General features: G+C 46.7%; 127 protein-coding genes and 1 pseudogene (1 of these 128 running past the window's edge). 16 read left to right on the forward strand and 112 right to left on the reverse strand.

What is annotated here, in order from left to right; all coding sequences use genetic code 11:
- The 8 genes from RCO25_RS12880 to leuC all read right to left on the reverse strand — a co-directional run.
- Positions 1–1,725 (reverse strand): dynamin family protein (locus RCO25_RS12880; RefSeq protein ID WP_308996557.1); only part of this gene is annotated, 1,725 nt, incomplete at its 3' end.
- A gap of 10 nt (positions 1,726–1,735) precedes the next feature.
- Positions 1,736–2,008, reverse strand: a complete 273-nt coding sequence (locus tag RCO25_RS12885; protein ID WP_183561027.1) for an NAD/NADP transhydrogenase alpha subunit — start codon at positions 2,006–2,008, stop codon at positions 1,736–1,738.
- A gap of 5 nt (positions 2,009–2,013) precedes the next feature.
- The gene (nth, locus tag RCO25_RS12890) at positions 2,014–2,709 is read right to left on the reverse strand and encodes an endonuclease III (RefSeq protein WP_308996558.1); all 696 of its coding nucleotides are present in this window, start codon (positions 2,707–2,709) and stop codon (positions 2,014–2,016) included.
- A 163-nt stretch (positions 2,710–2,872) separates the two neighbouring features.
- On the reverse strand, positions 2,873–5,350 hold the full coding sequence (locus tag RCO25_RS12895) for an S-layer homology domain-containing protein (protein WP_308996559.1): 2,478 nt from the start codon (positions 5,348–5,350) through the stop codon (positions 2,873–2,875).
- A gap of 95 nt (positions 5,351–5,445) precedes the next feature.
- A complete protein-coding gene (locus tag RCO25_RS12900; RefSeq protein ID WP_308996560.1) occupies positions 5,446–5,985 on the reverse strand; it encodes a GerMN domain-containing protein in 540 nt (179 codons plus the stop codon).
- A gap of 19 nt (positions 5,986–6,004) precedes the next feature.
- On the reverse strand, positions 6,005–7,420 hold the full coding sequence (locus tag RCO25_RS12905) for an N-acetylmuramoyl-L-alanine amidase (RefSeq protein WP_308996561.1): 1,416 nt from the start codon (positions 7,418–7,420) through the stop codon (positions 6,005–6,007).
- A 157-nt stretch (positions 7,421–7,577) separates the two neighbouring features.
- Complete coding sequence (gene leuD / locus RCO25_RS12910) at positions 7,578–8,177, reverse strand: 3-isopropylmalate dehydratase small subunit (RefSeq protein WP_308996562.1); 600 nt, start codon at positions 8,175–8,177, stop codon at positions 7,578–7,580.
- A 28-nt stretch (positions 8,178–8,205) separates the two neighbouring features.
- Entirely contained in the window at positions 8,206–9,621 is a 1,416-nt protein-coding gene (leuC, locus tag RCO25_RS12915; RefSeq protein ID WP_308996563.1) for a 3-isopropylmalate dehydratase large subunit, read from the reverse strand.
- A 162-nt stretch (positions 9,622–9,783) separates the two neighbouring features.
- Between leuC and RCO25_RS12920 the strand changes: the two genes are divergently transcribed.
- Complete coding sequence (locus RCO25_RS12920; RefSeq protein ID WP_308996564.1) at positions 9,784–10,677, forward strand: LysR family transcriptional regulator; 894 nt, start codon at positions 9,784–9,786, stop codon at positions 10,675–10,677.
- On the opposite strand, the gene RCO25_RS12925 is transcribed toward RCO25_RS12920, so the two are convergent.
- Positions 10,678–11,478: a carbon-nitrogen family hydrolase gene (locus tag RCO25_RS12925; protein ID WP_308996565.1), complete on the reverse strand. Its 801-nt coding sequence runs from the start codon at positions 11,476–11,478 to the stop codon at positions 10,678–10,680. It lies immediately after the preceding gene.
- A 123-nt stretch (positions 11,479–11,601) separates the two neighbouring features.
- On the opposite strand from RCO25_RS12925, the gene RCO25_RS12930 reads away from it, so the two are divergent.
- The 10 genes from RCO25_RS12930 to RCO25_RS12975 all read left to right on the forward strand — a co-directional run bounded on the left by RCO25_RS12930 (position 11,602) and on the right by RCO25_RS12975 (position 20,839).
- Positions 11,602–12,063, forward strand: coding sequence for a hypothetical protein (locus RCO25_RS12930; RefSeq protein WP_308996566.1), 462 nt, complete (start codon positions 11,602–11,604; stop codon positions 12,061–12,063).
- An 86-nt stretch (positions 12,064–12,149) separates the two neighbouring features.
- Entirely contained in the window at positions 12,150–13,340 is a 1,191-nt protein-coding gene (locus RCO25_RS12935) for a pyridoxal phosphate-dependent aminotransferase (protein WP_308996567.1), read from the forward strand.
- Between the two features lie 338 nt (positions 13,341–13,678).
- The gene (gene proB / locus RCO25_RS12940) at positions 13,679–14,785 is read left to right on the forward strand and encodes a glutamate 5-kinase (protein WP_308996737.1); all 1,107 of its coding nucleotides are present in this window, start codon (positions 13,679–13,681) and stop codon (positions 14,783–14,785) included.
- Positions 14,786–14,802: 17 nt separating this feature from the next.
- On the forward strand, positions 14,803–16,053 hold the full coding sequence (locus RCO25_RS12945) for a glutamate-5-semialdehyde dehydrogenase (protein WP_308996568.1): 1,251 nt from the start codon (positions 14,803–14,805) through the stop codon (positions 16,051–16,053).
- Between the two features lie 52 nt (positions 16,054–16,105).
- Positions 16,106–16,975: a pyrroline-5-carboxylate reductase gene (gene proC, locus RCO25_RS12950; protein WP_308996569.1), complete on the forward strand. Its 870-nt coding sequence runs from the start codon at positions 16,106–16,108 to the stop codon at positions 16,973–16,975.
- Positions 16,972–18,201, forward strand: coding sequence for a 2,3-diketo-5-methylthiopentyl-1-phosphate enolase (locus RCO25_RS12955; RefSeq protein WP_308996570.1), 1,230 nt, complete (start codon positions 16,972–16,974; stop codon positions 18,199–18,201). The genes proC and RCO25_RS12955 overlap by 4 nt, the downstream gene beginning before the upstream one ends.
- Positions 18,201–18,884 carry a 2-hydroxy-3-keto-5-methylthiopentenyl-1-phosphate phosphatase gene (locus RCO25_RS12960; protein WP_308996571.1) on the forward strand — a complete coding sequence of 228 codons (684 nt, stop codon included), beginning with the start codon at positions 18,201–18,203 and terminating at the stop codon, positions 18,882–18,884. Before RCO25_RS12955 ends, RCO25_RS12960 begins: the two co-directional genes overlap by 1 nt.
- Positions 18,881–19,537, forward strand: a complete 657-nt coding sequence (mtnB, locus tag RCO25_RS12965) for a methylthioribulose 1-phosphate dehydratase (protein ID WP_308996572.1) — start codon at positions 18,881–18,883, stop codon at positions 19,535–19,537. The genes RCO25_RS12960 and mtnB overlap by 4 nt, the downstream gene beginning before the upstream one ends.
- A 281-nt stretch (positions 19,538–19,818) precedes the next feature.
- Entirely contained in the window at positions 19,819–20,676 is an 858-nt protein-coding gene (locus RCO25_RS12970) for a MerR family transcriptional regulator (RefSeq protein ID WP_308996738.1), read from the forward strand.
- A gap of 7 nt (positions 20,677–20,683) precedes the next feature.
- Positions 20,684–20,839: a hypothetical protein gene (locus RCO25_RS12975; protein ID WP_308996573.1), complete on the forward strand. Its 156-nt coding sequence runs from the start codon at positions 20,684–20,686 to the stop codon at positions 20,837–20,839.
- A 345-nt stretch (positions 20,840–21,184) separates the two neighbouring features.
- Here the strand turns inward: RCO25_RS12975 and RCO25_RS12980 are convergent, their stop codons facing one another.
- From RCO25_RS12980 to RCO25_RS13085, 22 genes are all read right to left on the reverse strand, one after another.
- On the reverse strand, positions 21,185–24,217 hold the full coding sequence (locus RCO25_RS12980; protein ID WP_308996574.1) for a family 43 glycosylhydrolase: 3,033 nt from the start codon (positions 24,215–24,217) through the stop codon (positions 21,185–21,187).
- Between the two features lie 276 nt (positions 24,218–24,493).
- A complete protein-coding gene (locus RCO25_RS12985; RefSeq protein ID WP_308996575.1) occupies positions 24,494–25,174 on the reverse strand; it encodes a DnaD domain protein in 681 nt (226 codons plus the stop codon).
- Between the two features lie 26 nt (positions 25,175–25,200).
- Positions 25,201–26,412 carry an acetate/propionate family kinase gene (locus RCO25_RS12990; protein WP_308996576.1) on the reverse strand — a complete coding sequence of 404 codons (1,212 nt, stop codon included), beginning with the start codon at positions 26,410–26,412 and terminating at the stop codon, positions 25,201–25,203.
- On the reverse strand, positions 26,412–27,284 hold the full coding sequence (locus RCO25_RS12995; RefSeq protein ID WP_308996577.1) for a 3-hydroxyacyl-CoA dehydrogenase family protein: 873 nt from the start codon (positions 27,282–27,284) through the stop codon (positions 26,412–26,414). The genes RCO25_RS12990 and RCO25_RS12995 overlap by 1 nt, the downstream gene beginning before the upstream one ends.
- A gap of 151 nt (positions 27,285–27,435) precedes the next feature.
- Positions 27,436–28,929, reverse strand: a complete 1,494-nt coding sequence (locus RCO25_RS13000) for an AAA family ATPase (protein ID WP_308996578.1) — start codon at positions 28,927–28,929, stop codon at positions 27,436–27,438.
- 1 nt (position 28,930) lies between these two features.
- Complete coding sequence (locus tag RCO25_RS13005; protein WP_308996579.1) at positions 28,931–29,461, reverse strand: hypothetical protein; 531 nt, start codon at positions 29,459–29,461, stop codon at positions 28,931–28,933.
- 115 nt (positions 29,462–29,576) lie between these two features.
- Positions 29,577–30,074, reverse strand: coding sequence for a cell wall elongation regulator TseB-like domain-containing protein (locus RCO25_RS13010; protein WP_308996580.1), 498 nt, complete (start codon positions 30,072–30,074; stop codon positions 29,577–29,579).
- Between the two features lie 32 nt (positions 30,075–30,106).
- Positions 30,107–31,408 (reverse strand): amidohydrolase, encoded by a 1,302-nt coding sequence (locus RCO25_RS13015; RefSeq protein ID WP_374992108.1) that lies wholly within the window; start codon positions 31,406–31,408, stop codon positions 30,107–30,109.
- A complete protein-coding gene (locus RCO25_RS13020) occupies positions 31,389–32,045 on the reverse strand; it encodes a redox-sensing transcriptional repressor Rex (protein ID WP_308996581.1) in 657 nt (218 codons plus the stop codon). The genes RCO25_RS13015 and RCO25_RS13020 overlap by 20 nt, the downstream gene beginning before the upstream one ends.
- A complete protein-coding gene (gene dinG, locus RCO25_RS13025) occupies positions 32,042–34,948 on the reverse strand; it encodes an ATP-dependent DNA helicase DinG (protein ID WP_308996582.1) in 2,907 nt (968 codons plus the stop codon). Before dinG ends, RCO25_RS13020 begins: the two co-directional genes overlap by 4 nt.
- 16 nt (positions 34,949–34,964) lie before the next feature.
- A complete protein-coding gene (locus tag RCO25_RS13030) occupies positions 34,965–35,672 on the reverse strand; it encodes a tetratricopeptide repeat protein (RefSeq protein WP_308996583.1) in 708 nt (235 codons plus the stop codon).
- A 122-nt stretch (positions 35,673–35,794) separates the two neighbouring features.
- Positions 35,795–36,178 carry an aspartate 1-decarboxylase gene (gene panD, locus RCO25_RS13035; RefSeq protein WP_308996584.1) on the reverse strand — a complete coding sequence of 128 codons (384 nt, stop codon included), beginning with the start codon at positions 36,176–36,178 and terminating at the stop codon, positions 35,795–35,797.
- Positions 36,105–37,055 carry a pantoate--beta-alanine ligase gene (gene panC / locus RCO25_RS13040; protein ID WP_308996585.1) on the reverse strand — a complete coding sequence of 317 codons (951 nt, stop codon included), beginning with the start codon at positions 37,053–37,055 and terminating at the stop codon, positions 36,105–36,107. Before panC ends, panD begins: the two co-directional genes overlap by 74 nt.
- A complete protein-coding gene (gene panB, locus RCO25_RS13045) occupies positions 37,052–37,963 on the reverse strand; it encodes a 3-methyl-2-oxobutanoate hydroxymethyltransferase (protein ID WP_308996586.1) in 912 nt (303 codons plus the stop codon). Before panB ends, panC begins: the two co-directional genes overlap by 4 nt.
- A 254-nt stretch (positions 37,964–38,217) precedes the next feature.
- On the reverse strand, positions 38,218–39,192 hold the full coding sequence (locus RCO25_RS13050; protein ID WP_308996587.1) for a biotin--[acetyl-CoA-carboxylase] ligase: 975 nt from the start codon (positions 39,190–39,192) through the stop codon (positions 38,218–38,220).
- Between the two features lie 93 nt (positions 39,193–39,285).
- Positions 39,286–40,563 (reverse strand): CCA tRNA nucleotidyltransferase, encoded by a 1,278-nt coding sequence (locus RCO25_RS13055; RefSeq protein ID WP_308996588.1) that lies wholly within the window; start codon positions 40,561–40,563, stop codon positions 39,286–39,288.
- Positions 40,564–40,597: 34 nt separating this feature from the next.
- Complete coding sequence (gene bshA / locus RCO25_RS13060; protein WP_308996589.1) at positions 40,598–41,761, reverse strand: N-acetyl-alpha-D-glucosaminyl L-malate synthase BshA; 1,164 nt, start codon at positions 41,759–41,761, stop codon at positions 40,598–40,600.
- 64 nt (positions 41,762–41,825) lie between these two features.
- Positions 41,826–42,524, reverse strand: a complete 699-nt coding sequence (gene bshB1, locus RCO25_RS13065) for a bacillithiol biosynthesis deacetylase BshB1 (RefSeq protein ID WP_308996590.1) — start codon at positions 42,522–42,524, stop codon at positions 41,826–41,828.
- Positions 42,521–42,943 (reverse strand): methylglyoxal synthase, encoded by a 423-nt coding sequence (gene mgsA, locus RCO25_RS13070; protein WP_308996591.1) that lies wholly within the window; start codon positions 42,941–42,943, stop codon positions 42,521–42,523. The genes bshB1 and mgsA overlap by 4 nt, the downstream gene beginning before the upstream one ends.
- Positions 42,944–42,973: 30 nt before the next feature.
- Entirely contained in the window at positions 42,974–43,780 is an 807-nt protein-coding gene (gene dapB, locus RCO25_RS13075; RefSeq protein WP_308996592.1) for a 4-hydroxy-tetrahydrodipicolinate reductase, read from the reverse strand.
- A gap of 7 nt (positions 43,781–43,787) precedes the next feature.
- Positions 43,788–44,333, reverse strand: a complete 546-nt coding sequence (locus RCO25_RS13080; protein ID WP_308996593.1) for a tetratricopeptide repeat protein — start codon at positions 44,331–44,333, stop codon at positions 43,788–43,790.
- Between the two features lie 54 nt (positions 44,334–44,387).
- Positions 44,388–44,723, reverse strand: coding sequence for a nucleotide pyrophosphohydrolase (locus tag RCO25_RS13085; protein ID WP_308996594.1), 336 nt, complete (start codon positions 44,721–44,723; stop codon positions 44,388–44,390).
- Between the two features lie 184 nt (positions 44,724–44,907).
- On the opposite strand from RCO25_RS13085, the gene RCO25_RS13090 reads away from it, so the two are divergent.
- The gene (locus RCO25_RS13090) at positions 44,908–45,771 is read left to right on the forward strand and encodes a YitT family protein (protein ID WP_308996595.1); all 864 of its coding nucleotides are present in this window, start codon (positions 44,908–44,910) and stop codon (positions 45,769–45,771) included.
- Positions 45,772–45,776: 5 nt separating this feature from the next.
- Here RCO25_RS13090 and RCO25_RS13095 read toward each other — a convergent pair whose 3' ends face one another.
- The 62 genes and pseudogenes from RCO25_RS13095 to RCO25_RS13400 all read right to left on the reverse strand — a co-directional run bounded on the left by RCO25_RS13095 (position 45,777) and on the right by RCO25_RS13400 (position 95,689).
- Positions 45,777–46,646 carry a sporulation protein YpjB gene (locus RCO25_RS13095; RefSeq protein WP_308996596.1) on the reverse strand — a complete coding sequence of 290 codons (870 nt, stop codon included), beginning with the start codon at positions 46,644–46,646 and terminating at the stop codon, positions 45,777–45,779.
- A 42-nt stretch (positions 46,647–46,688) separates the two neighbouring features.
- Positions 46,689–47,318, reverse strand: a complete 630-nt coding sequence (locus RCO25_RS13100; protein WP_308996597.1) for a DUF1405 domain-containing protein — start codon at positions 47,316–47,318, stop codon at positions 46,689–46,691.
- A 90-nt stretch (positions 47,319–47,408) separates the two neighbouring features.
- Entirely contained in the window at positions 47,409–48,278 is an 870-nt protein-coding gene (locus RCO25_RS13105) for a c-type cytochrome (protein WP_308996598.1), read from the reverse strand.
- Between the two features lie 18 nt (positions 48,279–48,296).
- Complete coding sequence (qcrB, locus tag RCO25_RS13110; protein ID WP_053376377.1) at positions 48,297–48,968, reverse strand: menaquinol-cytochrome c reductase cytochrome b subunit; 672 nt, start codon at positions 48,966–48,968, stop codon at positions 48,297–48,299.
- A 16-nt stretch (positions 48,969–48,984) separates the two neighbouring features.
- On the reverse strand, positions 48,985–49,518 hold the full coding sequence (locus RCO25_RS13115) for a Rieske (2Fe-2S) protein (protein ID WP_308996599.1): 534 nt from the start codon (positions 49,516–49,518) through the stop codon (positions 48,985–48,987).
- Between the two features lie 241 nt (positions 49,519–49,759).
- Complete coding sequence (locus RCO25_RS13120; protein WP_308996600.1) at positions 49,760–50,182, reverse strand: DUF2487 family protein; 423 nt, start codon at positions 50,180–50,182, stop codon at positions 49,760–49,762.
- Positions 50,183–50,378: 196 nt separating this feature from the next.
- Entirely contained in the window at positions 50,379–50,561 is a 183-nt protein-coding gene (locus RCO25_RS13125) for an IDEAL domain-containing protein (RefSeq protein WP_054024511.1), read from the reverse strand.
- 22 nt (positions 50,562–50,583) lie between these two features.
- A complete protein-coding gene (locus RCO25_RS13130; RefSeq protein ID WP_308996601.1) occupies positions 50,584–51,090 on the reverse strand; it encodes a gamma carbonic anhydrase family protein in 507 nt (168 codons plus the stop codon).
- Positions 51,091–51,192: 102 nt separating this feature from the next.
- A complete protein-coding gene (locus RCO25_RS13135; RefSeq protein WP_308996602.1) occupies positions 51,193–52,368 on the reverse strand; it encodes a hypothetical protein in 1,176 nt (391 codons plus the stop codon).
- Between the two features lie 194 nt (positions 52,369–52,562).
- Complete coding sequence (locus tag RCO25_RS13140; RefSeq protein WP_308996603.1) at positions 52,563–53,141, reverse strand: histidine phosphatase family protein; 579 nt, start codon at positions 53,139–53,141, stop codon at positions 52,563–52,565.
- A gap of 68 nt (positions 53,142–53,209) precedes the next feature.
- Positions 53,210–53,812 (reverse strand): anti-sigma factor family protein, encoded by a 603-nt coding sequence (locus RCO25_RS13145; protein ID WP_308996604.1) that lies wholly within the window; start codon positions 53,810–53,812, stop codon positions 53,210–53,212.
- Positions 53,809–54,405 carry an RNA polymerase sigma factor gene (locus RCO25_RS13150; protein ID WP_308996605.1) on the reverse strand — a complete coding sequence of 199 codons (597 nt, stop codon included), beginning with the start codon at positions 54,403–54,405 and terminating at the stop codon, positions 53,809–53,811. Before RCO25_RS13150 ends, RCO25_RS13145 begins: the two co-directional genes overlap by 4 nt.
- A gap of 467 nt (positions 54,406–54,872) precedes the next feature.
- Positions 54,873–55,784, reverse strand: coding sequence for an L-serine ammonia-lyase, iron-sulfur-dependent, subunit alpha (sdaAA, locus tag RCO25_RS13155; RefSeq protein ID WP_308996606.1), 912 nt, complete (start codon positions 55,782–55,784; stop codon positions 54,873–54,875).
- Entirely contained in the window at positions 55,766–56,461 is a 696-nt protein-coding gene (gene sdaAB, locus RCO25_RS13160) for an L-serine ammonia-lyase, iron-sulfur-dependent subunit beta (protein ID WP_308996607.1), read from the reverse strand. Before sdaAB ends, sdaAA begins: the two co-directional genes overlap by 19 nt.
- Before the next feature lie 17 nt (positions 56,462–56,478).
- Positions 56,479–56,712, reverse strand: a pseudogene (locus RCO25_RS13165) (hypothetical protein); the annotation flags it as partial.
- Between the two features lie 730 nt (positions 56,713–57,442).
- Positions 57,443–58,534, reverse strand: a complete 1,092-nt coding sequence (locus RCO25_RS13170) for a prephenate dehydrogenase (RefSeq protein WP_308996608.1) — start codon at positions 58,532–58,534, stop codon at positions 57,443–57,445.
- 4 nt (positions 58,535–58,538) lie between these two features.
- Positions 58,539–59,636: a histidinol-phosphate transaminase gene (gene hisC / locus RCO25_RS13175; RefSeq protein WP_308996609.1), complete on the reverse strand. Its 1,098-nt coding sequence runs from the start codon at positions 59,634–59,636 to the stop codon at positions 58,539–58,541.
- Positions 59,637–59,966: 330 nt separating this feature from the next.
- Entirely contained in the window at positions 59,967–60,776 is an 810-nt protein-coding gene (trpA, locus tag RCO25_RS13180; protein ID WP_308996610.1) for a tryptophan synthase subunit alpha, read from the reverse strand.
- A complete protein-coding gene (gene trpB / locus RCO25_RS13185; RefSeq protein WP_308996611.1) occupies positions 60,763–61,968 on the reverse strand; it encodes a tryptophan synthase subunit beta in 1,206 nt (401 codons plus the stop codon). The genes trpA and trpB overlap by 14 nt, the downstream gene beginning before the upstream one ends.
- Complete coding sequence (locus RCO25_RS13190; protein WP_308996612.1) at positions 61,965–62,642, reverse strand: phosphoribosylanthranilate isomerase; 678 nt, start codon at positions 62,640–62,642, stop codon at positions 61,965–61,967. Before RCO25_RS13190 ends, trpB begins: the two co-directional genes overlap by 4 nt.
- Positions 62,639–63,439, reverse strand: coding sequence for an indole-3-glycerol phosphate synthase TrpC (gene trpC / locus RCO25_RS13195; RefSeq protein ID WP_308996613.1), 801 nt, complete (start codon positions 63,437–63,439; stop codon positions 62,639–62,641). The genes RCO25_RS13190 and trpC overlap by 4 nt, the downstream gene beginning before the upstream one ends.
- A complete protein-coding gene (gene trpD, locus RCO25_RS13200) occupies positions 63,426–64,478 on the reverse strand; it encodes an anthranilate phosphoribosyltransferase (RefSeq protein ID WP_308996614.1) in 1,053 nt (350 codons plus the stop codon). Before trpD ends, trpC begins: the two co-directional genes overlap by 14 nt.
- Positions 64,478–66,049: an anthranilate synthase component I gene (gene trpE / locus RCO25_RS13205; RefSeq protein WP_308996615.1), complete on the reverse strand. Its 1,572-nt coding sequence runs from the start codon at positions 66,047–66,049 to the stop codon at positions 64,478–64,480. Before trpE ends, trpD begins: the two co-directional genes overlap by 1 nt.
- A 360-nt stretch (positions 66,050–66,409) precedes the next feature.
- Positions 66,410–66,778 carry a chorismate mutase gene (gene aroH / locus RCO25_RS13210; protein WP_308996616.1) on the reverse strand — a complete coding sequence of 123 codons (369 nt, stop codon included), beginning with the start codon at positions 66,776–66,778 and terminating at the stop codon, positions 66,410–66,412.
- Positions 66,778–67,878 carry a 3-dehydroquinate synthase gene (aroB, locus tag RCO25_RS13215; protein WP_308996617.1) on the reverse strand — a complete coding sequence of 367 codons (1,101 nt, stop codon included), beginning with the start codon at positions 67,876–67,878 and terminating at the stop codon, positions 66,778–66,780. The genes aroH and aroB overlap by 1 nt, the downstream gene beginning before the upstream one ends.
- A gap of 2 nt (positions 67,879–67,880) precedes the next feature.
- On the reverse strand, positions 67,881–69,050 hold the full coding sequence (gene aroC / locus RCO25_RS13220) for a chorismate synthase (RefSeq protein WP_308996618.1): 1,170 nt from the start codon (positions 69,048–69,050) through the stop codon (positions 67,881–67,883).
- A 198-nt stretch (positions 69,051–69,248) separates the two neighbouring features.
- Entirely contained in the window at positions 69,249–69,416 is a 168-nt protein-coding gene (locus tag RCO25_RS13225; RefSeq protein WP_308996619.1) for a hypothetical protein, read from the reverse strand.
- Positions 69,417–69,489: 73 nt separating this feature from the next.
- On the reverse strand, positions 69,490–70,269 hold the full coding sequence (locus RCO25_RS13230; protein WP_308996620.1) for a CheR family methyltransferase: 780 nt from the start codon (positions 70,267–70,269) through the stop codon (positions 69,490–69,492).
- Positions 70,270–70,298: 29 nt separating this feature from the next.
- Positions 70,299–70,742 carry a nucleoside-diphosphate kinase gene (ndk, locus tag RCO25_RS13235; protein WP_308996621.1) on the reverse strand — a complete coding sequence of 148 codons (444 nt, stop codon included), beginning with the start codon at positions 70,740–70,742 and terminating at the stop codon, positions 70,299–70,301.
- A gap of 29 nt (positions 70,743–70,771) precedes the next feature.
- Entirely contained in the window at positions 70,772–71,746 is a 975-nt protein-coding gene (locus RCO25_RS13240) for a polyprenyl synthetase family protein (protein ID WP_308996622.1), read from the reverse strand.
- Between the two features lie 8 nt (positions 71,747–71,754).
- Positions 71,755–72,603, reverse strand: a complete 849-nt coding sequence (locus RCO25_RS13245; RefSeq protein WP_308996623.1) for a menaquinone biosynthetic enzyme MqnA/MqnD family protein — start codon at positions 72,601–72,603, stop codon at positions 71,755–71,757.
- A complete protein-coding gene (locus RCO25_RS13250; RefSeq protein ID WP_308996624.1) occupies positions 72,566–73,240 on the reverse strand; it encodes a UbiX family flavin prenyltransferase in 675 nt (224 codons plus the stop codon). Before RCO25_RS13250 ends, RCO25_RS13245 begins: the two co-directional genes overlap by 38 nt.
- Positions 73,234–74,109: a UbiA-like polyprenyltransferase gene (locus tag RCO25_RS13255; RefSeq protein WP_308996625.1), complete on the reverse strand. Its 876-nt coding sequence runs from the start codon at positions 74,107–74,109 to the stop codon at positions 73,234–73,236. Before RCO25_RS13255 ends, RCO25_RS13250 begins: the two co-directional genes overlap by 7 nt.
- A 2-nt stretch (positions 74,110–74,111) precedes the next feature.
- Positions 74,112–74,822 carry a demethylmenaquinone methyltransferase gene (locus tag RCO25_RS13260; protein ID WP_308996626.1) on the reverse strand — a complete coding sequence of 237 codons (711 nt, stop codon included), beginning with the start codon at positions 74,820–74,822 and terminating at the stop codon, positions 74,112–74,114.
- A gap of 9 nt (positions 74,823–74,831) precedes the next feature.
- A complete protein-coding gene (locus RCO25_RS13265; protein WP_308996627.1) occupies positions 74,832–75,701 on the reverse strand; it encodes a heptaprenyl diphosphate synthase component 1 in 870 nt (289 codons plus the stop codon).
- Positions 75,702–75,823: 122 nt separating this feature from the next.
- Positions 75,824–76,402 carry a hypothetical protein gene (locus tag RCO25_RS13270; protein ID WP_308996628.1) on the reverse strand — a complete coding sequence of 193 codons (579 nt, stop codon included), beginning with the start codon at positions 76,400–76,402 and terminating at the stop codon, positions 75,824–75,826.
- Between the two features lie 158 nt (positions 76,403–76,560).
- Positions 76,561–76,782 carry a trp RNA-binding attenuation protein MtrB gene (gene mtrB, locus RCO25_RS13275; protein WP_308996629.1) on the reverse strand — a complete coding sequence of 74 codons (222 nt, stop codon included), beginning with the start codon at positions 76,780–76,782 and terminating at the stop codon, positions 76,561–76,563.
- A 249-nt stretch (positions 76,783–77,031) separates the two neighbouring features.
- Complete coding sequence (locus tag RCO25_RS13280; RefSeq protein WP_053376669.1) at positions 77,032–77,307, reverse strand: HU family DNA-binding protein; 276 nt, start codon at positions 77,305–77,307, stop codon at positions 77,032–77,034.
- Between the two features lie 229 nt (positions 77,308–77,536).
- On the reverse strand, positions 77,537–79,015 hold the full coding sequence (gene spoIVA / locus RCO25_RS13285) for a stage IV sporulation protein A (RefSeq protein ID WP_308996630.1): 1,479 nt from the start codon (positions 79,013–79,015) through the stop codon (positions 77,537–77,539).
- Between the two features lie 277 nt (positions 79,016–79,292).
- A complete protein-coding gene (locus RCO25_RS13290) occupies positions 79,293–80,063 on the reverse strand; it encodes a hypothetical protein (RefSeq protein ID WP_308996631.1) in 771 nt (256 codons plus the stop codon).
- Positions 80,064–80,154: 91 nt separating this feature from the next.
- Positions 80,155–80,502, reverse strand: a complete 348-nt coding sequence (locus tag RCO25_RS13295; protein WP_308996632.1) for a 2Fe-2S iron-sulfur cluster-binding protein — start codon at positions 80,500–80,502, stop codon at positions 80,155–80,157.
- Positions 80,502–81,104, reverse strand: coding sequence for a nucleotidyltransferase family protein (locus tag RCO25_RS13300; protein ID WP_308996633.1), 603 nt, complete (start codon positions 81,102–81,104; stop codon positions 80,502–80,504). Before RCO25_RS13300 ends, RCO25_RS13295 begins: the two co-directional genes overlap by 1 nt.
- Before the next feature lie 29 nt (positions 81,105–81,133).
- Positions 81,134–81,430 carry a 2Fe-2S iron-sulfur cluster-binding protein gene (locus RCO25_RS13305; RefSeq protein WP_308996634.1) on the reverse strand — a complete coding sequence of 99 codons (297 nt, stop codon included), beginning with the start codon at positions 81,428–81,430 and terminating at the stop codon, positions 81,134–81,136.
- A 55-nt stretch (positions 81,431–81,485) separates the two neighbouring features.
- Positions 81,486–81,665 carry a DUF2768 family protein gene (locus RCO25_RS13310; protein WP_183567793.1) on the reverse strand — a complete coding sequence of 60 codons (180 nt, stop codon included), beginning with the start codon at positions 81,663–81,665 and terminating at the stop codon, positions 81,486–81,488.
- A 140-nt stretch (positions 81,666–81,805) separates the two neighbouring features.
- Complete coding sequence (locus tag RCO25_RS13315; protein WP_308996635.1) at positions 81,806–82,081, reverse strand: stage VI sporulation protein F; 276 nt, start codon at positions 82,079–82,081, stop codon at positions 81,806–81,808.
- An 81-nt stretch (positions 82,082–82,162) separates the two neighbouring features.
- A complete protein-coding gene (locus RCO25_RS13320) occupies positions 82,163–83,197 on the reverse strand; it encodes an NAD(P)H-dependent glycerol-3-phosphate dehydrogenase (protein WP_308996636.1) in 1,035 nt (344 codons plus the stop codon).
- Positions 83,198–83,207: 10 nt separating this feature from the next.
- Positions 83,208–83,804: a glycerol-3-phosphate 1-O-acyltransferase PlsY gene (gene plsY / locus RCO25_RS13325; RefSeq protein ID WP_308996637.1), complete on the reverse strand. Its 597-nt coding sequence runs from the start codon at positions 83,802–83,804 to the stop codon at positions 83,208–83,210.
- 11 nt (positions 83,805–83,815) lie between these two features.
- On the reverse strand, positions 83,816–85,138 hold the full coding sequence (gene der, locus RCO25_RS13330; RefSeq protein WP_308996638.1) for a ribosome biogenesis GTPase Der: 1,323 nt from the start codon (positions 85,136–85,138) through the stop codon (positions 83,816–83,818).
- Between the two features lie 77 nt (positions 85,139–85,215).
- Complete coding sequence (locus tag RCO25_RS13335; RefSeq protein WP_308996639.1) at positions 85,216–85,395, reverse strand: capping complex subunit for YIEGIA; 180 nt, start codon at positions 85,393–85,395, stop codon at positions 85,216–85,218.
- Positions 85,388–86,305, reverse strand: a complete 918-nt coding sequence (locus RCO25_RS13340; RefSeq protein WP_308996640.1) for a YIEGIA family protein — start codon at positions 86,303–86,305, stop codon at positions 85,388–85,390. Before RCO25_RS13340 ends, RCO25_RS13335 begins: the two co-directional genes overlap by 8 nt.
- Complete coding sequence (locus tag RCO25_RS13345) at positions 86,305–86,952, reverse strand: YphA family membrane protein (RefSeq protein ID WP_308996641.1); 648 nt, start codon at positions 86,950–86,952, stop codon at positions 86,305–86,307. The genes RCO25_RS13340 and RCO25_RS13345 overlap by 1 nt, the downstream gene beginning before the upstream one ends.
- A 96-nt stretch (positions 86,953–87,048) precedes the next feature.
- Positions 87,049–88,284, reverse strand: coding sequence for a 30S ribosomal protein S1 (gene rpsA, locus RCO25_RS13350; RefSeq protein WP_308996642.1), 1,236 nt, complete (start codon positions 88,282–88,284; stop codon positions 87,049–87,051).
- Positions 88,285–88,365: 81 nt separating this feature from the next.
- Complete coding sequence (locus tag RCO25_RS13355; RefSeq protein ID WP_308996643.1) at positions 88,366–88,944, reverse strand: lysophospholipid acyltransferase family protein; 579 nt, start codon at positions 88,942–88,944, stop codon at positions 88,366–88,368.
- Between the two features lie 3 nt (positions 88,945–88,947).
- Positions 88,948–89,616: a (d)CMP kinase gene (gene cmk / locus RCO25_RS13360; RefSeq protein ID WP_308996740.1), complete on the reverse strand. Its 669-nt coding sequence runs from the start codon at positions 89,614–89,616 to the stop codon at positions 88,948–88,950.
- Between the two features lie 171 nt (positions 89,617–89,787).
- The gene (locus tag RCO25_RS13365; protein ID WP_308996644.1) at positions 89,788–89,985 is read right to left on the reverse strand and encodes a hypothetical protein; all 198 of its coding nucleotides are present in this window, start codon (positions 89,983–89,985) and stop codon (positions 89,788–89,790) included.
- Between the two features lie 55 nt (positions 89,986–90,040).
- Entirely contained in the window at positions 90,041–90,694 is a 654-nt protein-coding gene (locus RCO25_RS13370; RefSeq protein WP_308996645.1) for a flagellar brake protein, read from the reverse strand.
- Between the two features lie 59 nt (positions 90,695–90,753).
- Entirely contained in the window at positions 90,754–92,109 is a 1,356-nt protein-coding gene (ypeB, locus tag RCO25_RS13375) for a germination protein YpeB (RefSeq protein WP_308996646.1), read from the reverse strand.
- A 105-nt stretch (positions 92,110–92,214) separates the two neighbouring features.
- The gene (locus RCO25_RS13380; protein ID WP_308996647.1) at positions 92,215–92,376 is read right to left on the reverse strand and encodes a hypothetical protein; all 162 of its coding nucleotides are present in this window, start codon (positions 92,374–92,376) and stop codon (positions 92,215–92,217) included.
- Between the two features lie 74 nt (positions 92,377–92,450).
- Entirely contained in the window at positions 92,451–93,146 is a 696-nt protein-coding gene (prsW, locus tag RCO25_RS13385; RefSeq protein WP_308996648.1) for a glutamic-type intramembrane protease PrsW, read from the reverse strand.
- 15 nt (positions 93,147–93,161) lie between these two features.
- Positions 93,162–94,412, reverse strand: a complete 1,251-nt coding sequence (locus RCO25_RS13390) for a Glu/Leu/Phe/Val family dehydrogenase (RefSeq protein ID WP_308996649.1) — start codon at positions 94,410–94,412, stop codon at positions 93,162–93,164.
- Between the two features lie 137 nt (positions 94,413–94,549).
- Positions 94,550–95,164: a genetic competence negative regulator gene (locus RCO25_RS13395; RefSeq protein WP_308996650.1), complete on the reverse strand. Its 615-nt coding sequence runs from the start codon at positions 95,162–95,164 to the stop codon at positions 94,550–94,552.
- Positions 95,165–95,365: 201 nt separating this feature from the next.
- Positions 95,366–95,689 carry a hypothetical protein gene (locus RCO25_RS13400; RefSeq protein ID WP_308996651.1) on the reverse strand — a complete coding sequence of 108 codons (324 nt, stop codon included), beginning with the start codon at positions 95,687–95,689 and terminating at the stop codon, positions 95,366–95,368.
- Between the two features lie 183 nt (positions 95,690–95,872).
- Between RCO25_RS13400 and RCO25_RS13405 the strand changes: the two genes are divergently transcribed.
- Positions 95,873–96,739, forward strand: coding sequence for a polysaccharide deacetylase family protein (locus RCO25_RS13405; protein WP_308996652.1), 867 nt, complete (start codon positions 95,873–95,875; stop codon positions 96,737–96,739).
- Here the strand turns inward: RCO25_RS13405 and RCO25_RS13410 are convergent.
- Both RCO25_RS13410 and RCO25_RS13415 read right to left on the reverse strand, forming a co-directional pair.
- Positions 96,729–96,962 carry a hypothetical protein gene (locus RCO25_RS13410; RefSeq protein ID WP_308996653.1) on the reverse strand — a complete coding sequence of 78 codons (234 nt, stop codon included), beginning with the start codon at positions 96,960–96,962 and terminating at the stop codon, positions 96,729–96,731. The genes RCO25_RS13405 and RCO25_RS13410 overlap by 11 nt on opposite strands.
- Entirely contained in the window at positions 96,959–97,552 is a 594-nt protein-coding gene (locus tag RCO25_RS13415) for a CPBP family intramembrane glutamic endopeptidase (protein WP_308996654.1), read from the reverse strand. Before RCO25_RS13415 ends, RCO25_RS13410 begins: the two co-directional genes overlap by 4 nt.
- 111 nt (positions 97,553–97,663) lie before the next feature.
- On the opposite strand from RCO25_RS13415, the gene RCO25_RS13420 reads away from it, so the two are divergent.
- Entirely contained in the window at positions 97,664–98,584 is a 921-nt protein-coding gene (locus tag RCO25_RS13420; protein WP_308996655.1) for a hypothetical protein, read from the forward strand.
- On the opposite strand, the gene RCO25_RS13425 is transcribed toward RCO25_RS13420, so the two are convergent.
- Positions 98,585–98,911 (reverse strand): rhodanese-like domain-containing protein, encoded by a 327-nt coding sequence (locus RCO25_RS13425; protein WP_308996656.1) that lies wholly within the window; start codon positions 98,909–98,911, stop codon positions 98,585–98,587.
- Between the two features lie 240 nt (positions 98,912–99,151).
- Between RCO25_RS13425 and serA the strand changes: the two genes are divergently transcribed.
- Complete coding sequence (gene serA, locus RCO25_RS13430; protein ID WP_308996657.1) at positions 99,152–100,744, forward strand: phosphoglycerate dehydrogenase; 1,593 nt, start codon at positions 99,152–99,154, stop codon at positions 100,742–100,744.
- A 129-nt stretch (positions 100,745–100,873) separates the two neighbouring features.
- On the opposite strand, the gene RCO25_RS13435 is transcribed toward serA, so the two are convergent.
- The 15 genes from RCO25_RS13435 to RCO25_RS13505 form a co-directional block, all read right to left on the reverse strand.
- On the reverse strand, positions 100,874–102,337 hold the full coding sequence (locus RCO25_RS13435; protein ID WP_308996658.1) for a HAMP domain-containing sensor histidine kinase: 1,464 nt from the start codon (positions 102,335–102,337) through the stop codon (positions 100,874–100,876).
- Positions 102,338–103,054 carry a response regulator transcription factor gene (locus RCO25_RS13440; RefSeq protein WP_308996659.1) on the reverse strand — a complete coding sequence of 239 codons (717 nt, stop codon included), beginning with the start codon at positions 103,052–103,054 and terminating at the stop codon, positions 102,338–102,340. It abuts the gene before it with no gap.
- A gap of 27 nt (positions 103,055–103,081) precedes the next feature.
- Positions 103,082–104,341 carry a cytochrome c biogenesis protein CcsA gene (gene ccsA, locus RCO25_RS13445; RefSeq protein WP_308996660.1) on the reverse strand — a complete coding sequence of 420 codons (1,260 nt, stop codon included), beginning with the start codon at positions 104,339–104,341 and terminating at the stop codon, positions 103,082–103,084.
- On the reverse strand, positions 104,338–105,996 hold the full coding sequence (gene resB, locus RCO25_RS13450; RefSeq protein ID WP_308996741.1) for a cytochrome c biogenesis protein ResB: 1,659 nt from the start codon (positions 105,994–105,996) through the stop codon (positions 104,338–104,340). The genes ccsA and resB overlap by 4 nt, the downstream gene beginning before the upstream one ends.
- A 17-nt stretch (positions 105,997–106,013) precedes the next feature.
- On the reverse strand, positions 106,014–106,544 hold the full coding sequence (gene resA / locus RCO25_RS13455) for a thiol-disulfide oxidoreductase ResA (protein ID WP_308996661.1): 531 nt from the start codon (positions 106,542–106,544) through the stop codon (positions 106,014–106,016).
- A gap of 87 nt (positions 106,545–106,631) precedes the next feature.
- Entirely contained in the window at positions 106,632–107,378 is a 747-nt protein-coding gene (locus tag RCO25_RS13460; RefSeq protein WP_308996742.1) for a pseudouridine synthase, read from the reverse strand.
- A gap of 54 nt (positions 107,379–107,432) precedes the next feature.
- Positions 107,433–107,936 (reverse strand): spore maturation protein, encoded by a 504-nt coding sequence (locus RCO25_RS13465; protein WP_183568153.1) that lies wholly within the window; start codon positions 107,934–107,936, stop codon positions 107,433–107,435.
- 25 nt (positions 107,937–107,961) lie between these two features.
- On the reverse strand, positions 107,962–108,615 hold the full coding sequence (locus RCO25_RS13470) for a nucleoside recognition domain-containing protein (RefSeq protein WP_308996663.1): 654 nt from the start codon (positions 108,613–108,615) through the stop codon (positions 107,962–107,964).
- Between the two features lie 64 nt (positions 108,616–108,679).
- Positions 108,680–109,864 (reverse strand): D-alanyl-D-alanine carboxypeptidase family protein, encoded by a 1,185-nt coding sequence (locus RCO25_RS13475; RefSeq protein WP_374992110.1) that lies wholly within the window; start codon positions 109,862–109,864, stop codon positions 108,680–108,682.
- A gap of 135 nt (positions 109,865–109,999) precedes the next feature.
- On the reverse strand, positions 110,000–110,482 hold the full coding sequence (gene ytfJ, locus RCO25_RS13480) for a GerW family sporulation protein (RefSeq protein WP_308996665.1): 483 nt from the start codon (positions 110,480–110,482) through the stop codon (positions 110,000–110,002).
- Positions 110,455–111,147 (reverse strand): DUF2953 domain-containing protein, encoded by a 693-nt coding sequence (locus RCO25_RS13485; RefSeq protein WP_308996666.1) that lies wholly within the window; start codon positions 111,145–111,147, stop codon positions 110,455–110,457. The genes ytfJ and RCO25_RS13485 overlap by 28 nt, the downstream gene beginning before the upstream one ends.
- A gap of 58 nt (positions 111,148–111,205) precedes the next feature.
- Positions 111,206–111,808 carry an SMC-Scp complex subunit ScpB gene (gene scpB / locus RCO25_RS13490; protein ID WP_308996667.1) on the reverse strand — a complete coding sequence of 201 codons (603 nt, stop codon included), beginning with the start codon at positions 111,806–111,808 and terminating at the stop codon, positions 111,206–111,208.
- Positions 111,777–112,556: a segregation and condensation protein A gene (locus tag RCO25_RS13495; protein ID WP_308996668.1), complete on the reverse strand. Its 780-nt coding sequence runs from the start codon at positions 112,554–112,556 to the stop codon at positions 111,777–111,779. The genes scpB and RCO25_RS13495 overlap by 32 nt, the downstream gene beginning before the upstream one ends.
- Positions 112,557–112,591: 35 nt before the next feature.
- Positions 112,592–113,062, reverse strand: a complete 471-nt coding sequence (gene ribH, locus RCO25_RS13500) for a 6,7-dimethyl-8-ribityllumazine synthase (RefSeq protein WP_139994612.1) — start codon at positions 113,060–113,062, stop codon at positions 112,592–112,594.
- 23 nt (positions 113,063–113,085) lie between these two features.
- Entirely contained in the window at positions 113,086–114,321 is a 1,236-nt protein-coding gene (locus RCO25_RS13505) for a bifunctional 3,4-dihydroxy-2-butanone-4-phosphate synthase/GTP cyclohydrolase II (RefSeq protein WP_308996669.1), read from the reverse strand.
- 587 nt (positions 114,322–114,908) lie between these two features.
- Here RCO25_RS13505 and RCO25_RS13510 point away from each other — a divergent pair.
- A complete protein-coding gene (locus RCO25_RS13510) occupies positions 114,909–115,217 on the forward strand; it encodes a hypothetical protein (protein WP_308996670.1) in 309 nt (102 codons plus the stop codon).
- Between the two features lie 113 nt (positions 115,218–115,330).
- On the opposite strand, the gene ribE is transcribed toward RCO25_RS13510, so the two are convergent.
- Positions 115,331–115,343, reverse strand: the final stretch of a protein-coding gene (gene ribE, locus RCO25_RS13515; RefSeq protein ID WP_308996671.1) for a riboflavin synthase. Its footprint extends 647 nt past the window's final position; 13 of the gene's 660 nt are visible here — the last part of the coding sequence; the start codon falls outside the window, past its right edge; the stop codon is at positions 115,331–115,333.

Consider the following 115,343-nt stretch of genomic DNA (forward strand, 5'->3'; position numbering starts at 1 on the left):
GCGTCCGCCGTCGGCGTTCGCCTGCGCACCGCGCTCCGCGGCTCCAGCGGCGGCGGTCTCAGCCGCCGCCAGCGCACGGGCTTCCGCGCCCGCAGTCCGCGGCGCGGGCAAAACCGGCCTATCCGGCGCTTCAGGCAGCGCAGCGCCAAGCCGCGCCTGATGCTCGCCTGCTCGCTTCGCAATCGCCGCCAGCGCCTGAAGAGCGCCAGCCTGCGCGCGCAGCGCAGCAAGCTGTGCCTCTGCATCGGCAGCAGCGGCTTCAAATCCCGCCGCTGCATGATCCGCCAGCGCGTCGATAAGCTCTAGCGCCCGCTGGCGATACACTGCCTTCACATCCGCGGCCAAGTCGCGGCTATACGTCATCGTATATTCGTTTCCGATCACCGCTCCGGCTTTTACTCGCGAAATGAGCCAATCTGAATCAGGCAGCCAAGCCAGCTTGCCCGCAAGCTCATCTTCCAACCGCTCGCCGTTAAAGCCGATACGTTCAGCTTCCACGCGCAGCAGATGCTTGACATGCCAATCGATAGACGCGCTGATTAAGCTGTTTAATTCCTCGCTGAAAGCTTGCAGCCTGCGTTCTTGCTCCGCAGCCGTTTTAGCTGCTGCGAACAGCAAGCCTGCCTTAAAGCCCGGTTTGCGGCTCTCCAGAAACGACTGGGCCAAATCCCGCAGTCCTGCCGGCGTAATATTCGCATTATCCAGCAGCGATTGCAGCTCCTTACGCAGCTGAGCCCGGTAAACCTCTTTTTGCTCGGACAAGCTTTGTAAGAGTGCCTTCAACCTTCCCATTTCAGCTGTCACACGCGCCGCGGCCTCTTCACCGCCAGCCTCCTCAAGCAGCCTTTCACGTTCAGGCTCCGCTTGAAGCTCGCTCCATTTCAAATGGCTGGCAGCCAAATGGCGCAAGGAAGCGTCAACGCTATAGACGCAAAGCGGCCCTCGAATCATCTGAAGCTGATCCAGCAATTCCATCAGCTGGTCCCACTCCTGATGCGGATGCTCCGGCTCGCGCAACGACAAATAAACGATTCCTGCCGGCTCCAAATGCCAAGCATGAAACGCATCCTCAACGCTTTGGCGATAACTGGCGAAAGAAAGCTCGCGGTCGCGATGCTTATCGATCTGATTTACGATAAAGTATAAGGGCTTACCCCAATCCTTCAGCTGCTTCGCAAAAGAAAAATTGATTTCGGATTGCACATGGTTATAATCCATAACGTAAAACACGACGTCAGCAAGATGCAGCGCCGATTCTGTAGCCATCCGATGTGCATCGTCGGTGGAATCGATACCAGGCGTATCTAAAAGCACGGTATGGTTCCCGAGACGCTTGCTTGGATAGACGATAGAGACCGAAGTAAACTGCTCTCCGTCAACGCAATAGCGATCAAGCTCACCGATCGGCACCTCCGCTTTGGAGAGAACGCCGTCACGAAGTATCTCAACAGCTGCATAAGCCCGTTCACCGCCGCGGATGGATACCACGTTCGCGCTGGTCGGAATCGGACTTGAGGGAAGCAGCTTCGCCTCGCATAAACGATTGATCAATGTTGATTTACCCGCCGAAAAATGTCCACAAAAAGCGACAGTAAGCCGACCATCGGTCAGCTTACTGTTCAGCTCTTGTGCTTGCTTTGCATGTAAATTATCTCCTGCAGCTGCCATTAAGCCTGCAGCCTCGGATAAAGCTCCCGCTATGCTTTGCACCGTTAATTCTGTCATTTGCTTCTCCTTAAACGGCTTGCTCTTCTTCAGACGGCAGGCAAATTTCAAACACGTTGCCGTGCTGCAAAATCATGATATTGCGTTCTTTATCACGCATAACAACAACCTCGGGTTTAACGCGCATACGCTCGATATACTGCTCAGGCACGTCGCCGGAGCCGCTTACCGTAATGCCTTCCACGACGATGTCCTCATTCTCCTCTGGCGGAGATTCAAGCACCTGCTCATAAATATCGGAAAAAAGCTCAAAATTCTTTGTGTAAACGGAAATACAGTTCATCGTCATCATCCTTCACTGGCTATTTTAGGTTTTATAATCTTATTTTTTGTTTTAAAGCCTGGCTTCATACGTTGTTTTCCTTCTTTGCACAAATCAAGCAGCGGACATATCGGACACTGCGGGCTTTGCGCTTTGCAATGATAGCGGCCAAAAAAGATCAGCCTATGGTGAGTTAAAGTCCATTCCTCGCGCGGAACAAGCTTCATTAGCTTCTTCTCGACTTCCAGAACCGAATCATCCGCCTTTGCAAATCCTAGCCTCTTTGTCACGCGGTCCACATGCGTATCAACGGCAATGGCTGGAACGCCAAATGCGTTTGACATGACTACGTTAGCCGTTTTGCGGCCGACGCCTGGCAGCTCGGTCAATCCCTCATGGCTTTCCGGCACTTCCCCGGCATATTTATCGATGACGATCCGGCATAGCTTTTGTATATTGGAAGCTTTGCTTCGAAACAAGCCGATGCGGCGAATGTCCTGCTCCAGCTCTTCCAGCGGTACGTTCAAATAATCCTCAGGACGCTTATATTTCTCAAATAAGCCCACCGTCACTTTATTTACCGTTTCATCCGTGCATTGCGCTGATAGCAGCACGGCTATCGTAAGCTCAAACGGATTGCTGTGGTTAAGCTCGCAGTGCGCATCTGGAAACATCTCCGCTATGATATCCAGCACATGACGCATTTTCTGTTTCGCACTCATCGTCCTCTCTCCTAATCAAACACTATCGTTCAAAGTGTAGCGAAATTTGTCACGCTTCGCAACCGTAATCAAGCACATTCTATAAAAAAACTGCCCATATGGGCAGTTTTTTCACAAAATTTAAATATCTCTGGCTCAAATTCATGAAATTTCAAGCATTTTGCTACTTGACGACCGCAATCGCATAATTTCTAAAGCCATAGATCGTAATGGCATCGCCCGCCTTAAAAGCGGACACGGCAACGGCATTACCGTTTAAAAAATATTTCGAATTGCTGTTTACGTTAAAATAATTCCGGTTGTCTGCGTCCGACACTTTCTCTGTCCAAATTTGTGACGCGGATACATTATAGTTCGAGAAGATGCGGCTCTCGCCAACGGCTACCGAAATTTGAGTCTTGTTTGCGGCAGGCTTCTGAACCTCGACATAGTCGCCAACCGTAATCAAGCTGGTAGCCGTGCTCTGAGAAGCGCCTTTGATAGCCACGAAGCCTGCATCGACGTTATATACGACCGTTTGGCCTGCAAGGTCTATGATCGTAACGCTGCTCGCCGATACGGCTTGTACTTTTCCGAAGGTTGCAGCTATGGTGCTCGCAGAAGCTGCTTGCTTGCCGATATAGCTAACATTTATGAGCGTTCCCGCTGTAATTTGATCTATCGTCAATTTAGCCCCCGCTTCATTCGTCAGCTCCGTACTGAGTACAGAAAGGTCAAATGCAGCTGTCATCGCGTTTTTCACACGCAGCTTCTTGCTGCCGGCATCGACGGAAACAACTTCGTACTGGGCATTCGAATGTACTTTAATCGCTGCAACCCGGTCCTGCGTATTGTTCAATTCCAATGTCAGCAGATCGCCAGTCTTCAGATCGCTCAACCCTGCGCTTGCTATAGCCGAATGCTCAACGTAAGCGGTATTGTAAGGCAAAGCTACCATCGATCCGTTGTCTAAACGAATAGTCATGAGATTGCTTGCCGCGTTCATCGATACTAATGATCCAGTATATTTGGTTACGAATTGCAACGATACAATCGTATTGCCTGTATAACTGATTACAATTTTACGGTTAAGCGTCAGCAAATTATAGGCAGACGAAAGCGATATCGCATTGCCGCTGTATTCAATTCTTGTTTTATCCGTAAAATATAGCGCCTGTGCGTTTCCACCGCTCGCATCAACGATCGTTAACAGCTTCTTATCATTAACATAGCTGGCAATTTGCGCGCCCGCCAGCATTTTCACATTGCGGTTCACGACTTTAACCTTCGTCACCTTATCGGAATCATTTAGCGTCAGCTCGACTTGATCGGCTTCTTTGATTAAGTCACCGATAGTCGCGCCGCTCAAGCCGTCTATCTCTACCGTTACCGTGTCTGCCATAAATTTAGATACGAGCGTGGTGCCCTGCATAATCGTAATTAGGTCCCCGCTCGCTCCATAGAACGCACCCTTAACATTCGTTGACGCTGATTGAGGGGCAGCGATGATTTTCAGCGCTAACGGCGTTTCGCGGAACGAATCCTGCACGATGCTGATCTGGCTGTCTCTTTTGATAGCGGACAGAGCTAGCGCTTTGCCGTCACTGTCTGCGACAACGAGCTTGTCATCATAAAAAACTTCAACAGGCTTGTCATTTATCCACACATAGATTTTCTTCTCATCAGCAATCACACGATCAAGTGTGCCTGTTACGGTTTTGGTATAAACTTTGTCACCCTTCACCTCAACATAAAGCGCTTTTCCATCCTTAGCAATAACAGTTACATCGCCATACTCAAGCAGCTGCTGCTTCGTAATCGGTGTTTCTGTGTTGTAATGATAAAAAAGCGTGTCCGCGTTGATGGCATAGTTCATTTCCTTTTTGTTGCTGTAGAGCGTTAAAGTTGTATCTGTCAATCGAGATACGATGCCATCGACCTGTCCTTCATAAGCGACAGGATACAGCTTTTCCGCACGACTGAACATTGTAGCTAGGCTTGCGCGGGTCACGTTAGCTTTGGGATCAAATTTTACGGTTGTAACGCCCTTCACCAACTCAAGCTTAGCTGCTAGATTTACGTATCCCTTATAGATCGAATTAATTTGGGAGGCGTCTGAGAAGCCGGAAGCCGTATTTTGCAGCTTCTCCGCTTCCTCCCGTTGGTCTATGGCACGGACCATAAGCTTCGTTACCCATTCACGGGATGCAGGCTTTGTGCCCCATGCAACTTTAGCGTCTTTGGCAGCAAGCTGATATTCTTCCTCTTGATCAAGCAAGCCTTCTTTGAAGGCCAGTGTTATGTATGCTTTAAAATAGGCACTGACGGAAAATGAAGCCGGGAAACCGATTATGGCGTCCAAGTCGGCTTTTTTATCTAAACCGGCAAACCGCAGCGCCATCAGAACAGCCTCTTGCTGGCTCACGTTTTCACTTGGGCGGAATACAAACGCACCGCTTGTTGTCGTATAACCTTCAATGATTTTCTGAAGCGCGAGCTTGGCGATATGCTTCTCTGCCCAATGACCGCTGGTTACGTCTTTAAACGGTGTCGTTAAGGATGCGGCATGAACTTGTTTTGGGATAATTACGCCGCTCCCTGCCACCAATGAAAAAGCCAATGCTCCGATCAGTATTTTCTTGCCCGCAAAATGCGTTGTCATAAGTTGATATTCCCCCTGATTGTTTGTGTTGATTTAAGCAGAACGGCTTCGCCGTCCTAAAATAAGGACGGAGCGAAGCCATCAGTGTTATTGCATTATTCCTTGTTCATCGGATGCTCAAGTTCAACATGTCCCATTAGCGTTTCGATCTCCGCTCCATCGACCAAAAGTTCAATAGATTTCACAAAATCGAATTGGAACAACGTTTTCTTGAGCGTTTCAATGACGAACATTTCTCCAGGAGCGCCAAGACGGGCTTCATCCGGCAAATGGATGTCAAGCGTAACGAGTCCGTCAGCAAGCTCTACGGTTTTGACTTCAATCGGTTTCCATAGGGACAAAGCATTCTCACCCGCATCCTTCTGTAATTCGGCAATTGCCGCTTTCACCAAATCGGACTCTGTTTCATAGTTAAGCTTAACTGGCTGTTCAACTGTTTCAAGCAGCTCGGCATCGGTTAAATAAATAATAGCTTCTTTCTCGTTCAATACGGGTGTTGGTTCCGGGGTAGGCGAAGCGGTTGGCGCTGCCGTGCTTCCCAGGTTACTATCTGGCTTGCCCTGTACACCACAGCCTACGATCGCAGCAGATAAAATGATGACAGCAAGCAGCCCGCGTGCTTTGAAATTTTTCATTACACTGAACACCTGCTTTCTATTTAACTTTTAAATATTCTTTGATTCCGGCTACCATTTCTGCAGCAATACGGTTCTGGGCTGCATCGTCAAACAACATTTTCGCATCGACTGAGTTAGATAAGAATCCTGCTTCAATCAGAACCGCAGGCATCGTCGTTTGCTTGATCACTTTGTAGGCCTCTTTCTTGAGACCGCGATCTTTGATCTTGGTGCCTGCAATCAAGTGTTTGTGAATGATTGCGGCAAAAGCTTTGCTATTTTCACGATAATAATAAGTCTCTGCGCCCGAAGCTGCAGCAGCTCCGCTATTTGCATGAATCGACATAAATAAATCCGCTTTAAGATTCTCGGCAAATTTGACACGCTCGTCCAAGGAAGGATAAGTATCTCCCGTTCTCGTAAAATGAGCTTTAATTTTAGTTTCTTTATTGAGCAGCGCTTTCATCTTCAAAGCAACACTCAAATTAAATTCCTTCTCCCATTTGTTCAATACGCTTTTCGCACCGGGATCTGAACCCCCATGACCGGGGTCAATCACGATATCGAAAACATCATCGGAAACTGGCGGTTTTTCCGGATCAATGATGACCGGCGGATCAACCGGAAGTGTCGGATCGACAGGAACATCCGTAATGGGCATCAGTTTTAACTGGAACTTGCCCAAATCCTCTGTCATTACGTAGCCTGTATTATCCGCAATCAGGATAACCAAACGCGCGGTAGCCGGGGTTTTCGAAAATAAGGAATAACGGAACCCTTGCAAATAAGTGCTGTCTGTAACATTGACCTCAAACTGCCCGTTCACAAACTGTCCGCTCAAAAGTGGTGAATAATCCGTATTTGGAAAATCAAATACGATTCGCTTCGGATTATCCAGCAGCAAAGGCTTGTTAGCTTTGACTACGCCTTCATAGTTAATGCTAATCGTACTCTCGCCGCTATAAGCCACTTCCGTAATCATTCCTGCTGATTCTACGGGTGCAGTTGGATCAGTCGGTTCCTTCGGCTGCTCGTACATATGTACTTCTTTCTCCGTAGTTTTCCATTCGACATTCAAGCCGAACTGTTCGCCAATAAAGCGAAGCGGAACTAAAGTCGTACCTTTAATGATTGATGCCGTGGTATCCATTTGAACCATTTGGCCATTAACTAGCGCAACATTGTCATTCATTTTGAGCTTGATGACATTATTGCCGTGCGTGACCGTCGCTGTTTTGGCCGTATTGTCCCAGACAATTTGATAGCCGAGGCCTTCTGATACCGTCCGCACCGGTACGACTGTCGCATTGTTGATGATTTGCGGATTGACATCAGATTTTAGCTGCTGACCATTCAAAAAAAGCTTTGGGACGACCTCTGCAGCTTGTCCTACAGTGGCGAACATCGTGAAAAAAACCGACATAAACAACAACATGGATACAAATCTTTTCATTTCCCACCTCGATGACTGAAATTGCCCGCATCGAATGAGTGCATTCGACTTTTACAGACTAAATTATAGACGCAGCTTGTCAGAAAAAGTTGCGTTTAAAGGAAAAAAGAGGACGATTCGCCCATACAGGCAAAATCGTCCTCTTAGTTTCGTTTGCTTAAACTAGACGAGCGGCGTGTTTTTGCTCGTAAGCTGTAATTTTATCCTCGTGTTGAAGCGTCAATCCGATATCATCAAGCCCTTGCAGCAAAAATTGACGACGATGCTCATCAAGGTCAAATGCGATCGTTAAGCCATGCTCATCGGAAAGCTGTTTGTTTTCCAGGTCAACTGTCAGCTTGTAGCCAACAAATTTTGCAGTGCGCTGGAAAATCTCTTCAACTTGCTCTTCGCTAAGCTTGATTGGCAAAATACCGTTTTTAAAGCAGTTATTATAGAAAATATCCGCATAAGACGGAGCAATAATTACTTTGTAACCATAATCAAGAATTGCCCATGGCGCGTGCTCACGTGAGGATCCGCAGCCGAAGTTTGCACGGGATACAAGGACGGAAGCTCCCTCGTAGCGCGGTTTGTTTGGTTCGAACTCAGGATTTACGTTGCCGCTCTCGTCAAAACGCCATTCAAAAAATAAAAATTGACCAAAGCCGCTGCGCTCGATGCGCTTTAAAAATTGTTTAGGTATGATTGCATCAGTGTCGACATTGACCCGGTCGACCGGGGCGACGATGCCTGTAAGTTGTTTAAACGGTTCCATATCGGTTATACCCCTCTCTCGCGTTCAATTAGTTCAACACTTCGGATTTAATTTCCCAATCGCGTACATCTGTGAAATGACCTTTAACTGCCGCAGCAACTGCCATTGCAGGAGATACAAGATGCGTACGTCCGCCGCGTCCTTGACGTCCTTCAAAGTTACGGTTGGAAGTAGATGCGCAGCGCTCGCCTGGTTTCAATACGTCAGGATTCATCGCTAGACACATCGAGCAGCCCGCATCACGCCATTCAAAGCCTGCTTCTGTGAAGATTTTGTCGAGGCCCTCTTTCTCCGCTTGAATTTTTACGCGGCCTGAACCTGGAACGACGATAGCTGTAACGCGGTCGCTTACCTTGTAGCCTCTAGCAATTTCAGCTGCAGCGCGCAAATCTTCAATACGGCCATTCGTGCAAGAGCCGATAAACACATAATCAATTGCAATTTCATTCATTGGTGTACCTGGCTTCAGATCCATATACTCAAGAGCTGCTTCAGCCGCTTTACGCTCATTTTCTGTTGGAAGATCAGCAGGGAAAGGAACCTTCGCCGTGATGTTCGTACCCATACCTGGGCTAGTACCCCAAGTCACTTGCGGAATTAGAGCGTCAACATCGAAGTGAACGACTGTATCATACTCAGCACCTTCATCCGTTGTAAGCAGTTTCCAAGCTTCAACCGCTTCATCGAAGTTAGCAGGCGCATATTGACGGCCGCGAAGGTAATTAAAAGTTGTTTCGTCCGGAGCAATAAGACCAGCGCGAGCGCCTGCTTCAATGGACATGTTACAAACGGTCATACGCTCTTCCATAGTTAAGCTGGTAATAGCCTCACCAGTGAATTCAATAACATAGCCGGTTGCGAAATCTGTACCGTATTGAGCAATAACGCCTAGAATTAAATCTTTTGCCGTCACGCCCGGTTTGCGTGTGCCGTTGAAACGAACCTCCAGCGTTTTTGCTTTCGATTGCTGCAAGCACTGGGTTGCCATAACATGTTCAACCTCGCTCGTGCCGATACCGAACGCCAAAGCGCCGAATGCGCCGTGAGTCGAAGTATGGCTGTCGCCGCAAACGATTGTTTTACCCGGATGCGTAAGTCCAAGCTCAGGTCCCATAACGTGAACGACACCTTGGTCGATGCTGTCAAGATCAAACAGCTTTACGCCAAAATCTTTACAGTTTTGAGTTAGAGTATCAATTTGCTGCTTGGAGATCGGATCCGTAATATTAAAACGATCCTTTGTTGGTACGTTATGATCCATCGTAGCGAAAGTAAGATCCGGACGACGAACTTTGCGGCCGGATAGGCGCAGGCCTTCAAATGCTTGCGGCGACGTTACTTCGTGAACGAGCTGCAAATCGATATAAATAACGCTTGGCTTGCCTTCTTCTTGATTAATGACGTGATTATCCCAAATCTTCTCAAACATTGTCTTTTTCGTCATTATATTCACCCCATCGTTTCATGAAATCTTCTGCGTTTCTTAACTGAACCTACTATAGCATTTCTTTCTTCATTGAACCAAGATATAATATCTATAACGTCTATAGGTAATAACTATAATGGAAGTTTTCCTGCTCGAAAAAAAATAGAGGAGATTACTCATATGGAATTACGGCAATTAAATTATGTGATTCAAATCGCCTTGGAGAAAAACTTCTCGCGCGCCGCGGAGAAGCTCCATATTGCACAGCCTTCGCTTAGCCAGCAGCTCTCAAAGCTGGAGCAGGAAATTGGGGTACTCTTGTTTCGCCGTACGACGAACTCCGTGGAATTAACGCAGGCTGGACAAGTTTTTGTTGAAAAATCGCAAGCGATTCTCGATGCGGTCGAGCAGCTTAAGCAGGAAATGGACGATATGGCGCAAATGCGGCGCGGCCGGCTGGTCGTCGGCACGCTCCCGATTACGGGTTCCCATATCCTGCCGCTTGTCCTGCCAGTATTCGGCGAGCAATACCCGCAAATCGAAGTCGTGCTCGTTGAAGATACGACAGCCAAGCTAGAACAGCTAACCGCCAGCGGCGGAACGGATCTCAGCCTGCTTTCCCTTCCTCTTATCGATAATTCGCTCTCGTGGGAACCTTTCTTAGAGGAAGAGATTTGTCTCGCGGTTCCGCCGAACCATCATCTTACCCGCAGAGAAGATCCCATAGATATCTCGGAACTTGAAGAGGAGCCCTTTATCGGTTTGAAAAGAGGACAAGGCTTCCGTCAAATTACAGTCGATTTATGTGAGCAATCCGGCTTCACGCCGCGAATCGTGTTTGAGAGCAGCAATATCGAGACCATTCAATCTTTGGTGGCCGGCGGAATGGGAATAGCCTTTGTCCCGCAAATGCTAACGCGGGTCAAAGGCTCGGAGTTTGCTCCCATATATTTGCCTTTAAGTTCCAAACCAACCAGAACGCTTGTCGTCGCGAGCCGCAAGGGCCGTTATTTGTCCAAAGCTGCGGATGCCTTTATCCGTACGTTGAACAAAACGATTAGCAGCTATCGATAATTAAGCTTCATATATAGATGGTCTGCGATCTTCAAACACCGGGATTTTGGCGCGAACCGAATCGACCAGCGACAAATCAATATCCGCATACAAAATCGTTTCTTCTTCGCCGGCTTCCGCAATGGTTTCTCCCCATGGATCTAGCACAAGCGAGTGACCGAAAAATTGGGTGTCACCGCTCGTGCCCATGCGATTGCAGGCGATGACGAACATTTGATTTTCGATCGCGCGCGCAGTCAGCAGCGTCCGCCAATGATGCAGGCGCGGATTCGGCCATTCTGCCGGTACAAACAAGAGCTTGGCACCCTCAAGCGCCAGCTTTCTAGCCAGCTCTGGAAAACGGATATCATAACAAATCATCATCCCCGCTTCCGCGCCTTCAATCGTAAGCTTGCCTGGTTTATTCCCTGCTGCTAAATACTTTTCTTCATCCATCAGACGGAACAAATGAATTTTTGAATAATCAGCAACCACTTGTCCGGAACGGTCAAAGGCATAGATGGTATTTAACACCTGATCGCCCTTCAACTCCGCAATCGATCCACCAATGATATGCACTTGATGCTTTTTGCTGAATTCGGATAAGTATGCCTGGGTACGCTCTCCTGCTGGATCTGCTATCGTTTTGATTTCCTTTAGCGCATAACCTGTGTTCCACATTTCAGGAAACATGATGACATCGGGTTTGTCAGCTTGGCTTACCGCTTCTTCAAGCATGCTCGCAAGCTTCGCGAAATTAACTTCCGGATTTCCTGCTTCTATGTTCATTTGCAGCAGCGCTAGCCGCAATTGTTGGCTCATCTTACGATTCCTCCCGATAATGCTTTTTTTCCCTAATGATACCCTGTCATGGTTCTGTGTCAAGATGGGAACCGTAACAACGAGGGATTTACTACTTTTCTATACAAAAGGAGAATGTCAGTTATGCTTTCAAAACGAATAGCCGCAATGCTTCTGGCTTGCTGCTCGCTTTTCCTGTTTGCCCAAATTGCTGTTGCCCACCCTGCCCACAGCGCGCCAAGCTCTGAAACCGGACTAAAGCCGGTACAAGTATTTGATGTCGCCGCAGGCAAAGTCATCAAAACGATTCCAAACGACGCACAATATCAAACTTTTGCTTCTTCATGGGTCAATTCAATAACCGGACTTGCTCCGCAGGTAACAACGGACGAGAGCTGCAGCTATGTGTATCGGGTACCGCTTGAAAAAGCAGTAACCATAAAACAGAGGGATGTGTCGGTCACATCGGATGATCTTTTCCTGTTTTACTGCAAGGATAAACCGCCGATTCTGCTCGTTTTTGACGAGAAACGCAGACCCTTTTTGTTCCTATTCAAAGCCGATATCAAGCCGTTCATTCAAAAAGTAGGCGTGCCTGCATTGTAGGCATTGCTTCTATTCTCCCTGCATTCATGCTACATTTAAGCTATTGCTTAATATAGATAGCATTTTGTCATGTGGAGTGTGAGGGAATGGAAACACAAATCGGTAAACATCTTATTCAACCTGCAGATCGGATGAATGGACTTCCGACGCAATTTTTTGCCAAACTGGTCGCCAAAGCGAATGCGCAGACGGCCAAAGGACGCGATGTCATCAATTTGGGACAAGGCAATCCGGATCAGCCGACTCCTCCCCATATTGTTGCGAAGCTTCAAGAGGCTGCGGCTAATCCGTTATACCACAAGTATCCGCCATTTAGCGGCTATCCTTTTCTAAAGGAAGCCGTCGCTAAGCGGTACAAGGAAGATTACAACGTTGATGTAGATCCGACGACCGAGGTTGCCATCCTCTTCGGAGGTAAGACCGGTCTCGTCGAAATCAGTCAATGCTTGCTTAATCCGGGCGATGTCTGCCTCGTGCCTGACCCAGGATACCCTGACTATTGGTCTGGTGTAGCGCTTGCGGGTGCCGAAATGGCATTCATGCCTTTAACGGAGCAAAATAGCTATTTGCCTGATTACGATGCGATTAGCCCTAAACTGGCTGAACGTGCCAAGCTGATGTTTATGAATTATCCGAACAACCCTACAGGCGCGGTCGCGAATGTTGAATTTTATGCGAAAACAGTCAAGTATGCTGAGAAGCATGGCATCGTTGTGGCGAGCGATTTCGCATACGGCGCAATTGGCTTCGATGGGAATAAGCCGATCAGCTTTCTCCAGACGCCCGGTGCAAAAGAAGTGGGCGTCGAATTCTATACGCTGTCCAAAACGTACAATATGGCCGGCTGGCGCGTAGGCTTTGCTATTGGGAATGCCCAAATCGTAAAGCTAATCAATTTAATTCAAGACCATTACTACTGCAGCCTATTCGGCGGCATTCAAGAAGCTGCCGCACTCGCTTTGACCGGTCCGCAGGATTGTGTTGCTGAGCTGAGAGCGATGTACGAAAGCCGCCGTGAGGCTCTATTCAATGCGCTCGACCGCATTGGCTGGAAAGCCGCGCGTCCTGGCGGGTCATTCTTTTGCTGGCTGCCGGTTGCAGAGGGCCACACCTCTGAATCCTTTGCTGATCTTCTTTTGCAGGAGGCTGATGTCGTGGTCGCACCCGGCGTAGGTTTCGGTACTCATGGCGAAGGCTTTGTGCGGCTCGGCTTGCTTACTAACGAAGCACGTCTGCAGGAAGCGGTTGAGAGGATCGGAAAGCTGAATTTATTTTAGGACAATCCGCCATTTCCCTTGCTTTACAGCGGCATTGGATCGTGATATGCTTGTAGGAATTGAACATGAAACGTGATGACGGGACTAGTAAGCAAGATAGGTCGCGATCAGAGAGTAAATTCCATGGGCTGCAAGAATTTACCGAAGGCCGCTTGCTGAACCTACCTCCGAGCGGCCGGCTATGAACCGGACAGCGCCTTCTGTTATAGGCTTAAGCTGGATAACTCTCATTTCATGAGGTTATCAACAAAGGTGGTACCGCGGAAGCTAAGACTTTCGTCCTTTATGGACGGAGGTCTTTTTTGTTGTCACGAAACAAGCATAGGATGGGATTAATGATGACGGAACGCATTGTCGTAAAAATTGGCAGCAGCTCACTGACCTCCGAAGAAGGCGGATTGAACCGCGAACGCATACAGTACTTCGCTTCTGAGCTGGCTTCCTTGCACAAAGAAGGAAACAGCGTCATGCTGGTAACCTCTGGAGCGGTTGCAGCTGGATTTCGTCAGATCGGCTACGCTGCTAAGCCAAAAATAGTACATGAAAAGCAAGCTGCCGCTGCAGTCGGTCAAGCGCTGCTGATGCAGGCCTATCAGGAGGCCTTTAATGGATATGGTATTGTCGCGGCGCAGATTCTTCTGACTCGCGCAGACTTTTCCAACCGCCGCCGGATTCAAAATGCACTTATGACGATTGAAGAGCTGCTGCGTCTAGGGATCATCCCGATTATTAATGAAAACGATACGGTTGCCACCGATGAGCTGGTCCCCAAATTCGGAGACAATGACAACCTATCCGCGCTTGTCGCTGCGATGACGAAGGCTGCCAAGCTTGTTATCATTACCGATATGGATGGCTTATACACGGAGGACCCGCGAAAAAATCCGCAAGCGGTCAAAATCGAGCGCGTAGATCAAATCTCCGAGGATATCATGAAGTTAGCCGGCGGCGCAGGCTCCTCTGTAGGCACGGGCGGTATGCGCTCCAAAATCGAAGCGGCCCGCATTGCTATGCGTGGCGGCGTCCATGCTTTTATCGGCAAGGTGCAGCTTGAGGGTGATCTGTCCCTTGCCGTTCAAGGCATTGGCCGCGGCACCTACTTTGATACGAAGCTGGACAGTTTGCCGATGAAGAAGCAGTGGCTCGGCTTCCACTCTATTCCGCTCGGGCGCGCTACCGTTGATGACGGGGCTGCCCGCGCATTGCTCGAAGGAGGGAAAAGCCTCCTCCCTGCCGGTGTCGCGGAAGTCCAAGGAGAATTTTTGCCGGGCGATATCATTGAGGTCGCGAATCAACAAGGCGAAACGATCGGTCGAGGTGTCGTTAACTATGCGGCTTGGCAAATTCAAGCGGTAGCCGGTCTCAGCACCGAGGAAGTAAAACGAAGAGTCGACGTAACCCGCATCGAGTTTATTCATCGCGATGAATGGATTACATTAAAATAATAAGGAGGCTATCTTCTATGACCAGCGAAGTAAGAACAAAAGCAGCATTGGCCCAGGATGCTTCAGCCATCATGAACCGATTGACTACCGAACAAAAAAATACAGCACTCCTGCGCATGGCGGATGCCCTGCTTACGGAACAAGCAAACATAATCGCCGCAAATGAGCTTGATTTGCAGCGCGGGCGCGAGCAAGGCACCAGCCCTTCCCTGCTTGACCGTTTGGCTCTGAATAGCGATCGCGTAGCCGCCATTGCTGAAGGACTCAGACAAATCGTCGAGCTTCCGGACCCGGTTGGCGAGCTGCTTGAGCATTTTGACCGTCCAAACGGATTAAAGGTCAATAAAATCAGAGTGCCGATCGGTGTTATTGGCATGATCTATGAGGCTAGGCCAAACGTAACCGTCGATGCAGCAGGTTTATGCTTGAAAACAGGTAACAGCGTTGTGCTTCGCGGTGGCTCGGCTGCGATTGAGTCGAACCGCAAAATCGTTGAAGTATTAAAAAATGCGCTTGCTGCTACGGAAATGCCGGCAGATGCCATTCAGCTTATCGAGGATTCAGACCGTGCTTCCGTGAATGAAATGCTTAAATTGAACGGCCTGCTGGATGTAGTCATTCCCCGCGGAGGTGCATCGCTTATCCGCAACGTCATCGAAAACGCAACCGTTCCCGTCATCGAAACAGGAGCAGGCATTTGTCATACTTTCGTTGATGAAAGTGCTGAATACAACATGGCGGTTGAAATTGCTTTTAATGCAAAAGTCCAACGTCCTTCGGTTTGCAACTCAATGGAGACCCTGATTGTCCACGAGCGCTTTGCCGATCAGCATCTCGTTTCCCTTGCGGAACGTTTCCTCCAAGCCAGCGTTGAGCTTCGCGGCTGCGAGAAAACCGTTGCCCTCATTCCTGGCGCAAAATTGGCTTCGGATGAGGATTTTAGCACAGAATATAATGACTATATTATGAATATCCGTATCGTTCCCGATTTAGATACGGCGCTCGCGCATATCCGCCGTTTTAGTACGAAGCATTCAGAATGCATTGTTACAGAAAACAAAGACAACGCAGAACGCTTTATTCAAGAAGTGGACGCAGCAGCGGTTTATCACAATGCCTCCACTCGTTTCACGGACGGCTTCGAATTCGGTTTCGGCGCGGAAATCGGTATCAGTACTCAAAAGCTGCATGCCCGCGGGCCAATGGGACTGCCTGCATTGACTTCCACTAAATATCAGATTTTTGGGAATGGTCAAATTAGAGGTTAATACCATGAGCTATCATGTCATCTTATAAATGATTTAACGGAGGAATGCTACCATGTCACAATTAACGCAAACCAACATTTCCACCCTTCGGCTTTGCTTCTACGGCGCAGGATCAATGGCTGAGGCAATCGCAAGAGGGTTGATCAATAAAGAGCTTATCCAAGCAAACCGCATCTCTATGCTGAACCGTCAAAATGCTGAACGTCTTAATGAGCTTCACGAGCAATACGGCGTACAAACCATTCTGCAAGGCGGAGCAAACGAATCTTACATGCGGGAAGCGGATATTATTTTTCTCGTGATGAAGCCAAAGGATGCTGCCGAAGCGATCGCTTCCATCAAACCATTCGTTTCTCCTAACCAATTGATCATTTCCGTAATTGCCGGATTATCGATCCGTACAATTGAGCAGCTCCTTGGCGATCAATCGGCTGTCGTGCGTGTGATGCCAAACACCTCAAGCACGATAGGCCTTGGCGCTACAGGAATTAGTTATTCAAAAAAAGTCACCCCGCAGCAGCGCCTGCTTACGGAAGCGATTTTCAGTTCGGTCGGCATTAATGCCGTCGTCGATGAATCGCTCCAGCAAGCGGTAACCGGCGTGTCGGGCAGCGGTCCTGCTTATGTTTACCATTTCATGGAATCCATGATCGAAGCGGCTATTCAGTTAGGTCTATCTGAATCAGCAGCAAAGGAGCTTGTCGTACAAACCGTTCTAGGCGCAGCGGAAATGGTTCGCCATACGGGCGAAGAGCCGGCGGAACTTCGCCGCAAGGTAACATCCCCCAACGGCACTACGCAGGCCGCTCTTGAGCTAATGGCCGAAAACCGCTTTGCCGAAACCATAAATAAAGCCGTTCATCGTTCTGCTGAACGCGCGGGTGAGTTGGGCGCAGCCATCGAGAGGAGCATCACGGAATGAATGGAGTATGTATAGCAAATTACCGCGCTTATGACGATAAAGCCGATTTTAATAAGAAGGCGCTCTCGATTGCTGTAGGCTTGACCGTGGGCAGCTGGACTGAGCTTCCTGAAGCTCAAAAAGCAGAAATGGAGAAGCATCTCGGCAAGGTGTTGTCAGTCAACACTCATGAGCCTGCGAGTGTCGCGCCTGGGGAACGTTATGCCGATATCAAGATTGCTTATCCCGATATCAATTTCAGCCGTGATCTACCTGCCCTGCTCGTTACCGTGTTCGGCAAGCTTTCCATGGATGGTAAAATCAAGCTGATGGATCTGGATGTTTCCGAAGATTTTGCATCTGCTTTTCCTGGTCCGAAATTCGGGCTTAACGGGGTTCGCGAGCTGCTTGGCGTCCATGATCGCCCGCTGCTTATGAGCATATTCAAATCCGTCGTGGGCTATGATTTGGCCAATCTGCAGGATCAATTTTATAAACAAGCGCTCGGCGGCGTTGATTTAATCAAAGATGATGAAATTTTATTCGAAAACCCGCTTACACCGCTTGAGAAGCGTGTCGAAGCCTGTATGGAAGCGGCTCGCCGCGCAGAGGCAGAGACAGGCCAGAAGCTGCTATACGCTGTTAATTTAACAGGTCCGACGTCTCAGCTTGCTGCCAATGCCCGCAAAGCGATTGATGCGGGTGCCAACGCACTTCTGTTCAATGTACTCGCATACGGCTTTGATGTTTTGCATGAACTGAGCAGCGATAAATCGATTCATGTGCCTATAGCTGCACACCCCGCAATGGCTGGAGCAATGTATCCATCCCCTCATTACGGCATTAGCGCATCCTTGCTGCTTGGCAAGCTGATGCGTCTCGCAGGGGCAGATCTTGTGCTTTTCCCATCGCCGTATGGTTCGGTCGTCATGCCGAAGGAAGAAAACTTAGCGGTTAAGGATGCTTTGCTTGCACCTATGCATGGACTTCGGAGCAGCTTCCCTGTGCCATCTGCTGGCATACACCCAGGGCTCGTGCCGCTCATCTTGAAGGATTTCGGCACAGATGTTGTCGTCAATGCAGGTGGCGGAATTCACGGCCATCCCATGGGAACCGCGGCGGGAGGACAAGCATTCCGTCAGGCAATTGCAGCCACATTAGCTGGCGTTCCGCTCCGCGATGCGGCTGAGCAAGCTGGCAATGAGCCGCTGCAAGCGGCAATTCAAGCATGGGGGATCAAAGAATAATGACAGACAACAAGGCAGCTAAGAAACGCATCGTGTTCTGTGATTTCGATGGAACGATTACGGTAAACGACAACATCATCGCCATAATTAAGCATTTTGACCCGGCGGGCTGGGAGAAAATTGCGGAACAGACGATTGCGCAGGAGATCACCATCAAAGATGGCGTTGGTCAGCTGTTTCGGCTCCTCCCTGCTTCCATGCAAGCTGAAGTCATTGCGTTCAGTATTTCGAATGCCCGAATTCGTGAAGGATTTGCCGAATTCCTCGAGTATTGCAAGGAGCAGCAAATTGATTTTTACGTAACGAGCGGCGGTATCGACTTTTTTGTTTATCCCATTCTCGAAGCGTTTAATATTCCAAGAGATCATATTTATTGCAATAGCAGCGATTTTAACGGCGAACGCATTGAAATATTATGGCCAAATCCATGTGATGAGCACTGCAGCAACGATTGCGGGATGTGCAAAACAACGATCATGCGTCGTTTTCCTGCCGATCAGTACGAGCGTATTATTATTGGCGACAGCGTTACGGATTTCGAAGGCGCAAAGCTTGCTGACGTAGTTTATTCCCGCTCTCATTTAACCGTAAAATGTAACGAGCTTGGGCTGCCTCATCATGAGTACGAATCGTTCCATGACATTATTAACATTATGAATATCGAAAGGAAGATTGTGAAATGAGCTTTCAGCAAATCGCTTTAGAAGATAAACAGCGGGCTCTATCCGAGCTTCGCGAAGTAAAGGAGCTCTTTGCTTTACGCGGATGGTTCCCTGGCACAAGCGGCAATCTATCCATCCGTGTCGGAGATTTCCAAGCTGATGATTTTCAGTTTGCGGTCACGGCAAGCGGCAAGGATAAAACCGTACATACGCCGGAGGATTATCTATTCGTTGACCAAGATGGCAAGCCATGCGAGGCAACGCGGTTAAAACCGTCTGCCGAAACACTCATTCACTGCGAAATTTATAAACTGACTGGCGCCGGAGCTATATTCCATATCCATTCTGTATTCAACAGCGTCATTTCTGAATACTTCTGGGATCGTAAATCTGTGCCGGTTGACGGTGTTGAGCTCATCAAAGGCTTTAATATTTGGGATGAGGAAGCCCATATCGATATCCCTATTGTTTCAAACTTTGCCCATATCCCTTCTATCGTCCCTGAAATTACGGAACGAATCGTCAAAAATATTCCCGGCATTTTACTCCGAAAGCACGGGATATATGCATGGGGTGCCAATGCTTTTGAAGCAAAACGCCATCTTGAAGCTTTCGAATTCATTTTCGAGTATGTTTATCGCATGGAGCTGCTTATGCGCGGTAATCGATCGTAACAAGCGTAAACGGCTGTCGCCGTCCTCAGTGGCAAAAGCTATCGTTTCGCGGAGATATATCAGCACATTTATAAGTGAAAACTTATAAATTCTTATATATTTAAATAATAGATGCCTCAGAAGCAAAACCACTGCTGAGGCATCTATTTTTATATTCAAGATTTAACCGCATGACCGACTTGCTGCATCACGCGGCTAAGTCTCGTTTGCATGTTTCCGAAAGATTGACTTTGACGTAACGGAAACGTTCATAATGACATAAGAGGTGATTTTTTTTGAAGGTGCATGAGGCAGCTCGACAGCTCGGCGTTACACCCCGCACGCTGCGATTTTACGAAGAAAAAGGACTCATTAGTCCTAGCAAGGCGCTTGTAAACAAGTATCGTTCCTATTCTGAGCATGATCTTATCAGGCTGCGCTGGATTACATCGCTTAGGGAACTAGGTATGTCCTTGTCCTCCATCCATGATGCTTTATCCTCTATGGATGAGCCTGAAGCATTTATTCGCACAGTTGACAGTGCACGCGCTGTTTTATATGAACAATGGATTACCGCTTCGAAAGCGCTGCAGTCGCTTGATCTTACGATATCCGAATGGCGGCGCAGCGGCCTCCCCGAGCTTGATAAAGTGGAAAATGCGGCTGAAGAAATGAAGCGCAACCGATTGGTCCGAGCTTCTTGGAGCGATCAATGGAATTATGATTTTTTAGCGCTGCAGCACGGGTACGATACGCCTCTCGTTACGCTTGACGGATTGCTGTCAGAGGAGCAATATAATGAAGCCTTAATTAAAACGGTAGAATGGCTGGATCCGGGTATGGGCGAGGTTGGTTTAGAGCTGGCACCAGGCGGCGGCAATTTATCTGCCCTGCTCGTTAGAGCAGGAGCAAGACTCACCGCTGTCGAGCAATCCGCCGAGATGCTCGCTATTCTTAGGGAAAGGCTGCCTTCTGTTGATGCTAAGCTAGGTAATATGCTGGCCTTGCCGCTCTCTGCCCAAAGTTATTCCTTCATTGCATGCAGCTTTGCCATGCATCATCTAAATCATAACCAGCAGCTCTTGGCCCTTGAAGAGATGGATCGTGTGCTGCTTCATGGCGGCCGCCTCGTTGTAACAGGAATCATGACCGCAAGATGATAAAGTTTTGAAATCACCTTTATACATGGAGAAGGAATCACATTCAACCTGGCATCTCTCCATTGCTTCCGAGCTGGTAAACTGGCTTGAAGGCAAAGGCTATTCAACCATGCTGGCCAATCTAACTCCCGTGACGGCACTTCTTTATGCGAGTAAGCCGTAAACAGCTTTCTCAGCCTATGGCCTTCTCAATTAACGGGAACATCTCCCGCTATTCTGACACAATTAAATAGTGAATTACGATTAACGGGAATTTCTCCTGCTGATTCTATTGATTTCGTTATCAATACTCGTTTTTCTCGAAATTAAATGGTGAATTTCCAGTTAATTTTCGCTGTTCGCCTAATACATGCTCATTAACAGGAGTTTTTGGAGTTAAACTATAAAATAGACAATCCAGAAACCTGTGTAAAGGAAAAAAGCCAAGTCACGTTAACGACTGATCGTCCGCGACTTGGCTTCTTCCCCAGGGCATAATCACCCTCGCTTTATTCCCAAATGCTTTGCCTTATTCAAAAATTGCATTTGCAATAACCGCTAGATCAGCAACATCAATGACACCGTCATGGTTGATATCCGCTTTTTTGATCAAATTCCAATCAGGGCTTGCCGAGTTTTTACCATAGCTGGCAGCAACAATACCGAGATCGCCAATGGTCACCTTACCGTCTGCGTTAATATCACCCGATTTTGAAGCATTGACTGAATTTTCAAATGCTTGCAAAGCCTGATTTAAGATGCTTACGGCTTGATCGATGGCTGCTTGGCTTTCAGCATTCTCGGATGCTGCCGCGGCTGCAGTTATCGCAGCTTGCAAAGCAGCTTTGGAACCAACCGGGTATTGTCCTGGCGCACTGCCTTCCACCGCTGCATCCACAGCAGCCTGTGACTCAGCAATTAACGAATTCAAAGCTTCTTTGTTCAGATCATTAGTGCTAGTGACTTGCAGGTTATGCGTGACAGGTGCAAGTGTTGTCTCCACACCCGCTCCGCTTGCAAGCTGTGCCCGAGACAGAGTAATACTTGTATTAGCTGTCTCTTTGATCGCTTTCCAGTTTAATTTAAGCAGATCCCCATCGCTGGTGACGGGATGATCCGCACCTTGGCTTGCAAGCAGAATACGGACTTGACCAAGGACTTCCGTTTGAGAATCAATGACCAAAAGACCTTCTTTCAGGGATACGGCTGAAACAAAATCAAGCTTTTCGGGATCATAGTTGAAGATTAGATCCTGTGCAAAGATAGCATCTTCCAAACTGTTCGACACATGGGCTAAACCATAGTTCACCTCGAAATCATTTCCTAGCGGAACTTGAGACATGCCTGTAAGTGTCCCCGTTAATTCTTTTGAAACATTTGGATTTGGTACATCTGCCTTATACGTCGTTAAAAAGTCTAAATTCACATTACCAATACTTCCGTTATCAATACGATAACTGATTACATTTTCACCTGCTTGTAAGCTCAAACGCTCAGAAGCGGTAAACCATTCATCCCAGCTGATTGCCGTTTTGTCTGGAGCAATTGTTTTTACGAGTATACCATTTACATAAACATTGATTTTTGCCCTTGCTGGTAATTGCGTCGTAGGATTATTTGTAGATTCCCCATTTACTTGTACGCCGTAAGCATATCTCACGCCAACGATATAATCCCCTTCTTCTTCTGCATTCACGACAAAACTCGCTTCAGCACCAGAGGTTTCCGGCAGGTTAATATAACCAGTACCTTGATAATTTGCATGGGTATTGTCTTTTGTAATGTCACCATAGTGAATGGCGTCTTCTGCTTGATACATATCACCTAGGCCCAAATCTCCCGAAGGTAATTCTTGCCATTCATAGGGAGAAACCGGTTCGCCAAACTGAGGTGTTCCATCCTCATTCCAACCGATTTTCTTAATATTTACTTCACGCCACCAGTTACGTCCCGTATCTTGATATACGCGTGAATGGTAAATCATCCAATCTTCCGTGCCGTCTGCCGATTTTACAAATCCTGCTCTGGCGGGTCCGGATACATCACTGGTAGCTACGAAAACATCATTCGTACGGGTCCAAGAATCCGGATTTAAGAAATCCCCATCTGTATTTGTGAAATAAGATAAACGATAACCATCTGACGCATAGTCGCCCTCTGACATCGTGATAAATACTTTTCCGTCTTTTTGTAATACACGAGGTCCTTCCCCGCCGCCGCCTGGCAAGAAAGAGCGATCTGCCGTAATCGTATATGGATTATCCATTGGAGCAATGGCCGGTCCGATCGGCTCCCCGGGGCCTAAGGTACCCCAAACCGCATAAAGTTGTCCGTTATATTCGAATACCGTAAAGTCATTTGCTTGTTTATACTCGCCATTCTCGCCAGCATATAAAGCGCCTTTATCCACATATTCCCCTAGCGGATCATCGGTGACGGACTCCAAAACGGTTGCCATATGTTTGTAACCATATTCTTTTAAGTCGGCACAGTAATAGATATACCATTTTCCGTCAAAGAAGAAGATTTCCGGAGCGAAAATCCTAGTTTGTGTTCCTTTTGAATCAAATACCATGACCTTTTCACCTTGATCGATCAGGGTACGGGATTTGGATACATAAACTTTATTGTTAGAGTCTAGATTACTGGAAGATACAAAGTAATAAAATCCGTCTTTATAAGTTACAAAGGGGTCCTGTCCTTGATAAAGCGGGTTGTTGAATTTGTCAGATACCGAAAAACTTGTGACTCCCATTTCTTTCATAAAATCGGAACGGGCAATAGAAACGTTTTCAATCGCTTCTATTAATAATTCTGCCTTCTCTCTGTCATCTACTTCTTGGTCATCAATCGTGTCAAGCAATGTCTCTGCGGTTATTTTTACGGCATTTATCTGATTGAATGCGCTTTCGGTTACTTTGTCAGCAAAGTTTTCTGTTAAATAAACCACCTTTTGAATTTCTGCTGCCAGATCCGCTTTTTTAGTTGCGATCAATCGATCTGCCGGCAAATAAAGTGCTGATTCAGGAACGATCTCTCTATTCTGGCTTGCGCTTTCCCATTCCATACGAAGCCATGAACCCCCCCAGCCTTGCAGATACTCAACTTTGATGTCATAATGTTTCCCTGCTTCCAAAGAAACCGGGACACTAACTTGTGGGATTTCCCATTTTTGCTGCCAAAAGTCAATAATCAGCGCTCCATTAATCCATACTCTGAACCCGTCATCACCAACCATATGGAAGGTATAATCCTCCGTATATTCTGGTACTATGGTACCTGTAAATCGTGCTGTGTTAAAATCGGGTGTTCCTGAAAGTTGGTTAAAAATGCTAGCAAACGAATCACCATTTAAATTGGCAACAGCTCTTTCTCCTCGTAAATCATCGAATTTAAATATAGTAATATCTTCCCTGTCATTAGGGTTTTTTACGCATTTAAAAAACTCACCCAACAATCCGTGACCTTCCATTGTTGAATCTGCAGCATGAGCATTCATAGGTAAGTTGATCATACCTGTAAATAAGATAATAGCCATGAGCATTCCTAATGCTCTTTTCATACTGATTCCTCCAATTCTAGAATTCATATCTACTTTAACCATTTGGCAGCATTATTTACTCAATAGGTTTCCTCCTTTTCCCATATTTACGGTGTGCTACAAACTTAACACATTTCCAAAAATATATATTTCTAATATCCCGATCTTTTTTACAATTTTCTATCCTTTTTTTCTATTTTCAGAATACCGATTAACCCATTGATTTGATTATCGTTTACGTTAGACCCTCGCTTTGATAGCTTGATCCGTATAAAAAAAGAGGCTAAGCCTAAGGGCTTAACCTCTTCCTCCGCGAAACTTCTGTGCATGCGCGCGGGCTTCGTCAGCATTTGTTACCCGGTTGCGGCTCCATTCAATCAATATCCGGTCAATGTACCGCAGGCTTAGCTTACCTGCAAAAACAGCTTCCTTCAACGCAAAACGGATGATTTCCTCCGTATACCGATCATGGTCAAGCCATCCGGAGATCGTCTCGCACTCAATGGGAGATAATAATCTTCCGAACTCCTGCTCGAATACGCTGAACAAATCCGATGCTGGCGCTTGCTGCTGCTTTGCAGGCTGCCGATCAGCCTTTTTCGTTTCCCGCTTCAGCTCTGCAGTAAGCGAAGTAGCTTTAAGCAGCCATCCTGTCCAATTATAGCGCTCCGATTGCCTGCCCGTGGAGTTGTCCACATATTCATCAATGGTTAAAAAATCTTCCTTCATCAACCGGCCGAGCAGTTGGCCAACCTCTTTTACGGTTAACCCCATACGCTCAGCCAGCTCCGCTGGCGTAGGAAAGTCATTCCTATCGGCATCCATGTAAACCATGATTTGCAGCAGCAGCATCGCTTCTGTGTCCGATAAACCAAGCTGGCGGTATGTACGCAACAGCATCGCCGATACATATACGCCGCCTTCCTGCACTGCAGCAGCCATACCATGCGAGTAAGCCTTCCATATCTCGTTGTTCACTGCCAGCTGCCTCCTAAATTAACCTTTTATGACTTTTTAGCTTGCTTGACTAAGTTGTAAGTATCTCTCGCGATCAGCAGCTCTTCATTTGTAGGAACGACGAGTACTTTTATGCGGGAGCTGTCGGTCGTAATTTCACGCGCATCCTTGCGTCGCTCGGCATTGCGGGCTTCATCAAGCTCAATGCCGAGAAAAGAAATGCCTTCACAAATCGCTTTGCGCAAAGCTACGGAATTCTCGCCCACGCCGGCCGTAAACACGATGGTATCTACACCGTTCATAGCAGCCGCGTAAGCGCCGATATATTTCTTCACACGGTAAGTATACATATCAAAAGCAAGCTTGGCGTTTTTATCCCCATCGACCATCGCCTCAGTAACCTCTCGCATATCGCTGCTTATCCCAGAAATAGCCAGCATTCCGCTATGCTTGTTAAGCATAGAATTAACTTCATTTAATGTCAATTCCTCTTTATTCATAACAAAAGGCACGATAGCTGGATCAATATCGCCGCTTCTCGTCCCCATCATTAGACCTTCGAGAGGAGTCATCCCCATGCTCGTGTCGAATGATTTTCCGTTCAAAATCGCTGCGCAGCTTGCCCCGTTTCCGATGTGGCAGGTGATCATTTTGAGCGATTCCAACGGTTTTTTCAAATAGTCCGCTGCTTGCGCGCTCACATAGGAATGCGATGTGCCATGAAAACCATATCTACGAATTTTATGTCGGCGGTACAATACGGTTGGAATCGGATATAAATAGGATGTGTTTGGCATCGTTTGATGGAATGCGGTATCGAATACGACCGCTTGCGGAACATCCGGCAAATTCGTTTCTACTGCCGTAATTCCCATCATATGGGCCGGGTTATGCAGAGGGGCTAAGTCAAATAATCTGCGAATCTCCAGTTTAACATCCTGCGTAACGAGTACGGAGCTGCTAAACACCTCGCCTCCGTGTACGACACGATGTCCAACCGCTTCGATTTCATTCAAATGACTGATTGCGCCGAATTCCGGATGCGTAAGCATATCTATGACCCGTTTAACAGCCGTAACATGATCGAGTATTTCACTTACATTACGTACCTCCGGCTTATCGACCGGTTCATGCGTGACAATGGAAGAATCCATTCCGATACGCTCTACGCGGCCGCTTGCCAGCACGGATTCATCTCTCATATCGTAGAGCTGATATTTTAACGAGGAGCTTCCTGCGTTGATGACTAGTACTTTCATTAGATCCGGTCCCCATCCTTATCATATTTAAAGAAGCCGACGCCTGATTTGACGCCTAAATGTCCTGCACGCACCATTTTTTTCAGCACAATGGACGGACGGTATTTGAGTTCCCCGTATTCACGGAACATCCGGTCAAGAGCAGCAAGCACGGAATCAAGTCCGAAGCGGTCGCACATTTCAAAAGGCCCATGCTGGAAGGAATACCCTATACGCATTGCTCTGTCGATATCCTCTGCGGAAGCTACCCCTTCCTCCAATACATGAAGGGCTTCATTAATGAATAAACAGATGAGGCGGGATGTCACGAAGCCGGGAGATTCAAACACCATGACTCCTTTTTTGTTAATGACTTCTTCAACAAAATGTTTCGTCTGCACGAACGTTTCCTCTGAAGTCTTCAAACCGCGGACGATTTCAACCAAATCAATCTTAGATACGGGATATATAAAATGCATGCCAATCACGCGGTCAGGCTGCTTCGTTACACTGGCAAGCTCCGTTAAGCTAAGCGTTGATGTATTGCTCGCAAGAATAACATCCGGGCCGCAAATCCGATCTATAGCTTCGAAAACTGCTTTTTTCTGCTCCAAGTCCTCCGTAATCGATTCGATGACGAGCTCGCAATCCGCCAGCCTTTCATAGCTTGTCGTTGCCTCTATTCTATTCATAATAAGCTTCTTCTCGGATTTCGTGAGCGCCCATTTTTCTATTTGTTTGTCCAGGCTAACTTCGATCATTTGTTTGCCATAAACAAGACGCTCGTCCGAGTGCTCAATAATAATTACATCCAATCCTTTTGAGGCAAGCATTTCTGCTATTCCCTGCCCCATGGTCCCCACGCCTACCACGCCTACTGTTTTTATATGCAATGTATTAGCTCCTTTAGTATGGTAAGTCTGCTTCTTATAACGAATTGAGAAGCATTCTCTGCAATAATAATTCAATCTTATTATAACGGTTTTCATCAAAAATAGAAGGCGGATAGACACTCCGCCTTCAAATTGTAATATTGTAAACGTTTTATGCTGCTGAATTTGTCGCAAATAGCGTTCTAAACTCATCTCCGCTAAGTGTTTCCTCTCGCAGCAGCGTTTCCAGCGATTTCGTAAATACATCTCTTCTGGATTCTAACATCCCTTTTGTTTGCAGCATAAGCTCATCCAAAATCGTGCGGTTCGTTAAAGCCCATACATCTTTTGTCATCATGGATGCATCGATTATGCCTAGATCGGTCAAACCGGATTCCACTAATGTTTTAACAATATTCATAGCTTGCTCGAAATCGCCTCTCGATCCGGTGCTGCGGTCACCGTAGAACATTTCCTCCGCTGCAGCTCCGCCAAGCGCAATCATAATTTGTCCATTTAGGAAATCTTTTGTATATAAATACTGATCCTGCTGTGGATTATGACGCACATAACCCAGTGCTTGTCCCCGTGGCGATAAGGCTACCTGTGAAACACTGCCTGGGCGTACCAGCTCCGCCATTATCGCATGACCAAGCTCATGAAGCGCGATGCGCTCACGTTCTTCCTTTGTCGCTTCCCGATCCGTCTTCTCGCCCATCATCACTTTATCGATCGCCATGGATAGATGATTTTCCGCGATTTGCTCACGGCTCTCCCGCATCGCATAGATCGCTGCTTCATTCATGACGCTCTCAAGCTGTGCGCCCGAGAAACCGAAAGATTCTCGCGCGATTCGATCCAAGTCAACCCCGTCTTCAATGGGCTTATTGTTAGCATGTATATTCAAAATATGCAGCCTGCCCTTTTTATCCGGCAGTTCGACGCCGATATGGCGGTCGAAGCGGCCTGGCCGCAAGAGCGCGCTGTCCAGCATCTCCTTGCGATTAGTTGCTGCAATCAGCAAAATCCGCGGGGATTCATTGGCGTGTATGCCATCCATTTCCGTCAACAGCTGATTCAAGGTTTGATCATATTCCCGCTGCTGTCCGCCGTCTCTTTTGCCGCCGATGACCTCGATTTCATCAATGAAAATGACTGCACTGCTCTTTTTGGCTTTATTTGCTTTGGTACGCGCTTCTTTGAACAAATCCCGTACGCGTCCCGCGCCAACGCCGACATACATCTCGACGAACTCACTGCCTGAAGCAGCCAAATAGATCGAATCTGTATATTGAGCGGCAGCTTTAGCAAGCAGGGTCTTACCGGTTCCCGGAGGGCCCGCCAATAATATGCCTTTAAGCGGACGAATGCCGAGCTTTGCTATTTTGTCCTGATGAACAAGAAAATCAAGAGCTTCAACCAGCTCCTGCTTTGCCCTCTCCTGGCCTCCAATTTGCTCAAAGGTAAAGGGAGTAGACTTTACGTCGGTACGCTGTTTCTGTCCGGTCATGGCCGTTAGCTTGCCTCTGCCGCGTGCAGCATAGACGACTGCAAAACCAATAACGCCGAGCATCAGCATAGGAACGACATTTTGTCCGATAAAGATCAAAAACGCAATGATAATTGGCACCAATCCAATCGCAATTTCAATCCCATATTTCCGCATATTACCAAGCCTCCAATTCGTTAGAGGTGCGAGGCAGCACGACGTATTTCACCGCTTCAGGATTTTTTATCGTAATATATACGTTTTTTTCATCCATTTCCGTTGAAATCGTTATATCTTTGTACGCTTTAGCTGCCTTATTCATCGCTTCTGGAATGTTGGAATAGGTTTTGGTCTCCATGGCTTCAGCAATATCGAACATGGCCGCATACCATAAATCCTCAAGCTGCTTATTTGGTTTCCCTTTAAACTTCAACGTAAGCTGACGGTCATCAAATATATCTTCGCCGTTTGCCTGAATTCTCTCATATACATCGCGAAGATTCGCATCCTCGTTCAATTCAATTGGAATGGTTACCTGCTCATTATCCATAACCGGCTTATCTGAAGAAACGACACCGGTTATTTCTTTAGCGACCTGCTCTAACGGCGCTGCTACTGCTACTTGATTGTAAATTGCCCAACCGCCAAATAAAACGGAAGCCGATATGGCTGCTGTAATTACTATTGGTATCACTCGCGGTCTCAACATATGCAAAATCCCTCCCGCAGCTTTTTATATGATTATTCCGTATATCAATTCCTCTATACGAGAGTATATCATGTTTTCCTGCTGGATTCGTCCCGCAAATAAAGGAAACGGAGCCTTACGGCTCCGTCCGAGATGGAAGTTTATAGGAATCAATGAAGTTTCCATTATCAAAACGATAGAAATCATAATGGTAATGGGCCGGGTTTTCACCGTCGCTGTAATAGATTTCCCACACTCGCTGACCTTCAAGCAAGCCGGGTTGAATCCTTTTCACAACTGCTTTTGGCTGCTTGCTCTTGAACGTAGCTTTAAGGTCCTGCGCGGAAATTCCTTCTGAGGCTTTGGTCACCTCGGGCAGCTTCTCCTCCGCTAACCATACAAATACATTCTCATCCTCTTTATTGATTCCTTCAATAATCCAGGTTTCTTTATTCCAAGTATGGTGATAGACCTTTTCAACTTTAGTAAGCTCGGCAGCTTCTATAGCTTGCTTCTTGGCAGCTTTAATTGCCGCCCATTGCGGATTTTGTATTTCATTGAAATAAATAAAACCGACTGTTAGAAGCAGCAAGAGACAAGCGATGATTACGAATAACCATCGCTGAACCGTCATGAACGGCGGACGTTTCCTTGCTGTGGCGCGCATTAGGCGTTAAGCAAGCGATCGAAGCTCGCCTGCGCCTCGTAACGAATTTTCTCCTCATCGAGGAAGGTGCATTCGCCGTTTTTCAAAACTTGCCGTCCGTCGATCCACACATGCCGAACGTCTCGCCCAGAGCCTGAATAAACCAAATGTGACACAATATCTGTCTTCGGATAGAAATGCGGCTGCTCGATATCAATTGCGATGAAATCGGCTTTTTTACCGACCTTCAGGCTGCCGAGTTTATCCTCCTGCCAGATTGATTTAGCCCCATAAACCGTTCCAAGCTTTAACGCTTCCGAGGCCGGAATAGCCGTCGGATCTCCTGAAACCCCTTTATGAAGCAAAGCAGCGAAACGGATTTCCTCGAATAGGTCGAGGTTATTATTGCTTGCTACGCTGTCTGTACCTAGAGATACCGTAACACCTGCACGAAGCAGATCGGGAACGCGAGCAATTCCGCTTGCCAGCTTAAGATTGCTAACGGGATTATGCGATACGGCAACCCCTTTGGCAGCGAGCAGCTCAATTTCAGCGTCATTTAAATGAACTGCATGGGCAACAAGCGCGGGACGGGAGAAAAATCCTAGGCGATCCAAATGCTCGACAGGGCGAAGTCCGTAGTCTTTGACATTTTGTTCAACCTCGGTGATGGTCTCAGACATATGAGTGTGCAGAGGCAAATTATAATCATGCGCGGCCTGTACAAAGCGTTCGATATATTCAGGAGGACAGGTATACGGCGCATGAGGAGATATCATCGTCGTAATACGACCGTCTGCTTTACCATTCCAATCGCGTGCGAAAGCAATGGCTTCAGTAAGCTTAGCTTCCTGTACGTCAGGAGGGCAAAGTCCGATTACGCCTCTCGTCAAAACGCCGCGGATGCCGCTTTGTTCAACCATCTGTGCAACTTGATCCATGCGATCGTACATATCAACAAATGCTGTTGTACCAGATCGAAGCATTTCCACGATAGCTAAAGCACTGCCGGCGCGGGTATCTTGGTCGACATATTTGCCTTCCATAGGCCACATCTTCTGTTCCAGCCACACCTGCAGGTTTTGGTCATCCGAGTAACCGCGAAGCAGGCTCATAGCGGCGTGTCCATGCGTATTGATGAGTCCTGGCATAAAAGCAAGCTTACTGCCATCCACTTTTTGAACAACTTCAGAAAGCTGCTCAGGAGCTTGTGTACCTATGTACGTAATACGGTCGTCGGTTACGACCATATGTCCTTTAAATGACGGGTTTTCATCATCCATTGTAATAAACAATCCGTTTTCAATCCAAATCTGACTCATCCTGCGTCTCTCCTTCTCTAACTAAATAATAGGCTATGCTAAGCAATTCCCTTGTAAAATCCGCATTTTGAATACGCACCTCATCAGGCACCCGCAAAATGGCAGGCGCGAAGTTCAAAATGCCCTCTACGCCTGCTTCTACGAATTGATTAGCCACGTTTTGCGCTTCAAAAGCGGGAACCGTGATGATTCCGATTCTGATTTTTTGTTCTGCAACCGTAGAGATAAGTTCGCTCATGGGCAATACTTTCAGATTATTGATGCTCGTTCCGATCTTGCTCGGATGAACATCAAAAACCGCCGTAATTTGCATGTTATCCTTGGAATACTTATTGTAATTGCACAAGGCATGCCCCAAATTACCCGCGCCGACAAGCGCGACCTTGATCGTTTGGTCAACCTTTAGAATCTGACGGATTTTTTCAATCAAATAAACGACATCATAACCGACGCCCTTTCGGCCGAACTCACCGAAATATGCAAGATCCTTACGAATTTGAGCAGGATTCAAATCAAGCTTTGTGCCTAAATCCTGTGAAGAAACGGTTTGGATTTCTCGATTCACCATTTCATTCAACACTTGGAGATAAACGGGAAGCCTTCTGACGACAGCCTCCGATATTTTCGTTTGCTTCATCGCTTCTCCTCCTCTGCGCTTGCCTCGTTATGACGAACCACGGGCTGGGCAGTTTTCTCTTCGCTTAGCCACTCCCGCATTCGTACAATCATTTGATCCGTATGCATGGTTTCGATTTTTGGACCGGGCAAGGAATATAAGAAATGTTTCCCGTAATACGTATCGATCACTCTAGTATCATAGATGATGACGATTCCTTTATCCTGCGATGTTCTCACCAAACGGCCAAAACCCTGCTTAAAGCGAATAACGGCTTGAGGGATCGAAAGCTTCATGAACGGGTTTTGCTTTTGCCGCTGCAGCATTTCCGCCTTTGCTTCCGCTAACGGATGGCTTGGCGGTTGGAAAGGCAAACGCACGATCGCCAGACAGATCAATGCTTCACCCGGTATGTCCACGCCCTCCCAGAAGCTGCTTGTGCCGAGCAGAACGGATTCAGGCGTTTGGCGGAAGCGTCTTGTGAGTTTTGTGCGATTGCCGCTGTCGATTCCTTGCCCCAGCACTTGAATGCCGGAGACGGAAAGCTTCTCTTTTAATGGCTCGTATACTTGTTTAAGCATGCGGTACGAAGTAAACAATACAAGCATTCTGCCCTTCGTTTCCTTTGCGGCGTCAGCAAGCGATGCAACCAGCATTTCCAAATAAGTATCATCGACGGAGACTCCCTTCAAAACAGGGAAGTTACGCGGAATGACCACCAGCGCTTGCTCCCTATAATTAAACGGAGAAGGCAGCTGCACCGTTTTTAACCTGCCTTGTTCTTCATACCCTGTTAGGCCAAGCTGCTCTTCGGCATACTGAAAGGATTTCTGAACGGACAAAGTAGCGGAAGTCAGTACGATACTTTCTTTCACATCGAAAAAGTACTTTTGCAGCTGGGCGCTTACATCAACCGGCACGCCATAAAGCTGCACTGAGCGATAACGGTAATTGTTGCTTGCTTCGATCCAAAATACGGAATCTGTAAGTTCTAACTTGATAAATGTCCGAAGCTCATCCTTTAGACGGGTTAAATCGCGGACAGCACCGTTTAGATCCGTAATCAGCGCCTGAACGGATGAATCGTCAACACGATCCTTGATATCCGTGACCATCTTGTCGACGGTGCGGACTACTCGATTCAGCTCGGTATGAAGATTTCCTTCTACCGTGACTCCGTCCTCCCAACCCGCAGGCAGTTCATTTTTCTTCAGCCTGCATACCGATTGTCCATTTTCAGTCGGACCATCCGATGAGGTAGTCGTGAAGCTGTAGAACATTTCAAAGAGCTTATCCCAGTGTTCTTTTATTTCTTGGAAAATCGGAATAACCGTATCTATGGTCTCCAGCCAGGAAGCCTGATGCGCGTCATCCTCATACAATAGCTTTTGGCGAAGTCCCGGCAAAAGTCCCGAGCGCGTATCTTTATAAAGACGAAGTACAGCCTGCGTTAAAGAGAAATAATTGATCTGCATGCCCAGATGCTTGCCAGCCACCTCTTCGACATGATGTGCTTCATCAATAATGAGATGAGTATACGATGGCAGCAAGCGATGATCTGCTTGGACATCGGTAAACAGCATGGAATGATTCGTTATGGTGACATCAGCTATATTGGCTTCATGCTTAGCCCGGTGATAAAAGCATCTTTTAAACCAAGGGCAGGCACGATTTAAACATGAATCCGTATCACTTGCTACGGTAGACCAAAAGTCAGAACCTTTGTTGCCAAAATTCAGCTCCTCTTGGTCCCCGGTCTCCGTTTCACCCAGCCATACGACCATTTGCGCTGCCGTCACCGTATCCTCGATTGGCGATACCAAATCTTTTGTGTTCACTTTGCCTTCAAATTTTCGCAGACATAAATAATTCCCTCTGCCTTTGAAGATAGAAGCTCTAAAATCAAATGGTAAAATTTCTTCCAGAAGCGGCAAATCACGCTGTCTCAGCTGCTCTTGCAAATTGATAGTGTGGGTGCTGACGACTACCTTTTTACCGTTTTGGATTCCGTAATAAAGTGCCGGTATTAGATACCCAAGCGATTTCCCTGTCCCCGTTCCCGCCTCAATTAGCAAATGCTGATTTTGATTAAGTGCGCTGTACACCTCTTGGAACATGGCTACCTGCGCTTCCCGCTCTTCGTAATTATCAAACTTTTGCTCGAAACGATGCCTTACATCGGCTAGATAATTATCGAATGAAACATCGGTTAACGGCATGGAATTAACGCTGCCAGCCCGCGGCGGTTGTTCGTCGCTCCATTCGCGCACCTTTAACGCAAATTGATTGAAATAATCATATTCATTGGATTCAAATACGGTCCGATACTCCATTTCCTGCTGCGTATGCTTGATGAACCAGCTTAAATCGCTTCCGTCGTCTACAAGCGCGGAAAGCCGCTGCAAAGTGAGCAGCGGCAGTTTGCGAAGCTTTTTAACCGTTTCGATTAGCAATAACGCGGTTGCCTTAGCGTCGCTATCTGCACGGTGATGCTGATCATGCGGGATACCGAAAAGCTCAGAGACAGCTCCAAGCTGGTACGTATTTATTGTAGGATAAAATATTCGAAGTAGTTCAATGGTATCCAGCCTGCGTCCCCCAAACGGACGTAAGCCGCAACGGTTCAGCGCTTGGTTTAAAAATCCGGCGTCAAAGCCAACATTATGAGCGACCAGCACCGCATCGTCCAATAATGGAACAAGGCTGTCGATAACCTCTTTGAGTGTTGGAGCATCCGCTACAACCGATTCATCTATGCCTGTTAGTTGTGTAATGAAGGCCGGTATTGGGATGTTAGGCCGAACAAAGGAGCTAAACGTATCGATGATTTCAAGCTCATCAGAAACGATGACCAGCCCAACCTGTAAAATGTCATCCTCCGAGCTATGTCCCGTCGTTTCTAAGTCCAATACTGCAAATTTCATTCATTCCCCGATCCTCTCACAAACAGCACAGCTCCGTGCTTCCGAAATATAACGATAATTGCTTAGGCGTTTCTTGACATGACTTTAGGTTGTTTAACGGATCCTTGAAGCTTGGGCATACATCATAAGCCTTCATGAATAGTTGTTCTGCTTGCGCCAAGTTCATATGCACCGCTTGAATGCACCCTAGCGCATTATAGCCCATTGCCAGCCATTTGGGGAAGTCCGTCAATGCAATCAATAATTGAAAATGTCGCTGTGCCTCGCTCCAGTTTTGGAGATGCATGTGGGTCATGCCCAAAAAAAGTCTTGCCAAATTGCATTCAGGCGATTGGATAATGACTGATTGAAATTGCATCGCCGCTTGCGGAAACATAAATAACTTATAATAGCCTTGACCTTTAGATATGACTGATGCGAGCTCGTCTGGAATTTCTAAATCAGCTGCGTTGCAAGTTGCTGTTTCGCTAACAGGCAGATTTTGCTGAGCCGCTCCTGTGGAGACAGGCATCTGCGGTATTGCTGTCAGATCGCCGTGCTGCTCCTTAAACTCAGCAAATTTCTCCTCAAACACAAGCCATTGCTCAATAAATGTATCGCTGACCTTTTTCAGCTCATTCATCTGCTCGTCGAAATGCTGTTTTTCCTGGACATCAGCATCTTGATACTGCTCAATGATTTGATCAAGCATGTCGTTCATGGATGAAAACATATGCTGGAACATACCGCATCCCGCCTTCGCCAAAGAATTAAGGAGTGTTATGTTCATTTTTTGTTTTAACGAGGTTTTTCATACAACAACCCATTCGTTACATAATGCAGGGATTAACGTAACCGTTCGTCAAATTAAAGGATAGTCGAGTGATGCTCCTCATTCAAGATCTGAAGGGGGCGATTGTTCGCATCCAAAATGGTAACGATCGGTCTATGCTCCCTAGCCTCGTCATCCGTCATCATCGCATAAGAAATAATAATAACCTGATCGCCAGGCTGTACCTGCCGTGCTGCGGCTCCATTTAGGCAAATGACACCAGAGCCTCGCTCACCTGTAATCACATAAGTTTCGAAACGTGCACCGTTGTTGTTGTTAACAATCTGCACTTTTTCATTTTCCCATAGATTAGCAGCATCCATCAGATCTTCATCAATGGTAATGCTACCTACATAATTCAAGTTCGCTTCCGTTACGGTTGCCCGGTGCAGCTTGGATTTCATCATCGTTCTGAACATGTGCGTTCGCCTCCATTGCCTGTAAAATGCGATTGTCGATTAGCCTTGTAGTCCCGAACTTTACGGCTAATGCCAATATTAAAGGTTGATTCATTGCAGCAAGAGCTGCATTTGCTTCCGGTAACTGCAGCGACGGATACTGAAGCAGCTCAACATAGTCGATTACCGCTTCGCTCGCTTTAGAAATCTCTTCTTTTACCCTTGCGACAATCAACTCTGCCGTCATGTCATCCTCTTTCATCCAAATGGCTGCCAGCTGCAAGCTTTTTGACAGAATAACTGCCTGCTCGCGCTGCTCGGCATTGAGATAGACGTTTCTGGAGCTGAGAGCAAGGCCGTCCGGCTCCCGAACGATCGGACAAGGAATGATTTGAACAGAAAAATTAAGATCATTGACCATTTGTTGGATAACGGCAACCTGCTGCGCGTCCTTCATGCCAAAGTAAGCTCGATCCGGAGCGACTAGATGAAACAACTTGCTAACGACTGTGCCAACTCCGTCAAAATGACCTGGACGCGAAGCTCCGCATAAACGATCCGTCACTTGATTGACGATGACGCTTGTGAGCGGTTTTTCGGGATACATTTCTTGTACCGAAGGAATAAATACGATCTCCGTTCCGTTTTCTTCAGCAAGCGCTATATCTCTTTTTTCATTTCTCGGATATCGATCCAGATCCTCGTTTGGCCCGAATTGAAGCGGATTTACGAAAATGCTAAGAACGACCGCATCGTTCTCTGTGTCCGCTTGACGCAGCAAGGAAGCATGCCCCTCATGCAGAAAACCCATCGTAGGCACAAAACCGATCGATTTGTTTTGTTCGCGCAAAGCGGATATTTGATTTTTCAGCTCAGCCTTCGTACGGCAAATGATCATGTCAGCCGGACTCCTTTCTTCGGCAAATCTTTCTTGTCGTTTACAGGGTCCTTCTGACCTTCATTCGCACCGCCGTATAATGCCGGAATGGCTGCGGGCTGGGCAGAGAACACATGTGCTTCCTCGGGAAATTGACCTGACTTTACCTCTTCCACGTAGGATTGGATCGCATTTCTAATCGTCGTACCAATATCAGCATAGGTTTTTACGAACTTTTTCTCGAAATAAGGTGAAGAATATTGCAAAATATCATGATATACAAGCACTTGGCCGTCACAGCCTCTTCCCGCGCCAATACCGATTATCGGTATCGTGAGCATTTCGCTAATCATCGTTGCAAGCGGTTCAGTCACGAGCTCCAGAACGATACTGAAAGCTCCGGCTTCCTCTAGCGCTTTCGCGTCATTCATTAATCGCTCGGCATCCGCATCAAGCTTACCTTGAACTTTATATCCGCCGAGTTGATGAACGGATTGCGGCGTTAATCCGATATGTCCCATCACCGGAATACCGGCTTTGACAAGCGCCGAAACATCCGATGCAATATCAGCGCCGCCTTCAAGCTTCACCGCTTGGGCGCCGCCTTCTTGCATTATTTTAGCTGCATTCCGCAGCGTAGATTCACGTCCGATTCCGTAGGTCATAAAAGGCATATCGGCTACGATAAACGTTTGCTGGGCACCCCTGGCAACCGCTCTTGTATGATACACGATATCGTCAATCGTTACGGGTATTGTCGTATCATAGCCAAGCACGACATTCCCGAGCGAGTCTCCGACAAGAATAACATCGATTCCAGCTTCTTCAGCAAGCTTGGCTGAAGGATAATCGTAAGCTGTCAAAACGGAAATCGCATTGCGGTCCTGCTTCATCTTCTTTAGATTAGTAATCGTCAGTCGTTTCCTCATCAGCTTCATCCCCTGTTCAATGATAGGATAAACACAAAAAAACCTTTTAGCCGCTGCTAAAAAGGTCCCCAAACTGAAAAGGAAACGTTTGCTTGTTGTGCTTCCTTCTGTCTCGGTCCCTACGGCTCAGAGCAGAGTGTGCATTCCCAACCATTTACATATTTTTAAACATCATCAGTGCAGCTTCCTCAGAATACCGCCTGATAGTTCTAGTTTACCAAACTTTCCGCATTCCGTAAACGACATGAAATGCACTATAGCGGTTCACCCATTTCTGCGGAGAAAACGGGCTTGATCGTACCGTCTGCCAGCTCGATTCTTATCGCTCCGCTCTCGTCAAGGCCGATCGGAACGCCAACAATATCTCCTTGCGGCGTAATTAGTCTCGCTGGCTTGCCTAAGGAAACGGATAAAGCCTCCCAAAGCGTTACAATCGGGCTAAAGCCTTGCTCTTGGTAAAGAAAATAAAGCTGCTCCCATTCCTTCAAAAAATCTGCAATGACGGCTTCCCTTGTCCATTTCTTGCCGCTGCGAATGCGAAGCGAAGTTGCTTTCTCCAACAATTCAACCGGATAATCCGATTCCTCTAAATTCACGCTAATGCCGATTCCTGCTATAACATAACGCAGGCGTTCATCCTCTGCCGCAGATTCGAGCAGTATGCCGCTTATTTTCTTGCCTTCGATAAGCAGGTCGTTTGGCCATTTGATACCAATCGGCAGAGCGGTCACACGCTTCAAGCTCCTGCATAAAGCAACGGCCGTAAGCAGCGTAAGCTGAGGTGCAAAATGTATGGGGACAGACGGACGAAGCACCATGCTCATCCAGACGCCTTTGCCTCGCGGCGATACCCATCCGCGTCCCATCCGCCCGCGTCCGTTTACCTGCTGCTCCGCGAGGAAGAGCGTGCCTTCAACGGCGCCATCTTCCGCAGCCGCCCGCGCTAAATTTTGCGTAGATTCTACCGTCTCAAACAAATGAACGGTTTTGCCAAATATCTTTGCTTCTAAACGACCAGCCAAGTCCTCCGTTGACAGATGTTCCGGCACGCTGATTAAACGATAACCAAGCCGTCTTGACGCCTCAAAATGATACCCCGCGCCTTCAAGCTTGCGAATTTGCTTCCAAATCGCGGTTCTGCTAACTCCGAGCTCTTGGCTTATGCTCTCTCCCGATACATATTCACCGGGCTTATCCATAAACAATTGAATCAAAGGCTCATGATTCATGAAAGGTGACCTCCTAAAAGTTTTGCGGAGCAAAACTTGCTTCGTAAGCATGTACTTAGTTTTGCTCAGCAAAACTGACTTCGTAAACTGCAATTAATCCCAGAGTGATGCTTGTAGGAGCAAAGCATTTTTATCATTTTCAAGCTCGCCGGCAGCGACAAGGAGCAGCAATTTATTTAAATATTCGCTTACCCATGGTCCCGCCTGCTTCTGCATATGGCTCGTTAAATCCTTACCGCTGACGCTAAGCTCCTTGAGCTTGGAGATGAACATTTGCTCAAGCCATTCATTTAACTGCCTTAGAAGCGAATCTGAGAAGCTTGGCGTCGATTCCGGAAGCACATGAATGATTGAAAGCCAATCAACCATAGCTTGTTTACCAAATCGAATCGCAAGGCTTAACCATTTGATGCGCAGCCTATGTTCATTTGCTTCATACCCGCTGTTTATCATTTCCCGATGAATTTCAACCATCGACAAAATCGATTTGGTTCGCGCATTCGACAATCGAAGCACCTGCAGTGCTTGCTGCGCCGCATCATATGATAATTGCAATCCAATCGCCAAAGCAGACCATCGCAAATCGACATCCATCAGCTCATGCAGCCTCGCAAATAATGCTTTGGTTGTGTTTGACTGTTCTGCCTGCTTAAGCGCCGTCTCTGTTTCTTTGGCGAAAGGCTCTTTTAGATGCAGCAAAAGGCCGCTTGCGACGAGAAAATGCAGGGCTCTCTGAGGAGAGCCTCCTGTTAGCATCTTATCAAGCTCAGCCTGTACCCGCTCCATTGCAATAAATTGGAGCAATGCCCGGTGCTGCTTGAGCGCTCTCCAGGTACGATACGCCGGATTAAGCTGATATACGCCGATAAACCGGACAGCCCGCAGCATTCGAAGCGCATCCTCCTGAAAACGCGCATTCGGATCACCCACGGAGCGCAGCCTATTGCTCTGCAAATCCGCCATCCCGCCATAGGGATCATGCAGCTCTCCGTCCGCGGCAAGCGCCATTGCATTCATCGTAAAATCCCGGCGCAGCAGGTCCCCTTCAAGCTCAGTTATGTAAAGCACGCTCTCTGGCTTGCGATGATCCTCATACGCTGATTCAAGCCTGAAAGTAGTCACTTCATAGCCAATGTCCTCATTGATTACCGTAATTGTTCCATGCTGCAAGCCCGTCGGAATGCAGTGCTCAAATAGATCAAGCACCTGCTCCGGACGGGCTGAAGTTGCAATATCGACATCCTTTATCGGTAAGCCGAGAACTGTATCTCGCACGGCGCCGCCTACGAAGAAGGCTTCGAAATAATGATCTCGAAGCCGTTTAACGATGGGAAGCGCGGATAATATCAGGTCGGAAAATGCAAGCCGCATTTCAAACACCATCCTTGGCTGCATTCATAGTCTGCTATTCGCTGCACACGGCTATAGGCAAATCTGCCTCAATGCCAAGTACCCGATAATAGATTTGCTCATATTGTGTAGTGATGACATCATTACAAAATTCATTGCGCGCTCTAAAAATGCAGGCTTGCTTAAAGCGTTCATGCAGCTTCTCATCAAGCAAAAGCATCTCTGCATTTCTTGCCATATCCTCAACATCTCCGATTGTTGACAAGAACCCAGTCTCTCCGTGTGTTACAAGCTCAGGGATGCCTCCTGCGTTTGAACCGATTGTCGGAACGCCGCAAGCCATGGCCTCCAAGGCGACTAAACCAAAGCTCTCTTTCTCAGAAGGAAGCAATAGCACGTCTGCCATGGATATCACCTGCGCGACATCCTCCTGCTTGCCTAAGAAATGTACGCGGTCTTCAAGACCTAGCTGGCGAATTCTGCATTGAATTTTTGATAACTCAGGTCCTTCTCCCACCAAAAGCAGCTTGGCCGGAACCTTCTCAGATACGCGTGAAAATATATCGACAACATCGCCAACCCGCTTAACCGGGCGGAAATTCGAGATATGCATCAGTATTTTCTCATTCGGGGCAGCGTAATCCGAACGTAGGGAAACGACATCTCGCGGGTAATAAACTCGCTTGTCAACAAAATTATATGTCAAATCAATCGGTGTTGTTATATCTAACAGGTTCCTTGTTTCATTAATCAAGTCACTAGAAACGGCTGTTACCGCATCGCTTTGATGAATGGCAAGACGAATTAAATCTTTTAAGGATTCGTCCTGTGCAAGTACAGTAATATCAGTTCCATGCAGCGTTGTAACCGTCTTGAGACCATCGCCGTTCATCTGCTTGGCTAAAAATGCACAAACCGCGTGCGGCACGGCATAATGAACATGCAGCAAATCAAGCTGCTGCATCTTGGCTACCTGGGCCATTTTGCTTGCCAAGGCCAAATCATAGGGAGGGTACCGGAACACGTAATAATCGTTAACCTCGACCTCATGGAAAAATATGTTTTTATTAAAATGTCCTAATCGAAACGGAATACTGTGCGTTATAAAATGAATTTCATGGCCGCGTTCTGCCAGAAGTTTGCCTAGCTCCGTAGCAACAACACCTGATCCTCCTAACGTAGGATAACAGGTTATGCCAATCTTTAATTTTCTCGCCACTGTTGTCGCACCTCCTGTGTTCGTCACGTATAACTATTGTATTACACATGAGCTGTACGAATTGTCAAAAATATTGTACGGCATGAGGGCGCTTCAATGCAAAGCCCTCTGCATATGCCCATCCTCTTGCTTGTCCAAGCAGCGAATCCCGCGCCTCGACCCGTTCTATGTATCGGTTTGTTAAAGGGGTTGCTACACGATCGGAACCCGCAGCAGCCGACTCGAATTGAGAACGATAGGCTAAAAGCGCATTTCGTTTCGTCTCATAAAAATCACTGACATCCACGATCAACGACTCATGCTCGGAATCATTAATATAATAATAAACAAGCTGAGTTACTTGCACGGGAGGCAGCTCGGGCATATACCGACGAAGCTTTGCATTGAAAACGGCTTCCTCAATCAAGCGGCTGCAAGCCACATGATCGGGATGACGATCCACCCAATATGGAGCAAAAACGATCCGCGGCTTGAAGTAACGAATTTCGGCAACGATACGTTCGATTTGTTCCCGCGAAGGCTCTAAGCCGCGATCAGGCAAACCAAGATTCGTGCGCGCGCTAAGCCCGAGCACCTTGGAGGCGTTATCTGCCTCCTGTTTGCGAAGCTCTACCGTGCCGTTGGTAGACATTTCGGCCATCGTCAAATCGCACACGCCAACCTTATGCCCAGCTTGCACATGCTTCGCTATGGTCCCGCCCATTCCGATTTCAGCATCGTCGGCATGTGCGCCAAAGATTAAGATATCAAGTTCTGCTGTCATTCGGCGATACCCGGCTTATATTTATGAACGAGTTCGCGCCAGGCAAAATCTCCGCGTTCAAGCGCTTTGACAAGCAGCTCAGCTGTCGCTACGTTGGTTGCAACGGGAATACCCTGCACATCGCAAAGCCGAAGCAAAGCAATGATGTCAGGCTCATGCGGCTGCGCCATAAGTGGATCACGCAAAAATATAATTAAATCCATTTCATTTTGCGCTACCAAGGCTCCAATTTGTTGATCCCCGCCAAGAGGGCCGGACATAAACCGATGGATAGACAGGCCAGTTTGTTCCATAATTCGAGTACCCGTCGTTCCTGTCGAATATAATTTATGAGGAACAAATACCTTTTCATAGGCAATGACAAAATTGACAATTTCCTCTTTTTTTCGATCATGTGCGATAAATGCGATGTTTAACATGTCGTTCCCCTCTCCTGCTGTCGAATCGAGCTAATCCATAATATGTTCGAAGCCGTAAATTAATCCGCTATAGGTCATAACCTTCTTAACTGCCACATTTACGCCAGGCATATACCCCGCGCGATCGTAAGAATCATGACGAATTTTGAGCGTTTGCCCGTGTCCGCCAAATACAACCTCCTGCTGCGCAAATACACCAGGCAGTCTTACACTATGTATACGAAAACCGTTATAATATCCGCCGCGCGCGCCTTCAATTACCTCTTCCTCATGCGGATTGCCCTGACGCAGCTCCTGGCGAGCCTGTGAAATCAGTTCAGCCGTCTTGATCGAAGTTCCTGAAGGTGCATCAAGTTTCTGATCGCCATGATATTCAATAATTTCAACATGTGGCAAATATTTAGAGGCTTCAGCCGCGAATTTCATCATCAAAATTGCACCGATAGAGAAGTTAGGCGCGATTAAGCCGCCGATTCCTTTTTCCTGGCAAAGCTCGTCCAGCTCCTCGATTTGCTCAGGTGTGAACCCGGTTGTCCCCATAATGGGACGAACTCCAAATTCGATCGCGGTTTTAGTATGGCCGTATGCCATATGCGGAATGGTAAAATCAACCAGCACATCCGCTTTCGAGCTGCTTAGCGCTTCTTCTAGCGTAGCACTCACTGTAACTCCGGTTTCCGGCTTTCCGGCAAATAAGCCTGCATCTATGGGACCCGCAGAAGGAGCGACGGCCGCCACCAATTGAAGCGACTCGTCCTCCAACACCATTTTCACAACCTCACGGCCCATACGTCCGCTTGCTCCTGCTACTGCCACACGAATTTTTTGTGTTGACATCTCGTGATCACCTGTTCCTTTTTCTTTTTGTTGCATTTATTCGGATGCGCAGCATGCGTCTCTTTCGGTTTACGTCAGCAAACAGCCTTCTCGCTGCTGAATGGCCTGGATCAAGCCGCATCGCTTCCCGTGCGTTTACAGCTGCTTTATCATAAAGATTCTGAGAAGCATACAACACGCCAAGCGTATAAAACGCGTCAAAGCTTAATGGATCGAGTAATACAGCCTGCTCGAGCAATTCCGCCGCTTCTACAAGCTTTGGAGGTACCTTCGCGAGAAGAAGATCCGCATCTGCGAGGAGCAGCTTCGCTTCAACCACTTGCAAATGATAAATATACTCCGTGTGCTCAGGATCAAGCTTGAGTGCTGCCTCAGCATGCTGCTTGGCTTTCGCCCATTTGCCGCTCCTAGCGCATGATACGGCGCATGTATGGTAATAAAATGAATTTTCCGGTTCGGCCTCGATCGCCCGCTCGAACCAATATATCGCTTGTTCGAAATCACTATTCAAAATAAATTCATAACCCTTTTTGATGCAGCTCTCTCCATCCATCTGCCCATCCTCCTTGTACACAGGTTGATGGTACAGCATATGTTGGGAGCTTGTTTACAGTTCGGTTATTTTCTTCGTCCAACGATTTGCATCGCGAGTCGCGAACTTATGCATAACCTTATTATGCGCTTCGGTTAAATCGATATTGAGTGAATTAGCGAAGCAAGAAAGAATAAATAAAATATCGCCTAGCTCCATCTCAACGGAATTCTCCGCTTCATCGGCTTTTTTTGGTTTTTCTCCGTAGAAGTGGTTTACTTCGCGTGCAAGCTCGCCCACCTCTTCTGACATTCTGGCCATCAAAGCAAGGGGACTGAAGTAGCCTTCTTTAAATTGAGAAATGTAATCATCTACTTCTAGTTGAATATCTGATAACGTTTTTTCCGACATCGATGCATTTCCTTTCTGTCGATAGCTATACTTCCTTATGTTAACGTAAAGCCCTAATTAAAATCAATGTTTTTCGAATCCTGTATTTTAGCCATACTACACAGTGTTAAATGTTTTCGATTCGAAGTTGCCAATACGGATTTTATCTGTCTGGATTGGGACAATGGACAAGGGGTGTTGAGAAATGTCAAAACCATTACAGCAGATCCGCAGCATTATTCCCATTCTGATCGGCACCGCCATTTATGCTTTTGGTCTGCATTATTTTGTAATCCCGAACCAGTTGATGGAGGGCGGTGTAACAGGCATCGCTGTGCTCCTTAATTATGCTGCAGGATTCCCGCTTTCCATATCGACCTTGGTCTTGAATATCCCTTTGTTTTTTTTGGGCTGGAAGGCGCTTGGCCGTGATCAAATGCTCTATACGCTGGTTGGCATTGTCTCTCTGTCTGGTTTCCTTGCCTTAATGGAGCAGATGATCGAACGCAAATGGCTCATCCCCTTTGGAGGCTCGCAGGATTATATGCTCGTCGCTCTCTATGCGGGCGTGTCTTTGGGAACTGGTCTTGGTATCGTGTTCCGCTTTGGAGGTACGACAGGCGGTGTTGATATTATCGCCAGAATCGTTTCGCGATCTAAGGGAATGAGCATGGGGCAAATCATACTGACACTCGATGCTTTGATTATCGGGGTTTCCTTGCTTTACATTCCAATCGAAAAGGTTCTATATACGCTAGTTACCGTATTTATTGCGTCCAAAATCATTGACTTCATTCAAGATGGCGCATATTCGGCTAAAGCCTTTTCCATCATAACGGAGCATGGAGCGGCGATATCCAAAGAAGTCACGGTCGAGCTTGACCGCGGCGTCACGCTCATTCCGGCTAAGGGTGCGTTCTCTGGACAGCAAAAAGAGGTCGTGTATTGCGTCGTTCAGCGGCAAGAAATTCGCCGTCTAAAATCGATCGTCCGCAATATTGACCCCCGTGCTTTTATCGTTATTAATGAAGTGCAGGATGTGCTAGGAGAAGGCTTTAAAGAGGAATAACACTTTTAGGGAAGCGGTTTTACGCCAAATGGATTATTTTTATATTTTCTCCAGCCCGTGAAGGTGAGGATAGCTGAAATAAATGCTCCTAAAAAGAACGTCCAGCTTAATGGATTCGAGATGGGCGTCGAAACCGCAGCTGTCGTTTCTTCTTCAGCTCGGCTCTGAGCAAACATCCGATTTAATGATTCCTTCATAGCAGACAAGGAACGGTCAATCATAGCTTCATTCGTCTTATTTATGACACTCGCATCTAACAGACGATTTGTATAATTGATTCGTTCTTTCAGCTCGGCCTCCCGCATGCTGCCAAATTGTATGCTTATTGCAGTCGAAATACGGACAGCGTGAGTCTCCAGGCTCGTCATCGAAGCCCTAGCTGCAATTGCCCCGTCATCGGTTTGACGCTTCCAGGCTTTCTCTACACGCGATAAATCTTCCAGCATCACGCTCTCATATTGCAGCCACAATGCTTGATCCGGTCTCACAAGCGCATCAGAAGCTAATCTGATTCGCGATGCCTCCATCAACCAACTCGAATCAGATACGCCTTTCATGAGCTTCTGCTCAATGAGTTCGGTATCCTTCTCAATCGCTGACCAGCCTTCCATTTTACCTACGGAATGCCTAAGTTCACTCTCTAATACACGCTTTAACTGCTGGATATCTTGAAAGCCAACCTGCCGGTTGTTCGAATAGGCAGCTTCATATAATGAGCTAACAATGACGTCTAATCGTTCAAGCTGCTTATCACGACTTTGCGATAGCAGATCCGAATATGCATTTAATGATATTCCGCCGCCCCAAACTGAATTTGCGTAACCAATCGTCATGACGATACATAAGACGAATGGAATGATAAATCGTATCTTCATGGACATCCCCCCATAGATCACTCTATGAGGGGATGCAATGTGTTATACCTTCTTTCTAAGGCGCCAAACGAGCAGCGCTGCAAGAAAGCTAAAGAAGGATAAACCATATGTAAATGCTCGAACTGCAGATAAATCATCATCCAATTCATCTGCGAGGTAAGGAAATACGCCAAAGGTATAATCAACTGTATCATTGAGCAAAAGCCAGCCTGTAGCGACGGCCAAAGCCAATGCCCCAGCCTTCATAAAACGGAAAAACAACAGCGCCTCGAACGCCATACCCAGGTGTGATGCAATAAGCATATAATGCTGCCAACTCAGGTCAGCCCCCTGCCAAGCTCCTGCTACGATCATCGAAACGGCCCAAATGCCGTATTTAACGGAGCACACGACAGCTAAAGCCTCTATAATATAACGTCCAATCCTTACAAGACCGTATGAACGCTGTGGCGGAAATAATAAATAGAGGAGAGCGACCGTAAAAAATAAGCTTGCCGTTGGCGAGTCCGGAACAAAGACGATTTGCCAAAGCGGATGATCGTTCAAGGTAGCAGCCAGCTGGCCTTCATACCAGATATATCCGTATACGGTTCCGGCAAAGTTAACAAGAAACAGAATCCACAAAAATGATCGGCTAAGCAAAAATTCGCGGCTCCAAAAAAAAGCAAGCATATTGAACCACTTCTCCTTCAAACTATCATAATGTGCATGTTCGAAGAAAAACCTGACCGCGTAATACGATCAGGTTTTTCCGTTAACGATTTATTCGGTTGCAGCCTTTTGCTTAGAAAGCCAGGTTGTAAGCTGTTCAATCTCTTCAGCGGACAATTGATCTTTGAATGCCGGCATGCCATTACGACCATTTGTAACGACTTCTACAAGCTGTTCCTTCGTCAATTTGTCGCCTACGCCGACCAAGCCAGGAACAGAGCCTTGACCCTTCAGATCAGCAGCGTGACAACTGACGCATTGTGCTTGCTTCGCGATATCCATTGCCGGATCGTTCGCATCTACAAGTGCTGCTTCAACTGCAGGCTTCGTGTAATTCGGACGCTCTTGACCTGCTAAAGCAGCTTCACGCGCTTTCTCTTCACGTTCGTGATGTTCAGGCACTTGACCGTTAATTTCCAATTGGTGCTGGTAGTGGTCCCAAGAAACAACCGTCAAGTAAACGCAAGCAATAAGTGTCAATCCCATCAATGAAGATGCAATCGGACGACGGTAGAAGCGGCGCTCCTTGCCTGTGTCCAGAAATGGAGCAAGCAGCAAAGCTCCGAACATAACTCCTGGTATGCCAACTGTACCAAGCAAGATATAATCCTGCGATACATATGGATATTTCAAAAATTGATACAGGAACAAGAAATACCAGTCCGGCATCGGTATGAATGCCGCATTCGTCGGATCTGCCGGATAACCTAGCGGAGCCGGTTCAGCAATAACCCATACTAGAAAACCAACCAAAACCACACAGCCGACCATCCATTCCTTAAGCAGGAAGTTCGGAATAAACGCTTCCGATTTACCTGGGAAAGATGTATAGTCCGGCGGAATGCTTGAAATGTTGCTTTTCTTAACACGCGAGTCGCCTACATAGACAACCTTCTCGTTCGAATTATGACCATGCGCCATAAGTATGCCTCCCTTCGCTTAAAGTGGTCCCGAAATACCTTGTTTCCGAATCATGATAAAGTGCGCTGCCAACATAGCAATCAAAGCGCCAGGCAAGAAGAATACATGGATCGCAAAGAAACGAGTCAGCGTTTGCGCGCCTACGATATCGCCCCCGTATAGGAAAGAAGCGAGATATGGTCCGATTACCGGTACGGATTCAGCAATTTGGACACCAACTTTTGTTGCGTAGTAAGCTTTGTTATCCCAAGGCAGCAGATAGCCTGTGAACCCTAGGCCTAACATGATGAAGAAAATCAGCATTCCGACAACCCAGTTCATTTCGCGCGGTGCCTTGTAAGAACCGGTAAAAAACACTCGAAGGGTATGTAGGAACATCATAACAATAACTAAACTTGCCCCAAAATGGTGCATGCCTCGAACGATTTGTCCGAAAGCTACCTTATGCTGCAGGTAATCAACGCTTGCGTACGCGTTAATAATATCCGGAACATAATACATCGTCAAAAACATACCGGACAAGATTTGAATGACTGTGATGAAAAACGTCAAACCGCCGAAACAGTAAACGAATGCGGAGAAGTGATGGGCTGGGTTAACGTGCTCAGGCACCTCATGGTCAGCAACATCTCTCCACAGTGGCGTAATGTCAAGACGTTCGTCGATCCAGTTGTATACACTTTTAAACATCTGCAATACGCCCTCCTTAACTCGTTCTTGTATTCGGCATTACTGGACCCAAATATACGAATCCGTTCTCAAGCTTCACTTCGTACTCATCCAATGGAGTTGGGGCAACCGTTAGGTTTTTCCCGTCTTTCGTATAGCGCGCGTCGTGACAAGGACAATCATATTCATTTTGACCTTTTGTGTTCCATCCGATCGTACAGCCTAAGTGCTTACATACTGGAGAAAGTGCAAAAATCTTGCCATTCGCATCCTTCGAAATCCATGCCGCAAGCTCAGGGTCACTAACGTACCAACCATCGATCTGATGAATTTTAAATTTAAATTCTTGCGGCTCGTTCGTAATTTTGCTCTCTTCCACAACTTTTACGTAAGTGCCCTCGCCCTTCTTCACAAGGAGCGGGTCCACTGCGAAACGAACCATCGGCAATACCGCGCCGCCCATCATAAATGCTGTCGTGCCGCCGAGCGTATATGACAAAAATTGACGCCGGGACATTTCTTTGCGCTGAACCGGTCGATGCGCGGTCTCGTGTTGTTCATGGTTACTCATCTTCTGTTCTAACCCCCTTTGCCAACCATATCTCGCGTCTTGCCGCAGGGCAAAAACACATGACGAACTAGGACATTACTTATAATAGCCTAGGTGCTTGGGAGCGTCAAGAATATGGCTTCATATTTGCAAGCTTATCAAAATACCGTTCAATAATTTGTTATTATTTTGTCACATTTGACCTTCTCTGGCATTTGTTTTCCCCAAATTTTGATTATATTATACGACAAATTCAAGGAATTCATGTAGCTTGGCCGCTCCATAACGAACGAATAGCAGTCGAAACCTCTGCTTGCTGCGGAAGCTCCCCATCCTGCCCCGGCCCAAAAAACAAATCAACGGCGGAGGATTCAAGTCTTAACTCTTTATTTGCCGTTACTACAATAACATAACGAAACCCGCCGTTTTTCGCAGCTGAGCACCATTCATTCAGATCCTTCATTAATTGGTCTCTATCGCGATGGTAATGCCAGGCCGGATAAGTGACCACTCTTCCTTTAAATGGAATTTCAATTAAGTCCATGATGTCTCTTAGCTGCTCCAGCCATTCAGTAGCCTCGTAAGGCTTAACAGAGTCAGCTATTCCCGTTACGGGCAGCAGGCAGGTGTCTAAGAAAGGGCTTAGCTCCTCCCATTGCTCTTTTGAAATTTCGCTAAACTTCATTGCTTCATTCTCACTCCTTAACTTAGTAGTAAATCTATTAAAACCAATGCTTCTATGTTAACTCCAATTTCGCAGAATGCCAAATCCAACTTTCAGAAAAAAAAGCCTTCCTGCTCATCATGCGAACCCAAAGGTCCGCATGAGTCAGGAAAGCTTCTTGCAGAGTATCGACTCGACTTCCTATTAACGATACTCCCTATTTTTTTAATGCATTTAACTGTTTCGCGAGACGGTAAAACGTATCCTCGTCACCTGCGGCCAGTGCTTTGTCAATTGCCGTATAAATTTGGTTGGTTTGAAACTTCAATACTGCATCATCAAGCACGAATTCTGCAGCTAAACCAAGCATCGCTTCATACGTTACTTTCATTTTGTCCATAGGATACACCTCCAAACCGGCGTTAAGAGATCCTATATTCTATTCCCTTTGTCACGTAGCTCTCCATCGTCTTTCTCATACGCTGTAGATCGTCATCTGTTAATTCTCTTACGACTTTGGCGGGTGAACCGATAGATAGAGTATAGGATGGTATTTTTTTGTTCTCTGTAACAATCGAACCGGCTCCTACTAAAGCATATTCACCAATGTCTGCGCCGTTAAGTACGATTGCCCCCATTCCAATTAATGTGCCTCTGCCTATCGTACAGCCGTGAATGATTGCGGCATGTCCAATAGACACCTCATCTGCTAAAATCAAAGGTTGGTTCACATTTACGTGACCGACAACTCCGTCTTGTATATTGCAGCTATGCCCAATTCGTATTGGTGCTAGATCTCCTCGCAGCACCGCATTGAACCACACCGTGCTTTTTTCCTTGATAGAAACATCGCCAATGATCTTTGCGCCGTCTGCTATGTATACTTCTTCTTGAATATTTGGCATTATCCCTTTATAAGGAATCAACATTTTTATCCACTCCCTCTGGAAGATCAAATATAGTAAGCTGATTTTACCCTGAACTTTTACTCTAGCTTATATTTGATCATACACCAAGAGTTGAATAAAAAATCAATGCAGTCCTACTGTCTCTAAATCTTCTAAGCTTATGCCCGATACGACGGATCTTCCAGCCTTCGTCATTCTTACGACGGCACCGTGCATCGAATGCTCCCCGAGACGCAGCAGTCCTAAATGAACCATCATAGACATAATTCGCTGCTCTAGAATTGTGTTGGCGTCATCATAATAATAAGGCTTAATAAACGGCACGAGCACTTTTCTCAATGACTCCACCGTTACCCATTCCACCGCCAGCGCATTGATCCAATGAACGAGCGACAGCAAGTGCGTGATAGGCCCTTTATACAACTTAAGCCAAAAACGGTAGATTTGCTCTGCTTCTCCAGCAGGTTTGCCTAGCATGCGCTCCTCGCCTGATCCCGTGATGTTCAAAAGCGTCTGATTCTCATTTATGTATTTTGCGTAATAACAATAGTCGTAAATAAACGAGAATCGATTCGGATACTGGTTGAAATGCCTGCCATACCCAAAGCGCCAAGCCCCTTTTGCAGGCAGCTCTTCCTGAACGCCGAATTTGTCTAGCAGCTGCAGTGTGAATCTTTTGTACATGGAACCGTCAGCGGTAAGCTGTACTTCATTATGGTGCAAGTAATGAAGCAAATGAGAAATATCATCGTGAATTAACATTTGCTCATCACGATATACTGGCGGCTCTTCCGTATATCGCAAATCCGCAGCAAACCTTTTGGCAAGTGTATCTCGAAAACGTGCCTTTAAATCAATTGGTACCTGAAACAAGTACCTGCTCGGTCCGCTAAAGCCGTTAAACAACCAACCCTGATGCTTGAATTTTGCAATCATCTCCCGCGGACTTAGCGGTTTGACTTCTGCTGCTGCCTTTTTTTTCGTTTTTTTTGATTTTTTCAGCGTTTCTGGCTCTGGCTGGATGACCTCTTCACCAAATCTGCTCTGCTGCACGCGTGCAAGCAAATCCTCCAGACTGAAGGAGTTCCTCGCTTCGAACAGCAAAGAGTTTAAGAATCTTAAGTCCTCTAATTTCATGCTGCTTATTTGAGCTTCAAAGACATCATTTCGACTTACGGTAGAGAGAATGGATTGAATCAAATCGTTTTTGGAATGTCCGTTGCACTCACATCTGTAAACGTCAGCAATTCTGCTAAGCTGTTGAATGTCTGCATAACCTAGCATATCCGATAAATTCATAACTCTCTCCTTTCTTCAGGAACCGTCACTTAATGCCTCATGTTCCATTTCGTAAGCGTTTTGTGTAATGGATAAGCCTCAGTTGATATCATTATGGGAAAGTATCTATTGTTTTATAACCTAGTTTGCAAGGATTGCATAAAAAAAAGAGTCCCGCCTTCATAAATGCAAAGGCAAGACTCGTTTGTGATGCTCTATTGGTTTAAATGGATCGTGCAATTATACAGCTGCGGATGCCACTCCTCATCCCGGCGCTCCAAGATGGAATACGACAAGTTGGATAAGTACTGATCCTCTAACCCGGAACAAACTTCTGCTAATAGCTGCGCCAAAAAACTTCCATGGGACACGACAAGCAGATTCCGATCCGGATAAGCAAGCTTCCATTCATTAATGGCGCTTAATCCGCGAGCCCTTACTTCGTCATTCGATTCCACGCCTTCGGCCACGTCCCGCCATTCCGTTCCCCAGCGTTCATGCCGCTCCTGCTCCTTCGTTCCTTCAACCTCGCCAAAATACCGCTCTCTCAGTCGCGGGTCACTTTCAAGGAGAGGAATATTCAGCTTCTCGGCAATGATTTGCGCTGTGGCATATGCCCGCTTTAGGTCGCTCGAAATGACAGCATCCCAAATCCGCTCTTCGCCGCTTAAACGGTCCGCCAAAGAAATGGCCTGTGTAATGCCAGCCGCATTTAATGGTATATCGGTCTGTCCTTGAATTTTTCCTTCTTCATTCCAATCTGTCTTCCCGTGGCGCACTAATCCGATTAACAAGCAGCAGTCAGCTCCTATTCGATATGAATACAACAAAAGCTCCCTAGGGAGCTTATTGAGTCTTAAAGTCAGTTTCGTGTTCTTGACAGCCAATTCAATATTAACAGCGTCATGATCATACCCAGCAAAGATAAAGCAACATAATATTGAGGGAACGCAGGCATGACCTTTAGAACGAATGGATCGCTAATACTGGCAACCGGAACCTCTGCATAAAAGCCTGTGGTGACAAGCCCATCGCCGGAAGCATTTGCCGTATCCATCAATCCGCTTATCTCGGCAATTTCAGCTTGAGACGAACCTCCATGATTGTCAAATACAAAAACAAAAAACGCGCTTGCAAACATAGCCATGCAGGCTGCAACGATCAAGGCAATATTGCGGCGAAATGATTTGGAGAACTGATAGCTTTTGTGCGGAACAGGCATTAACCAGGATTCTTCCGCATAAATGCGATCCATGACATTACGATTTACATGCTCGATCGGTCCAAGGCTATCCTCTTCCTCCGATAGAAAACGAATCATCTCTTCGCTCTCTTCCCACAGTTGAAACTGCTCCGCACATGCTTTGCACTCAAGCAAATGAGTGTCAATCGCTATCCGATCCTCATCATACTCAGATAAATCCCAATATTCGCCGAATTTGTCTTGCGCATCGTTGCAATTCATCTTGTATTCATCCCTTCATATTCTTCCATCAGGGGCGATTGTCCGAAATACGGCTCTAGCTGCGTTTTTACGCTTGCTCTTGCCCGGAAAAGCAGTGATTTGACAGAACTGACCGTTTGCCCCAAAATATTAGCAATTTCTTGATAGTCCAGCTGGTCATATTCCCGAAGAATAAGTGCTGATCGTTGTTTCTCTGGCAAATTATTAATCGCTTCACGTACCATGGCCATCCGTTCATTCCGCAGCACATGCTGCTCAGGCACAGCATCAAGCGCAGCTACCGGCTCAAATCCCGATTCATCAAGCGATATATGCGCAGACTTTTGCTTACGAAGCTCACTTAGCACTGTATTGCGCGCAATCGTATAAAGCCATGTCGAAAAAGAAGCATCCAGTTCGCGAAACGAATGAAGGCTGCGGTATGCTTTATAAAATGATTCGGAGCACAGGTCCTCGGCTAACAGCTCAAGCTTTGCGCTCTTCAGCATATGATAGATAAATGCCAATATTTTTCGTTGATAGCGCCGCATAAGCTCGGAGTACAGCTCGACATTGCCATCCTTTATCTCACGTATTAATTGGGAATCAGTCATGACAGGCGAACCTCCTCCACCTGCGGATTATTCCCGGACCGCTACATAATATTGTACCGACCCGAGAACGAAAAGTTGCGGTCTTTATCATAAATAATTCAATATATACGAGTATACATATAATTCGTGTTTCGCGGGCAAATTCCTGCCTCTTTCGACAAAAGGATAAAATACAATATTTTTACAACTGAAAACAACAAATGCTTTAAGATGTATAATGAGCATCCAGCTTTTATATGCCTGTAAAAAATCCAACATCCCTGCAATAAGCTTCAACCAAGAAAAAGCAAACAAGCGTAAACGGCTGTCGCCGTCTTCAGTGGCAAAAGCTATCGTTTCGCGGAGATATATAAGCACATTTATAAGTGAAAAATTATAAATTCTTATATATTAAAAAAACGAGTGACGAGAGCAGCAAATCCCCTAATGGTCTGCTGTCTCTTCATCACTCGTTGTCCGTATCTTTTTCATTTAGTTTCCTTCGAATCGGCATGGGGCTTCTTTTTTCCCTTGGCCAGCTGCTCAATAATTTGTTTTCCGGTCGGCGTCTGCGCCAGTCCCCCTCTTGCCGTTTCGCGGTGGGCATCAGGCATCGCGCTTCCCACTTCAAGCATAACCTGAATGACCTCATCCGAGGGAATAACGCTCCTTACGCCAGCAAGCGCCATATCGGCTGCTGCCAACGCATTCACCGCGCCGAATCCGTTACGGACAATACATGGAATTTCCACCAAACCGCCTACCGGGTCGCAGATCAAACCCAGCGTATTCTTTAACGCCAATCCGACGGCGTGAATCGCCTGGGCAGGCGTGCCTTCCTTCAGCTCGACAAGCGCGCCTGCTGCCATTCCGATTGCAGAGCCGATTTCGGCTTGGCAGCCACCTTCCGCACCGGAAATAAAAGAATTGTTCGCAATAACATATCCGATTGCTCCGGCACAAAATAGTCCTTTGACCATGTGATCGTCATTCCAGCCAAAGCGCTCCTGGCTGCTGACGAATACGCCGGGAATGACGCCGCAGGAACCGGCGGTCGGCGTAGCCACGATACGTCCCATGGATGCATTCACCTCGGATACGGCAAGCGCGTAAGCCATCGCCAGTCCGGTAAACGGCTCGAGCGATGCATCCGGCTTTCGGGTATATTCAAAAACCCGTTTCGCATCGCCGCCGGTAAGCCCGCTTCGGGATGTTTTCTCCGAAGCTATTCCTTTCGTTACGGCCTCTTTCATGATGCCGTAATATTTTTTCATTTTGTCCCATTCCTGCTCGGCCGAACGACCGGATTCCTTAGCCTGGTCCTCCAGCATAATACGATAAATCGGTTTCCCTTCATCTGCGCATACCAGTGCCAATTCCTTTAAAGAGCTGAATCGCAATGCGGTCCACCACCGTTCATATCGATATAATTGAGGCTTTTCACATGTGTCAGCTTTTTGATTTCGCTCAGCAGCTTCTCGGGAATCGCGCCATCCATCTCGATAACAGTCGCCGCCTGTCCCAGTCTGGCTCTGCGGTCAACATCCATATAACCGATATTGACGCCGGCATCGCTGAGCAGCCGCGTTAAGCTAGCAAGCACGCCGGGACGATCGACATGATAGACAATCAAAGCAGGGTAATTGGCCGTAAATTTAAGATCAAACCCGTTTACTTCGATCACTTCAATATTGCCTCCGCCAATCGAGCAGCCCGTCATCTGGCTCCGTCTGCTTCCAGAGCTTAGCTTAATCGTCAATGTGTTTGGATGAACGGCAGGCACGCTGCTTGTTTGAAAGTCTATCTTCATCCCCGCTAGTTCAGCCAGCTCAAGCGATTCTGGAATCCGTTCGTCATCCGTATCGAACGCAAGCAACCCCGCAATCACGGCAAGATCCGTTCCGTGCCCGCTATAGGTAGCAGCCAGCGAGCCATAGAATACGATCTCAGCTCTCTTGGGCTCTTCGCCGAACAAGCCGCGGGCTACTCTGCCTAGCCGAACGGCACCCGCCGTATGAGAGCTGGACGGTCCGATCATGCCGGGTCCTATAATGGAAAACACATCTTTAAAGCGCATAACTCATTCAATACCTCCTAAGTCAGCCAGTCAGAGAGATGCAGCTTAACGAATTCATCGTCATTCAAATACGGATAATCCAGGTCTTGTTTTGTGACCCGTTTTATTTCTTCCAGCATTTGCACCGCTTTATGCGTCCAAATTGCCCAATGCCCGGGAAGCCCGCCAACTATTCTTTTTTCAACCATTTTGCCCTTCACCTGAAAACGATAAACAGTCAATAAATCATTTACAATATGATCGTCATTGCCTTTGCGAAATTCCACTGCTGTCCAGTGTATCGACATTATCTCCGGACCGGTGACATTAAGAAAGTTGACCGCTTTTCGCAGGCGGGGAAGGAACGACTTCAACGATCTTATTGTCAGGCGTAAAGATCATTACTACCTTGCCTTGTGCTGCTTTGTCGTTAAGAGCAGGCCCCATGTAGAGGAACCAGCATGGATCTGCAATACCCGCTTTGTTTCATTCCACAACCTGATCAATAACGCTTGCTGCATTCAGATCCGCTCGGTTATCTACGTATGTTTTGTAGAAATTGTTGTTTATAATAAAAAAAAAATCAATGGACGGATCTCTCACACCCGATATTAAAACTTGACCAAGCGTAAACGGCTGTCGCCGTCCTCTGTGGCAAAAGCAGTCGTTTCGCGGAGATATATAAGCACATTTATATGTGAAAACATATAAATTCTTATATATCAAAAAAATCCTTTTGATCTTTATTTTTTTCTAAAAACATCTGGTTTAATGTACTAACAAACAGCTTGAACAACTCAGCCCTCCCTTAGGCAAAAAAAAACCACCCCGAAGGGTGGTCCGTACTCATGATGAGCACTATAGGATTTGGATAGGAGTGGAGAGAAACCATACTGTACTTTTATTATATGTATACGCTTCCAATTTGTCAATAAGCGTTTTCATTTTTGTTTTAAATAATTGTAAGCGCTTGATTTCGTAAAAAAAAAGACGAACACCTAATTACAGGTGTACGTCGTATCCTTTTTCAGTTAGTAAAATGACGGCCTTGTCCAGATACTCCTGGCTCCGGAATGAAAGTCTTAGAACGCCCGGCACGTCCTCCCTGCTCTCAATGATGTGGATATTGCTCAAGTTGATAAGACTATTCCCAAGCTCGCTTGTGATTTTACCGATAATACCGGGATGATCCGGTATATCCACATAACAATCAAAAGCCGAATGGATCATACCCTTGCGTCGCTCAGGCATTTTGCTGCGGAAATCTCCCGCCGTTTCAAATGCTTCTGCGATGGCATCACCGTCAGCGCTCTCCAGCATCCGTACGAATTTATCCGTTTCGTTGCTCCAATCACGAAGCAAATTAAGTACAACCTGACGATTGTTTATTAAAATATCGCGCCACAAAATCGGGTCGCCTGAGGCTATCCTCGTAATATCACGGAAGCCGCCCGCTGCCAGCGATTCATAGAGCCCATTATTTTCATTGTAGCCGCGAATTTGATTAACAAGCGAAACCGCAATAATATGAGGCAGATGGCTGATTGCGCCAGCTATCTCATCATGCTCCATCGCATCAACCTTTACAATATTCGCTTTCGTATGGCTGAGAAGCTCAACAAGACGCACTAACGCATCCTCTGATGTATCCTCGTCGGGCGTCAGTACATAAAATGCATTCTCATAAAGATGGGAAGATGCCGCCTCTACTCCCGTTCGCTCTGATCCCGCCATCGGGTGACCGCCGATAAAAGAGGCTTGACCGAAATCAAGCGATTTCGCGCATGTCATAACGGAAGCTTTCGTGCTGCCCGCATCGGTTATGATACAGCCAGGCTTTAAATGAAAAGCGCTGAGTTTTACAATATATTCCTCAATATTTCCAACCGGTACGCACACGAAAATAAAATCAGCCTGCTCTGCGGCCTCCTGCATGGATGTCGTAGCGTAATCTACAACCCCTCGCTGCAAGTATTTATCAACTTGCGAAGGACGATTTGAATGCCCAATTACGGTGATACCAGGTTTTCCTTTAAAGCAAAGGGCAATCGATCCACCGATCAGCCCTACTCCAAAAATCGCTACAGTTGTCATAACTTTATCCTTGCACCGCCGATTCTTGTAAAGCCTGTTCTAATGCCGAAATGAATTTTTCGTTCTGTTCGCTCGTTCCGACTGTAATCCGAATGTGATTCGGGTAATAGGTCCAGCGCGGCCTCGATATGATTCCGCGGCGCAACAAACCGTCGAACACCTCCGTTGACGTACGCTTCACATCAACCATCATGAAGTTTCCGTACGCAGGGAAATAGGACAATCCCAAACGATCAAATTGCTCGGATAAGTATAAAAGGCCTTTTTTGTTTTGATCACGGCAATAATCAATAAACGCTTTGTCTGAAAGAGCCGCTTTGGCAGCTGCTTGGGCTGCTCGCGACGTATTAAAAGGCTCACGCACCTGATTCGTAAAACGAATGACGTCTGGGTGGCCAACACCATAGCCAATACGCAAAGCAGCTAGTCCGTAAATTTTCGAGAAGGTACGAAGCACGATCAAATTTCGGTGCTCGCTCAGAAGTTTGATCCCGTCTGGGAATTCAGGATCGTCAATATATTCACCATATGCCTCATCAAGAACAACAAGCACGTTTGCAGGCACCTGCTTCAGAAAAGCAGATAATTCAGGCAGCGTAACGATCGTTCCGGTAGGATTGTTCGGATTGCAAATCCAAATGATTTTGGTACGGTCATTTACTTTAGCTAACATGGCAGGCAAATCATGCTTGCCCTCTTTTAGCGGAACCTCAATGATACGAGCATTCTCGATTTCTGCATTATGCTTGTACTGGGGAAAGGTTTCATCCGCCATAATCGTCTCGTCCCCGGGAACGATAAACGCTCTATTAATCATAAGGATAATTTCACTGGAGCCTGTTCCAAAAATAATTTGATTCGTCTCGACGCCAAGCTCATCCGCTAATGCTTCCGCAAGTTCAACGCTCGCGCCATCGGGATAAATATTGAAATTACCTATTTCTTCAATGACAGCGGCTTTCGCCTGTTCGGAGCAGCCGAACGGATTTTCATTGGACGCTAGCTTTATTACTTCTTTTAACCCAAGCTCCCTCTTAACATCTTCAACCGGCTTTCCTGGCTGATAGACGGGAAGGTGGACGATATTACTTTTAGGCTGCATGAGCCGTTCACCTCTTTTATGATTGACTAATCTCTATACTCGACCTTCATTGTCTCATATCTGTGTGAGGTTTTAAAGTTTTTTTAACACAAGAATAATTGCTTCTTTTAAAGTTTGAAAAGAATTAGTAAAAATTTTGATCTTATCTCTGTATTTGAATGCTTACATGAATGGTCAACATTAAAGATGTGACATGGAATGAGCCGGAAAAAGGGAAACAAAAACAGCAAAAAAGCTCTCTATCCACGGGACTAGAGAGCTTTTTTGCATTTTCTATTTAGTCATCAATTGATACTGCTGCTTGCATGAACATGTCTAACTAGGGAATCATTATCCCTTCAGCTGAACGACAAAATCGCCAATTTGTTTAAGACCAGCTTCACGCTGAGCAGGGTCCTGCAGCTTAGGAATAGCTTCTTCAATTTGACGTACGATTGCGCTTCCTACGATAACGCCATCGCATTGCTTCTCAAAGCGAGCAACTTGCTCGCGGCTCGAAATTCCGAAGCCAACCGCAATCGGTAAATCTGTGGCTTCGCGAACCATGCCAAGAAACTCATCAATCCCGGTATGGAAATCTGCTCTTTCGCCCGTAACGCCGAGTGACGATACGCAATAAACGAAACCTCTGGCTTTGCGCGATATGCGAGTGACACGAGCTTTCGAGGTTGGCGCGACAAGCGGTATGAGATGTACATTTGCTGCTTCAGCCAGCTGACGAACCTCTTCATCCTCCTCGATCGGCAAATCAGGAATAATAAGTCCGCTGATGCCTTTGCTTTGAACAAGCTCAAAAAATGCATCTAATCCGTATTGGAATACTGGATTGTAGTACGTAAACAAAATAAAAGGAATTTTTACGCCCGCTTCGCGAGCCTGCTCAGCAATTTCGATACAATCTCTCAAGGTAATGCTGTTATGAAGCAGCGCCCGCTCGGATGCACGCTGGATAACTGGTCCGTCCGCCAGCGGGTCGGAATAGGGAACACCAAGCTCGATCATGTCAGCGCCCGCTTTCTCGAGCGTTTGGATAATGGCAACCGATGTCGCAAGATCCGGATCACCCATCGTAAGAAAAGGAATGAGTGCTGTCTTTCCTTCAGCTTTTAAGCGCGCAAACGCCGTATCAATGAGATTCATGTTTTTCTACCCCCAAATAGCCCATAATCGCTTCTACGTCTTTGTCTCCTCGTCCAGACAAGTTGACCACGATCACTTTGTTTTTATCGAGCGTTGGTGCCAGTTTGATCGTCTGAGCGATCGCATGCGCAGATTCAAGCGCTGGAATAATTCCTTCTGTGCGCGATAGCAGCTGCAGCGCTTCGAGTGCTTCCGCATCCGTCACCGGCACATAATTAGCACGTCCTGAATCCTTCAAATAGGCATGCTCAGGTCCGATACCCGGATAATCAAGCCCCGCGGAGATGGAATGTGCAGGCTGAACTTGTCCATGCTCATCCTGAAGCACATAGCTCATAGAACCCTGGAATACGCCATGACGTCCTTTGGTCATTGTTGCGGCATGTTCAATCGTATCTACGCCGCGGCCAGCCGCTTCAACACCAAGCAGCTTAACACTGTCATCATTGATGAACGGATAGAAGATACCCATTGCATTGCTGCCTCCGCCCACTGCTGCCACGACGTAATCCGGCAATCTGCCTTCTTCGGTCAAAATTTGCTTGCGCGCCTCGTCGCCGATAATACGCTGGAAATCGCGAACCATCATTGGATAAGGATGCGGGCCGGTTACCGAGCCCAAAATGTAGTACGTATCGTCTACATGACTAACCCAGTAACGAAGCGTCTCGTTGCAGGCATCCTTAAGCGTCCTGGTCCCGGACAAGACAGGCACAACTTCGGAGCCTAGCAGCTGCATGCGGAAAACGTTCAGCTGCTGGCGCTTCATATCCTCTTCGCCCATAAATACTTTACATTCAAGCCCCAGCAAAGCAGCGATCGTAGCAGAGGCCACGCCATGCTGTCCGGCACCGGTTTCAGCAATAATCTTCGATTTGCCCATCCGCTTAGCAAGAACGCCTTGGCCAATCGTATTATTGATTTTATGTGCGCCTGTATGATTAAGGTCTTCGCGTTTTAAGTATATTTTAGCTCCGCCGAGATGTTCTGTTAAACGTTCAGCATAATAAAGCGAGGTCGGGCGGCCCGAGTATTTATGCAATAAATAGTGAACCTCATCTTGAAAAGCCTGGTCCTTTGAATAATGTAGATATGCTTCCTCCAGCTCGAGTAGTGCGTTCATCAATGTTTCCGGTACATATCTTCCGCCAAACTTTCCAAAGCGGCCATTCTCATCTGGTATTTGTGTCATGCTTCTATCACCCTTCTTACAAATAATCGTATTTTTTCGATATCTTTCCGTCCATCCGTCTCAACACCGCTGGATACGTCAATCCCGCCAGGTGAATAAGACCTCAGCAGCTCCTGAACATTTCCCTCATGCAAACCGCCTGCAACATAAAGCGTTATCCCTAATTCATTGGCTGCTTGGTTATATTCATTTATCGCTTCCCAATTAAATACATGGCCCGTGCCTCCGCCAGGCGCGTCGATCATAACGGCATCAACGGCATCTTTATACGGAGTTAACCGCTCGGTTGCTGTTTCTGGCGCTTTGCCTTCAGCAGCCTGATTCATCGAAAATACTTTCCACACCTGAACATTCAGTTTATCGCGTACTTCCCTGCAAAACTCTGCCGTTTCCCTGCCATGCAATTGTACGATGTCAAGCGGTGCTTCCGCCAAAATTGCCTGCAGGCCCGCAAATTGTTCATTAACGAATACGCCTACCGCGAGCGGACGCTTACCGCTTGCTGCTTTTAACTCCGAAACCGCCTTGATGAGCTCTGCTGCCGTCGTTCCGCTAATTTGCCTCTTGCTGGGTGCGAACACGAATCCTATCTCATGAATAGGCAGACCGTTCATCGCTTGTATCGTCTGAATGTCCATTAGCCCGCATATTTTGATGCGCGGCTGCAGCTTCATCGTGCACCTACCGCGCCCATTAGGTCATGAACCGCTTGGCCAACATTTTCTTTCCGCATAAAATGCTCGCCGATCAGCACGCCATGCGCGCCTATCGCTTGCAAATAATCCATATCCGCATTTCCTGCAATGCCGCTTTCGCTAATAACGGTAACATTTTTAGGCATTAAGCCTATCAACGCTTCTGTGGTTTTCAAATCGGTGACGAAAGATTTCAAATCTCGGTTATTAATTCCGATCAGACTTGCTTTATTTAGCTCCAGCACGCCTTCAAGCTCTTCTTGGTTATGCACTTCGACGAGCACGTCAAGGCCGATGGATTTGGCGAGATCATGAAATTCTCCCAGCTGCGCAGGTGTCAAAATAGCCGCAATCAATAAAATTGCGTCAGCGCCAATCAGCCGTGCTTCATAAATTTGACGGTAATCCACCGTAAAGTCTTTTCTTAAAAGCGGTACCTTAACCGTATTTTTGACAGCTTCCAGAAATTCGTTCGAGCCTTGGAAATAATCACGATCAGTCAATACCGAAATGCAATCCGCCCCGGCAGCTTCATAAGCGGCAGCTAACAATGTTGGTTCAAAGTCGGCGCGAATCAGCCCTTTAGATGGCGAAGCCTTCTTCACCTCAGCAATAAGTCCCATGCTCCGATTGCGCTCGGCTGCAGATAGAGCCTTTTCAAAACCTCGGCATTTCTCAAGCGCCGCAATCTGCTTCTCTGCCTCAGCAAGGTCAAATCGCGCAGCAAGTTCTTCAACCTCTGCCCGTTTCGTAGCTACAATTTTATCCAGAAACATGTGCCAACTCTCCTGTCGTTTGAATGAGACTTACGAGCTTTCGCTGCGCATCTCCAGAATCGATAACCTCGGCCGCTTTCGCTACGCCATCACGGAGCGAATCCGCCAAACCGCCTACATAAATACATGCGCCTGCATTAGCAAGCACGATATCCCGGTATGCTCCTTGCTGCTCTCCTGAGAAAATCGCCCGGATAAGCGCTGCGTTCACTTCCGAATCACCGCCCATTACATCTGCGATTGGCCAGCGTGTTAAACCTAGCTCCTCAGGAGTAATATCAAAGGTTCTTACTTTACCATCTAGCAACTCCGAAATTTGCGTCGGCGCAGAAATACTTATTTCATCCAGTCCATCATGGCTGCATACAACAAGCGCCCGCTTCAAGCCAAGCTCGCCAAGAACCTCGGCTACCGTTGACGTACGTGCTCGGTCATATAAGCCCAGCAGCTGCCTGTCTGCTCCTGCTGGATTCGTAAGCGGTCCAAGCATGTTGAAAATAGTCCGGATGCCAAGCTCACGCCGCGGAATAGCCGCATGACGAAGCGAAGGATGGTAAAGCTGCGCGAACATGAAGCAAATGCCAATATCCTTTAAGCATTGTGCTGCTTGCTCAGGAGTAATCGTAATTTGCACGCCGAGCGCTTCCAACACATCGGCACTGCCTGTTTTACCTGACATTGCTCGGTTTCCGTGCTTGGCGACTCGAATGCCTGCCGCAGCGGCAATGATGGAAGACGCCGTAGAAATGTTGAATTTATGAATGCCTGATCCGCCGGTTCCACAGGTATCCAGCAAGCCTTCCTGTTCGGTATGAAGGTGGCTCGAATGCGCGCGCATCGCTTCGGCAAATCCAGTAATCTCATCTTTTGTTTCGCCCTTCATCCGCATGGCGGTAACGACTCCCGCGATTTGCACTGCCGTAGCTTCCCCGCTCATGATAATGCTCATGACCGCATTTGCTTGCTCCCGTGAGAGGCTTGCACCGCTTATCAGTTGATTTAGCGCTTGCTGCATCGATATCGTTTCGGTTCCCAGCATTATTGACCAAGCCCCTCTCCAGCCGTGACGTAATAATCCATATTAATGGAGTTGAAGCTTTCTTGCGTATTTTTAGGCTGTGCAAAAATCGCTTCCGCAGCGCGGATTGCTTTTAGCATACCTTTCGCTTTGTTTACGGTTTCCATATATTCGCTCTCAGGAACAGAATCCCATACGATTCCTGCACCTGCTTGCACGTAAGCTTTGCCGTGCTTGAAAATAATCGTCCGAATCGTAATGCATGTATCCATCGAACCGCCAAAGCCTAAATATCCGATCGCACCGGCATAAGCGCCGCGCGCTTCATTCTCCAGCTCCGAAATAATTTCCATCGCTCTCAGCTTCGGTGCGCCCGAAACGGTTCCAGCAGGCAAGCAGGAAACAAATGCATCAAAGAAGTCCTTGTCCTTATGAAGCTTGCCCGAAACGTTGGAGACAATGTGCATGACGTGGGAGTATCTCTCGATTTCCATAAATGAATCGCATTTCACTGTACCGAATTCAGAGACGCGCCCGATATCATTTCGTCCAAGATCAACCAGCATCAAATGCTCTGCGCGTTCCTTCTCGTCCGCAAGCAGCTCCGCCTCAAGCGCTTTATCTTCTTCCGGCGTTTTGCCGCGCGGCCTGGTTCCCGCAATCGGTCTCGTTTCAACCCGATCGCCGTTAACTTTCACAAGGGCTTCCGGAGACGTGCCGACAATGACCTCTTCGCCCATTTTCAAGTAATACATGTATGGGGATGGATTCATCGTACGCAGAACGCGATAAACATGCAGCGGATCGATATCGGTTTCGATGCTAAAACGCTGCGACAGCACGACTTGAAAAATATCACCTGCGCGAATATATTGCTTCGCCTGTTCAATATTGGTGATGAACTGCTCTTTGGTTACATTCGATTGAATATCGCCCAGCTCATAATCCACCTCAACGGAGCTGCCTGTCGTAACCGGAATCGTGACGGGCTGCTGCAGCCTTTCAATGGTCGCTTCAATTTTGGCAATCGCTGCTTCATAGCTTTTGGCTATATCGGTATCCGTAGCACCCTCAGCGATATGTACGTTGCCGACAATTTGCAGCTGCTGCTTGAAATGGTCAAATACGATAACTTGATCGCAGAACATAAACTGCATGTCATTCATATTTAAATCATCGATTCGGTGAGCCGGCAGCTTCTCGTAGTATTGCAGCAAGTCGTATCCGAAAAATCCAATCGCCCCCCCAGTAAAAGGAGGAAGCCCCGGAATCGAAGGGCTGCGGAAGGAGCGCAACTGAGCTTTCAGAAGTTCAATTGGCTTATCGCCCAGACTTTGTTTTTCTCCGTTATGCTCCAGCACCATCTCGCCGTTTTTGCCATACAGCATCATGAATGGATCTGTTCCTATAAACGAATAACGCGCCCATTTCGCGCCACCCTCAACGCTTTCCAGCAAAAAGGCGTGATCCTCTTTCGCGAAATGCTGAAACAACCGAATAGGTGTTTCAGTGTCCGCCATCATATAACGAACGACTGGAATTAAATTGTATTGACCGGCAAGACGGATAACATGCTGCAGCTCATTTGACATTCGGAAACATCCTCCCTTTGTAAGTACTTTATCTATTAATGTGTACAAAAAAAGCTCCTGCCAGAGCAGGAGCGTTGGTTTAGATGATGACGGAAGTGTGTAAGCGGAAAATACGCATATTTGGATAGGGTGAAACAGCACTTTTACCATCAGCCGCGCGCATACGCAGTCGATCGTTCAGCTCTTTCGCTAACTCCCTGTTCACTCCATGCTTATCTCTGCTACTCTCAACTAGTCTCGACTCATCTCAACTCTGCTCATAAAACGACTCTGCTACTCTCACTTACGTAACCAAATATACAACAACGAACAGCTATGCGTCAACAAAGGGATTTCTTACTTAATGAGCTTATAAAAATATTATGCCTTAGACAGGTCTGGTCGAAGCGCTTGTGCACCTTTTAAATAAACGTGGCGTATTTCCGCTTGTGTTTTGTCCGTGTTAATCAATACCATCAGTCTGATGCATCGCTCTAGACTTCCTTTAACTGGAACCTCAAGCGCGCACATAAGCGGTACAAGCTCCCAGCCCTTCATTTGGCGAATGGCACGAGCCGGGAAGGTCTCGTCCAAATCATTCGTAACCGTCACGAATACGCTGCAAATATCGTCTGGTGCGATCTCATTATCAGTTACGATACCATTCAGCATTTCGATCGTTGCCTGCAATATGGATTGTTCTTCGTTTGCTTCAACGGTAATTGCACCGCGAATTCCTCTGACACTCATTACAGCTCCGCCTCCTGCTTTAATTGCTCCACGATTTCCCGCACCCATTGCACGGGAACATCCGGTTTGATTTCTACTTCGCCAATAGCCGTTGGCACGACAAACACCATCGTCCCCTCGGAAAATTTCTTATCGTGCATCATTGCTTCCATAATTCGATCGACATCAAAGTGCTCGGGCAACCGCACGGGCAGACCGGATTTCGCAAGCACGCGCTTCGTCACGCTGTATACTTCTTCTGGAGCCCCATAACGAAGTCCCAGCTTTGCCGATCCGATCATCCCGATGGAAATCGCTTCTCCATGCAGCAGTTCGCCATAACCTGCTACAGCTTCTAAGGCATGGCCAATCGTATGACCCAAATTCAATATCGCTCTTAGGTCATTCTCACGCTCATCCTTCGAAACAACGGCCGCCTTCACGCTGCAGCCTTTATACAAAGCATAACCAAGCGCTTCCGCATCAAGGGAAAGCAGCTTCTCCGCATTAACTTCGCACCATTCTACGAATGCTTCATCCCAAATGAGTCCATGCTTAACCACTTCGGATAAACCGGCGCTCACCTCTCTTGGAGGAAGCGTTTGAAGCGTATTCAAGTCATATAAGACTAATTCCGGCTGGTGAAAAGCACCGATAATATTTTTGGCCAGCGGATGATTGACGGCTACTTTGCCGCCTACGCTGCTATCATGCGCCAGAATCGTTGTCGGAACCTGGACGAATTTGATGCCCCTCATGTAGGATGCGGCAACAAATCCAGCAAGATCCCCTACAACGCCGCCGCCAAGCGCCACGATCGTTGATTTGCGGTCAAGACCAACTTCCAACGCTTTGGTAACCAGCGACTCCAGCATTGACAGCGATTTAGAGCTTTCTCCTGATGGAACGACTACACTTGCTGTCTTAAACCCAGCGTTAGCCAGCTCTAACTCAAGCGCTTGCAAATGAAAATCGGCAACTCGGCTATCCGTAATGATGAGCAGCGGAGATTTCTTGCTGATTCCGTGTTTTGTAAAATAAGCGGAAGCCTCCTGAAGGAGGCCTTCTCCGATATAGATAGGATAAGAGCGGTCACCTAGTTCGACTGTTAGCTCACGCATATTTAGTACCGTCCAAGCTGTTCAAGGTAGTTATTCAAATTTGCGCGAATTTCCTCGATGGAATCGCCCCCGAACTTTTCAAGGAATGCTTTCGCTACTTCCCAAGCGACGACATGCTCCATTACGACGCTTGCCGCAGGCACAGCACAGCTGTCCGAGCGTTCAACCTGGGCAGTAAACGGCTCCTTCGTATCAATGTCAACGCTGCGAAGCGGCTTGTATAGCGTTGGAATTGGTTTCATTACGCCGCGTACGACGATTTGCTCACCATTCGTCATGCCGCCTTCAAAGCCGCCGAGCCGGTTTGTTGCCCGATGATAGCCGCGCTCCGCTTCATATATGATCTCATCATGTACCTGCGAGCCGCGAAGCTTCGCCGCTTCAAAGCCAATGCCGATTTCACAGCCTTTGAATGCGTTGATGGATACAACCGCTTGCGCAATGCGTCCGTCTAGCTTACGATCCCACTGAACATGACTGCCAAGACCGATAGGCACGCCTTCGATAATGCATTCCACAATACCGCCGATCGAGTCGCCTTCTGCCTTAATTTGATCGATATAGTCCGTCATTTTTTGTTCGGTTTCTTTATCAACGACGCGTACGGAGGATTCCTCCGTCAATCGAATCAGCTCATCGACAGGAAGCTGGTTAGCTGGCGCTTCGATTTCGCCTATGCGGATGACTTGTCCCGCCACTTTAATGCCGAATTCAGCAAGCAATTGACGCGCTACTGCCCCGACTGCCACTCGAGCTGCAGTTTCACGGGCGCTGGAGCGCTCCAATACGTTGCGAAGATCCTTTAGATCGTATTTCAATCCGCCGTTCAGATCCGCATGACCCGGACGCGGGCGGTGAACTCTGCGTTTCTCCTCATCGCTTCCTTCAATCGGTTCAATATTCATGACCGAGGTCCAATGCTTCCAATCATTGTTCGCGACAATAAGCGCTACCGGAGCACCTGTCGTTCTGCCATGGCGCACGCCCCCTACAATATTAGCCGTGTCTTTCTCAATTTGCATCCGGCGTCCACGACCATGACCCTTCTGGCGACGGTGCAGCTGAAAGTTCAATTCCTCAAAATCAATGGTCAAATTGCTAGGTAATCCTTCGATAATTGCTGTTAATTGGGGACCATGCGTCTCCCCTGCTGTCAAATACCTTAAACTCAACCCAAGCTCCTCCTTCAAAACAAGCCTTTAAGCGCCTGCTATGCTTTACTGCACTAAACATCTTTGCTCATTATAGTACAGCGCTTCCGGTTTGACAAGAATTCGAACAACGCGGAAGCAGCTCCCGCCATATAAAAAGAGGCCGGGAAAATGTCTTGTATAAAGACATTTTCCCCGGCCTGTTCGATGTTGGGCTTATTAACTATTAACCGATTTCTTCTCAATCAGAGACGCTCCGTCTTTCGCAAACAACGGATCATTTACAAGCCTCGTCATTTGCAAGCTGTCGACCCCAATGATTTGAGCGCATTCTTGAATTGAAATAAAACCACGCCTATAGGCGGCGATTACCTTGCGTTTATCCATCTGTTGCTTCATCCTCCAAGTCATTTACCTTACAACTAGTATAGGAGAAGATGGAAAACGGTATACATCGGGATTACACCCGACGGTAAAAGAATGTATCTGCGGTCTCAAAGCCGTATTGCGCAGGCGAGAATATCTGCTCTGTGCTGCCAACGAACAGCAGTCCACCAGGCTTAAGTGCGTTAGAAAACTTTTGATACAGCAAATGCTTGGCTTCTTCCGTAAAATAAATCATAACGTTTCGGCACACAATTAAATCAAACGAGCTGTCAAAAATGTCATGAAGAAGGTTTTGCTGCTTAAATTGAATAAATTTTTTTAATGAATCCGAAATCAAAAAAGCGCTTTCCGCTTCTTTGAAATATTTTTGCCGGCATGCAGGAGGCACATCGCGCAAGGAACGCTCCAAGTAACTGCCTTCCATCGCCTTTTGCAATACGCCCGAATCCAGATCGGTCGCCAGCAAGGACGAACGCTGTAAGGCACCAAGCTCCGATAAAATCATCGCAAGCGTATAAGGCTCCTCGCCTGTTGAACATGCGGCGCTCCACACCTTTAAACGATTATTGGAACTAAACATTTCAGGAAAAAAGCGTTTTTGCAAAACATCCCATCTGGATGGGTTTCTCCAAAATTCCGATACATTTATCGTCATGCGATCCAGAAATTCATTCAGCATGCTGCGATTTTGTTCAATTGCCTTCCAGTAATCCTCGAATGTTTGAAAGCCGTGCTTCATTCGCAGCGTGGTCAGCCTGCGTTTCATTTGTGCTTCTTTGTATTGCGATAAATCAATGGCGGTCTTATGCTTTATCCGAATAATAAATTGTGCAAAATCTTGATCCTGGTGCATAGTTTCCTCCATCGCGATTGGCGAGGTAATTATATCCACTTTTGAATTGAATGTTCATAATTAACTATTTCCGACTGCGGGAAGAAAATGCCGATTTCTCTTTCTGCATTCTCAGCCGAATCAGAGCCATGAATGAGATTGAAATTCGTATGTACAGCAAAGTCAGAGCGAATCGTGCCCGGCAGCGCGTCTATCGCATCCGTTTTGCCAATGAGCGCGCGGGATAAAGCAATCACGTTGTCGCCCTGCCAAACCATCGCAAATACAGGTCCAGATGTAATAAAATCAAGGAGAGGATCATAGAAGCCTTTCCCCTTATGTTCTTCATAGTGTCGCTCCGCAAGTTCACGGCTTATAACCATGAATTTGGCTGCCGACAGCTGCAGTCCCTTTCTTTCAAACCTCGAAACGATTTCTCCGATCAACCCGCGTTGAACGCCATCTGGTTTAATCATCAGAAAAGTTCTTTCCATCTACAACCATTCCTTTCTACTTTGCAGGATTAGTAATTACGTTTACCGACAAAATGTGCAATATCCATCAAGTTCTTCTTCGCTGTTATATTGGGTAATCCCTCTAAAGCATGCAGAGCTTTTTTTATGTAGCGGTTCGCCAGCTGATCGGCTTGCTCGCCGCCGTCGCTCTTTCGAATCATTTCAATAGCTCGGCTGGTATCCCTCTTGCCCCCAGACTCACGAATGGAAGAGATTTCATTCAATAACGGTTCACGGGTTTCAGCATCCTTCAGGGCAAGGAGAACAGGGAGCGTGATGTTTCCTTGACGCATGTCCGACCCTGGGGGCTTCCCGATCTGCTTTTCCGTACCATAAAGATCAAGCAAATCATCACGAATCTGAAAAGCCATGCCTACATTATAACCGTATCGATATAAGCGATTAGCGGTCTTCCGATCTGTATTTGCGGCAACGGCGCCAAGCTGGCAGCTTATGGCGATTAACAAAGCCGTTTTCCGCCTGATCCGAAGCAAATAATTCCGTATCGATTGCTCGGTATTGAAAAAATCGCGAATTTGCTCCATTTCACCGACGCACATTTGCACAAGAGCGTTCGATAAAATTTGATGGATTTGCGGATTAGGAAGCTCAGCAGCTATGGTTAACGCTTTACCGTGAATAAAATCACCCGTATACATCGCAATACGGTTATCCCATTTGGATTTTACGGTTAGCTGTCCGCGACGTGTTTCCGCATCATCGATAACATCGTCATGAACAAGCGATGCCATATGAATAAGCTCTAGAGGAACCGCGACACGCTTCATCACTTCCAGCCGATAATCACCAAACTTGCCAGCCAGCAGCACGATTATAGGCCTAATCCGCTTTCCGCCGGCTTTGAGCAGATGCAAAGAAGCTTCGCCGAGCAGCACATGGTCATCCGTTACGCTCCGCACCAGCTCTTGTTCGATCTGATTTAGGTCGCCTTTCATCTTTGCATACAAATCTAGTAGTTTCATTCTTTCACCTATTGGGCAGATTGGTCTTCAAAAAAAGTAAGCTCCACATCATTCTTAAGCAGACCGAGCTGCTTGGAATAATCAAAATACAATTTAAGTCCTTCTTGCAGCTTGCTCCCGAAATCATATTGAAGCGAATGAAAGTACATCTCCCAATAAGTCGATTCTCCTCCAAGCTGCTTGCAGGCTTGTTCGATAAGCGGACGGAGATGTGTCTTATTATACTGTTTGCTCGCATTCAACGCCTTATATACAGCTTGTACAGCTTCAGGCGCTGCATTTGCCACTTCTTTGCGCGCTGCGACAACAGCATAGGTCATCCCGAGCCCCGTCCATTGATTCCACAACTGTCCTAAATCGATAACATGAAGTCCATGATTCAGCCAAGAAGCATGAATGGCAGGGTCGCCAATAATCAGTGCGGCATCAGAGGTTTCCAGCATTTTCTCAAGAACAGGTTCTGCCGTAACATATTCCGGCTTACATTCAAAGTACATAGCCATTAAAATTTTCAATAAATTTACTGATGTTGCCGATGTCATCGTCATCGAAATGCGTTCTGGCCGCTTGCGTGAAATCGGCTCCTTCATAAACAATAGGATGGAATTCACATTACCGACAGAACCGACGGACAATTCAGGCAGCAGTACATAATCATCGGCATTTTGTCCGTATGAGAAGGACGAAATTGCCGATACGTCTAATTCACCAGCTTGCAGCATTCGGTTTAATTCAGAAGGTACGCGTTTAACGACCTCGAAGCCTTTCCAATCCGCTCGTTCCTCGAACTGATGAAATAGCGGCCATGCGTTCGCGTAATCAATTCTTCCGATGGTGATCGGGCGATTCATGCCCATTCTGTTCATCTCCCCATCTTCTGTACAAATCATGATCGATTGTCATATTATCAAGTATTTTTCCAACTAAAAAGTCAATCATCTCTTCCATGCTTTGCGGTTTGTAATAAAAAGCCGGCATAGCCGGAATCACTCGAACGCCAAGCCGGGCAAGCGTCAGCATGTTTTCCAGATGGATCGCATGCAGCGGCGTTTCTCTTGGCACAATGAGAAGCTTACGATTCTCTTTCAGCATCACATCTGCGGCTCTAGTCATCAAATCATCGGAAATGCCGTGCGAGATCGACGCAAGCGTCCCCATCGAGCACGGCACAATAACCATTCCTTGAACGCGATATGAACCGCTTGCGATGCTTGCACCGATATCCGCATTCGGATGGTACACCAGCCTTTGCTCAGCAACAGCATCGCCAAAGCGCAGCTCAAGCGCAGCCGAGCGACGAGCGGTCTCCCAGCCAAGTTCTTCCTTTATTACTCTCCAGCCTGCTTCAGTCACTACAAGATGAACCTCGTATTCCATAAGCAAAAGAACTTCAATCAGACGTATGCCATAAACAGATCCGCTGGCGCCAGTTATGCCAACAACCCATCGTTTCGTCCAGTCCGACTTGGCAACCGTTTTGATCTCTTCTACCATTGGTGAATGACCAATAAATCAACGATAACAAATAAGAAAAGCACGACGCTTAGCGTTCCATTCATTCCGAAGAACGCCGTTTGAACGCGTGATAAATCATTTGGACGCACCATCCAGTGCTGGTAAAACAACAAGGAAATCGAAATTAGCGTACCAAGCAGATACATCCAACTTAGATCAGTCATCCAAAACAAAGTAACGAAGCCGATTGCCGTAACGACATGCAAGCAGCGCGCTATCCACAGCGCACCAGCAATTCCGAAGCGAGCTGGAATGGAGTATAGACCCGCACCGCGGTCATACTCGAAATCTTGCGTCGCATAAATAATATCAAAGCCGGCAATCCAAAGCGCAACAGTAATATAGAGAATCCAGGCTGCAAGATCAAATTGACCAGTAATAGCTACCCATCCGCCAAGTGGCGAGAGACCGATCGTAAAGCCCAGTACCAGATGACAAAGCCACGTGAAGCGTTTCGTATAGGAATAAAGCACGAGCAGCGCAACCGCGATTGGCATCAATTTCAGCGCAATCGGCGCCAAGTTCGCACTAGCGACAAATAATAAAACGAACGAAACAATAATAAACAGCAATACTTCCGCTGATTTCAATAAACCGGCAGGAAGCGCCCGTTTCTCTGTTCGGGGATTTCGTAAATCAATCGCTTTGTCAATCAAGCGGTTTAAGCTCATTGCCGCGCTTCGGGCTCCGAACATCGCAAGCGTAATCCATCCGATCTCTGCCCATGAAGGCAACCGCTGCTCCATCATAACCGCACCTAGAATAGCACCCATAAAAGCGAAAGGCAATGCAAAAACCGTGTGTTCAAACTTAATCATTTCTAAAATAATACGTAATTTGCGAATCATTGCTATTTCTTCTCCTTTGTCCCCATATGCAGCGCAGCTACTCCGCCAGTAAGAGGATATGCCTTTACCTGTTCAAGACCAGCTTCTACAAACAGCTCTGCAAGCTGCTGCCTTCCGGGGAACATTTTTAGAGATTCAGGGAGCCATTTATATTCTTGAAAGCTTTTGGCGACGACCTTACCCATGACAGGTAATATACGTTCGAAATATAAATTATACATCGCTTTAAATGGCTGCCAGGTTGGTTTAGACACTTCTAAGCATACAACTTGCCCGCCTGGTTTGACGACACGCTGCATCTCCCTCAGCACCTGCAAATAATCAGGCACATTGCGAAGGCCAAAACCTATCGTAACAAAATCGAAGGAATGATCCTCAAAAGGCAAGCTCATTGCATTCCCTTGTACCAAAGTAATCTGTTTGTCCAAGCCCACCTTATTTACTTTCAGAGCACCGACATCCAGCATGTTCTGGCTAAAATCAAGACCGACAACCTTACCAGTCTTGCTTGCGTCAGCTAAAGCAATCGTCCAGTCACAGGTTCCGCAGCAAAGGTCAAGCGCCGTTTGTCCTTCCTGGACGTTCATTTTCTTCATCGTCACCTTCCGCCAAGCCTTATGTCTGCGAAAGCTGATCAAATCGTTCATCAAATCATATTTGGGCGCAATCCGTTCAAATACGCCATGCACATGGCTCTTGGAGTTCGTATCCATTTTAGCAGGTCACCTCGTCTCGTTGAGTGCGGGCGTGTAACCGGTTTGTTCGTGTAACAAGGTATCGACAATTGAAGTCAATTCACCGAGCAACTTGTCCGATTCCAGCTTTCCAGCCGCGGCTTTCACTGAATCTGCTGAGAGCTTCAGCTTCGCCCTAAGTTGGCTGCGCACATTATATTTTTCCGCCAAACCGTGAATAAATGCGCACTCATAGGTACGCATTGTTAGTTGTTGATGCTCTTCATCCGTAGCGACTTGCATGAAGTGCCAATATGCCCAGCCCTGATCGAACCGATCTGAGCTTTCACTTCGTGCGATCTCATCAACCAATACCTCACATCGACTGAGACCATTAAGAACCTCTGACCAAACACGGGAAAGCGTCCCTTCCAGCAGATCAGAGAAAATGTGGAACAGGGTGCTTTTAATTTGTACGGAGTAGCCTAGATAATCTTCTGCTGACAGCTTATTCTGCCTCATCCGAATATAAAGATTGACCTTCAGCCGGTTTACTTCGCTAACCGCGCTGCTGATTTTTGCAATCATTTCAATTTGGCCTGCTTGCGAAAGCAGTTGATAAAATGTCGCGCTAAAGTAATCCCCAGCGAGCACCTTGAGCTGCCTCGAACGCATCTCTGCTTCAGTGCGCTGCTCTTGCTGCGTATCGATTAGATCATGCGTATCCATTCCTAGCTGAACGAGAGATACGACGAGCGTAAAGAGCTCACTGTGTGTCTGTAAAGACTGCTGCTGACTTAGGAAGGCATGCAGCAGGCGCAGCCTTGCATTCGCTAATTCAGGAAGAGCAGTATGCTCTTGGATCATGTCATATTCCACATACTTTTGAGCTATTTCAGGTACACGGTATGTTTTCATTGGGGAAGCCTCCGAACAGAGAAGCGCAAATCGCCGCTCAATAATCTAAACTATTATAGCACAACTTATTCTAAAGAGCATACGATTCAGCCTGCTTGTTCAACAAATTGCAACATACAACCCTATTCCTCCTGCGAAATGAAGGAAGGCTTTACAGTAAATCCCGCTACAGGCCCGAATCGTTCCTCCCACGCTGATGTGAAGCTAACTCTCAGCCTCTCGCGCCACACCTCGTCATGCACCGGATCTGCCTGCGAGAGATGCTGCATTTCGTTGATAAGCCATTCATCCGTTTTCCTGACGTCGACAGCTGCAAGCAGTGCTGGACCATCCGTACGTTCTTCTACCATTCGGATAAGAATACGCTTCACATTCTCCAGTTGCAGGAACGAAACACGTACCAGCTTCTCTACGTCCGCAAACCATAACGCAGGTCTTCCCCCGCTTGTGCTGACCAACATATCTACCGACAATACCCCGTTGCTCCAATCCGCCTTTTTTAAACGCTCATTAAGCTGGATGGCAACAAGTACGTCAACTAAATTGCTATTAGTAAGCCTAACGGCTGGCGAAGCGCGAAAAACAGCAACCTCATCCCGGTTTACCGTATTCTGCCATACTGTATGGGGAAGCCAAGTGAACAATAAAGTTACTGCCAAAGCGGTCGCGCACGCCGCAAACAGTGGTTTTCCGATTTTCATTCTGTACCTCCAATTCAGGGCTCTTTAATAAAACCTGCTATACAGGTCTCTTCATGTGATAAGTCTCTTATCACATTGTACGAGCGGTACAGAATGAATATTCGAAACGCAAGCGCGCAAAAAAAAAAAGCAGGCATCGCCTGCTTGCTCGCTTGATATTACTGGTCGGTTTCCATTGTGCCGTATTTCGTCATAACGACCGCTTTACCGCGAATTTTAATTGCTGAAGTATGATCGGTAAACTGGCAAATTAATATTTCGTTTTTGTCCAACTTTTCCGTATGATGAAATTTCGTGTCCAGTCCGCGTGTTAAACCGATGACTTGCACGCCTTGATCCTTTGCTTTTACGATAATATACTCGCCATGTGTAGGCTCCATCGTTATCCCTCCGCATCCGTATTTCCAAGCTATCCATGTGAATTATAGTGTAAGTATGACGTTTGTGCAATCCATACACGTCTGCCTCCAGACAAAAAACGCTCGAACGGTTTCCCGTCCGAGCGTTTCCAACGCAAAATATAAGCATTAATAAGTTTTCTCCTTATGTAATTGCTTATATTCCGGCACATAACTCGCTTTGTTCTCATCCGTACGGATGGGTTCAATTCGTTTATGCTCTAAGTATGCTTAATTGGATACAAGGTCCTTGAGTGATTTTCCCGGTTTAAAAGCAGGTGTCTTGCTTGCTGCGATCTCGATTGGATCTCCGGTTTGCGGGTTGCGGCCTTTACGGGCTTGACGCTCGCGAACTTCGAAGTTACCAAACCCAACCAATTGCACTTTATCTCCGCTTTGCAGCGCGTCGGAAATAGCATCAAAAACAGCATCAACTGCTTTCGTTGCGTCTTTCTTCGAAAGATCGGTCAATTCAGCTACCTTCGTAATCAAATCTGTTTTGTTCATTGTTTCACCTCCTCCAAAGTGCAGTTCTGCATTAATCTCATGGCTAGCATATAAACGCTCATCTTATCCCTCTTATTAACGGAAAACTTCAAAAATATACCTTTTGACCGAACAAACCTATAGTAATACAGCCGTTTGCCAATTTCAAGTGCTAAGCTTCAATTCCTCCAAAACAAATAAAACCGCTCCCTATTTGGCAGCGGCTTATCTGTATACTAATTTTTTTTACTTACAAGATGATTGCAATCAATCCGCCAGAGCCCTCGTTTATGATTCGTCCAAGCGTCTCTTGCAGCTTGTAGCGTGCATTATCAGGCATCATTGCAATTTTTCCTTGGATGCCTTCACGCACAATGGAATGCAGGGAGCGGCCGAATATATCAGACTCCCAAATTTTGATCGGATCGTTCTCAAAGTCTTGCATTAAGTATCTGACCAGCTCTTCACTTTGCTTCTCCGTTCCGATAATCGGAGCGAATTCCGATTCTACATCGACTCGGATCATATGGATGGACGGTGCTGTAGCCTTCAGTCTAACCCCAAAGCGCGAGCCTTGACGGATTAGCTCCGGCTCATCGAGTGCCATTTCCGCAAGTGTCGGCGCCGCAATGCCGTAACCCGTTGTTTTGACCATCTCGAGCGCTTCCGCAAATCGGTCATACTCCCTTTTGGCATGAGAGAATTCCTGCATCAGCTGAAGCAAGTGGTCCTTGCCCCGAATCTCTACCCCAACGACCTCCATAAGAATGCGGTCATACAGCTCATCTGGCGCATACAAGTCAATCTCCGCGACTCCCTGCCCCATGTTCATGCCGCTAAGGCCTGCCCTGGCAATGAAATCATATTCCATGAACTGAGTAACTACTCGATCGACGTCGCGTAATCGGCGAATATCCTTAACCGTATCGCGAACAGAGCTCTCATAGTTGCTGCGGAGCCAATGATTATCATTCAGCACCATAACCCAGCTCGGCAGATTTACATTAACTTCATGAACAGGGAATTCGTAAAGCACTTCCCGCAGAACGGAGATGACTTCTTCCTCGCCCATGGTCGCCACGCTAAGCGTCATAACCGGGATATCGTATTTCGCTTGCAGCTCATTGCGCAATTGCAGCGCTTCTTCACTCTTAGGGCGAGTGGAGTTAATGACGAGCACAAATGGCTTGCCGACTTCCTTCAACTCGTTGATGACACGCTCTTCTGCTACCACATAGGAGCTGCGCGGAATTTCTGCGATTGAGCCGTCTGTCGTTACAACAACACCGAGTGTCGAATGCTCTTGGATTACTTTTCGTGTTCCAATCTCAGCTGCTTCCTGGAAAGGAATCGGTTCATCAAACCAAGGAGTCGTGATCATACGTGGACCATTTTCGTCCTCATAGCCCTTCGCGCCTTCAACCGCATATCCAACACAATCGACCAATCTCACGTTTACCTCAAGTCCATCGGTAACCCTGAGTTGAACCGCTTGATTCGGAACAAATTTAGGCTCTGTTGTCATAATCGTCTTACCTGCGGCGCTTTGAGGAAGTTCGTCCACGGCTCTCACACGGTCTGATTCATTAGCAATGTTCGGAAGTACAACCGTCTCCATAAACCGTTTAATAAACGTTGATTTGCCCGTCCGGACTGCCCCTACAACCCCGAGGTAAATATCCCCGCCGGTTCTTTCGGCTATGTCCTTGAAAATGTCCACTTTCTCCACTGAATATCCCCTCCCAATTGATTTTTCCGGTTCGCCGCCATCCACCGGTCAATAGGGTAGGCCAGCGACGCAACTCGTACATGCTTTTGGACTAGTAACATCATATGTGCAGGCTTTCCGATTATGACGATTCCTTCTGCGAAAACTTTTTTTTCTTACGCTGCGGGCTTTCCTTCCAAGACTGAGTTATATGAGAAAAAATGCAAATCTATGACCCTTGAAAGCAAAAAAATCCTCTCCCAGACATTCGTCTCGGAAAGGATTAAAGCTGAATTTATTAATAAAACGGCATGTCATATGGCTTTACGGCCTGCGGCTCTTGGTTTACCAAGTGGTATACAGGAGCCTTTACCGGAACAAAGTCTGATCCGTCTACAAGCAGCGCGCGCAAATCAAAATCTGCAGCATAATCTTTTTTGTCGCTTTTTTGAATGTATTGCATGATGTCTATGCCATAGTCGGAATATACGACGCCGTTTTCATCAACGAGAGCCTGCAGGGTTTGCCCTGTAAAAACGCTTCGTATCGTGGGAGCCGACTTATTCATTTCTTTATAATCGATTTGATAAAAACCGGGGTAGGTTTGCTCTCCCTTTGGCAGCACACTGTTCGTCTGAATATAAGTCGTTACCCAATTCTGAATATCGTTAATCTGCTGGAAAGCGAGGATATCCAGCAGCTTTACTCTTGGCGAAGTTTCCTCATCGATGACAAGAAAGCTATAGCTGCCTCCTTTTTCAAATGCAGCAGCTGGGATATCGCTTAAATAGCCTGTCCGACCAAGCTTTGCAAAATCCACATAAAATTTTTCATACTTAGGCGTTTCGGCTGTGCTGTTTTTGATCGGCAGCATGCCTGTCTCTGTTTTGTACTGGTCAATGGCTGCCTGCACGTTGCGGACTGCTTCTTTTGGGGCGGTCTGATTTTGTTTCAGCCGATCCTTAGGATACAAGCAGCCCGTCAATGAAATGAGCATAACGCCAAGCGCAGTTAGCAATGCTAAAAGACGAATGCCACGCAGCGCACCACTCTTTGTATAACCGTTCACTCGAATAACCTCCCTTAAAGGTTTGTGTAACAAACCTTCTTCGTAAGCCTGTGCTTAGGTTTGTATAACAAACCTTCTTCGTAAGATCTTCCTACCACAAATCGTCGTTTTCCTCCGCTTGGCGCGCGAGCTGTCGCGCAACCGCTGCCCGCAGCGGATCTAACGGTATTTCCACGTTCACCTTGCCCGCTACCCTTGCTTGGCAGGAAAGCCTAATATGGTCGCCATCTAAGCCGGATAGCTTACGTTCTTCATTATCCGCAATCGGCAATAGCTCGCTTCCTGGCCGCACTGTGACCTTGCACATGAAGCATGCGGCTTTGCCTCCGCATCGTGTGCGGATAGGTATATTCGCGCGTCTGGCGGCGTCTAGCAGCGTTGTACCCCGTTTAACCTTAACCGTCTTCCCAGATGGCCAAAAGGTTACCTCTCCATCCATCACAAACCACCGGCCTCTCGATTTGATAATATAAGATGGAGACTACGCAACGCCTCTGCTGTGAACGAGTTCTTTGCTTCGATAGCGTGCATTGCACGTCCATGCAGCGCAGGTGCCTCGGCAAAGGCTTGAACGATGAGATCAACACGGTCCATTCGATCACGCAAAAAATTAAACCAAAGCTCATGCGCTAGGGGCACGATGGGCACAGTCACTTCAACATCGCTTAAATAGATATGGTCGGAAAAATCCAGAAGCACCTTCCGCACCATGGTCTCATAGTGGCAGCCGCTTGCCTTCACCTGGAAACCTCCGACCAACTCAACCTGTATATCATGGATGAGGTAATGACTCAGAATAGAGTGGTACATGCCGGTTTCGCTTATTGCCGGTTGGTCAAGCGCATAGGGCTCCAACGCCTTGTGGATCGCATCGATATTCTCTTCGTCGCAATATATATCCAAATCACGCGGCAAGGCTGATAATGGGAAGCCCCGAAGCATAAGGCTGGTGCTTCCGCCTAATACCCATTCCGAAGCACTTGCTTCTGTTGCTTTTTTCACGACGGCCAGCGCGTTATGAATGCGTGCATTTTCGGTCATCGCCGGCACTTCCTTCCACGGCATTAACATTAAAAATATGGCTTATTCGCAGCTGTAATTTTTGCTTTAGCGGTTTTGACGATTGCCTGGCAGCCTAGTCGATAGCCTTCTTCAAACTCCTCCGGCTCAAGGCGATCCCACTCTTCGTCCGTGATGCCTTCAAGCTGGTCCGCACCTTCCGTTATCAAGCAGCGACAACGGGCGCAAGTCCCGCGTGCGCACGAAAAGCTCCAATCAATATTGTGTTTCATTGCAAGATCAAGCAGCGACAAGCCTGCTTCCGCCTCTACGACAGCCGTTTTGGTTCTACCCTTTAATTCAATCATTGTATGTCTAAATCTCCATTTCCGTTAGTAATCTATTGTCCCTATGTAGATCCAGTTAAATAATGGATATTAGTCCGCAAATAAATCCGATTATCAAAATAAAAAAAGCAATGAGTGACAGTACGAATTTCAAAGCGCCCTTCGTTTTCATACGGGCAAACGTAATTAAAAGGGCCGCAATCGCCATCATCCCAATGCCGAAAAGCGAAACCCACATTTTTGTCATTGCATCCATAGTAATTCCATTCTCCTAATCTATATCATAATGAATTCTCATCCATTATAACATCGCATAAAAAAAAGGACAAAAGCTGACAGGACGCTGCACCGAATGATAAAATTCGGGTCGCCTATCGCTTTTGCCAAAACTGCGCTTTATTTTTTGATCATCATTTTCATCAGCGTTTCCATATTGCTTGCGTTCATGCCACTAGCTTTTACAGCCTTCACGATTTCATTGACGGTCGAATCAGCAACCTTAACCTTTGCCATTTCTGACACCTGCTTGATCAGCTTGCGAAGCTCCGCTTCGTCCTTCATCGTTTCTGGTGTAACGCCGCTAGCCAGCTTTTTGACAGAACTCTCGGAAATACCTTTGCCGGTTTTTTTGTTTATCGAGTTGAGAATATCTTTGGAAAAATCCTTCGCCATATCCTACACCTCCAGGATGCGCAAGTGTCTTGCTCCATGCATCATATGAGAAGGGCAGATGTTTGGTGTAGGCGCTGGTCCTTAGCCTAGATCCTCAATTTCATGTGTCTTGAGCCTGCCCATTAAATGTTCAACGGCAGTCCTTGGCGCTTTGTTCGCGAATAATACCTCATACAGCTGAAACGTTATCGGCATTTCAACCTCATATTGTTTCGCTAAATCATAAGCGGCGCGGGTGGTTCTAACGCCCTCCACGACCATCCCCATGCGGCTAAGCACCTCATCGAGCGGCGTTCCGTCGGCAAGCATGTAACCCGCGCGCCAGTTGCGACTGTGCTTGCTTGTACAGGTAACGACGAGATCGCCTACGCCTGCAAGTCCGGCAAAAGTGAGCGGATTCGCCCCCATAGCTGTGCCCAACCTGCCGATTTCAGCCAGCCCGCGCGTAAGCAAAGCAGCCTTTGCGTTATCTCCGAATTGCAGTCCGTCGGTCAAACCCGCTCCCAAAGCAATAATGTTCTTGATTGCTCCGGCAACCTCTACACCAACGACATCAGGATTCGTATACACACGGAAATCCGTATTCATCAAAGCATCTTGTGCTTGCTCCGCTGCTTCAATGTTTGCTGACGCAACAACAACCGTTGTTGGCTGCTTCAGGATGACTTCTTCCGCGTGACTAGGACCTGAGAGCACGACCAGTTGATCTAGCGAGCGGTTGAGCTCTTCCGAGAGCACAGCTGTCATCCTCTTCAGCGTATCCGTCTCAAAGCCTTTCGTTGCATGCACCACGAGCGTTTCGCTGGACAAATAAGGTGCAGCTTGCCTTGCCACCTCGCGCATCGCGCCAGATGGCGCTACGAATAAGGCTAGCTCGGCATCCTGCAGCGCATACTCGATATCGGTGGTTGCATGAATAAGCTCCGGCAGCTGGACATCCGGCAGAAACTTGCTGTTTACACGGTTGCGGTTAATATCCTCCGCTTGTTCCTTATTGCGCGTCCATAGCCGTACCTGATAGCCATTATTTGCGAGTACGGAAGCAAGCGCAGTGCCCCAGCTCCCCGCAACGAGCACGGCTGCAAATTTCTGTTTTTCTCCACTCTGGTTTGTCATGCGACGCTCACTATCCTTTCTTAGCACCTAGCTTATTTTCCGTTCCTTGAAACAGCTTTACGATATTCGTCCGATGGCGTACGAAAGCAAATATACAGATCAGAAGACTTGCACAAAGTAAAGGTACGGAAAAATAAAAGATGGAAATGAATAATGGCGTTAAAGCCGCAAACAATAACGATCCCAAAGATACGTATCGGGTTATAGCGATCGTTGCAATCGCAACTACACCTGCACAGAGAGCAGGGATGAACGCAAGCGTGGCAATAACGCCAACTGTCGTAGCAATTCCTTTGCCGCCTTTAAACCGAAACCATATCGGCCAATTATGACCAACGATGGCTGCCAGTCCGCATAGAACCGGAATCCAGTCATTTTCGCCTAGGCCGTGCCCGATCCAAACAGCAGCAACGCCTTTTGCGATATCAAGTACAAACACGAGTAAGCCCGGCCCTTTGCCGAGCACCCGCAATGTATTCGTTGCCCCTGCATTGCCGCTGCCATGCTGACGGATATCGATGCCTTTAACCCATTTTGCAATAACGATACTGAAAGAAACTGAACCTAACAAATAGCTTAAAGCAATCGCGATTACTCCATATAACAAGCTACTCTCCCCTAATCTTCCTCGGACTTACGACGCGAGAATATTCGTATTGGCGTCCCTTCAAAATTAAATGCTGCACGGATTTTATTTTCCAAATAACGCTCATACGAGAAATGCATGATTTCCGGATCGTTCACAAATACAACGATCGTCGGCGGCTTGGTCGCAACCTGCGTAACATAATTGATGCGCAGACGTTTGCCTTTGTCGGATGGCGGCGGATTAATCGCCACAGCGTCCGAAACGACATCATTAAGAAGATGCGTCTGAATACGCATGGCATGCTGCTCCGATACATGCTTAACGACAGGCAGCAGCTTTTGTAAGCGCTGTTTCGTCAAAGCAGATAGATAAACAATTGGGGCATAAGACATAAACAAGAAATGATCGCGGATATTTTGCGAGAAAACTTGCATCGTCTTCTCGTCTTTCTCGACGACATCCCACTTGTTCACAACAAATATCGAGGCTTTTCCTGCTTCATGGGCATAACCTGCGATATGCTTGTCCTGCTCAATAATGCCTTCTTCCCCGTTTATCAACACAAGAACCACATCCGCGCGCTCGATCGCTTTCATCGCACGCATTACGCTGTACTTCTCCGTTGATTCATACACCTTGCCGCGCTTGCGCATACCAGCCGTATCGATTAATACGTACCGTTGGCCGTCACGTTCAAAAGGCGTATCGATTGCATCGCGTGTCGTACCTGCTACATTGCTTACAATTACACGGTCCTCGCCAAGAAGCGCATTAACGAGCGAGGATTTACCAACGTTAGGCCGTCCAATCAATGCAACGCGAATAACATCCTCATCATAGCCGTCATCCGTTTGCTCCGGCAGCAGCTCAACAGCGGCGTCAAGCAAATCGCCGATGCCTAAACCATGTGAACCGGAAATTGCAATAGGCTGACCGAAGCCGAGCCCATAAAACTCATAAACCTCGTCCATACGGCCATGATTATCAACTTTATTAACTGCAAGTACAACAGGCTTGCCTGAACGGAACAGCATTTGAGCTACTTCATCATCCGCGTGCGTCAAGCCGGTCTTCGCATCGGCCATAAAGATAATCACATCAGCCTCTTCAATAGCGAGTTCAGCCTGCATACGAACAGATTTCATGATTTCATCTTCACCATCAATTTCAATACCGCCAGTATCAATAATGCTGAACGGTTTTCCATTCCACTCTCCGGTGCCGTAAAGTCTGTCACGCGTGACACCCGGTTTATCCTCAACAATTGCTAGACGGTCGCCGATGACCCTATTGAAAATCGTGGATTTACCCACATTCGGACGACCGACGATAGCGATAACGGGTCTTGCCATAGTTTGTTTTCCACTCCTTCAAAAATACTCACGTTAACCATCATAGCAAAAAAGTGCGTTCTTGGCTAACTTTTCTATTATCGGTGATTCACTAGGATTATTGTACCATTCTTCAAATCATGCGCGCTTGCATCCAATATCTTCTCGAGGAGGAACGAGGTTTCCTCCAGCTTGTCCGCACTTTCTACTAGGAAAATGGGAGCGCCTCCTCCTACAGTTTCCGGCTTCATCGATACGACGGCGACAATCTTAGCCATTATCGCTTGCCCCTTTCTTATTGACAGATGCTTCCGTAGGCATGCGAACGGCCGACTCTAATATCGGTACTCGCATAATGACTTGCTTTCCTTTGTCCGCATCCATTTCCTGGGGCAAAATAAATACAGCCAAGCGGCCATCCTTCATATCAAGCTTGGCCATTGGTATTAATGCCGGTTCCCCGTCATCCCGGTACACACCTAATATCGTAGCCATATCATAAAGAATGGCTTGACGTTGTCCCAGATTGCTTATGGTTACTTTTCCGTTTGAATTGTAGGGCGTCAAAATAAAACCCATTCCCCGTTCAGCGATAATTTCTTGATTGGCTTTTAGCCCCACGTTCATAATATAAATATCTCCTACGAACAAATCAGGACCATCGACTCTAACTTCCGCAGATTGAACAGCAGCGATATGAGAAACGGCCTTGCCTGATTTCAGCTTTTCGACAAGCAGCAGCGATAAAATACCGGCAAGAATACCTATCCAGATATTCAACATAATGCTAAATAAGCTTGTCAGCAAAGCAGTCATGATCACTAAGTAATTCCGACCTTCAAATACCATGGCTATTCCTTCGATATAGGTTGATCCCCGCCCAACCAATTCCATACTGTCTATTTTAGTCAATGTTTCGCGTTCCATCTTACGAACATCTCTAAACTGCTGTGCAGCAAGTGAAAGGAAGGTGATTGCCGTATAGTCCTTATTAAACAATGCGGGGACGGCTACAGCGCCTAATGCCGCTGCGATAACACCTAATGAAATATGGATGATACGACCATGCGGATATGTCGGATACTGTCGATAATCAGTTCTAAGCATTAGCAAGCGCGAAATAATTCCGAAAGTGATACCTAACAAAACGCCAACCAAAAACTTATTTTGGACGAGATAATGCTGCATTATGAAGAACGTCCTCCCTTAATATGCCATAGCTTTACGCTAAGCTTCGATGCACCCGTACGAATCGCTCTGAGGAGCAAGCTAAACACCCTGGCTGTCGCAAGAGCAATCCAAAAGCTGTCCCACCAGCTTGATTGACCAATATGAGCCGTATATGCACCGGATTGAAGGACTGTATTTAACGTTTCACCAAGCACCGCTCCCCAAACCATCATTCCAAATTGATGTTTTACCTGAGAGGTAAAAGCCCCGCAAAATATTCCAGCTAACAATGGTGCATCCCAATTTGGACCTATCCAATAAAATACAGGATCATAGCTATACATCTTGCGAATGAATCCCCAAATGATTGAGATCATAAGGGTGCACAAAATCAAATAGCCAAAATAGCTCCTTGCCTCGGACGCTCTATTCGACATCAACACTCCAATCACAAGCATCAAACAAACGCTCATATGGATTTCAAGTCGAATGAACTCGGGAAATGGCGACCACCACAGCGGGAAAACGAGCAGCATAACCATAAAGATTCCTAGAAGCGCCATCATGCGGCTGCTTATTTCCGGAGCTAAATAGGTCTTCCAACCTGTCGCGATTAGAATGAAAGTTATCATCATAATCCAAATCGACATAAAACCGGGATTCACGTTATATCACCTCTTGTACCCCCTATTATGCACCAAAAAAAAAGAGCTATTCCTGCGACAGATCGCAGAAACAGCTCTTTTTTATATAAAAAATTATTATTTAAGATTTTTAAGCTTATCGCCAAAACGCTCTGCAAGAGAATAGCTCATGCTTTCATTGCTCAAGCTAACATTCGGATTATCGATTTTTTCGATTTTTGGCGAACGAGGAGCTCTATCCGGTCTTGCGCTTGGAGCAGCTTGTTCAGGAGCTTCTTCTGTTTCTTTAATGCTTAGGCTAACGCGTTTTTCAGCAGGGTTGAAGTCAAGAACTTTCGCTTGTACTTCTTGGCCTTCTTGAAGAACCTCGTTAGGAGTCGCAATGTGACGGTGAGCGATTTGGGAAATGTGAACAAGTCCTTCAACGCCAGGAGCAATTTCAACGAAAGCTCCGAATGGAACGAGACGGCGAACTGTACCTGTTACGATATCACCAATTGCAAATTGACCGCCTGCAGAATCCCAAGGACCTGGTTGCGCAGCTTTCAGGCTGAGGCTGATTTTGCCAGCAGCTGGATCAACTTTAAGTACTTTAACACGAACAGCTTGACCTTCAGAAACAACATCCTTCGGATGTGCTACATGCTGCCATGAAAGCTCGGATACGTGAACAAGACCGTCAATACCGCCGATATCAACAAACGCACCGAACGGTGTAAGACGTTGAACAGTACCTTCAAGTTCTTGACCAACTTCAAGCGCTGCAATCACTTGCTTCTTGCTTTGCTCGAATTCAGCGTCAAGCACTTCTTTTTGAGAAAGAATGACTTTGTTGTTTTCACGGTCGATTTCTTTAACCTTCACGCGAAGCGTGCGGCCTTTGTAATCGGAGAAATCTTCAACAAAGTGACGCTCAACCATAGAAGCAGGAATAAATCCGCGAACGCCAACATCGGCAACGAGGCCGCCTTTAACAACATCAGCAACAGCAACTTCAAATACTTCGCCGTTGTCAAAGCGTTCTTGAAGAAGATCCCATGCTTTCTCGCCGTCAACTTGACGCTTCGAAAGAACAAGCTTTTCTTTCTCGTCGTCGATGCTAACCACTTTAAGCTCAACCTCTTGACCGATTTGAACAGCATCCGTAGCGTTTTCAATCTGCACCGCAGAAAGCTCGCGAATCGGAATAACACCGTCATATTTATATCCAAGGCTTACATAAGCTTGGTTATCTTCGATTTTGACGATCGTACCTTTAACGGAATCGCCTTTTTTCAAAGACACGAAATTATCCAAAGCGTCTTGGCTTACTTCTTCCGCCACGGATTCTTGCACATTAGTTTCTTCTGACATTGAAATAACCTCCTCAGTTCATACCCCAACTTTATTTAAATCCGCAAGCGCCTAGAGCGAGAGCAGCATTTAAAACATACATTAACGATTGTTCGAAGCAAGCTCGCGAATGCGAGCCATAATGGCATCTGTTACTTGTTCAAGCATGTCTGGAGATGATTCCTCAATAAGTGCGGTAAGATCGACAGGCTTGCCGTAACAAACGACGATTTTGCTAAATGGTCTATACTTGCCGACAATGGCTACGGGAACTACAGCAGCGCCGCTTCTAACGGCAATCATGGCCGCGCCCTTCTTGGCTGCACCGGATTGATTGTTGCGTGAGCCCTCTGGGAAAATCCCCATTACATTGCCTTCCTTCAGCAGTGTGATCGCCGACTTAATGGCATCCTTGCTTACACCGCCGCGTTTCACGGGAAAAGCGCCAAACGCGCGAATGAGCGGACCAAACACCGGAACTCTAAACAATTCCTCTTTTGCCATAAAATACACCTTGCGCTTTACCTTGACGCCTACCGTAGGCGGGTCAAAATTACTCAGGTGATTTGAAGCAAGCACGACTGGACCGGTGGCAGGTATATTTTCCGTACCCCTTGCTTCCAATCGAAAGAGCAGCGTATACAGAACGCGCAGTAAAAAACGGAAAATAAGATATAACATAGTTTACTTCGCCTCCGCCATTTTGGTTCGGCTTAATTTCACAATTGTCTGAATGACTTCATCAATTGTCATGGCGGTACTATCGAGGACGATAGCGTCAGCAGCGCAAATTAACGGTGAAATATCGCGTTGCTCGTCCAAACGGTCACGTTCAGCAATCTCGGATTCCAATTGTTCCAACGTAATGCTTTGGCTGTCCACTATTTCACGGTAACGGCGAAGTGCCCGTTCCTTGACGGATGCGGTTAGAAAAATTTTCAATTCCGCTTGCGGCAGTACATGTGAGCCGATATCCCGGCCGTCCATTACGACACCTTTGCGTTCTGCAAGCTTGCGCTGCAGTACTCCGAGAACCTCACGTACAGTCTCGTTCGCTGCAATATGTGATACCTGCAGCGTCACCTCGCGCGAGCGAATCAATGCGGTTACATCTTCTCCGTTCACAAATACGGACTGGCCTTGCTCGCCAGGCTCAAGTTCAATCTCTAAAGATCTTACTAGTTCTGCAAGTTTGGCTGTCTGAGACACCGTTATTCCCGCTCGCTGGGCGCTGAGTGTTACAGCGCGATACATAGAGCCGGTATCGATGTACACATATCCAAGCTGCTCGGCGACTTTTCGTGCAACCGTGCTCTTGCCCGCGCCTGCCGGCCCGTCAATCGCAATGTTCATACGGTCGCTGTCACCTTCGTGATGCACCACTTAAGGTCAACCCCCTTTTAGTAGAGACGGCTGGCCGAATGCATGTAAGAATGCGACGCAAACCTCTCAAGAAAAAAGCAGGCTTTGCCTGCGAACGTGAAAATTATACCACACTATAAACGCAGATGCAAAAGCCAAGCGTCAGTTCAAGCGGGTTCCTTCCCGCTGATCCACGCCCGTTAGCCAATGCCGAACAACATTATTTTGCAAAGCTGCCTGCGAACATACCAATAAAATAACAAGCGTTATAATGATTTTCCGCAATACCGCACTAACGTCATCTGTTAGCTTTAACATCTGATTGCGGCTTCTTTTCTTGTGCAGCAGTTTCTTTATCACCTGGAAAATCCCCCTTCCTCTTTCCGGGTAGTTTTCCAAGTATCGCAAATGTTATTCACCGATTTCGATATTCTAGCTGCTTCTCAAAACAATACCGGATAACCTTCTGTCGTTCTGAGTCGTTTATACTGACATATTTGATCATAGCCTGCTTCCTTCCGGAATCAAGCTCTACTACCCTCACAATTTCTCCTTTAAAGAAAGCATGCTCGATGCTGCCGTTCTTGAAAGGCACGAGCAACCAGCATTCAAGCTGCTGCCCGGATGAAAGCGGCCATTTCCCATCGCAAATAAACGAAATTCCGCCGCCGCCCACATCATCCGTTTCACAAACGAATCTTAAATTACCGGCCGTTTTGATCGCAATTTCCAGCTCTGCCGGCACCCTAAGAAAGCTCCGCCGCTGAACCTTAGTTATACGGTCTGGTTCAGGCTTGCGGATCTTGATTAGCTTCACGCCGTCTTCCTTAAAACCGAGCACATGCGAATCGAAAAAACTTTTGATGCCATCCTCGGAAATAAAATAAACAGAAAGCTCATCGCCTAGAAAAAGTCGCTTGTAACGTCCGGATTTCTCGCTGATCGGAACTTCAATAAGAAATCCGTCTTCTTGGTCATCAGCAATCCGGGATTTGTATTCAATAGATGCTTCCTCTTCATCTGAAGAAGCGATCTGAAAGTGCAGCATTTGGTTCAATTTAGGCAACAAATTGGCTCCCCCCCATTTACATGCCATTATAACACGTCGATTTGAGGGGAGCCATATCGTTATTTGTCAGAAGCTGCCTTGGAATCGTAGGGAGACATTTCCTCAATGGATTCTTCTAAGCCTGTTTCTGAATTTACATAGATGCGGTAGAGCGAACCATTGATCTTACCTGTATATTCATAACATAATACTTCTTCGCCCAGATCGTTGTCGATTAGAGCTAATTGCTCCGATTGTACTTTCATTTCCGGATTTAGCGCCTTTTTCGCGTCTGCCTTTGTTAGAATTGGACTAGGAAGCTTCCTTTTGTGATGCTCATATACGTAATCATTTGCCTGCAAACCAACCGTCTGTCCATTGTCCAGCGCCACCTTCACAGTCAGCTTATCTGGATAAATGAGCACGCCGCTTTGCACACTGACGTAGGTGAATGCTCCCATATTGTTATGCAAATCGTAGCTGATGGCTTTCATTCCCGAGAAACCATGTTTGTCCAGGAAAGAATCCGCTGATGCTTTTGCTTTCTCAAGGTCTACCTTTTTCTCGCCAATGTCGCGCGAATTCATAAACCAAATGAGCTGTCCGCCCTTTTGCGTAAAATCCATTTGAAGCTTCTTGTCCTTGCCCTCGTTTACCGTCGCTGAGAAAGAAGCATATTCCGTCCCCTTCGCATTTTCGACAACGCGGATGTCCGCTTTCGGGTTTTGTGTGAATTTTGCGGCAAGCTTTTTGATATCCTCAGCGGTAACCATTTTCCCGCCCAACATTTTAATGGTCCGTTTTTGATACATGCTGCTGACAGAAGGACCCCAGTTGATTTCCGGGTACTCGCTCACTTTTTTGTCTACTGTCTTAAAGCCGTCAACAATCGTATTATCATTATTCGATTTCTCGGATGCCAGAGCAATTTCAACGTCCATCCATCTTAAATTATTCGCAAGCACTTCTTTTTGCATGCCGATTAATTCATTGGAAATTTGCTCGGAATTCGCGTACAGCGTCTTCATCGTCTTGAACTCATCTTGCGTAAGCGGCTGCTTTGTCAGGTCGCGGACAGCTGTTTTGTATGCAAAATTAGCTATACGCGATAAAAAGTCTTCCGCCTCGTTGAAAGGGAGCAGCGTAAGAGGAAGCTGGTTGATTTCATTTTGAGCCTCACTCGTTAAACGCCATACGTTCACTAGACCCTTTCGATGATAACTTTGCGAGGTGGAGTTAACCGCAAGGGTCGTGCCGAGCTGTTGGTGCAGCTGCTCGACATGATAGGTTAAGTCATGAAATGCCCGTTGATACTGATTTTCGGCTTTAATCAATATCGAGTTCTTTTCTTGATGCTCTTGATAGCCCCAATAAATTGCGCCTATGAAAAGCAAGGACATAATCGGAAATAGGATCGAGCTGAGTCGATGGTACATTATACAAAAGCTCCTTTCTTGTGCAAAACCTGGTTTTAGTTTGGTTTGCCTAAGGGAGCTTTATGCATCCATCTATTTAATTGTAACTACTTCATTTGTTTTCCTTTAAAACATGCCATGCTCCTCAATATCAAGATCATTGGCATTATTACAAATACACTGTTTAAAGCCGGTATCAATCGAGCCCTTTTCTCTCCGTCCGCGGAGCACGAATTTCTCTCCGCACACGTTGCACCGAATGGTTACCTTGATTCTTGCAGCCTCCATATGCGCCTCCTCAGCCATTATTCGAATGCCGTCTTTTCAGGCATTGCTATATAATGTAAGTATGGACGGATCAGCTACAGTTTAATCTCATCTTCACGGACCAAAAATCGAAAAGGAGAGCGTGAATTGGCATGATTCATCTTACGCAGTCCCCATACCCAAAGCGCGATCATGAAAGGAATGATGAACCACATCCAATTCGTCCGGACGGTAATCATAATCCAATCATAGGTACCATGTAAAAGGATCGGCAGCAATAGGGATATACTCAAAAAATATACACTTTTGTTCTTTGGAGCAAATTTCGCCTTCCCTAGGTAATACCCCATCATGATACCAAACAAGGCATGACCCGAAACCGGGAGCAATGCACGAACAAGCAGCGTACCGAAGGTTGCCGGCGAGTAGATCGCATATAGCACATTTTCAAGCGTGGCAAAGCCAAGCGAGATGGATGCCGCATAAACGATACCGTCATAAGGCTCATCAAATTCCGTGTGGCTGTATATAACGTGATAAAGCACAAACCATTTTACAAATTCCTCAACGCCGGCTGATTCTCCAAAAGCAAATAAAAACGAATGGTCACCAAGCCATAGCTGAAGACCGCGCTGAATAACCATTATCGGAACTACGACGAGAATGCCTAATACAAACATTCTCGCGACCATGTGGATCGGCTCGGCTTCGTAGCGATCTCTCAAATATAAATAAGTAAGCAGTGCTACGCCGGGCGCAACAGCTGCCGTTAAAACAGAGAACAACAGCATTCAGTCCCTACTTTCTTACACCCAGCCGCGATAGCGAACAGCTTCGGCTAATTTGCGAACGCCAGCCATATAGGCGGCCAACCGCATATCAATTTTACGGGTGCGGTGTATTTCGTACACTTGGTTGAACCCTCGGATCATCATAAGCTTCAGCTTATCGTCTACCTCTTGCTCATCCCAATAGTACCCTTGATTATTTTGCACCCATTCAAAGTAGGATACAATAACGCCGCCACTGCTTGCAAGAACATCCGGAATGAGCAGCACGCCTCTATCGGACAAGATTTTTGTCGCTTCCAGCGTCGTCGGGCCGTTTGCAGCCTCTACAATAATCGATGCGCGAATGCGCGGGGCATTCTGATCCGTGATCTGATTCTCGATTGCCGCAGGTACCAGAACATCGCAATCAAGCTCCAGCAGCTCTGCATTCGTAATCGTCTGCGTGAAAAGATTCGTCACGTTTCCAAATGAATCTCGACGATCGAGCAGATATTCGATATCGAGTCCATCTTCATTATACAACGCTCCGTTCACATCGGAAATACCTATGACGCGCGCACCGGCCTCATGCATGAATTTGGCAAGGTAGCTTCCGGCATTTCCAAAGCCCTGAATAACAATTCGCGAATTTTTCATTTCAATCTGCTTAATGTTTAGCGCTTCTTGAATCATAATGACAACTCCGCGTGCAGTAGCAGTCTCTCTTCCCTTGGAACCGCCTAGAACAAGCGGCTTTCCAGTAATGAAGCCAGGCGAATCAAATTCACGAATCCGACTGTATTCATCCATCATCCACGCCATAATCTGCGAATTCGTCATGACATCCGGTGCAGGAATATCTTTGCTTGGGCCTACAATTTGGCTTACCGCTCGAACGTAACCCCGGCTGAGGCGCTCTATTTCTCTAAACGACATCGTACGAGGATCGCAAATGACGCCGCCCTTGCCGCCGCCATAGGGTAAATCCGCAATCCCGCATTTTAGGCTCATCCATATCGATAAGGCTTTAACTTCATTTTCGGTGACGGCCGGATGAAATCGAACGCCGCCTTTGGTAGGTCCGACTGCATCATTATGCTGAGAACGGTAGCCGGTAAATACTTTTGTTGTGCCATCATCCATTCTAACCGGAATGCGTACGGTAAGCATCCTCAACGGCTCCTTAAGTAAGTCAATCATATCCTGATCATAGCCAAGTCTTCGCAGCGCTTGCTCAATTACAATTTGAGTAGAATGCAAAACATCATTTGCTTCTTTGTCACTCATTCCATTCACCGCCTTTGTCTACATCTAATATGAACGCCTTTCCTCTCCCGTATTCCATTAAAATGGCAGTTTACATACAAGAAGAGCATCGTGCAGACAAGAATCAGCCTGCAGATGCTCTTTCAAGGTACAAATTGTTAAAATTTAAAATGATTACATATTTCCCGAACCGCTTTCTCGGGCATAATCACTTTACCATATTCTTCCAACATGGCATAAGTAACCGAAGTTGCTTCACCATACTCCGCAAGCAAAGCGATCACAGCATTATGCCTCGAAGATTCAATGAGAGCAGGCTCCAATGCCAAAATGTACTTGCCGTTATAAGAGTACAATCGCCCGTCCTCAGTTAGGGCGGAGCTTTGCAATTGCTTGCAAACGGATATTACATCTTCAAATTCGCGGAAGGAGTACATGACGATGTCGCTTTGCTCAAGCGTCACTTCCATCTCGTATATTTCGTCTTCCGTGTCGTCATCTTCGGTTGCCCGATCGCCTGCATGACTGTTCATTTTGCCACGGGTGACAATCACTACCATACCTTGCGCGGGGAGGGCAAACACTTCGACCGCTAACGGGCCGCTGGCATCGAATCCAAGTTCACTATATGCTTGATCCATCATTTCACTGAATAGTTCGTGTACTTTTGGAATTTCGCGCCACATGTCGTCCTTCTGGATCCCCCGTTCCAGCAGGTCGTCGAACGTCAGGAAAATCCGTATCTTGTCCTGGCTCAGTCGTTCGATTTTCATGACAGGATCCTCCTCTGCAGCATCTGTTGTAATAACTTATGAATTTTTTAGTAAGATGTGATCGATTTGACCAAATCGTGCTATGTAACTACTTTATCATTTCTTTTCGACGATTGCACTAATATTGAACGAAAAAAAGAATCGTTTGACCGCATAGCATTTCTGCTTTGCGTCCCACGATTCCGCGAACTGACTGATTAATTAATGGGCTAACGCCGACGATTCCGCTTTGATCTTTTCCGCTTCCTTTTTCAATTGGGGATCACTATTTACAATAGCCTCAATCTGTCCCCAAGCGGCTTCGGATTTTGCGGCGGTATCGCCTGAATGCTTTGGGGAAAGCATAGACGCCTCATCCTTTATCGATCTGCTCATGATTTTAGAGACGGATTTCCGGGCAACTGAAGAACATAAATCCGATAACGCATGGCCTGCCCAAGAAACTGCGCCTGGCTGCTTCCGAGACATATAAACGGTGGCTGCAGCACCAATTAAACCTCCGACCAAAAAGCCACTTAATTTCATAATCGCATACACCTCTTCCTTGTTCAGCATTCGTCTTCATTAAATAGTTTGGCCGCTTCTCTGTGTGCTCATTCCTTATAAAATAAGGAAATCATTCTGGTTCTGAATTCTGAACATAAGCAAATATGATACAATAAGGTCGATTCAGCAGGAATAACAACTGAGTGAAGGAGGTTTCATCAAATGAAGAAAAGCCATCTAATCATCTCCAGCCTTCTTCTTGGAACGCTTCTGACGGCCTGCACCTCTCAGCAAACCAGCGGGAACCGGTCATCAGCAACTGAAATTACAACCGCCGTAACCCAAGAAACCGCTGCTAGCACGCCGACCATAACGGAAAATGATGCATCTAAGCTAAACGAAGAAGCTAATCCGACCCCTGAACCATCTGCCGAGGCAGAGATCAAGAACACGGCTCCCCTTTATTCGATGAACGAGGTTTACCGTTTCGTCCCAATCGAACAAAACACGACGAACAAAGTGGTTTTACTGACCTTCGATGACGGACCAAAGGATCAGGAAGTATTAACTAGCTTATTGGATACGCTTGACAAGCATGAGGCAAAAGCAATATTTTTCGTGAACGGCTATCGGGTGAAACAAAACCCTGATTTATTGAAGCTGATTGATGAACGCGGCCAAACGATAGGCAATCACTCCTGGGATCACATTATTTTAAAAAATGAAACAGAGGCCGTCGTTGAAAAGCAAATATACGATGTTCAAGCTGCTGTCGAAGCATTGGTCGATAAAAAGCCGTTATTTTTCCGGCCTCCCTACGGCTCTGGCGGAGATACGGTAAAAAAAATAGCAAAAAACCACGGCATGCTTTACATGACGTGGTCAAATGGTTCGCTCGATTGGGATAAATCAGCCAAGGATAAGCCGGAAGTCGTTATCAAAAACGTGCTGGAGCAGCTTCATCCGGGTGCAAATATTCTCATGCATGAGCTAAAGTGGACCGCCGATTCGCTCGATGAATTGCTTACTGCACTAGAAAATAAAGGCTACGGCTTTATTGATCCTGCCAGCATCAATATTAATCCGTAAATTTTAAACCATACCAGAATAACCCTCCAACTAAGCTTACAAACAACACGAATAAAAGATTATAATACCATTTCGTTACTTTATAATTGCTCGAAGGATGTTTTTTTCGCCTGGGCGGCAGAGCTTCTCCTTCATTGGAATTCGTTCCGATGCTGGACGGCGCGGCCGTCTCTTCATGCTGACGTGCTGCTCTCGAATTTCCAAACTTTTCTTTCCTGCTCATGACTCCCTCCTGAAACGTATAATCAACCCCATAATAAAATCAATTAGAAAATGAGCGATAATCGGCGCCAAAATTGAACCAGATTGCATATAGATCCATCCGAGTCCGTAGCTTATCGAGAACACAAGACCTGTTGGGATCCAGTGTTTTAAATATCTAACATGAATAGTAGCAAAAATAATGCTTGTCCAATAGGGACCAATGGCATGTTGTATCGCTCCGCGAAAGAGAAGCTCCTCGCATATCGCGACAACCAAGGATAGAACAGCTATATGCCAAACCGGACGCGTACGGAAAATACGCTCATTTACACCTCCGTCATCGCTTGCTTCCTCAGGCACAAATCGAGATATGAGCAAATCAACGACAATAACTGCAGCTGCCAGTCCCGCTCCCCAATAGACATATGAAAGCTCCTTCGGCGGTGTAAATAAAGAAAACAAATTTTGGTGCTGAAATAATACCCATATTAAACCGATAATAAAAGTAAACGCTTGAGTCGCGTATAGGTTGATGAGCAGCATACGGTCATCCAGATCGTCAACGGACACCTTTCGGATGCGAATATTTCGAATATCAAATTTTTTCATAACTTCCCGCCTGTCTGGAACGTTCGTATTTTCTTTTTCGACCTTTTCACCTATACTGATAGGACAAATCGACAGTATAATTTTTTTACATAGAAGGAGATAGAGATAGAGATGGAAAAACGATTAACGACAACTGCAATGCTATTCAGTGTAGGCTTTGTGTTTATGCTTGTTTGCTCAGTCGGCGCTTTTTTCTACGGTATCCAAATCGGAACTGAAAAGACAGAAGCCAAGTATGAAAAAGATGAAGAAGGCACGATACAAGCCTCCGCTTCTGTAAGCCCTTACCAACAGCAGGATTTGGTTTCTTTCTATCATACTGTATTTTTACCTTACCGTGAATTTCAAAACGAATGGTTTACGGCAATGAACAAATTATCGCAAGGAAAAACAAATGAAGCAACTTCAATGTTTAAAGATTTGGCAAGTTTAGCCGATGATAAAGCTAAGGAAGCGAGCTCGGTCGACATGCAGCGCTCTCCACTGCTTGGACAAGCCCAAGTCAGCTATATCCGCAGTCTCAAGCTTTTCAAAGACGCTTCTATAAAAGCGGCGACTAATGCCAAGACTCAAACCTATAATGAGCTGAAGAAAAACATCGATCAAGAAAAAAACTACCTATCTGCTTCCCAATTTGCACTGAGCGCGCAGCAAACTTATTATTCCGCGATGCTGAAATGGGCAGCTACAGTAGATCTTGATATTCCTTCGGACTATAAGTCGCCGGCTCTGCTTGAGCTGACACAGTGGAAAAATCTAACAATAACGATCAAAAATAAATTAATGGCCGATCAGCTGTTGACTCGCAAAAAGCTTACTTCTTATTATCCGCAGGACTTAACTAGCCGCGTTGACGAGTTTGTCGAATCGGGACAAGCATCCAAAATGAAGGTTCATACCGTTTCAGCCGTTGTTGATCTCCTTATCAATACGGAAGCTGTCCGGTCAGGTGATTTTACTGAAAGCAAGTCACGCCTTTACGAGCAAGCACTGCTTCCTCAGCTGCCATTTTTCACTTCAGAAACGAATTAATTAGTCATATTGAAATCCTTTTAACGAGGCTATTGCTGCCATCCCGCCGGTAACGTTGTGGAGGCCGCTATAGCCTTGTTTTTCTAAATAATCGCAAACCGCTGCGCTGCGAACCCCGTGCGCGCAAATAATGTAGATGGGCTTTGAATCATTCACTTCGTTCAAACGTGCGGGTATCGTATTCATAGGTATTAATACGGAATTCTCTAAATGATAATAATCCCATTCAAAATCTTCTCTCACATCTATAATTTGGTTTGCTTCAACTTCTCCGCTGTTTAGCAAATCAAGCATCAATTGAGGAGTCACATCCTGCCATTTTTCCACGTAAAAAGACCTCCCATGTCATATTTTGTTGTTTATGATGCTAGAATCATAACGAAATTTTCACAATTCAGCAAGTTTGAGGATTGCTTTTCCACACCCCCTTGCATTAAAATAGAAAAGTCTGAGATCGATGATCAAACTCTCGTCCCGCTGCTGCACAACGGTGCCGGGTAGAGGGTTTTTCTGTTCATATTAAGCGAAGCCTTCAAGCTTCGCCCCAATTTAGGAGGCATGCTTCACATGTTTAAAGTGTTAGTTTCCGATCCAATTAGCGATTTGGGCATTCAGCAGCTTGTTGATGCGTCAGATGTCGCAGTCGACAAAAAGCCTGGATTAAGCGAAGACGAATTAGTAGCCATCATCGGCGAATACGACGCGTTGCTCGTACGCAGCCAAACGCGTGTTACCGCTAAGATAATGGAAGCTGGTAAACAACTGAAAGTCGTTGGACGTGCAGGTGTAGGTGTCGATAATATCGACCTTGACGCAGCAACCCAACGTGGAATTATCGTAATCAATGCACCAGACGGCAATACGATCACGACCTGTGAGCATACTTTTGCAATGATGATGGCAGTTGCCCGTCATATTCCACAAGCTTACATGAAAACCGTTGGCGGTACATGGGATCGCAAATCTTTCCTTGGCGTTGAGCTTCGCGGCAAAACATTAGGCGTGCTCGGCATGGGACGTATCGGAAGCGAAGTTGCCAAACGCGCAAAAGCTTTCGGCATGGACATCATGGGCTACGATCCGTTTATGACGGAAGAAAGAGCAGAAAAAATCGGTGTTAAGCTGGCTAGCGTGGATGACATTGTTCGCAATGCTGATTTCATGACCGTACATACGCCGCTTACAACGGAAACACGCCATATGATTGGCAAAGCACAATTTGAAGTCATGAAGCCGGGCATGCGCATCGTAAACTGCGCACGCGGCGGAATTATCGATGAAATTGCATTGGTTGATGCTGTAGATGCCGGTATTGTTGCAGGCGCAGCATTCGATGTATTCGAAATTGAACCTCCTGCTGATGATCATCCGTTCTTGGGACATCCAAAAATTATCGTGACGCCGCATCTTGGCGCTTCAACTGTTGAAGCACAAGAAAACGTTGCAATCGATGTTTCGGAGCAGGTCCTTCACATTCTGCGCAGCGAGCCGTTCATCAATGCGGTTAACATGCCTCCGATTCCTGCTAACCTGCAAAGTATTCTTCAACCTTACTTCACGCTTGGCGAGAAGCTTGGTAACTTTATTGCGCAGTCAACGGAAGGTGCGGTCATTGAAATCGTTGTCGGCTATGCCGGTGAGCTTGCAGAGGTAGATACTCAGCCGCTTACTAGACATATCGTTCGCGGCGTTCTTGCTCATCACCTGGGGTCCGAGCAAGTTAATGTCGTTAACTCCCTGCATCTTGCAAAGGTTCGCGACGTAAATATCGTGATTCAGAAATCACACGCTTCGAAGGATTTCACTAACCTTGTAACGGTATCGCTTCGCACGAAGAAGGAAGAGCGCGTCGTTTCCGGCACATTGCTGACAGGTTATGGTCCTCGTATCGTACAAATTGATAAGTACCCTGTGGACGTTACGCCAGAAGGCAACCTGATTCTGATCTCGCATAACGATAAGCCTGGTATCATCGGCCGCGTAGGTACTCTTCTCGGCAATAATGACGTCAACATCGCTACGATGCAAGTAGGTCGTCAGCTCGTTGGCGGATCGGCGATCATGGTGCTTAGAGTCGATAAAGCTACACCAAAAGAAGTGCTTGAGCAGTTGACGAGCATGCCTGAACTTAATACCGCAAAAGAAATCACTCTTTTTTAAATCGTATACAATAAAATGACAAGAAAAGAGCCAATCGAATGATTCGATTGGCTCTTTTTGTTTCACGAGCAACAAGAATTATCTGCTGTATTCTACAAAAAAAGCGCCCCCTTAGGAGCGCTGTGACAACTACTGATGAGCTTCGACAGGGATCAGTAACGTAAACGAAGTTCCCGTTCCAGCACTGCTCTCGACAACTATTCGTCCATGATGCAGGTCGATTAGATTTTTAACAATGGCAAGACCAAGACCGGTACCGCTTGAAGAACCGCGTTTACGCGCTTTATCCGCCTTGTAAAAGCGTTCAAAGATATAAGGCACATCTTCAGAAGGGATCCCTTGGCCCTCGTCTCTTACGCTAAGCTGAACATACTGGCTGCCATTGACATTCTCATGCTTGCCGGCAATGGAAATTGATTTTCCTGAAGGGGTATGCCGCAGCGCATTATCGAGCAGGTTAGTTAAAACTTGCTCCAACCTGTCCTCGTCCGCTTCTTTAACCAGCAGCGGCTCCTGCGGCAATTCCGCAAGCAGCCTCACCTCGCGTTCCTTTGCATACACCTGGAATTTCCGATGTACCCGTTTAAGAACATGACTAAGATCGACCTTTTGGAAGTTCATATCAACGTGACCTGCTTCCATGCGGGCAATATCCAGAAAATCATTCACCAGTCTGCCCATACGAAGCGATTCGTCATAAATAACCTGAACTAGCTCTTTCCGATCTTCTTCAGAAACCACAATGTCATCTAGCAAAGCTTCGCTATAACCTTGAAGCATAGAGAGCGGAGTTCTGATCTCATGGGAAATGTTAGCCACAAAATCTCTTCTGAGCTTCTCGAGCTTATGCTCCTCCGTCACATTCCGAATGACCGCGACTGCCCCCCGAATGACCCCTTTAGACTGAAGCGGAGCCATTACGGCTGACCAAACGCTGCTTAATACATGCACCTTATCCGTCGCATCGCGCCCTTCTTCCATGACGCTCTGAAACAGCTCTCGCAGCGGCATAGGAACCTCGCTGTAGGAAGATGAGCTTTCAAATAAATCTTCCTGCCAAGCCTTCTCAACGCCTGACCACTGATTAATCAGCAAGTGTCCGCTCGGATTGGTCAGAATTATTTTTCCATCGGCATCAAAAGTTATAACCGAATCGCCCATGCTTCGCAAAATGCTCGCAAGATGATTTTTTTCATGGTTTAAATCATGAATGAGCTTATCCAGCTGCTCCGTCATATGATTAAAGGTTTGCGCCAGTTCTCCTATCTCATCGCTGGAGCGTATATCCACTCTTGTAGAGTAATTCCCCTGCGAGATGGAGACGGCAGCGTCTTTCAGCTGCAGCAGCGGCTGCTGAATCTTCTTGGATAGGAAAAACGCAAAAAAGGTAGATAATAAAAAGCCGATAATCGCAGTTAAGACGAACAGCACTTTCACTTGATGCGTATTGGTTTCAACCCAGATGTCAACGTACTGCAGTAAAAACACACCAACAATCAAAAGTACAACAGCAACAAGCAGCATAATGGTCGCCCAGAGCTTGCCAACTACGCTGCGCCAGAGCTTGCCTGCCAAACGCTGCCACAAGCCCATTTACTTAGGCACCTCTAGCTTATAGCCAACGCCCCACACGGTGGTTATCATTGACGCCGCATCAGGAGACACCTTATTCAATTTCTCTCTTAAACGTTTAACATGGGTATCAACCGTACGTAAATCGCCAAAAAACTCGTAATTCCAAACATCCTTAAGCAGTTCTTCACGTGAAAACACTTTATCGGGCGACACTGCCAAGTAATGCAGCAGCTCATATTCTTTAGGCGTTAAGCTCACTTCATGTCCCCCTGCGGTTACACGGTGAGCATCATGCTCGATAATGAGATGAGGGAACACAATGTTATTGCTTGAATTGATCTCTTTGGTTAGAAACGCCGTAGCAGATGAACGTCTTAATATCGCTTTTACACGGTATATGACTTCGCGAGGGCTAAATGGTTTAACCACATAATCGTCTGCTCCAACCTCAAATCCCTGTACTCGGTTCATCTCTTCGCCTTTTGCGGTTAGCATAATAACTGGGGTTGCCTTTACTTGACGCAAGCGGGAGCATACCTCTACGCCGTCAATTCCCGGAAGCATCACATCAAGCAAGATGAGCGCATAATCGGTATTCGAAGCTAATCTAAGAGCTGTTTCACCGTCTTCAGCTTCATCGATTGTATAGCCTTCCTTCTCTAAATACATCTTGAGCAGTCGACGAATGCGTTCTTCATCATCTACGACCAATATACGGCTTGAATAATCAGACATAAGGCAATACTCCTCTCAATCTAAATACTAAACACCAGAATAGGAATGTAAACCTGCAATGACAAGGTTAACGCCCACGAGCGTGAACAATACGACGACAAAGCCGATTACTGCGAGCCAAGCGGAACGTTTTCCTTGCCAGCCGCGCGATAATCGGAAGTGCAAGTAAGCACTGTAATACAGCCATGTAATAAGGGCCCAAACTTCCTTCGGATCCCAGCCCCAGAAACGGCCCCATGCTATATTGGCCCAGATCATGGCGAATATCAAGGCTCCTAGCGTGAAAATTGGAAACCCGATCGCTATCGATCTGTAGCTGATTTCATCCAAATCTTCGGGGTCAACACCCTCCATAACCGGATGTATAACTGCGCCGAGCGGCTTGCGGAACACGAGACGCAGCAATCCGTAAAGCAAGGAGCCAGCGATGATTGACCAAACAACGGTATTAAGCTTGCGACCCGAATTCGCGCCATTCATCCAATAAGGAGCTTCAAACAAGGGCTCCTTCATGCCAAGGAAAGTATCATACTTAACGATATCGCTATTATAAGGCTTAACGATTGGCGGCAGCGAATAATCGACTGTTTCCGTAGTCGTCGTCTCAATTCCTTTTCCATCGATGCTAGACTTTTCTTGAATAAATTGCGCTTCGTAGCCTGCTCCACGGAATGCAAAGACAGCTACGATAAAGCCTACGATTAGAATAATCGAGTATAACGAGAATTCCACCCAAAACTGCGCTTTTTTTGCTTCCTTCGTTTTGCCTTTAAAATCGACTACACGAAGCAGGTACATGAGGCCTGCGGCGAAACCAACCGCAAAAAACGCCTCGCCCAGCGCTGCTGTAGTGACATGCACTTTGAGCCAATAGTTATTAAGAGCCGGTATCAACGGCTGTACTTCTTGCGGAAATACAGATGCGTATGCAACGATAATAACCGTGAGCGGCAGTGAGAACATACCTAGCAAAGGTTTTCTATAGATGGCAAATACAATTGTAAAAGCAATCATGATTGCCATTCCGAGGAAGGTCATAAATTCATACATATTACTCGTTGGAATTTGCCCGCTGCCTGCCCATCTTGTGAAGAAGAAGGTCAGATGCGAGGCTAATCCAAGACTCGACGTGATAAATGCAATGCGTCCCCAGCGTTTCTCGTGCTGCAAAGGGTCACGGTTACTCCATTTCTTACCTGCAATCGCGATTACATAAAACATAAAAGCAAAACAATAAAGAAAAAATGCGACGATAAATGCGTCGCTGCTAAAATCAACTAAACTCACGCGCTGTTCCCTCCGTTATCAAGCGACTTCGGATCTACGGTTATCCCTATTTTTTGAAGCGCTCCCGCTACATCTGAGCGCATACCGTACCAGTTTTTGTTTGTGTGAGCACCCAATGAAAGCTCGCCGTCATCAATGCGCAGCCATATCCGGCGATGCTGCCAATAAGATCCCATCAACAGTCCGATCATCGAGAAGGCTGCTCCGATCCATACATAAGGCAGCGCCTTGTCCATACGCACATTTAAGTAAGTTGACGCTTCCGAAAAATCTACATTTTCCATCCCGTCGACGCGTATTTCAATTTTATCCGCGATAGCATGATTGATCGCATCCTGCGAAAACTTTACCTTATCCTTCTGCATAGGGAAATACATATACGGCTCGCCATTAGGTTCAAGTCCAGGTCCTTTAACGTTAAAGACGAACGCCGGAGCAATCGGATCACGGGACAAGGTCGTTGGTTCGCCATTGTCGCCAATAGCGAATTCCATGTAATTGGCATACAAATCAAGCGTGTATGGACCAAGCTTATGCTGCAAGGCCGAATCCTTCATGGGAAGATCAAACGGCCCGTATTTTTCCCCTGTCTCCTTGTTTACGAGAATAGGATGAACGGCATTTAAACGAGGCGTCGTATCAAAGTCAAATTGATACAGCTTTAACCCCTTATACTTTAGCGGCTCGTTCACAATGATATTATGCCGCTTAACTTCTTTGAGCTCTGGCTGTTGCGATTGATCCGAACAGTTGCTCAAGCATTCATAAAGCACCGCTTTTGTTTCAAAAAGCTTTGCGCGTGCTGTGCCTTTAAGCTTATCAGGCAGCTCATCGTCCTTGTAATACTCAACGGTAAACTTTTCATTCTTGACAAAATAATTCGTGTCCGCGATTTGTACGGTATCACCGTCGGGAATCGTTATGTAGCTGTCCATTTGCCAGCTAGGAATGCTCCTTGCCAAAATAGCCAAGAGAAACAAGATTAGCCCGATATGGTTAATGTAAGGACCCCAGCGGCTAAAACGATTTTTCTCCGCGAGCAGCGCGGAACCGTCGCGATGGATGCGGTAGCCCTTTCGCTTGAGCTGCTCTCCGAATTTCTCCACCCAATGCTCCTCATTGCCTTCTATGGACTGCTTGTACACAGTCTTTTGGCGATGAATGAACTGTAAGTGCTTGCGAATTTGCTGCTTGCTCAGCGCACGGTATAACGGCAGCACCCGATCCAAACTGCAAATGACAAGCGACGTCCCGATCATGACCAGCAACCCAATGAACCACCAGGTTTCGTACGTATGCGTCAATCCAAACAAATAATAAAGCTTGCCCGGCAGTCCGTACGTCTCCTCGTAATAAACTGAAGGATCAAAGTTATTTAGAAAGGTGTTTTCCTGCGGATAAATTGTTCCTAACATTGCTGTCAAAAAAGTAATGACGATTAAATAAATCGCAATCTTGACGGAGGAGAAAAAATTCCATATCTTATCAATGAAATTCGGATTGCTCTTCTGTGAACGACGGGCAACCCCGTCATACCTCATTTCAAGAGGCAAGTCAGAAATATCATTGTTCTCGAGCGGCTTTCCACAGCTCTCGCAAAGAACGGTGCCAACCGAATTCTGATGGCCGCACTCGCATTTTGTGTTCTCAACCACTAACACAGTAAAACCTCCTACAGCTTAAGCAGCCTTTCAATCCGTTCGTCTATCTCTACTTCTGTCATACCGCCTACTTTGATTTCCATTATTGTCCCGTCCGGATTAATGAAAAAAGTAGTCGGATAGGATTTTAATCCATAGCTGCGTTCCGTTTTCCGATTGACGTCACGCAAAATCGGATAATTCAAATCAAAGCGGTGAACAAAATTGTTCACGGTTAACGTATCTTCGCTTAAATTAATAGCTAAGATAACGAGTCCTTGATCCTTCCATTTTGCATACTGTCTCTCGAACTCCGGCATTTCCTTCACGCAGGGCGGACAGAACGTGCCCCAGAAATTAACGACGACAGCTTTGCCTTCATAATCGGACAATTGCCGAGAGTTCCCCTCAAGATCAACAAGCTTAAAAGCCGGCGGCTTGTCGCCTTCTTTCAGAGGACCTTTGTCATCCGCGGCAAATAAGGTAGATCCTATTGCATACCCACCAATGATCAAGACGGCAATCAGTATGACAACTTGAACCGTCTTGCGCGATTTTCCCATAATTGAATTCACCACCAGCTTCTGTCTATGCAGTCACGAATATTACCATTATAACGAAAAGTCGACGGCAATTACTGCCGCCGTCGATTACTTTTTATGAACTTTATGTGTCTTGCTGTTCGCAATGTCAAGCAATTCTTTGATTTCCTGCGGCGTTAAATGACGATACTTACCTCTGCCTAGATTTTCAAGTCCAAGCTCGCCAAAACGTATCCGTTTCAATCTCGTCACCTTATGTCCAATCGCTTCGAACATCCGGCGAACCTGACGGTTGCGGCCTTCAAAGATCGTAATCGTAATCGTTGCTTCATTTCCGTCCGTGTCCACATCATGATATTCCACTTCAGCAGGAGCGGTCATGCCGTCTTCCAGCTTGATCCCCTTTTGCAGCTGCTCCAGCGCCGTTCCATGAGGAACGCCTTTAACCGTTGCACGATAGGTTTTCGGAACATGATGACTCGGATGTGTTAATAAATTGGCGAATTCACCATCATTTGTTAGGAGAAGAAGCCCTTCCGTATCATAATCCAATCGCCCGACCGGATATACTCTCTCTTTGATCCCTGGCAAGAAGTCAGAAACCACTTTGCGGCCTTGAGGATCCTTGGCGCTTGTGATAACTCCCTTGGATTTGTTGAGCATGAGATATAGCTTCTTCTCGCTTCGAATCGGCTTGCCATTAACTGTAATGGCATCGACTGAAGGATCGGCTTTCACGCCAAGCGTCGTGATCTTCTCACCGTTAACCTCAACCATCCCTGCCAAAATCATTTCTTCACACTTGCGACGGGATGCGATTCCCGCTGCGGCTAATATTTTCTGTAAACGTTCCAATGCTTTCACCTCAATCTCCATCATAACGATATGAAGAAGAAAGTACAAGCTTCACTAACCGAATATGTATAAGCAAATTAAAATTGCAGCAAAAAAACCGACTAAATCTGAAAATAAGCCAACTTTCAACGCATACCTGGATTTCCGGATGCCTACAGCTCCAAAGTAAACCGTCAGAACATACAAGGTGGTATCCGTGCTGCCTTGGATGGTTGAAGCAATCCTGCCGATCATGGAATCAGGTCCAAACGTCTGGATAAGATCGGTCGTAAAGGCTAAAGAGCCTGCACCTGTCAGCGGGCGCAATATACCTAAAGGGAGCACTTCACTTGGAATCCCTGCCCAATCGAATAGCGGTCTTACCGCCGAGAGCATTAACTCCAGTGCCCCAGAGGAACGGAACATACTAATCGCGACCATCATGCCTACTAAATGTGGAATTATGTTTATGGCTGTGCCAAAGCCGTCTTTTGCCCCTTCGACAAAGGTCTCATAGACGGGTACCTTGCGCCTAAGTGCTGCGTATAGCGGAATAAAAACTATGATTGCCGGAATCATCCAAGCCGATAAACTGGTAAAAAGGTTATACAACGCTCTCACCTCCAGCAGCAGGCAATGCCGCCTTCATACTGATTGGCTTAGGAGGAGGAGTAATTGGCGGTGGTGACTTTCTCCTGTACCAGCGGTCGGCAAGAATTGCAGCGGAGGTTGCGACGAAGGTTGCGGCAAGCGTCGTTCCAATAATTTCAGCTGGATTAGCTGAGCCGTAATTCATCCGAATTGCGATTAACGTGGTGGGAATAATCGTGATACTCGAGGTGTTGAGCGCCAGAAGCGTGCACATGGCAGGTGTTGCCGTAGCAGGGTCAGGATTAAGCTTCTGAAGTTCCTGCATCGCTTTTATTCCCATAGGTGTTGCGGCATTGCCAAGTCCAAAGAGATTGGCGCTTAAATTACTCATAATGTAGCCGATTGCCGGATGATTAGGAGGAACATCAGGGAACAGCTTCCTCACAATGGGTCCGAGCATACGGGCCAAAGTTTGAAGCAGACCTGCGTCCTCCGCGATTCGCATCATACCGAGCCAAAACACCATGATGCTTATTAAACCAAAGCTGACGGTGACGCCAGATTTAGCCCCCTCAAAGGCAGCTTGCGTCACCGCATCCATCTTTCCTGTAATCGCAGCAACGACAACACTCGCTACGATGAAAAACAACCATATCCAGTTTACCATTAAGGTCGCCTCCCCAACTGTGCAGCTTGCGGTATTCCATCAACGTCTCCCGCGCTGATAGGAATTAATGTTCAAATAATGCATCCAATACTTTTATGACCGAACCAAAAATCGGCTTTCGCAGATCTTGGTTTGTGGCCTTTTGAAAATCAGCAAGCGATTGTAAATATTTTTGCGATTTCATCGATTGCTCAAGCTTTGGGCTTGCCACATCATAAACGGGTACTGCTCCGATTTTGACGTTATTCATATGCCATTCCAATATTCCGCGTTCACCTAATGTGTAACGAATAGAATCCATTTCGTGCAGAACCAGGCGTGATTGAATATCGTTTGCTTCTTCCTCCGCAAGCGGATATTTGAAGGATTGTCCAATCGTATAGGGATATCCGGAAATTTGCTGTCCTTTGGCAGCAATCTCCTTTAAGGGATAATTGCCAAAGCCCCAATCGAGCATTTTACGATGATCCGCCCAATCGTCTCCGTCATTAATCGTAACAGCCGCAAGCTGCTGCCCCTCTCTTGTTGCGGAGCTGACTAGACAACGAAGCGATTTTTTTGTATATCCCGTTTTCACCCCGTCTGCGCCTTCATACATAGACAACATTTTGTTTTTGTTCGTATAGCTGTATTCCCATTTTTCATGCGGATTGGGCACCTTTTTGACTCGTGTGCTCACGATTTCGGCAAATACCTCGTTTTTCAGAGCATATGCGGTCAGCTTGGCCAGGTCATTAGCTGAGGAATAATGACCTTCCTCATCTAGGCCATGTGGATTTTTAAATTGCGTGTGCGTTAGACCCAAAAAGGTTGCTTTTTCATTCATCAGATGTACGAAACCTTCCTCGGATCCGCCTACATGCTCCGCGATAGCCGTTGCGGCATCATTTCCGGATCTGAGCATTAGCCCATAAAGCATATTAAGCAGGCTCATTTCTTCGCCCAGCTGAAGATAAATCGAGGATCCTTCCTTACCGACAGCGCGTTTGCTTGTCTTGACCTTATCGGTCAGCTTGCCATTATCGATGGCTACGATCGCCGTCATAATTTTCGTTAAGCTCGCTATCCGCATCGAAGTGTCGCCGTTGCTGCTGAACAACAGCCGACCAGACTCAACATCAATCAGAGCCGATGCTCTTGCATTCGTATGGAGTGGACCTGGGTTTGCCAAGGCTGTTGTCGGAAGGCTGCTTGTCCCAATCAGCAAAGCTGCCATTAAACTCAAAGCAGCAATCCTCCGCAGTTTCATGAAGTACATATCCAATGTTGCTCCTCTCGCAGCGTTTGTAGATAAAGCTTGTGTCTATTTCAGTATATGCCTGTACACTCTGCTCTAGACGAAAAGCCCGATAAAAATGAAAAACTGCCCTCTCGGGCAGTTATGTCATAAGAGGTGATTTACTTCGACATGTCCGCTTATTACGGTTGGGGACGGATCGACGTATGCAGATGTGCTGGAAGGCTGCTTCATCATCGATTGCAGCTTTTCGAAGACATGAGGCGCGGAGTCGATTACCCGCTCAAGCAAATGTGTTTGGCTGTCGAGTGGTACAATTTTCACGCCATGCGTACCTACAACCAAGAATGCGATAGGTGTAATGGATACACCGCCGCCGCTACCACCGCCGAACGGCATGGATACTGAGGCATGCTGCGCATCGGACTGTGAACCGTTTTTATGATCGGCATCATCTAATCGAATGTCGCTGCCCCCTGCTACAAATCCAAACCCCACTTTCGAAATTGGCATAATAATGCTGCCATCAGGCGTTTGTACAGGGTCACCGACGATCGTATTGACGTCAACCATCTCTTTAATATTTTCCATTGCGGTTTGCATTAAACCTTGAATAGGATGTTCTGCCATGCTTTGACGCCTCCTTTCATTTTCCTCATCCGAACTAAAAGTTGCAGTCCGGCAAGGATAGCATAACCGAAGCGTATTTGGGCTATGCATGACCATTCCGTCGTAAAAGCAGATTGTTGATAATTGGGCTGAACATTCATATTCGGTTCTGTTTTCAGCTTAACCATTTGGGACAAAACGCCGATAATCGATGTTTTTACGGACCAGACCAGGCCAGTTGACATCGCGGTCCACATCGCATCACCGGTACCTACAGACGTAGACCAGTTCCACTCCAATAGCCGCACCTTCGTTAAAGTCTTTCTCACCCAACCCGTTAGATTACGTGTCATTTGGAGCAGATGCTTAAATTTATCGATGGCATTTGCGACCTTATCGGCATCAATTTCCTCATTGAATTGCTTCCATGTGTTGATTCCCGCGCTCGTATTCGAGACCTCTTCCTTCAGTTGGATAGATGTACCGGTAAATTGCATAATCGGCACTTTCTTGGTATATCGGATTATTCCGAAAAGTGCTTTTATGTTCACTTCTGCATCATCATCGTTGCCAATTCGCCGCATCTGACCTTTAATGACAACCTGCGAGCTTAAGACAACAACTAAAATGAGCAAAAAAAAGAGACTGGCCGCCGTTATCCAACCGTAAGGGTAACCGAGCATCATGATGCTTCCTCCGTTTCCCTAATATGGGTTGAATATAGTATGACCCGGCGGCCAATTCTCATTCTTTTATTTCTTCAATTGTCATCTGCTGACCATCAAGCCGATCGAAAAGTAACTGAGTCTGCTCCTCAAGCGCATCATCGATATCCACGTTTCCTGGTTCTGGCAGTTCTTTGATGGAAGGTAATCCAAAGTAATCTAAAAATGATTTCGTTGTTCCGTATAATATCGGGCGGCCAATCTGCTCGGCACGGCCAACCTCTTCGATTAGATCTTTTGATACGAGCGATTGAATCGCCCTATCGCTCTTTACACCACGGATTTCTTCAATTGAGATTCTCGTGATGGGTTGACGATAAGCTACGATAGAGAGTGTCTCTAGCGCAGCCTGTGAAAGCTGTGAACGAGTGGGTGTATAAGCCATCCGCTCAAAATACGGAGCGTGCTCCAAATGTGTGGTTAGCCGATATGAAGCAGCAACCTCCGCAATTTGAATGCCGCGTCCCTCGCGTTCGAGGTCACGCTGCAAATCATATACCAAATCGGAGGCAAGATCCGCGTCAAGCTCTAAAATATCTGCGAGCTGCCGCTTAGTCAGACCCTCATCGCCTGCCATAAACAGCAAACCCTCAATAATTGTCTTCAACTTCTGATAATCCAATTTGAGACGACTCTCCTCTCCAATGAATAACGATGTCGTCAAAGAGCTGATGCTGAAAGCAGCGTACTTGCTTCATTTTCATAAGCTCCAGAATCGCAAGAAAAGTGACCACGATTTCGTGCCTGTCCATATTTTCACGAATGAGACGCGAAAAACGAACCGTTTCAAATTGCTTTAGCACATCCACGATATCTCGAATGCGATCCTTGACAGAAATCTCGTCACGCTGAACCGTTGCAACGACATTGCGTCTTGCTGCCCGTCGCAGTGCCTTCTGAAAGGCAGAAATTAAATCAGACAGATGGACGCCCTCCACTGGGTTAACCTTCTCTTCCTTCATGAATGGCGTCATATCTTCCGGTTCACGAGAATAAACAAGGCTGCGCTCGACTTCCTTCTCGCGCAGCTGTTCGGCAATTTGCTTGAACTTTCTGTATTCTACGAGCTTCTGTATGAGCTCGTCTCGCGGATCCAGACCATCATCAGGCCAATCCTCGTAATCATCCTCAAATACGGGAGGCTTAGGAAGAAGCTGCTTGCTCTTTATCGCCAAGAGGGTAGCCGCCATCACTAGAAACTCACTCGTAACCTCCAGCTCCAGCTCCTTCATCGCATGCAAGTAATCCATATATTGAATCGTAATCTCGCTGATAGACACTTCATGGATATCGATTTCGGCTTTGTCGATCAAGTGAAGCAATAGATCAAGCGGCCCCTCAAAAGAATCCAGCTTATAAAGCACCGACACTTACATTTCCTCCCGCCTAGCCTTAACTTCGCAGCTTAACCTTGCAATTGCTTTGTCAAATTCGCCATTTCAATTGCGCTGGCAGCAGCCTCGTAACCTTTATTTCCTGCTTTTGTGCCAGCACGCTCGATAGCTTGCTCAATCGAATCCACCGTGAGTACGCCAAAAATCGTTGGGATACCTGTTTTCAGCGCGATTGCTGCAACGCCCTTAGCCGCTTCATTGCAAACAAAATCAAAATGCGGCGTTGATCCGCGAATGACCGCGCCAAGGGTGATAACCGCGTCGTATTTTCCGCTCTCAGCCATTTTTTGCGCGATTAGCGGAATTTCGAATGCACCTGGAACCCAAGCGACTTCAACGTCAGAATCCTGTGCACCGTGGCGCTTAAAAGCATCCAATGCTCCTCCAAGAAGCTTGCTTGAAATAAACTCGTTGAAACGTCCTACTACTACTCCATATTTTAAACCTTCTGATACTAAATGTCCCTCATAAATACGTGCCATTTTGTCATCTTCCTCTCGTTATATTAAATGATATAGTCAATATCTTCAAAGCTAAGTAAATGTCCCAGCTTAGATTTCTTGGTTCGCAGATAACTTTTATTATCTTCCTTCGTCTCCATTTGAATCGGAACACGTTCCACGACCTCTAAGCCATAACCCTCGAGCCCTTTAATTTTGCGCGGATTATTTGTCATCAAACGCATTTGGCGTACGCCAAGATCCTTCAAAATTTGAGCGCCAATACCATAATCGCGCAAATCAGCCGGAAAACCAAGCTTTAAATTTGCATCAACCGTATCCAAACCTTGCTCTTGCAGCTCGTAGGCCTTTAATTTGTTGATCAAACCAATGCCTCTTCCTTCTTGACGCATATAGAGCAGCACACCGCTCCCTGCTTCTTCAATTTGCTTAAGTGCCGCTTCGAGCTGAGGACCGCAATCACAACGATGAGAGTGAAATACATCCCCCGTCAAGCACTCGGAATGGACTCTTACCAGCTGTGGACGTTCAGGCTCGATGTCGCCTTTAATAAGCGCTATATGCTCCTTATTGTCAACAAAATTCGTATACGCAATCGCGCGGAAAGTACCGAAATCCGTAGGCAGATTAACATCAACCGCACGCTCTACCAGCTTTTCCTTTGCATTGCGGTACTGAATAAGCTCTTGAATCGTAATGAGCTTTAGATTGTGCTTCTCTTTAAAGACAAGCAGATCAGGCAAACGGGCCATCGTACCGTCTTCATTTATAATTTCACAAATTGCCCCAGCCGGTGCTGATCCGCACATAACAGCCAGATCGATGGCCGCCTCGGTGTGACCTGCGCGGCGAAGCACGCCGCCTGACTTTGCAATGAGCGGGAAAATATGGCCCGGTCTGCGGAAATCAGATGCTTTTGTAGATGGGTCAATTAACGCCTTGACCGTTTCCGAGCGCTCGAACGCCGAAATACCGGTGGTAGTCCCCGCGTAATCGACGGACACGGTGAACGCTGTGCCATGATAATCCGTATTATGCGTGACCATTGGCGGCAAATCAAGCTGTTCCGCACGTTCCTGCGTTATAGGTACACACACAAGGCCCCGGGCTTCGGTGATCATAAAATTAATGACCTCCGGTGTCGTTCTATCAGCTAGCGCGATAAGATCACCCTCGTTTTCCCGATCTTCGTCATCTACGACAATAACCGGCTTACCGAGCTTAAGATCCTCCAACGCATCCTCGATTCTATCAAATGGACTTTTTTCTGTATGTTCCATATGGGATTCCCTCCTTTGTGACAACCATGCTAAAGCTACAACCAAACCTTCAAAGGCTACATCCAAACCTTCAAAGGCTTCATCCAAACCTTCAAGGCTTTTCGAACCCACCCAAACCCTCCCTTCCAAGGGAGGGCCCCGAGGACTGCGTCCTCTGGACACCTGCAATTGGACTAACGCGGGAGCCAAACCGGTGCATGTGTGCTGCGTCTGCGGCGGATCGCTTTCGTCCCTGCAGGACACGCTTTACTTTTTGGAGGATGAGCTTTGGTTACTTTTACGAACAGACAACAAGACCTTTAAAGGATCAACAAACCTTATAAGGCTTCATCAAAACTTTAAGGCTTCATCCAAACTTTAAGGATTCAACCCAACCTTAAAGGTTCAATAAACCTTCGAAAGATTCAACCCAACCTTTAAAGATTCAACCAAACCTTTAAAGATTCAACCAAACCTTTAAAGATTCAACCAAACCTTTAAAGGCTTTTCGAACCCACCAAAACCCTCCCTTCCAAGGGAGGGCCCCGAGGACTGCGTCCTCTGGACACCTGCAATTGGACTGACGCGGAAGCCAAACCGATACATTTGTGCTGCGTCTGCGGTGGATCGCTTTCGACCTTGCGGGACACGCTTTACTATTTGGAGGATGGGCTTATGGGCTTTGGTTACTTTTAGGAGCAGACAACCAGACCTTAAGGATTAACAACCCAGCTTCTGCAATAAATAAATTAAATGGATATTCTCCAGTTAATAATAATGTTTACAATGATTTAGACGAATTAACTGGAATTTCTCCATCTAATATCAGCAAATTTCATTCAATGGAAGAGAATGCTCTAATTTACATGGAGAAATTCCAGTTAAATGAGCTATTTGAACCGTTTGAGTTAAATTAACTTGAGAAATTACCGTTAATTGAACACTCGGCTTACACTGATCTGCAAATAATTAACGAATGAATTTTATTTGGCAGCCCTATTAATTAATCTAATCATTCAACTAAATCAAGTTATAAGAAACCA

Source organism: Paenibacillus sp. LHD-38 (assembly GCF_031157315.1).
In the GTDB taxonomy this organism is placed as follows: domain Bacteria; phylum Bacillota; class Bacilli; order Paenibacillales; family Paenibacillaceae; genus Pristimantibacillus.

Excerpts from the sequence above, each read along its gene's own strand:
- RCO25_RS12885 (WP_183561027.1), bottom strand. The coding sequence starts at position 2,008 with ATGAACTGTATTTCCGTTTACACAAAGAATTTTGAGCTTTTTTCCGAT.
- nth (WP_308996558.1), bottom strand. The coding sequence starts at position 2,709 with ATGAGTGCGAAACAGAAAATGCGTCATGTGCTGGATATCATAGCGGAG.
- RCO25_RS12895 (WP_308996559.1), bottom strand. The coding sequence starts at position 5,350 with ATGACAACGCATTTTGCGGGCAAGAAAATACTGATCGGAGCATTGGCT.
- RCO25_RS12900 (WP_308996560.1), bottom strand. The coding sequence starts at position 5,985 with ATGAAAAATTTCAAAGCACGCGGGCTGCTTGCTGTCATCATTTTATCT.
- RCO25_RS12905 (WP_308996561.1), bottom strand. The coding sequence starts at position 7,420 with ATGAAAAGATTTGTATCCATGTTGTTGTTTATGTCGGTTTTTTTCACG.
- leuD (WP_308996562.1), bottom strand. The coding sequence starts at position 8,177 with ATGGAACCGTTTAAACAACTTACAGGCATCGTCGCCCCGGTCGACCGG.
- leuC (WP_308996563.1), bottom strand. The coding sequence starts at position 9,621 with ATGACGAAAAAGACAATGTTTGAGAAGATTTGGGATAATCACGTCATT.
- RCO25_RS12920 (WP_308996564.1), top strand. The coding sequence starts at position 9,784 with ATGGAATTACGGCAATTAAATTATGTGATTCAAATCGCCTTGGAGAAA.
- RCO25_RS12925 (WP_308996565.1), bottom strand. The coding sequence starts at position 11,478 with ATGAGCCAACAATTGCGGCTAGCGCTGCTGCAAATGAACATAGAAGCA.
- RCO25_RS12930 (WP_308996566.1), top strand. The coding sequence starts at position 11,602 with ATGCTTTCAAAACGAATAGCCGCAATGCTTCTGGCTTGCTGCTCGCTT.
- RCO25_RS12935 (WP_308996567.1), top strand. The coding sequence starts at position 12,150 with ATGGAAACACAAATCGGTAAACATCTTATTCAACCTGCAGATCGGATG.
- proB (WP_308996737.1), top strand. The coding sequence starts at position 13,679 with ATGACGGAACGCATTGTCGTAAAAATTGGCAGCAGCTCACTGACCTCC.
- RCO25_RS12945 (WP_308996568.1), top strand. The coding sequence starts at position 14,803 with ATGACCAGCGAAGTAAGAACAAAAGCAGCATTGGCCCAGGATGCTTCA.
- proC (WP_308996569.1), top strand. The coding sequence starts at position 16,106 with ATGTCACAATTAACGCAAACCAACATTTCCACCCTTCGGCTTTGCTTC.
- RCO25_RS12955 (WP_308996570.1), top strand. The coding sequence starts at position 16,972 with ATGAATGGAGTATGTATAGCAAATTACCGCGCTTATGACGATAAAGCC.
- RCO25_RS12960 (WP_308996571.1), top strand. The coding sequence starts at position 18,201 with ATGACAGACAACAAGGCAGCTAAGAAACGCATCGTGTTCTGTGATTTC.
- mtnB (WP_308996572.1), top strand. The coding sequence starts at position 18,881 with ATGAGCTTTCAGCAAATCGCTTTAGAAGATAAACAGCGGGCTCTATCC.
- RCO25_RS12980 (WP_308996574.1), bottom strand. The coding sequence starts at position 24,217 with ATGAAAAGAGCATTAGGAATGCTCATGGCTATTATCTTATTTACAGGT.
- RCO25_RS12990 (WP_308996576.1), bottom strand. The coding sequence starts at position 26,412 with ATGAAAGTACTAGTCATCAACGCAGGAAGCTCCTCGTTAAAATATCAG.
- RCO25_RS13000 (WP_308996578.1), bottom strand. The coding sequence starts at position 28,929 with ATGCGGAAATATGGGATTGAAATTGCGATTGGATTGGTGCCAATTATC.
- RCO25_RS13005 (WP_308996579.1), bottom strand. The coding sequence starts at position 29,461 with ATGTTGAGACCGCGAGTGATACCAATAGTAATTACAGCAGCCATATCG.
- RCO25_RS13010 (WP_308996580.1), bottom strand. The coding sequence starts at position 30,074 with ATGACGGTTCAGCGATGGTTATTCGTAATCATCGCTTGTCTCTTGCTG.
- RCO25_RS13015 (WP_374992108.1), bottom strand. The coding sequence starts at position 31,408 with ATGAGTCAGATTTGGATTGAAAACGGATTGTTTATTACAATGGATGAT.
- RCO25_RS13020 (WP_308996581.1), bottom strand. The coding sequence starts at position 32,045 with ATGAAGCAAACGAAAATATCGGAGGCTGTCGTCAGAAGGCTTCCCGTT.
- dinG (WP_308996582.1), bottom strand. The coding sequence starts at position 34,948 with ATGAAATTTGCAGTATTGGACTTAGAAACGACGGGACATAGCTCGGAG.
- RCO25_RS13030 (WP_308996583.1), bottom strand. The coding sequence starts at position 35,672 with ATGTTCCAGCATATGTTTTCATCCATGAACGACATGCTTGATCAAATC.
- panD (WP_308996584.1), bottom strand. The coding sequence starts at position 36,178 with ATGTTCAGAACGATGATGAAATCCAAGCTGCACCGGGCAACCGTAACG.
- panC (WP_308996585.1), bottom strand. The coding sequence starts at position 37,055 with ATGATCATTTGCCGTACGAAGGCTGAGCTGAAAAATCAAATATCCGCT.
- panB (WP_308996586.1), bottom strand. The coding sequence starts at position 37,963 with ATGAGGAAACGACTGACGATTACTAATCTAAAGAAGATGAAGCAGGAC.
- RCO25_RS13050 (WP_308996587.1), bottom strand. The coding sequence starts at position 39,192 with ATGAATCATGAGCCTTTGATTCAATTGTTTATGGATAAGCCCGGTGAA.
- RCO25_RS13055 (WP_308996588.1), bottom strand. The coding sequence starts at position 40,563 with ATGCGGCTTGCATTTTCCGACCTGATATTATCCGCGCTTCCCATCGTT.
- bshB1 (WP_308996590.1), bottom strand. The coding sequence starts at position 42,524 with ATGACAGCAGAACTTGATATCTTAATCTTTGGCGCACATGCCGACGAT.
- mgsA (WP_308996591.1), bottom strand. The coding sequence starts at position 42,943 with ATGTTAAACATCGCATTTATCGCACATGATCGAAAAAAAGAGGAAATT.
- dapB (WP_308996592.1), bottom strand. The coding sequence starts at position 43,780 with ATGTCAACACAAAAAATTCGTGTGGCAGTAGCAGGAGCAAGCGGACGT.
- RCO25_RS13080 (WP_308996593.1), bottom strand. The coding sequence starts at position 44,333 with ATGGATGGAGAGAGCTGCATCAAAAAGGGTTATGAATTTATTTTGAAT.
- RCO25_RS13085 (WP_308996594.1), bottom strand. The coding sequence starts at position 44,723 with ATGTCGGAAAAAACGTTATCAGATATTCAACTAGAAGTAGATGATTAC.
- RCO25_RS13090 (WP_308996595.1), top strand. The coding sequence starts at position 44,908 with ATGTCAAAACCATTACAGCAGATCCGCAGCATTATTCCCATTCTGATC.
- RCO25_RS13095 (WP_308996596.1), bottom strand. The coding sequence starts at position 46,646 with ATGAAGATACGATTTATCATTCCATTCGTCTTATGTATCGTCATGACG.
- RCO25_RS13100 (WP_308996597.1), bottom strand. The coding sequence starts at position 47,318 with ATGCTTGCTTTTTTTTGGAGCCGCGAATTTTTGCTTAGCCGATCATTT.
- RCO25_RS13105 (WP_308996598.1), bottom strand. The coding sequence starts at position 48,278 with ATGGCGCATGGTCATAATTCGAACGAGAAGGTTGTCTATGTAGGCGAC.
- qcrB (WP_053376377.1), bottom strand. The coding sequence starts at position 48,968 with ATGTTTAAAAGTGTATACAACTGGATCGACGAACGTCTTGACATTACG.
- RCO25_RS13115 (WP_308996599.1), bottom strand. The coding sequence starts at position 49,518 with ATGAGTAACCATGAACAACACGAGACCGCGCATCGACCGGTTCAGCGC.
- RCO25_RS13120 (WP_308996600.1), bottom strand. The coding sequence starts at position 50,182 with ATGAAGTTTAGCGAAATTTCAAAAGAGCAATGGGAGGAGCTAAGCCCT.
- RCO25_RS13125 (WP_054024511.1), bottom strand. The coding sequence starts at position 50,561 with ATGGACAAAATGAAAGTAACGTATGAAGCGATGCTTGGTTTAGCTGCA.
- RCO25_RS13130 (WP_308996601.1), bottom strand. The coding sequence starts at position 51,090 with ATGTTGATTCCTTATAAAGGGATAATGCCAAATATTCAAGAAGAAGTA.
- RCO25_RS13135 (WP_308996602.1), bottom strand. The coding sequence starts at position 52,368 with ATGAATTTATCGGATATGCTAGGTTATGCAGACATTCAACAGCTTAGC.
- RCO25_RS13145 (WP_308996604.1), bottom strand. The coding sequence starts at position 53,812 with ATGAATTGCAACGATGCGCAAGACAAATTCGGCGAATATTGGGATTTA.
- RCO25_RS13150 (WP_308996605.1), bottom strand. The coding sequence starts at position 54,405 with ATGACTGATTCCCAATTAATACGTGAGATAAAGGATGGCAATGTCGAG.
- sdaAB (WP_308996607.1), bottom strand. The coding sequence starts at position 56,461 with ATGCGCTTTAAAGATGTGTTTTCCATTATAGGACCCGGCATGATCGGA.
- RCO25_RS13170 (WP_308996608.1), bottom strand. The coding sequence starts at position 58,534 with ATGACAACTGTAGCGATTTTTGGAGTAGGGCTGATCGGTGGATCGATT.
- hisC (WP_308996609.1), bottom strand. The coding sequence starts at position 59,636 with ATGCAGCCTAAAAGTAATATCGTCCACCTTCCCGTCTATCAGCCAGGA.
- trpA (WP_308996610.1), bottom strand. The coding sequence starts at position 60,776 with ATGAATCTCATTGATACGGCGTTTGCGCGCTTAAAAGCTGAAGGAAAG.
- trpB (WP_308996611.1), bottom strand. The coding sequence starts at position 61,968 with ATGACACAAATACCAGATGAGAATGGCCGCTTTGGAAAGTTTGGCGGA.
- RCO25_RS13190 (WP_308996612.1), bottom strand. The coding sequence starts at position 62,642 with ATGAAGCTGCAGCCGCGCATCAAAATATGCGGGCTAATGGACATTCAG.
- trpC (WP_308996613.1), bottom strand. The coding sequence starts at position 63,439 with ATGTTTCTGGATAAAATTGTAGCTACGAAACGGGCAGAGGTTGAAGAA.
- trpD (WP_308996614.1), bottom strand. The coding sequence starts at position 64,478 with ATGCTGGGAACCGAAACGATATCGATGCAGCAAGCGCTAAATCAACTG.
- trpE (WP_308996615.1), bottom strand. The coding sequence starts at position 66,049 with ATGTCAAATGAGCTGCAGCATGTTATCCGTCTTGCCGGTCAATACAAT.
- aroH (WP_308996616.1), bottom strand. The coding sequence starts at position 66,778 with ATGAGTGTCAGAGGAATTCGCGGTGCAATTACCGTTGAAGCAAACGAA.
- aroB (WP_308996617.1), bottom strand. The coding sequence starts at position 67,878 with ATGCGTGAGCTAACAGTCGAACTAGGTGACCGCTCTTATCCTATCTAT.
- RCO25_RS13225 (WP_308996619.1), bottom strand. The coding sequence starts at position 69,416 with ATGGATAAACGCAAGGTAATCGCCGCCTATAGGCGTGGTTTTATTTCA.
- RCO25_RS13230 (WP_308996620.1), bottom strand. The coding sequence starts at position 70,269 with ATGCACCAGGATCAAGATTTTGCACAATTTATTATTCGGATAAAGCAT.
- ndk (WP_308996621.1), bottom strand. The coding sequence starts at position 70,742 with ATGGAAAGAACTTTTCTGATGATTAAACCAGATGGCGTTCAACGCGGG.
- RCO25_RS13240 (WP_308996622.1), bottom strand. The coding sequence starts at position 71,746 with ATGAAACTACTAGATTTGTATGCAAAGATGAAAGGCGACCTAAATCAG.
- RCO25_RS13245 (WP_308996623.1), bottom strand. The coding sequence starts at position 72,603 with ATGGGCATGAATCGCCCGATCACCATCGGAAGAATTGATTACGCGAAC.
- RCO25_RS13250 (WP_308996624.1), bottom strand. The coding sequence starts at position 73,240 with ATGGTAGAAGAGATCAAAACGGTTGCCAAGTCGGACTGGACGAAACGA.
- RCO25_RS13255 (WP_308996625.1), bottom strand. The coding sequence starts at position 74,109 with ATGATTCGCAAATTACGTATTATTTTAGAAATGATTAAGTTTGAACAC.
- RCO25_RS13260 (WP_308996626.1), bottom strand. The coding sequence starts at position 74,822 with ATGGATACGAACTCCAAGAGCCATGTGCATGGCGTATTTGAACGGATT.
- RCO25_RS13265 (WP_308996627.1), bottom strand. The coding sequence starts at position 75,701 with ATGAAAACATACCGTGTACCTGAAATAGCTCAAAAGTATGTGGAATAT.
- RCO25_RS13270 (WP_308996628.1), bottom strand. The coding sequence starts at position 76,402 with ATGAAAATCGGAAAACCACTGTTTGCGGCGTGCGCGACCGCTTTGGCA.
- mtrB (WP_308996629.1), bottom strand. The coding sequence starts at position 76,782 with ATGGAGCCTACACATGGCGAGTATATTATCGTAAAAGCAAAGGATCAA.
- RCO25_RS13280 (WP_053376669.1), bottom strand. The coding sequence starts at position 77,307 with ATGAACAAAACAGATTTGATTACGAAGGTAGCTGAATTGACCGATCTT.
- RCO25_RS13295 (WP_308996632.1), bottom strand. The coding sequence starts at position 80,502 with ATGGATGGAGAGGTAACCTTTTGGCCATCTGGGAAGACGGTTAAGGTT.
- RCO25_RS13300 (WP_308996633.1), bottom strand. The coding sequence starts at position 81,104 with ATGACCGAAAATGCACGCATTCATAACGCGCTGGCCGTCGTGAAAAAA.
- RCO25_RS13305 (WP_308996634.1), bottom strand. The coding sequence starts at position 81,430 with ATGATTGAATTAAAGGGTAGAACCAAAACGGCTGTCGTAGAGGCGGAA.
- RCO25_RS13310 (WP_183567793.1), bottom strand. The coding sequence starts at position 81,665 with ATGGATGCAATGACAAAAATGTGGGTTTCGCTTTTCGGCATTGGGATG.
- RCO25_RS13315 (WP_308996635.1), bottom strand. The coding sequence starts at position 82,081 with ATGGCGAAGGATTTTTCCAAAGATATTCTCAACTCGATAAACAAAAAA.
- RCO25_RS13320 (WP_308996636.1), bottom strand. The coding sequence starts at position 83,197 with ATGACAAACCAGAGTGGAGAAAAACAGAAATTTGCAGCCGTGCTCGTT.
- der (WP_308996638.1), bottom strand. The coding sequence starts at position 85,138 with ATGGCAAGACCCGTTATCGCTATCGTCGGTCGTCCGAATGTGGGTAAA.
- RCO25_RS13335 (WP_308996639.1), bottom strand. The coding sequence starts at position 85,395 with ATGGCTAAGATTGTCGCCGTCGTATCGATGAAGCCGGAAACTGTAGGA.
- RCO25_RS13340 (WP_308996640.1), bottom strand. The coding sequence starts at position 86,305 with ATGCAGCATTATCTCGTCCAAAATAAGTTTTTGGTTGGCGTTTTGTTA.
- rpsA (WP_308996642.1), bottom strand. The coding sequence starts at position 88,284 with ATGTCAGAAGAAACTAATGTGCAAGAATCCGTGGCGGAAGAAGTAAGC.
- RCO25_RS13355 (WP_308996643.1), bottom strand. The coding sequence starts at position 88,944 with ATGTTATATCTTATTTTCCGTTTTTTACTGCGCGTTCTGTATACGCTG.
- cmk (WP_308996740.1), bottom strand. The coding sequence starts at position 89,616 with ATGAACATTGCGATTGACGGGCCGGCAGGCGCGGGCAAGAGCACGGTT.
- ypeB (WP_308996646.1), bottom strand. The coding sequence starts at position 92,109 with ATGTACCATCGACTCAGCTCGATCCTATTTCCGATTATGTCCTTGCTT.
- RCO25_RS13380 (WP_308996647.1), bottom strand. The coding sequence starts at position 92,376 with ATGGAGGCTGCAAGAATCAAGGTAACCATTCGGTGCAACGTGTGCGGA.
- prsW (WP_308996648.1), bottom strand. The coding sequence starts at position 93,146 with ATGCTGTTGTTCTCTGTTTTAACGGCAGCTGTTGCGCCCGGCGTAGCA.
- RCO25_RS13390 (WP_308996649.1), bottom strand. The coding sequence starts at position 94,412 with ATGAGTGACAAAGAAGCAAATGATGTTTTGCATTCTACTCAAATTGTA.
- RCO25_RS13395 (WP_308996650.1), bottom strand. The coding sequence starts at position 95,164 with ATGAAAATCGAACGACTGAGCCAGGACAAGATACGGATTTTCCTGACG.
- RCO25_RS13400 (WP_308996651.1), bottom strand. The coding sequence starts at position 95,689 with ATGAAATTAAGTGGCTTTTTGGTCGGAGGTTTAATTGGTGCTGCAGCC.
- RCO25_RS13405 (WP_308996652.1), top strand. The coding sequence starts at position 95,873 with ATGAAGAAAAGCCATCTAATCATCTCCAGCCTTCTTCTTGGAACGCTT.
- RCO25_RS13410 (WP_308996653.1), bottom strand. The coding sequence starts at position 96,962 with ATGAGCAGGAAAGAAAAGTTTGGAAATTCGAGAGCAGCACGTCAGCAT.
- RCO25_RS13415 (WP_308996654.1), bottom strand. The coding sequence starts at position 97,552 with ATGAAAAAATTTGATATTCGAAATATTCGCATCCGAAAGGTGTCCGTT.
- RCO25_RS13420 (WP_308996655.1), top strand. The coding sequence starts at position 97,664 with ATGGAAAAACGATTAACGACAACTGCAATGCTATTCAGTGTAGGCTTT.
- serA (WP_308996657.1), top strand. The coding sequence starts at position 99,152 with ATGTTTAAAGTGTTAGTTTCCGATCCAATTAGCGATTTGGGCATTCAG.
- RCO25_RS13435 (WP_308996658.1), bottom strand. The coding sequence starts at position 102,337 with ATGGGCTTGTGGCAGCGTTTGGCAGGCAAGCTCTGGCGCAGCGTAGTT.
- RCO25_RS13440 (WP_308996659.1), bottom strand. The coding sequence starts at position 103,054 with ATGTCTGATTATTCAAGCCGTATATTGGTCGTAGATGATGAAGAACGC.
- resA (WP_308996661.1), bottom strand. The coding sequence starts at position 106,544 with ATGGGAAAATCGCGCAAGACGGTTCAAGTTGTCATACTGATTGCCGTC.
- RCO25_RS13465 (WP_183568153.1), bottom strand. The coding sequence starts at position 107,936 with ATGATTCCGGCAATCATAGTTTTTATTCCGCTATACGCAGCACTTAGG.
- RCO25_RS13470 (WP_308996663.1), bottom strand. The coding sequence starts at position 108,615 with ATGGTAAACTGGATATGGTTGTTTTTCATCGTAGCGAGTGTTGTCGTT.
- RCO25_RS13475 (WP_374992110.1), bottom strand. The coding sequence starts at position 109,864 with ATGAAACTGCGGAGGATTGCTGCTTTGAGTTTAATGGCAGCTTTGCTG.
- ytfJ (WP_308996665.1), bottom strand. The coding sequence starts at position 110,482 with ATGGCAGAACATCCTATTCAAGGTTTAATGCAAACCGCAATGGAAAAT.
- RCO25_RS13485 (WP_308996666.1), bottom strand. The coding sequence starts at position 111,147 with ATGATGCTCGGTTACCCTTACGGTTGGATAACGGCGGCCAGTCTCTTT.
- ribH (WP_139994612.1), bottom strand. The coding sequence starts at position 113,062 with ATGGCACGTATTTATGAGGGACATTTAGTATCAGAAGGTTTAAAATAT.
- RCO25_RS13505 (WP_308996669.1), bottom strand. The coding sequence starts at position 114,321 with ATGGAACATACAGAAAAAAGTCCATTTGATAGAATCGAGGATGCGTTG.